Annotated in this window: 92 protein-coding genes and 11 pseudogenes (1 of these 103 cut by a window edge); 73 read left to right on the top strand and 30 right to left on the bottom strand. The window is 71.6% G+C overall.

Features of this window, described 5'->3' with window-relative positions; translation table 11 throughout:
* The first annotated feature begins 212 nt into the window (after positions 1-212).
* The 6 genes from ACIP4Y_RS08950 (at position 213) to ACIP4Y_RS08925 (ending at position 7,858) form a co-directional block, all read left to right on the top strand.
* On the top strand, positions 213-1,616 hold the full coding sequence (locus tag ACIP4Y_RS08950; protein WP_401389724.1) for an MFS transporter: 1,404 nt from the start codon (positions 213-215) through the stop codon (positions 1,614-1,616).
* Between the two features lie 412 nt (positions 1,617-2,028).
* Positions 2,029-3,210: an acyl-CoA dehydrogenase family protein gene (locus tag ACIP4Y_RS08945; protein WP_401389721.1), complete on the top strand. Its 1,182-nt coding sequence runs from the start codon at positions 2,029-2,031 to the stop codon at positions 3,208-3,210.
* A 121-nt stretch (positions 3,211-3,331) separates the two neighbouring features.
* Entirely contained in the window at positions 3,332-4,192 is an 861-nt protein-coding gene (locus ACIP4Y_RS08940) for an NAD(P)H-binding protein (RefSeq protein ID WP_401389718.1), read from the top strand.
* 111 nt (positions 4,193-4,303) lie between these two features.
* Positions 4,304-4,792: a pyridoxamine 5'-phosphate oxidase family protein gene (locus tag ACIP4Y_RS08935; RefSeq protein ID WP_401389715.1), complete on the top strand. Its 489-nt coding sequence runs from the start codon at positions 4,304-4,306 to the stop codon at positions 4,790-4,792.
* A 209-nt stretch (positions 4,793-5,001) separates the two neighbouring features.
* A complete protein-coding gene (locus ACIP4Y_RS08930; protein ID WP_401390647.1) occupies positions 5,002-5,697 on the top strand; it encodes a GAF and ANTAR domain-containing protein in 696 nt (231 codons plus the stop codon).
* Positions 5,698-5,938: 241 nt separating this feature from the next.
* Positions 5,939-7,858 (top strand): ABC transporter ATP-binding protein, encoded by a 1,920-nt coding sequence (locus tag ACIP4Y_RS08925; RefSeq protein ID WP_401389712.1) that lies wholly within the window; start codon positions 5,939-5,941, stop codon positions 7,856-7,858.
* A gap of 85 nt (positions 7,859-7,943) precedes the next feature.
* On the opposite strand, the gene ACIP4Y_RS08920 is transcribed toward ACIP4Y_RS08925, so the two are convergent.
* Together ACIP4Y_RS08920 and ACIP4Y_RS08915 are read right to left on the bottom strand one after the other, a co-directional pair.
* Positions 7,944-10,382, bottom strand: coding sequence for a SpoIIE family protein phosphatase (locus tag ACIP4Y_RS08920; RefSeq protein ID WP_401389709.1), 2,439 nt, complete (start codon positions 10,380-10,382; stop codon positions 7,944-7,946).
* Positions 10,383-10,652: 270 nt separating this feature from the next.
* On the bottom strand, positions 10,653-11,231 hold the full coding sequence (locus ACIP4Y_RS08915; protein ID WP_401389706.1) for a TetR/AcrR family transcriptional regulator: 579 nt from the start codon (positions 11,229-11,231) through the stop codon (positions 10,653-10,655).
* Between the two features lie 217 nt (positions 11,232-11,448).
* On the opposite strand from ACIP4Y_RS08915, the gene ACIP4Y_RS08910 reads away from it, so the two are divergent.
* Both ACIP4Y_RS08910 and ACIP4Y_RS08905 read left to right on the top strand, forming a co-directional pair.
* On the top strand, positions 11,449-12,264 hold the full coding sequence (locus ACIP4Y_RS08910) for an oxidoreductase (RefSeq protein WP_401389703.1): 816 nt from the start codon (positions 11,449-11,451) through the stop codon (positions 12,262-12,264).
* A 157-nt stretch (positions 12,265-12,421) separates the two neighbouring features.
* Positions 12,422-12,694 carry a hypothetical protein gene (locus tag ACIP4Y_RS08905; protein ID WP_401389700.1) on the top strand — a complete coding sequence of 91 codons (273 nt, stop codon included), beginning with the start codon at positions 12,422-12,424 and terminating at the stop codon, positions 12,692-12,694.
* Here the strand turns inward: ACIP4Y_RS08905 and ACIP4Y_RS08900 are convergent.
* Positions 12,655-12,918: pseudogene (locus ACIP4Y_RS08900) on the bottom strand (MMPL family transporter); the annotation flags it as partial. The gene ACIP4Y_RS08905 and the pseudogene ACIP4Y_RS08900 sit on opposite strands and share 40 nt — an antisense overlap.
* 90 nt (positions 12,919-13,008) lie before the next feature.
* On the opposite strand from ACIP4Y_RS08900, the gene ACIP4Y_RS08895 reads away from it, so the two are divergent.
* The 4 genes from ACIP4Y_RS08895 (at position 13,009) to ACIP4Y_RS08880 (ending at position 17,112) form a co-directional block, all read left to right on the top strand.
* Positions 13,009-14,133 carry a 4Fe-4S binding protein gene (locus ACIP4Y_RS08895; RefSeq protein ID WP_401389697.1) on the top strand — a complete coding sequence of 375 codons (1,125 nt, stop codon included), beginning with the start codon at positions 13,009-13,011 and terminating at the stop codon, positions 14,131-14,133.
* A complete protein-coding gene (locus tag ACIP4Y_RS08890; RefSeq protein ID WP_401389694.1) occupies positions 14,130-15,428 on the top strand; it encodes an SNG1 family protein in 1,299 nt (432 codons plus the stop codon). The genes ACIP4Y_RS08895 and ACIP4Y_RS08890 overlap by 4 nt, the downstream gene beginning before the upstream one ends.
* A gap of 111 nt (positions 15,429-15,539) precedes the next feature.
* Positions 15,540-16,109 carry a TetR/AcrR family transcriptional regulator gene (locus ACIP4Y_RS08885; protein ID WP_401389691.1) on the top strand — a complete coding sequence of 190 codons (570 nt, stop codon included), beginning with the start codon at positions 15,540-15,542 and terminating at the stop codon, positions 16,107-16,109.
* Positions 16,110-16,296: 187 nt separating this feature from the next.
* Positions 16,297-17,112 (top strand): oxidoreductase, encoded by an 816-nt coding sequence (locus ACIP4Y_RS08880; RefSeq protein ID WP_401389688.1) that lies wholly within the window; start codon positions 16,297-16,299, stop codon positions 17,110-17,112.
* Between the two features lie 106 nt (positions 17,113-17,218).
* Here ACIP4Y_RS08880 and ACIP4Y_RS08875 read toward each other — a convergent pair whose 3' ends face one another.
* The gene (locus tag ACIP4Y_RS08875; RefSeq protein ID WP_401389685.1) at positions 17,219-18,475 is read right to left on the bottom strand and encodes an NAD(P)/FAD-dependent oxidoreductase; all 1,257 of its coding nucleotides are present in this window, start codon (positions 18,473-18,475) and stop codon (positions 17,219-17,221) included.
* Positions 18,442-18,630 carry a ferredoxin gene (locus ACIP4Y_RS08870; protein ID WP_324919453.1) on the bottom strand — a complete coding sequence of 63 codons (189 nt, stop codon included), beginning with the start codon at positions 18,628-18,630 and terminating at the stop codon, positions 18,442-18,444. Before ACIP4Y_RS08870 ends, ACIP4Y_RS08875 begins: the two co-directional genes overlap by 34 nt.
* A gap of 309 nt (positions 18,631-18,939) precedes the next feature.
* Between ACIP4Y_RS08870 and ACIP4Y_RS08865 the strand changes: the two genes are divergently transcribed.
* The 13 genes and pseudogenes from ACIP4Y_RS08865 to ACIP4Y_RS08805 form a co-directional block, all read left to right on the top strand.
* The gene (locus ACIP4Y_RS08865) at positions 18,940-19,515 is read left to right on the top strand and encodes a CGNR zinc finger domain-containing protein (protein WP_401389682.1); all 576 of its coding nucleotides are present in this window, start codon (positions 18,940-18,942) and stop codon (positions 19,513-19,515) included.
* Between the two features lie 98 nt (positions 19,516-19,613).
* Positions 19,614-20,591 (top strand): LuxR C-terminal-related transcriptional regulator, encoded by a 978-nt coding sequence (locus ACIP4Y_RS08860; RefSeq protein ID WP_401389679.1) that lies wholly within the window; start codon positions 19,614-19,616, stop codon positions 20,589-20,591.
* 514 nt (positions 20,592-21,105) lie between these two features.
* Positions 21,106-21,444: pseudogene (locus tag ACIP4Y_RS08855) on the top strand (transposase); the annotation flags it as partial.
* A gap of 493 nt (positions 21,445-21,937) precedes the next feature.
* Positions 21,938-23,224: a diaminopimelate decarboxylase gene (locus ACIP4Y_RS08850; RefSeq protein WP_401389676.1), complete on the top strand. Its 1,287-nt coding sequence runs from the start codon at positions 21,938-21,940 to the stop codon at positions 23,222-23,224.
* Positions 23,221-23,532: pseudogene (locus ACIP4Y_RS08845) on the top strand (holo-ACP synthase); the annotation flags it as partial. The gene ACIP4Y_RS08850 and the pseudogene ACIP4Y_RS08845, both read left to right, overlap by 4 nt.
* Before the next feature lie 150 nt (positions 23,533-23,682).
* Positions 23,683-24,150 (top strand): 3-aminobutyryl-CoA ammonia lyase, encoded by a 468-nt coding sequence (locus ACIP4Y_RS08840; protein ID WP_401390644.1) that lies wholly within the window; start codon positions 23,683-23,685, stop codon positions 24,148-24,150.
* Entirely contained in the window at positions 24,150-25,700 is a 1,551-nt protein-coding gene (locus ACIP4Y_RS08835) for a class I adenylate-forming enzyme family protein (RefSeq protein WP_401389673.1), read from the top strand. The genes ACIP4Y_RS08840 and ACIP4Y_RS08835 overlap by 1 nt, the downstream gene beginning before the upstream one ends.
* Positions 25,701-25,752: 52 nt before the next feature.
* Positions 25,753-26,016 carry an acyl carrier protein gene (locus ACIP4Y_RS08830; RefSeq protein ID WP_189549282.1) on the top strand — a complete coding sequence of 88 codons (264 nt, stop codon included), beginning with the start codon at positions 25,753-25,755 and terminating at the stop codon, positions 26,014-26,016.
* Positions 26,013-27,275: a diaminobutyrate--2-oxoglutarate transaminase gene (ectB, locus tag ACIP4Y_RS08825; RefSeq protein ID WP_401389669.1), complete on the top strand. Its 1,263-nt coding sequence runs from the start codon at positions 26,013-26,015 to the stop codon at positions 27,273-27,275. Before ACIP4Y_RS08830 ends, ectB begins: the two co-directional genes overlap by 4 nt.
* Positions 27,276-27,360: 85 nt before the next feature.
* On the top strand, positions 27,361-27,900 hold the full coding sequence (gene ectA / locus ACIP4Y_RS08820; protein WP_401389666.1) for a diaminobutyrate acetyltransferase: 540 nt from the start codon (positions 27,361-27,363) through the stop codon (positions 27,898-27,900).
* Between the two features lie 34 nt (positions 27,901-27,934).
* Complete coding sequence (locus ACIP4Y_RS08815) at positions 27,935-29,140, top strand: cytochrome P450 (protein ID WP_401389663.1); 1,206 nt, start codon at positions 27,935-27,937, stop codon at positions 29,138-29,140.
* Positions 29,141-29,384: 244 nt separating this feature from the next.
* On the top strand, positions 29,385-30,008 hold the full coding sequence (locus ACIP4Y_RS08810; protein ID WP_401389660.1) for a LysE family translocator: 624 nt from the start codon (positions 29,385-29,387) through the stop codon (positions 30,006-30,008).
* Between the two features lie 40 nt (positions 30,009-30,048).
* Positions 30,049-30,267, top strand: a pseudogene (locus tag ACIP4Y_RS08805) (transposase); the annotation flags it as partial.
* A gap of 106 nt (positions 30,268-30,373) precedes the next feature.
* Here ACIP4Y_RS08805 and ACIP4Y_RS08800 read toward each other — a convergent pair.
* Positions 30,374-30,682, bottom strand: a pseudogene (locus tag ACIP4Y_RS08800) (transposase); the annotation flags it as partial.
* A 259-nt stretch (positions 30,683-30,941) separates the two neighbouring features.
* Here ACIP4Y_RS08800 and ACIP4Y_RS08795 point away from each other — a divergent pair.
* Positions 30,942-31,040: pseudogene (locus tag ACIP4Y_RS08795) on the top strand (3-oxoadipate enol-lactone hydrolase); the annotation flags it as partial.
* Between the two features lie 545 nt (positions 31,041-31,585).
* Here the strand turns inward: ACIP4Y_RS08795 and ACIP4Y_RS08790 are convergent.
* Both ACIP4Y_RS08790 and ACIP4Y_RS08785 read right to left on the bottom strand, forming a co-directional pair.
* Complete coding sequence (locus ACIP4Y_RS08790; RefSeq protein ID WP_401389657.1) at positions 31,586-32,176, bottom strand: RICIN domain-containing protein; 591 nt, start codon at positions 32,174-32,176, stop codon at positions 31,586-31,588.
* 610 nt (positions 32,177-32,786) lie between these two features.
* Positions 32,787-33,320, bottom strand: coding sequence for an RICIN domain-containing protein (locus ACIP4Y_RS08785; RefSeq protein ID WP_401389654.1), 534 nt, complete (start codon positions 33,318-33,320; stop codon positions 32,787-32,789).
* Positions 33,321-33,776: 456 nt separating this feature from the next.
* On the opposite strand from ACIP4Y_RS08785, the gene ACIP4Y_RS08780 reads away from it, so the two are divergent.
* Positions 33,777-34,994: an acyltransferase family protein gene (locus ACIP4Y_RS08780; RefSeq protein ID WP_401390641.1), complete on the top strand. Its 1,218-nt coding sequence runs from the start codon at positions 33,777-33,779 to the stop codon at positions 34,992-34,994.
* Between the two features lie 87 nt (positions 34,995-35,081).
* Here ACIP4Y_RS08780 and ACIP4Y_RS08775 read toward each other — a convergent pair whose 3' ends face one another.
* Positions 35,082-36,023: a hypothetical protein gene (locus tag ACIP4Y_RS08775; protein ID WP_401389651.1), complete on the bottom strand. Its 942-nt coding sequence runs from the start codon at positions 36,021-36,023 to the stop codon at positions 35,082-35,084.
* Positions 36,024-36,136: 113 nt separating this feature from the next.
* Positions 36,137-37,015: a hypothetical protein gene (locus tag ACIP4Y_RS08770; RefSeq protein WP_401389648.1), complete on the bottom strand. Its 879-nt coding sequence runs from the start codon at positions 37,013-37,015 to the stop codon at positions 36,137-36,139.
* Between ACIP4Y_RS08770 and ACIP4Y_RS08765 the strand changes: the two genes are divergently transcribed.
* The 14 genes and pseudogenes from ACIP4Y_RS08765 to ACIP4Y_RS08700 all read left to right on the top strand — a co-directional run.
* Positions 36,998-37,984 carry an MFS transporter gene (locus ACIP4Y_RS08765; RefSeq protein WP_401389646.1) on the top strand — a complete coding sequence of 329 codons (987 nt, stop codon included), beginning with the start codon at positions 36,998-37,000 and terminating at the stop codon, positions 37,982-37,984. The genes ACIP4Y_RS08770 and ACIP4Y_RS08765 overlap by 18 nt on opposite strands.
* A pseudogene (locus ACIP4Y_RS08760) lies at positions 37,981-38,600 on the top strand (HAD-IA family hydrolase). The gene ACIP4Y_RS08765 and the pseudogene ACIP4Y_RS08760 overlap by 4 nt, the downstream one beginning before the upstream one ends.
* A gap of 246 nt (positions 38,601-38,846) precedes the next feature.
* Positions 38,847-39,215, top strand: coding sequence for a site-specific integrase (locus ACIP4Y_RS08755; protein ID WP_401389643.1), 369 nt, complete (start codon positions 38,847-38,849; stop codon positions 39,213-39,215).
* 265 nt (positions 39,216-39,480) lie between these two features.
* Positions 39,481-39,903: a hypothetical protein gene (locus ACIP4Y_RS08750; protein WP_401389640.1), complete on the top strand. Its 423-nt coding sequence runs from the start codon at positions 39,481-39,483 to the stop codon at positions 39,901-39,903.
* Between the two features lie 56 nt (positions 39,904-39,959).
* On the top strand, positions 39,960-41,972 hold the full coding sequence (locus ACIP4Y_RS08745; protein WP_401389637.1) for a hypothetical protein: 2,013 nt from the start codon (positions 39,960-39,962) through the stop codon (positions 41,970-41,972).
* Positions 41,973-42,135: 163 nt separating this feature from the next.
* Positions 42,136-42,525 (top strand): annotated as a pseudogene (locus tag ACIP4Y_RS08740) (DUF317 domain-containing protein); the annotation flags it as partial.
* Between the two features lie 80 nt (positions 42,526-42,605).
* A complete protein-coding gene (locus ACIP4Y_RS08735) occupies positions 42,606-43,106 on the top strand; it encodes a tyrosine-type recombinase/integrase (protein WP_401389634.1) in 501 nt (166 codons plus the stop codon).
* Positions 43,107-43,513: 407 nt separating this feature from the next.
* Positions 43,514-44,803: a 4-carboxymuconolactone decarboxylase gene (gene pcaC / locus ACIP4Y_RS08730; protein ID WP_401389631.1), complete on the top strand. Its 1,290-nt coding sequence runs from the start codon at positions 43,514-43,516 to the stop codon at positions 44,801-44,803.
* A 38-nt stretch (positions 44,804-44,841) separates the two neighbouring features.
* Positions 44,842-45,477 carry an MBL fold metallo-hydrolase gene (locus tag ACIP4Y_RS08725; protein ID WP_401389628.1) on the top strand — a complete coding sequence of 212 codons (636 nt, stop codon included), beginning with the start codon at positions 44,842-44,844 and terminating at the stop codon, positions 45,475-45,477.
* 35 nt (positions 45,478-45,512) lie between these two features.
* Positions 45,513-46,292, top strand: coding sequence for an exodeoxyribonuclease III (locus tag ACIP4Y_RS08720; protein WP_401389625.1), 780 nt, complete (start codon positions 45,513-45,515; stop codon positions 46,290-46,292).
* 15 nt (positions 46,293-46,307) lie between these two features.
* Positions 46,308-46,724 carry a DUF6278 family protein gene (locus tag ACIP4Y_RS08715; protein ID WP_401389622.1) on the top strand — a complete coding sequence of 139 codons (417 nt, stop codon included), beginning with the start codon at positions 46,308-46,310 and terminating at the stop codon, positions 46,722-46,724.
* A gap of 181 nt (positions 46,725-46,905) precedes the next feature.
* A pseudogene (locus ACIP4Y_RS08710) lies at positions 46,906-47,600 on the top strand (transporter substrate-binding domain-containing protein).
* Positions 47,597-47,974 (top strand): annotated as a pseudogene (locus ACIP4Y_RS08705) (ABC transporter permease subunit); the annotation flags it as partial. The pseudogenes ACIP4Y_RS08710 and ACIP4Y_RS08705, both read left to right, overlap by 4 nt.
* Positions 47,940-48,789 (top strand): annotated as a pseudogene (locus ACIP4Y_RS08700) (amino acid ABC transporter permease); the annotation flags it as partial. The pseudogenes ACIP4Y_RS08705 and ACIP4Y_RS08700, both read left to right, overlap by 35 nt.
* Before the next feature lie 49 nt (positions 48,790-48,838).
* On the opposite strand, the gene ACIP4Y_RS08695 reads toward ACIP4Y_RS08700, so the two are convergent.
* On the bottom strand, positions 48,839-50,404 hold the full coding sequence (locus tag ACIP4Y_RS08695) for a CocE/NonD family hydrolase (protein WP_401389619.1): 1,566 nt from the start codon (positions 50,402-50,404) through the stop codon (positions 48,839-48,841).
* A 117-nt stretch (positions 50,405-50,521) separates the two neighbouring features.
* Positions 50,522-51,271, bottom strand: coding sequence for a hypothetical protein (locus tag ACIP4Y_RS08690; RefSeq protein WP_358645207.1), 750 nt, complete (start codon positions 51,269-51,271; stop codon positions 50,522-50,524).
* Between the two features lie 107 nt (positions 51,272-51,378).
* On the opposite strand from ACIP4Y_RS08690, the gene ggt reads away from it, so the two are divergent.
* Positions 51,379-53,202: a gamma-glutamyltransferase gene (ggt, locus tag ACIP4Y_RS08685; RefSeq protein WP_401389617.1), complete on the top strand. Its 1,824-nt coding sequence runs from the start codon at positions 51,379-51,381 to the stop codon at positions 53,200-53,202.
* A gap of 3 nt (positions 53,203-53,205) precedes the next feature.
* On the opposite strand, the gene ACIP4Y_RS08680 is transcribed toward ggt, so the two are convergent.
* The gene (locus ACIP4Y_RS08680; RefSeq protein ID WP_401390638.1) at positions 53,206-55,749 is read right to left on the bottom strand and encodes an ATP-dependent Clp protease ATP-binding subunit; all 2,544 of its coding nucleotides are present in this window, start codon (positions 55,747-55,749) and stop codon (positions 53,206-53,208) included.
* Positions 55,750-55,929: 180 nt separating this feature from the next.
* Positions 55,930-56,706 (bottom strand): type I methionyl aminopeptidase, encoded by a 777-nt coding sequence (gene map, locus ACIP4Y_RS08675; RefSeq protein ID WP_401389614.1) that lies wholly within the window; start codon positions 56,704-56,706, stop codon positions 55,930-55,932.
* 61 nt (positions 56,707-56,767) lie between these two features.
* Between map and ACIP4Y_RS08670 the strand changes: the two genes are divergently transcribed.
* From ACIP4Y_RS08670 to ACIP4Y_RS08630, 9 genes are all read left to right on the top strand, one after another.
* Positions 56,768-57,019: a helix-turn-helix domain-containing protein gene (locus ACIP4Y_RS08670; protein WP_401389611.1), complete on the top strand. Its 252-nt coding sequence runs from the start codon at positions 56,768-56,770 to the stop codon at positions 57,017-57,019.
* A gap of 151 nt (positions 57,020-57,170) precedes the next feature.
* Positions 57,171-59,006, top strand: coding sequence for a hypothetical protein (locus tag ACIP4Y_RS08665; protein WP_401389608.1), 1,836 nt, complete (start codon positions 57,171-57,173; stop codon positions 59,004-59,006).
* A gap of 205 nt (positions 59,007-59,211) precedes the next feature.
* Positions 59,212-60,054, top strand: coding sequence for a nitrilase-related carbon-nitrogen hydrolase (locus ACIP4Y_RS08660; RefSeq protein WP_401389605.1), 843 nt, complete (start codon positions 59,212-59,214; stop codon positions 60,052-60,054).
* Positions 60,051-61,334: an aspartate aminotransferase family protein gene (locus tag ACIP4Y_RS08655; protein WP_358645195.1), complete on the top strand. Its 1,284-nt coding sequence runs from the start codon at positions 60,051-60,053 to the stop codon at positions 61,332-61,334. The genes ACIP4Y_RS08660 and ACIP4Y_RS08655 overlap by 4 nt, the downstream gene beginning before the upstream one ends.
* Before the next feature lie 17 nt (positions 61,335-61,351).
* On the top strand, positions 61,352-62,923 hold the full coding sequence (locus tag ACIP4Y_RS08650; protein ID WP_401389602.1) for a PucR family transcriptional regulator: 1,572 nt from the start codon (positions 61,352-61,354) through the stop codon (positions 62,921-62,923).
* A 155-nt stretch (positions 62,924-63,078) separates the two neighbouring features.
* The gene (locus ACIP4Y_RS08645) at positions 63,079-63,921 is read left to right on the top strand and encodes a nitrilase-related carbon-nitrogen hydrolase (RefSeq protein WP_358645191.1); all 843 of its coding nucleotides are present in this window, start codon (positions 63,079-63,081) and stop codon (positions 63,919-63,921) included.
* 118 nt (positions 63,922-64,039) lie between these two features.
* The gene (gene hydA, locus ACIP4Y_RS08640; protein ID WP_401389598.1) at positions 64,040-65,434 is read left to right on the top strand and encodes a dihydropyrimidinase; all 1,395 of its coding nucleotides are present in this window, start codon (positions 64,040-64,042) and stop codon (positions 65,432-65,434) included.
* An 11-nt stretch (positions 65,435-65,445) separates the two neighbouring features.
* The gene (locus tag ACIP4Y_RS08635) at positions 65,446-66,465 is read left to right on the top strand and encodes a TIGR03842 family LLM class F420-dependent oxidoreductase (protein WP_358645187.1); all 1,020 of its coding nucleotides are present in this window, start codon (positions 65,446-65,448) and stop codon (positions 66,463-66,465) included.
* Positions 66,466-66,580: 115 nt separating this feature from the next.
* The gene (locus ACIP4Y_RS08630) at positions 66,581-68,107 is read left to right on the top strand and encodes an NCS1 family nucleobase:cation symporter-1 (RefSeq protein WP_401389595.1); all 1,527 of its coding nucleotides are present in this window, start codon (positions 66,581-66,583) and stop codon (positions 68,105-68,107) included.
* Here ACIP4Y_RS08630 and ACIP4Y_RS08625 read toward each other — a convergent pair.
* Entirely contained in the window at positions 68,099-68,755 is a 657-nt protein-coding gene (locus tag ACIP4Y_RS08625) for a hypothetical protein (RefSeq protein WP_401389592.1), read from the bottom strand. The two genes, ACIP4Y_RS08630 and ACIP4Y_RS08625, sit on opposite strands and share 9 nt — an antisense overlap.
* Entirely contained in the window at positions 68,752-69,063 is a 312-nt protein-coding gene (locus ACIP4Y_RS08620; RefSeq protein WP_401389589.1) for a hypothetical protein, read from the bottom strand. Before ACIP4Y_RS08620 ends, ACIP4Y_RS08625 begins: the two co-directional genes overlap by 4 nt.
* 199 nt (positions 69,064-69,262) lie before the next feature.
* Here ACIP4Y_RS08620 and ACIP4Y_RS08615 point away from each other — a divergent pair, with 199 nt between their 5' ends.
* The 3 genes from ACIP4Y_RS08615 to ACIP4Y_RS08605 are packed head-to-tail and all read left to right on the top strand — an operon-like array spanning position 69,263 to position 74,297.
* Complete coding sequence (locus ACIP4Y_RS08615; protein WP_401389586.1) at positions 69,263-72,961, top strand: CHAT domain-containing protein; 3,699 nt, start codon at positions 69,263-69,265, stop codon at positions 72,959-72,961.
* Positions 72,958-73,647, top strand: a complete 690-nt coding sequence (locus tag ACIP4Y_RS08610) for a hypothetical protein (RefSeq protein ID WP_401389583.1) — start codon at positions 72,958-72,960, stop codon at positions 73,645-73,647. Before ACIP4Y_RS08615 ends, ACIP4Y_RS08610 begins: the two co-directional genes overlap by 4 nt.
* The gene (locus ACIP4Y_RS08605) at positions 73,647-74,297 is read left to right on the top strand and encodes an RES family NAD+ phosphorylase (RefSeq protein WP_401389580.1); all 651 of its coding nucleotides are present in this window, start codon (positions 73,647-73,649) and stop codon (positions 74,295-74,297) included. The genes ACIP4Y_RS08610 and ACIP4Y_RS08605 overlap by 1 nt, the downstream gene beginning before the upstream one ends.
* 75 nt (positions 74,298-74,372) lie before the next feature.
* Here the strand turns inward: ACIP4Y_RS08605 and ACIP4Y_RS08600 are convergent, their stop codons facing one another.
* From ACIP4Y_RS08600 to ACIP4Y_RS08590, 3 genes are all read right to left on the bottom strand, one after another.
* Positions 74,373-75,980: a hypothetical protein gene (locus tag ACIP4Y_RS08600; protein WP_401389577.1), complete on the bottom strand. Its 1,608-nt coding sequence runs from the start codon at positions 75,978-75,980 to the stop codon at positions 74,373-74,375.
* On the bottom strand, positions 75,955-76,719 hold the full coding sequence (locus tag ACIP4Y_RS08595; RefSeq protein WP_401389574.1) for a hypothetical protein: 765 nt from the start codon (positions 76,717-76,719) through the stop codon (positions 75,955-75,957). Before ACIP4Y_RS08595 ends, ACIP4Y_RS08600 begins: the two co-directional genes overlap by 26 nt.
* A 125-nt stretch (positions 76,720-76,844) precedes the next feature.
* Positions 76,845-77,525 carry a hypothetical protein gene (locus ACIP4Y_RS08590; protein WP_401389571.1) on the bottom strand — a complete coding sequence of 227 codons (681 nt, stop codon included), beginning with the start codon at positions 77,523-77,525 and terminating at the stop codon, positions 76,845-76,847.
* 238 nt (positions 77,526-77,763) lie between these two features.
* Here ACIP4Y_RS08590 and ACIP4Y_RS08585 point away from each other — a divergent pair, with 238 nt between their 5' ends.
* Positions 77,764-78,441, top strand: a complete 678-nt coding sequence (locus ACIP4Y_RS08585; protein ID WP_401389568.1) for a 4Fe-4S single cluster domain-containing protein — start codon at positions 77,764-77,766, stop codon at positions 78,439-78,441.
* Here ACIP4Y_RS08585 and ACIP4Y_RS08580 read toward each other — a convergent pair.
* Positions 78,416-79,591, bottom strand: coding sequence for a macro domain-containing protein (locus ACIP4Y_RS08580; RefSeq protein ID WP_401389565.1), 1,176 nt, complete (start codon positions 79,589-79,591; stop codon positions 78,416-78,418). The two genes, ACIP4Y_RS08585 and ACIP4Y_RS08580, sit on opposite strands and share 26 nt — an antisense overlap.
* Before the next feature lie 167 nt (positions 79,592-79,758).
* On the opposite strand from ACIP4Y_RS08580, the gene ACIP4Y_RS08575 reads away from it, so the two are divergent.
* The 4 genes from ACIP4Y_RS08575 (at position 79,759) to ACIP4Y_RS08560 (ending at position 87,434) form a co-directional block, all read left to right on the top strand.
* Entirely contained in the window at positions 79,759-82,332 is a 2,574-nt protein-coding gene (locus tag ACIP4Y_RS08575) for a protein kinase (RefSeq protein ID WP_401389562.1), read from the top strand.
* The gene (locus ACIP4Y_RS08570; protein ID WP_401389559.1) at positions 82,329-83,936 is read left to right on the top strand and encodes a hypothetical protein; all 1,608 of its coding nucleotides are present in this window, start codon (positions 82,329-82,331) and stop codon (positions 83,934-83,936) included. Before ACIP4Y_RS08575 ends, ACIP4Y_RS08570 begins: the two co-directional genes overlap by 4 nt.
* Positions 83,937-84,763: 827 nt before the next feature.
* Complete coding sequence (locus ACIP4Y_RS08565) at positions 84,764-86,779, top strand: AAA family ATPase (protein WP_401389556.1); 2,016 nt, start codon at positions 84,764-84,766, stop codon at positions 86,777-86,779.
* On the top strand, positions 86,751-87,434 hold the full coding sequence (locus tag ACIP4Y_RS08560; protein WP_401389553.1) for an FHA domain-containing protein: 684 nt from the start codon (positions 86,751-86,753) through the stop codon (positions 87,432-87,434). Before ACIP4Y_RS08565 ends, ACIP4Y_RS08560 begins: the two co-directional genes overlap by 29 nt.
* 18 nt (positions 87,435-87,452) lie before the next feature.
* On the opposite strand, the gene ACIP4Y_RS08555 is transcribed toward ACIP4Y_RS08560, so the two are convergent.
* From ACIP4Y_RS08555 to ACIP4Y_RS08545, 3 genes are all read right to left on the bottom strand, one after another.
* Positions 87,453-88,121 carry a hypothetical protein gene (locus ACIP4Y_RS08555; protein ID WP_401389551.1) on the bottom strand — a complete coding sequence of 223 codons (669 nt, stop codon included), beginning with the start codon at positions 88,119-88,121 and terminating at the stop codon, positions 87,453-87,455.
* 182 nt (positions 88,122-88,303) lie between these two features.
* Positions 88,304-89,368, bottom strand: coding sequence for a biotin/lipoate A/B protein ligase family protein (locus ACIP4Y_RS08550; RefSeq protein ID WP_358645175.1), 1,065 nt, complete (start codon positions 89,366-89,368; stop codon positions 88,304-88,306).
* 152 nt (positions 89,369-89,520) lie between these two features.
* Positions 89,521-89,799 carry a GlsB/YeaQ/YmgE family stress response membrane protein gene (locus ACIP4Y_RS08545; protein WP_358645173.1) on the bottom strand — a complete coding sequence of 93 codons (279 nt, stop codon included), beginning with the start codon at positions 89,797-89,799 and terminating at the stop codon, positions 89,521-89,523.
* 269 nt (positions 89,800-90,068) lie between these two features.
* Between ACIP4Y_RS08545 and ACIP4Y_RS08540 the strand changes: the two genes are divergently transcribed.
* The 10 genes from ACIP4Y_RS08540 to ACIP4Y_RS08495 all read left to right on the top strand — a co-directional run bounded on the left by ACIP4Y_RS08540 (position 90,069) and on the right by ACIP4Y_RS08495 (position 102,988).
* Positions 90,069-91,259 carry a glutamate--cysteine ligase gene (locus ACIP4Y_RS08540; protein ID WP_401389546.1) on the top strand — a complete coding sequence of 397 codons (1,191 nt, stop codon included), beginning with the start codon at positions 90,069-90,071 and terminating at the stop codon, positions 91,257-91,259.
* 172 nt (positions 91,260-91,431) lie between these two features.
* Positions 91,432-93,213 carry an N-acetylglutaminylglutamine amidotransferase gene (locus tag ACIP4Y_RS08535; protein ID WP_401389543.1) on the top strand — a complete coding sequence of 594 codons (1,782 nt, stop codon included), beginning with the start codon at positions 91,432-91,434 and terminating at the stop codon, positions 93,211-93,213.
* The gene (locus ACIP4Y_RS08530; protein WP_401389540.1) at positions 93,189-95,435 is read left to right on the top strand and encodes a S9 family peptidase; all 2,247 of its coding nucleotides are present in this window, start codon (positions 93,189-93,191) and stop codon (positions 95,433-95,435) included. The genes ACIP4Y_RS08535 and ACIP4Y_RS08530 overlap by 25 nt, the downstream gene beginning before the upstream one ends.
* 72 nt (positions 95,436-95,507) lie before the next feature.
* A complete protein-coding gene (locus ACIP4Y_RS08525) occupies positions 95,508-97,226 on the top strand; it encodes a RecQ family ATP-dependent DNA helicase (RefSeq protein ID WP_401389537.1) in 1,719 nt (572 codons plus the stop codon).
* Positions 97,223-97,531, top strand: a complete 309-nt coding sequence (locus tag ACIP4Y_RS08520; protein ID WP_401389534.1) for a hypothetical protein — start codon at positions 97,223-97,225, stop codon at positions 97,529-97,531. The genes ACIP4Y_RS08525 and ACIP4Y_RS08520 overlap by 4 nt, the downstream gene beginning before the upstream one ends.
* Positions 97,532-97,594: 63 nt before the next feature.
* The gene (locus ACIP4Y_RS08515; protein WP_401389531.1) at positions 97,595-99,394 is read left to right on the top strand and encodes a gamma-glutamyltransferase family protein; all 1,800 of its coding nucleotides are present in this window, start codon (positions 97,595-97,597) and stop codon (positions 99,392-99,394) included.
* 118 nt (positions 99,395-99,512) lie between these two features.
* Complete coding sequence (locus ACIP4Y_RS08510; protein WP_358645160.1) at positions 99,513-100,358, top strand: inositol monophosphatase family protein; 846 nt, start codon at positions 99,513-99,515, stop codon at positions 100,356-100,358.
* Between the two features lie 97 nt (positions 100,359-100,455).
* On the top strand, positions 100,456-101,868 hold the full coding sequence (locus tag ACIP4Y_RS08505) for a phytoene desaturase family protein (protein WP_401389528.1): 1,413 nt from the start codon (positions 100,456-100,458) through the stop codon (positions 101,866-101,868).
* Positions 101,865-102,374, top strand: a complete 510-nt coding sequence (locus ACIP4Y_RS08500; RefSeq protein WP_401389525.1) for an O-acetyl-ADP-ribose deacetylase — start codon at positions 101,865-101,867, stop codon at positions 102,372-102,374. Before ACIP4Y_RS08505 ends, ACIP4Y_RS08500 begins: the two co-directional genes overlap by 4 nt.
* Positions 102,375-102,535: 161 nt before the next feature.
* Positions 102,536-102,988: a hypothetical protein gene (locus ACIP4Y_RS08495; protein ID WP_401389522.1), complete on the top strand. Its 453-nt coding sequence runs from the start codon at positions 102,536-102,538 to the stop codon at positions 102,986-102,988.
* Here ACIP4Y_RS08495 and ACIP4Y_RS08490 read toward each other — a convergent pair.
* Both ACIP4Y_RS08490 and ACIP4Y_RS08485 read right to left on the bottom strand, forming a co-directional pair.
* Complete coding sequence (locus ACIP4Y_RS08490) at positions 102,924-104,918, bottom strand: PLP-dependent aminotransferase family protein (RefSeq protein WP_401389519.1); 1,995 nt, start codon at positions 104,916-104,918, stop codon at positions 102,924-102,926. The genes ACIP4Y_RS08495 and ACIP4Y_RS08490 overlap by 65 nt on opposite strands.
* 16 nt (positions 104,919-104,934) lie before the next feature.
* Positions 104,935-105,645 carry a B3/4 domain-containing protein gene (locus tag ACIP4Y_RS08485; protein WP_401389516.1) on the bottom strand — a complete coding sequence of 237 codons (711 nt, stop codon included), beginning with the start codon at positions 105,643-105,645 and terminating at the stop codon, positions 104,935-104,937.
* 241 nt (positions 105,646-105,886) lie between these two features.
* Here ACIP4Y_RS08485 and ACIP4Y_RS08480 point away from each other — a divergent pair, with 241 nt between their 5' ends.
* From ACIP4Y_RS08480 to ACIP4Y_RS08470, 3 genes are all read left to right on the top strand, one after another.
* Complete coding sequence (locus tag ACIP4Y_RS08480; protein WP_401389513.1) at positions 105,887-106,729, top strand: methylenetetrahydrofolate reductase; 843 nt, start codon at positions 105,887-105,889, stop codon at positions 106,727-106,729.
* Positions 106,730-106,799: 70 nt separating this feature from the next.
* The gene (locus ACIP4Y_RS08475) at positions 106,800-108,278 is read left to right on the top strand and encodes a DNA-3-methyladenine glycosylase 2 family protein (protein WP_401389510.1); all 1,479 of its coding nucleotides are present in this window, start codon (positions 106,800-106,802) and stop codon (positions 108,276-108,278) included.
* 11 nt (positions 108,279-108,289) lie between these two features.
* A complete protein-coding gene (locus ACIP4Y_RS08470; protein ID WP_401389507.1) occupies positions 108,290-108,772 on the top strand; it encodes a methylated-DNA--[protein]-cysteine S-methyltransferase in 483 nt (160 codons plus the stop codon).
* A gap of 18 nt (positions 108,773-108,790) precedes the next feature.
* Here ACIP4Y_RS08470 and ACIP4Y_RS08465 read toward each other — a convergent pair whose 3' ends face one another.
* The 3 genes from ACIP4Y_RS08465 to ACIP4Y_RS08455 form a co-directional block, all read right to left on the bottom strand.
* Positions 108,791-109,537, bottom strand: coding sequence for an SIR2 family NAD-dependent protein deacylase (locus tag ACIP4Y_RS08465; RefSeq protein ID WP_401389504.1), 747 nt, complete (start codon positions 109,535-109,537; stop codon positions 108,791-108,793).
* A gap of 65 nt (positions 109,538-109,602) precedes the next feature.
* Positions 109,603-110,097, bottom strand: coding sequence for an NUDIX domain-containing protein (locus ACIP4Y_RS08460; RefSeq protein WP_401389502.1), 495 nt, complete (start codon positions 110,095-110,097; stop codon positions 109,603-109,605).
* Between the two features lie 28 nt (positions 110,098-110,125).
* A complete protein-coding gene (locus ACIP4Y_RS08455; RefSeq protein ID WP_401389499.1) occupies positions 110,126-111,199 on the bottom strand; it encodes an ADP-ribosylglycohydrolase family protein in 1,074 nt (357 codons plus the stop codon).
* A 182-nt stretch (positions 111,200-111,381) separates the two neighbouring features.
* Here ACIP4Y_RS08455 and ACIP4Y_RS08450 point away from each other — a divergent pair, with 182 nt between their 5' ends.
* Positions 111,382-112,500, top strand: coding sequence for a glycerate kinase (locus tag ACIP4Y_RS08450; RefSeq protein ID WP_401390635.1), 1,119 nt, complete (start codon positions 111,382-111,384; stop codon positions 112,498-112,500).
* A 336-nt stretch (positions 112,501-112,836) separates the two neighbouring features.
* Here the strand turns inward: ACIP4Y_RS08450 and pssA are convergent, their stop codons facing one another.
* Positions 112,837-113,697 (bottom strand): CDP-diacylglycerol--serine O-phosphatidyltransferase, encoded by an 861-nt coding sequence (gene pssA, locus ACIP4Y_RS08445; protein WP_401389496.1) that lies wholly within the window; start codon positions 113,695-113,697, stop codon positions 112,837-112,839.
* Positions 113,684-114,197, bottom strand: partial view of a phosphatidylserine decarboxylase gene (locus ACIP4Y_RS08440; RefSeq protein ID WP_358645136.1) — the 3' portion only. Its footprint extends 143 nt past the window's final position; the window shows 514 of its 657 coding nt (coding positions 144-657); its start codon lies off the right edge, out of view; its stop codon occupies positions 113,684-113,686. Before ACIP4Y_RS08440 ends, pssA begins: the two co-directional genes overlap by 14 nt.

Here is a 114,197-nt window from a genome sequence, read left to right as displayed (position 1 = left end):
CTCAGCGTGCCCGATGATTCCGACAGTTACAAGTGGGAACCGGCAGGCTCTCGCGTAACCGGGGTGCGTACCCGCGGAATCGAGTTCTTTCCTCGGTTTCTCCGATCCCTGTCCGGGCTCCGCGGATTTCCCCCCGGTCCATCCCTCAGACATTCTCAAGGAGACCTTCAGTGTCCACAGTGCAATCCCCATCGGGCGGCGACACCGATCGCATGAGTGGGCGCGCCTGGGGCGTGCTGTTCGTGCTGTGCGGCGCGATCTTCCTGGAGGGCATCGACGTGGCCATGCTCAACGTGGCCCTCCCGTCGATCCGTGACGACCTCGGGATGTCCACCGGCACGCTGCAGTGGGTCATGAGCGCCTACGTCCTCGGCTACGGCGGGTTCATGCTGCTCGGCGGACGGGCCGCGGACCTCTTCGGCCGGCGCCAGATGTTCGTGTTCTGGCTGGTCGTGTTCCTGCTCTTCTCCGGCCTGGGCGGACTGGCGACCGAGGGCTGGATGCTGCTCGTCGCCCGGTTCGTGACCGGTGTCGCGGCGGCCTTCATGGCCCCGGCCGGTCTGTCGATCATCACCACCGGCTTCGCCGAGGGCCCCCAGCGCAACAAGGCCCTGCTGGTGTACTCCGGCACCGCCGCCGGCGGCTTCTCCATCGGCCTCGTCGTCGGCGGTCTGCTCACCGCGATCAGCTGGCGCTGGGTGTTCTTCGCCCCGGTGATCCTCTCGGCGCTCATCCTGCTCGCCGCCGTCGCCCTCATCCCCAAGTCGCCCCGCCCCGACCGGCAGGGGGAGCCCGTCGACCTGACCGGCGCCGTCACCGTGACCGGCGCGATCCTGCTGCTCGTGTTCGCCGTCGAGCGCGCCACGCACGTCGACGCGGTCTGGACGATCGCCACGGTCGCCGCCAGCCTCCTGCTGTTCATCGCCTTCACCGTCGTCGAGCGCCGGTCGGCGGCGCCGCTGGTGCGGCTCGGCCTGTTCCGGCACGGCGGACTCGTCCGCGCCAACCTCGCCGCGCTGCTCTTCTCCGGCGGATTCTTCGGCTTCCAGTTCATCGTCACGCTCTACCTGCAGGAACTGCGCGGCTGGTCCACCCTGCAGACCAGCTTCGCGATGATCGTGATCGGCATCGACACGGTGCTCTCGCCCACGCTCACCCCCAAGCTGGTCGAGAAGTTCGGCAACGCCCGGGTCATGTTCGGCGGACTGGTGCTGGCCTCCCTGGCCTACGCCCTGATGCTGCCGCTCCAGGTGGACTGGAGCTACGCGCTGATGTTCCCGAGCCTGCTCGTGCTGGGTCTGGCCTTCTCCCTCGCGTACGGCCCGCTCACCATCGCCGGCACCGAGGGCATCGAGGAGGAGGAGCAGGGCGTCGCCGGCGGTCTGCTGTACACCAGCTTCCAGTTCGGCGCCGCGCTCGGCCTGTCCGCAGCCGCCGCCGTCAACATCGCGGCCACCGACGGTTCCTCGCCCACGGCGCTGCTCGACGGTTACAAGGCGGCCCTGTTCGTCCCGCTGATCGCCGCGCTCGGTGCCGCCCTGATCAGCACCCTCGGTCTGCGCAAGCGCGCGGACGACGTGACGGGCGCGCCCGCGCCCGCCTCGGTCGAGGTCTAGCCGCTCCGACCCGTACGTCCCGGTGACACCGGACGCACGGTCCCTGTGACACGCCGCCCTGGCCACAACCCCCGTCGGGTCAGGGCGGCGTCTTTTTTGTGCGTCCGGCGGCATCCGGGGCATTTCCGGTACGGGCCTGCCGACCCGTTTCCTTTCCGGCCGGATATCCCCGGACGTTTCCGCCGGTCCGGCCGTTCCAGGGGCGGGGATTACCGAAGACTTCCCGATTACCGGGGTGTGACCGCCCCTGGGGAAGAATGAAGACGCGCGATGTTCCCGGGATATGCCCGGCGGGAAGGACGCGCTTTTCCACGCCTTCGCGGGGGCGATCTGGGCGCCGGCCGGCGCACCGCACGGACCGGACCCCGGGGCTCCCCCCATCCCAGACGGACGAGACTGCTCAGGAGGCAGCATGACTACGACGGACAGCGCCGTCGCTTCGGTGCTCGACGAGGTGACGAGCCTGGCCGCGACGCTTCGGGAGAACGGCCCCGAGGCCGAGGAACGCCGCTGGATCCCGGAGGCGAACGTCGATCTGCTGGAGAAGGCCGGTGTCTTCCGGCTGACCGTGCCGCGCCGCTTCGGCGGTCTGGAGGCCCCGGTCGCCGACCAGACCCGGGCCCTCACCGAGATAGCCCGAGCCGACACGGCCACCGGCTGGGTGTCGATGATCTGGCTCGGCAGCGTCTGGATCGTCAGCCTGTTCCCGGACCGCACCCAGGAGGAGGTGTTCGCGGGCGGCTCCGTCCGGGTCTCCACCGGCTTCACCCCGTCGGGCACCCTCACGCCCGCCGAGGGCGGCGGCTACACCCTGAACGGCACCTGGAAGTGGCTGACCGGCTGCCGCGGTGCCCAGTGGGCCATCCTCGCCGCCCTGCTGGAGGGCCCGGACGGCACCCCGGTGCCGCACGCGGCCCTGGTCCCGGTCTCCGACATCACCATCGCCGACGACTGGCACGCCGCCGCCGCGGCCGGCACCGGCAGCTCCAGCGTGACCGCCGCGAACGTCACCGTGCCGGCCCACCGCGTGGTCGGCCTGATGGACGTGCTCGCCGGATCCACCGGCGACCGCTCCAACACCGGTGCCGACGGCCGCAACTACGCGCTGATCCCGCTGCTCATGGCGCATGGCGCCGCCGTGTTCCTCGGCATGGCCAAGGGCGCGCTGGAGCTGTTCCTGGAGCGGCTCCCGGGACGCGGCATCACCTACACCTCCTGGACCGACCAGAGCCAGTCGCCGGTCACCCAGATCCAGGCCGCCACCGCCGCCAACAAGATCGCCGCGGCGGAGGCGCTCCAGGAGGGCTGGCTCACGCTCCTGCAGCGGCACGCCGACGCCGGCACCCAGCCCTCCCTGGAGGAGCGGGCCGAGGTCCGCGGCCGGGCCGCGTTCGCGGTCCAGCTGGCCAAGGAGGCCGTCGACGGGCTCTACGAGGCCAGCGGGGCCTCAGTGATCATGCGCGACGTTCCCCTCCAGCGCTTCCACCGCGATGTGCGCGGCCTCGCCCTGCACGCGCTGTACGCGTTCAACAGCAACATGGAGGTGCACGGCCGCTCCCTCCTCGGCCTGGCCCCCGACACCCCCTTCCTGTGATTTGCCCGGCCCTCGGGCCGGCGCACTGAGTTCCCTGTGCCCGGGCCGCTCGTCCCCGACGGGGCGGGCGGCCCGGGCACGGCCATGCCATGTCCGTACGCGAACACCCCGGGAGACAGTGATGAGCAAGAACACCGGCGACAGCGCTCCGACCGTCCTCGTCCTGGGCGGCACCGGCAAGACCGGCCGCCGCCTGGCAGGCCTGCTGCGCGAACGCGGCGCCCGGGTGCGGGCCGCGAGCCGCAGCGGCGACGTGCGCTTCGACTGGGACGACCGCTCCACGTGGGAGCCCGCGCTCACCGGCGCGCAGGCGGCCTACCTGGTCGACATGCAGGACAAGCCGGGGGCCTGGGACGCCGAACTGCACATCCGTGAACTCGCCAAGCTCGCCGTCGAGTCGGGCGTGCGCCGGCTGGTGCTGCTCCAGGCCCGGGTGACCGAGCCGGTGGGCGGCAAGTCCCTGATCGCCGGCGAGCGCGCGGTGCGGGAGTCCGGCGCCGAGTGGACCGTGCTGCGGCCCAACTGGTTCAACCAGAACTTCGACGAGGGCGTGCTGCTCGACGGCGTCCTCGCGGGCGAGCTGCGGCTGCCCGCCGGCGACGGCCGGGAGCCCTTCGTGGACGCCGACGACGTGGCGGCCGTGGCCGCGGCGGCGCTCCTGGAGGAGGGCCACGCGGGACAGACGTACGAACTGAGCGGGCCGCGCGCACTCAGCCTCGCCGAGGCCGCGCAGGAGATAACGAAGGCCACCGGGCGGGAGATCCGCTACGTCGCGGTCGGCCACGAGGAGTACGTCGAGGAGCTCGTGGGGTACGACGTGCCCGCCGACTACGCGCGCTTCGTCGCCGACCTCGTCGGCCAGATCCGGGACGACAAGAACGCCGCTCCCACGGACACCGTACGGCGCGTCCTCGGACGCGAGCCCCGCGATTTCACGGAGTTCGCCGCACGGGCCGCCGCCTCCGGTGCGTGGAACGTCTGAACGGACGGTATGGCAGGGGTCAGTCGGTCACTTCAAAGTGCCTTCTTCCATGCCCGGAAAACACCGGGCAAGCTGGCCCGGAGTGAATGAACAGAGATAGGAGCCGTCGTCATGGCGACCAAGGTCGACTCGTTTTCCGAGATCGCCGACAAGTTCTTCGAGTACATCAGTGACATCCGTTACTGCACCATGATCACGGTCGACAAGAAGTCCCGTCCGAGGGCCCGTGTCCTGCTGCCCATCTGGGAAGTCGTCGACGGCAGGCCCGTGGGCTGGCTCGCCGCGTACAAGACGCCGGTGAAGGTGGCGCACCTGGCGAACAATCCCCACACGACGTACTCGTACTGGAATCCCCGGCAGAACGCCGTATTCGTCGACAGTGTCTCGACCTGGGCCGAGGACATGGAGACCAGGACCTACGCCTGGAATCTCTATCAGAAGGGAAGTCCGGCCGGCGTCGGATACGACCCCTACAACTTCTGGAGCGGCGGCCCGGCCGACCCGAAATACCATGTCCTGCGCATCGACCCCTGGCGCGTCCAGGTCCTGCGCGGTTCCGACCTCAGCAGCCGGATCTGGACCGACGTGAGCCACCGCTGACTGCGTGACACGCACAAGCCCCGCCGGCAAGCGTCCCGGCGGGGCTTCGGCGCATCAGGGCTGCCGTACGCCGACGGGCAGGATGGCGATCGTGGGGAAGGAAGCGACGAGACCGGGGTATCAGCACAGCGCGGAGGGGCGACTGGAGAGGATGCCGCGGGAGGTGACGAGAGGTGGACCGACTCGACCGTCGTCAGCACGCACTCGACATGATCGACTGGATGCTGGAGACCGCCTCCCTGCGCGAGTTCCTCCAGCACCTGATCGACGATGCGGTCGGTGTCACCGGCGTGGACGGCTGCGGCGTCACACTGCAGCGGCGTCAACGGCCGCTGACCGTGGTGAGCACCGGGGGAGTGGCGGACAAGCTGGACGAGAAGCAGTACGGCCAGGACGACGGGCCCTGTCTGCAGGCCCTGCGCACCGGCGAGGCCGTCCACGTGCCCGACGTCCTGGAGGAGACCCGGTGGGGCTCCTATCCCCGCTTCGCGGCCGGCCTGGGCGTCCGCTCCTCGCTGTCCCTGCCGATCCCGGCGCGCACCCACACAGCCGGGGCGCTGAACTTCTACGCCACCGGCCCCGACGCCTTCTCCGAGGGCGACCGGCAGACGCTGGCCCTGATCGCCGCGCAGGCCGGCGGTGGTATCGCGCTGGCGCAGCGACTGGCCGACGCGGAGGAGTTCACCCGCGACCTGCAGACGGCGCTCACGTCCCGCAGCGTCATCGACCAGGCCATCGGGAGCGTCATGCAGCAACAGCACTGCACCGCCGAAGAGGCGTTCGACCTGCTGCGCCGGCTGTCCCAGCAGACCAACCTCAAACTCCGTGACGTCTGCACGCGCCTGCTGACCGGCATCGCCGGCCGCCCGCCCACCGAGCAGCCGCCCCTGCGGCCCCGCCCCTGACACGCCCTGCTCGTGCACCAGCTGTTCGAGAGCAAGGACGAACTGCCGGCCCGAGCCTGGAGCGACGCGCTTCCGCCTTCGTGTCCGGGCTTCCGCGCACCCCGGAGCGCGGGAAGACCCCGCCGGCAGGGTGGTGCTCCGCTGCAGGATGGTGTCCGGTTCTCGCCAGTCCGAGGTAAATGCCTGGACTGAGTAACTCTGCGGAGGGGAGACTGCCGACTTCCGAACCTCCGGGAGTGTGATGGGGACAACAGAGACGCGAGGACCGACACCGGGCAGGAGCGCGGTCGTTCTGGCACTACGCCGCTACGGCCGGGAACTGCTGCGACTACGACTGCTGGCCCTGCCCGCGCTGCTGTTGCCGGCCGTGGGCAACATCGGCATCCGCTACATCGCCCCCCTGCTGATCGCCAAACTGGCAGGACAGGCCGCCGGCGACGGCGGTCTCACCCTCGGTTCGGCGCTGCCGTACGTGCTGGGCTTCGGCGTGACGCTGCTGCTCGCCGAGGCCGTGTGGCGGGTCGGACAGCACTGCCTGAACCGCGTGGACGCCCTCGGTATGGAACACCTGTACGTGAGCGGCATGGACGAACTCCTGGCCAAGGACGCGGCGTTCTTCCACGACAACTTCGCCGGCTCCCTGACCAAACGGGTGCTCAGCTACGGCAAGCGCTTCGAGGACTTCGTCGACACGGTGACGTACCGGATCGTGGGCAGTCTCGTCCCTCTGCTGTTCGGTTCCGTGGTGCTGTGGAGCTACGAACCGATGCTCGTCGCCGGCCTCCTTGTGATGATCGGGCTGACCGTGGTGGCCGCGACGCCTCTGATCCGCCGTCGGCAGCGGCTCGTCAACGACCGTGAGGCGGCGATCGCCCGGGTCTCCGGCCACGTCGCCGACAGCCTCATGAACATGGAGACCATCCGGGCGTTCGCGGCGGAGCGGCGGGAGGCCGACGAACACCGCAGCCGTGTCGCGGAGTCCCGGCGCCTGACGCTGAGGTCGTGGGACTACGGCAATCTGCGCGTCGACACCCTGGTCGCCCCCATGTCCGTGCTGACCAACGTGCTGGGCCTGCTGGTCGCCATCGCCTTCGGCGGCTCGGGGCAGGGAGTCGAGGAGATCGTCGTCAGCTTCACCTACTACTCCAACGCCACCCAGATCATGTTCGAGTTCAACCAGATCTACCGGCGTCTGGAAAGCTCGATGACCGAGGCCGCGCAGTTCACGGAGCTGCTGCTGGATCCGCCCACCGTGCTCGACCCGGCGACACCGGAACCGCTCGCACCGCGCGGCACGGGCATCCGCTTCGAGGCGGTGACCTTCGCCCACACCGGTGCGAAGCCGATTTTCCAGGGCCTCGACCTGGACGTGCCCGCCGGCGCCCGGATCGGTCTGGTCGGCAGGTCCGGCGGCGGCAAGACCACGCTCACCCGGCTCCTGCTGCGGATGTCGGACCTCGACGACGGACGCATCCTGATCGGCGGCCAGGACATCAGCCGGCTGCGCCAGACCGACCTGCGCTCACTGATGGCCTACGTCCCGCAGGAACCCGCCATGTTCCACCGCAGCCTGCGGGACAACATCGCCTTCGCCCGGCCCGGCGCCACCGACGAGGAGATCCACGCGGCGGCCGCGGCCGCGCACGTCACCGAGTTCGCCGACCAGCTCCCCGACGGCTTCGCCACTCTGGTGGGGGAGCGGGGGGTCAAACTCTCGGGCGGCCAGCGCCAGCGCGTCGCCCTCGCCAGGGCCATCCTGCGCGACGCCCCGATCCTGCTGCTCGACGAGGCGACCAGCGCGCTGGACTCGGAGAGCGAACTCCTCGTCCAGGACGCCCTGTGGCGGCTGATGGACGGACGCACGGCCCTCGTGGTCGCCCACCGCCTGAGCACCGTCGCCGGCATGGACCGTCTCGTCGTCCTCGACCGCGGAACCGTCGTCGAGCAGGGCACCCACGAGGAACTGCTCGCGGCGGACGGCGCCTACGCCAGGCTGTGGCAGCACCAGTCGGGCGGCTTCCTCGGCGAGAGCACCGACTCGGCCCTCGGACGCCCGGTCCCGCAAGCCGGCCTGGACGGCCTGCCCGGACCGGCCGACACACCACCGGACGGAGGCCGCAGGCCGTCGTCGCCCGCCGGTACGAGCACCGGGTCCCCGTGATGAGGGGCAGGACCCGACGGGAACAGATTCGGGACCGGGGTACCCCCTCCTCGCTCCTCCGGCCGCACAGCGCATTGCGCGTGGCTCACCGCTGCCCCGAAACGTTCCGGTCCTGCTCGGGCAACTGCTGTTCCGTCCAGATGGTCTTGCCGTGCGGGGTGTAGCGCGTGCCCCAGCGCTTGGCCAGCTGAGCGACGAGGAACAGGCCGCGGCCGCCCTCGTCGGAGGAGTGGGCGCGTCTCATCCGCGGGGAGGTGTTGCTGCCGTCGGACACCTCGCAGATGAGGCTGCGATCGTGGATCAGCCGGAGGGTCACGGGACCGTGGGCGTGCCTGATCGCGTTGGTGACCAGCTCACTTATGATCAATTCCGTGGTGAACGCGATGTCCTGCAGGTTCCAGCGGGTGAGCTGCGCCATCACGTCACTGCGGGTCTGCGCGACCGCGGAGGGAGCCGACGGGATGTCCCACGCGGCGACCCGGTCGCAGTCCACGCCGCGGGTCCGCACTGCCAGAAACGCCACGTCGTCCCGGGGGCGGTCGGGCAGCACGGTACGGATCATCGTGTCGCAGATCTCCTCCAGCGGCCGGTCCGGGTGGGCCAGCGCGAAGCACAACCGCTCCATCCCGGTGTCCACGTCCTGGTCGGAAGCCTCGATGAGCCCGTCGGTGAACAGGGCGATGACACTCCCCTCCTCCACGTCGAACTCGGCCGACTCGAAGGGGAAGCCGCCCAGCCCGAGGGGCGGCCCGGGCGGCACGTCGAGGATCTCGACGGGGGCACTCAGATGTGCCAGAGCCGGACTGGGATGGCCGGCGCGAGCGACGCAGAGCTTGCGCGAGATCGGGTCGTACACGGCGTAGACGCAGGTCGCTCCGATGACGGCCAGACCGTCCGAAGCCATCTCCGCCTCGTAGGCGAGGCGCAGGACCAGGTCGTCGACATGGGCCAGCAGTTCCTCCGGCGACAGGTCCATGTCGGCGAGTGTCTGCACCGCGGCGCGCAGGCGCCCCATACTCGCAGCCGCGTGCAGGCCGTGTCCCACCACATCCCCCACCACCAGCGCGACGCGTGCCCCGGAGAGGGGGATGACGTCGAACCAGTCTCCGCCCACCCCGGCCTGGGTGTCGGCGGGAAGATAGCGGTAGGCGACCTCGACGGCAGTGAGGTCCGGCAGCACCTGAGGAAGCAGGCTGGTCTGGAGCGCGAGCGCCGCGTTGTGCTCACGGGCGAAGCGCCGGGCGTTGTCGACACACACGGCCGCGCGGGCAGCCAGCTCCTCGACGAGCAACTGGTCGTCCTCGTCGAAGGCGTCCGGATGCTCCCACCGCAGAAGCGTGATCACCCCAGCGGTGACTCCCCGCGCCCGCAGGGGCACGACCATGTGGGAGTGCACACCGATGCGGACCAGCGTCTCCCGCCGGAGCGGATCCACGGCGAGCCAGTCCGTCGACGCGGAGACGACCGCGTCGCGAACGGTCCGGCCGGTGGCCAGGCAGCGGCTCTGCGGCGACTGCGGGGGATACCGGGCGGGCAGGCCGACCTCGACCACCACCTCGGGATGGTCGGCACGGACCGACAGATGGGCGGCGCGGTAGAGCGTGCCGTGAACTTTTCCGGAACCGGCGGGGATGTCGTCGGCCGGCCCCGCTCCGTCGAGCAGATCCACCGCCGCGAAGTCGGCGACCTGGGGCACCAGGACCTCCGTCAGTTCCCCGACCGTACGCTCCAGATCGAGGGTGGTGCCGATGCGCTCGCCGGCCTCGTTCAGCAGCACCAGCCGCCGGCGCCTCTGGTCGCGGTCCGTGAAGTCGACGACCACCTGGCAGACGCCCAGGGGCGTACCGGTCCGAGCCCGCAACGGGAGGGACATACGCACTCTGAGCGGCTGCTCCATGATCGACTGACCGGGGGTGCCGGGCGGGGGAGCCAAGTGCTCCACGGACGAGACCACCTCTCCGACCGCCAGCGCCTGGCCGGCCTGTCGCTCGCCGGCGTGCGGTGCCGTCGGCCGCACTGCCGGAGCGGAGCGGGGCGAACCGTCCATGGCGGCCAGAGCCTCGTTGCGCCACTCGCACCGCAGGTCGGTGTCGAACAGGGCGACTCCGACCGGAGAGCTGATCAGGAGCCCGCGCAGTGCTGCCTGGCCCAGTTCCCACCGGTGCAGCGCCGCGGCAGAGCACAGGGCCAGGAGCCAGCCGCCGCCCCCCTCCGGTGCCGGCAGCGCACGCAGCCGCAGCCCCAGTTCGACCTGGTGGCCGTCATGGTGGCCCGCCCAGATCCGGCCCTCCCAGTGGTCGGCCGTCAGCCGTCCCTCGACCATGGCCACGAGCGCGTCCGGCCCCTGGAAGACGGCTGACAGCGGCTTCCCGGCCACGTCCGACGGAGCATGACCGAGCAGGAGCTCGGCCTCCCGGCTCCAGCTCTCGATCAGGCCGGCCGCGTCGACCGTCACGAGCGCGGCGGTCCTGAGATCGAAGGGATCCGACATGCCGTCGCCGCTCCGCAAGCCGAACGTGCTCATCGACCGGTCCCCTCTGCTGGCGGGCCCCACCCCTCAGATTCTCACACCGAGGGCCAGGGCGGACCTCCGGTGGCGGCGCCCGTTGCGCGGGGCCCGTGAAGACGGAAGCGGCGGGCATCCGCGCGCCCCGTTCCGGCCGAACCGCAGAACGGCACCAGAGCGTCAGGTGCCGCCTGCCTGATGGCCTGGGTGAAAGCCATCAGACGATCACGACACGTGATCTCCGTGCCGGGTACGGCTTTCCCCGGTGCTCCGTCGGGTGGGTGCGGCTCAGTCCCGTCGTCCCGCACCGTGCAGCAGCGTGTCGACGATACGCGTGGCCAGCGCGTCCGGATTCTGTGCGTCCGGGTCTTCGTGGGCGCCGGGCCCGTGCAGGGCCTCGCCGATGAGGGCGTAGTAGACCCGCCGTGTCCACTCCAGATCTGCCGCGGGATCGAGGAGTCCCTCACGCTGGGCTCGGGCGAGAAAGGCGAGAGACCGGGCGTTGATCTCGGTCCAGACATCCTTGGCGACATCGTTGTGCGCCAAGGGGTTGCCGAGCGTGAACCGCCAGGCGCCCTTGACCCGCAGCGTGTTCGCGGTAGCGCGGTGCAGCGCGACCAGCGGGGGAGCAGTGTCCAGGTGGGCGTCGTCGATGGCGTCGGTGAGCTGCTGCTTCGCGGAAGCGGCCAGTGCCTCGATGAGGGCCTGCCGGTTCGCGAACCGCCGGTGCACCGTCGTCCTGGCCAGGCCCGCAGCCTCGGCGATCTGCTCCATCGTCGCGCCGGGATCCTCGGCCAGCACCCTCTCGGCCGCCTCCAGAATCGCGCGCACGCTGCGTTCGGCATCCGCCCGCAGAGCTCGCCCCATGGGGTCTCCCTTCCCGTCGTCGACTCCCGCTCACCAAAGAAGATACTCCTGAGCTGCACCTTCTCAGTAAACCGCAACAGTGAAGTTGCGGATAAGAAGAGAACGGATACCCTCGAGATGCGGTTATCGCCAGGGTGCCGACAGAAGGCGCGAGATGACCAGGCGCCGCGAAAGCCGCAATTCGCTATGAACATGATCAAGATCTCAGGAGCCCATGATGGCCACGAAACGACCTGTAGCACTCGTGACAGGCGCGTCCTCCGGCATCGGAGAGGCCGCTGCCCTCGCCCTCGTCGAAGCGGGTTTCGACGTGATCGGAACCAGCCGGAACACCGCGAAGGTCGCCCCGCGCGACGGCGTGACCTTCCTCGACCTCGACGTGAGCAGTGACGCCTCGGTTGCCACGCTGGTCCAGCAAGTCATCGATCGGTTCGGCCGCATCGACGTCCTGGTCAACAACGCCGGCATCGGCTCGTCGGGCGCCACCGAGGAAAGCTCCCTGGCGCAGCACCAGCACGTCTTCGACATCAACGTCTTCGGTGTCATCCGCATGACGAAGGCCGTCCTGCCCCACATGCGCGCCCAGGGCCGTGGCCGCATCATCAACCTGTCGTCGATCTACGGGTTCATCCCCCAGCCCTACATGGCCGCCTACATCGCGTCCAAGCACGCGGTCGAGGGATATTCCGAGTCCGTGGACCACGAGGTCCGTGAGCACGGCGTGCGGGTCCTGCTCGTCGAGCCCGGCGGGACCAACACCGCGTTCGAGGGCAACCTCGTGCAGCCCGACACGCCGCTGCCGGTGTACGCGAAACAGCGGCGCATCGTCGACCAGGTGGTCGCCGAGGCGGTCACGGGCGGCGACGCCCCCGCCGTCGTCGCGCAGGCCATCGTCACGGCGGCCACCGCACGCAAGCCGCGGCTGCGCTCCACAGCCGGCCCGCTCGCCCGGCGCCTCAGCCTGCTGCGCCGCGCGGTTCCCGCCCGGGTCTTCGACCAGCAGATCCGCAAGTTCAACAAGCTGGCCGGCTGACACCCGCCGCAGCCCCCATTCGGAGCGGATCACACTCCGACCGAGATTCCGTGAAGCCCCGGCGAGGTGATGCATCCGCGGGCGCCGTGCGCCACCCGGGTCTCCCCGGGAGCCCGGACGCCCGGAGCAAGCACCGCCGCAGGAGGAGGTCCAGCGCATGCCCAATCCGCAGCAACCTGAACCACGGCGCAACAACAAGGGTGCGGCGACGCCCGAGGACAGCCGCCAGTTGCAGGCAGGCCAGGCGGGCGGCGGCGCGAGCGGCCACCCGCAGGAGCGGCCGGCGGAGTGCGTCCCCGGCGGAGTGCCTGTGGTCACCGACACCCCGCTCGCCAGGCCGGCCAGCGCCGCCGCGACCGTGATGCCGGAGATGACCACGGTGCGTCCGGCCGGGGCGATGGTGCGCCCGATCGCCGTTTCGCCGGTGTAGCCGGCCTCCAGTTCCTCGCGGTAGCGGCTCACGATCAGCAGGCCGTAGTCGATGGCGACCGCGAGACCCGAGCGAGCCGCCGGAGCTCGCGGTCGCCGACTGCTACGAGCGCTGCGCTGCGGGCGTTGGTGACGGGGTGGCGGGACCGTGAGGAGCCGGCCTCGGGGCTCGTGGCCCCCTGGCGGGGGCGGTCCGCGACTCGGGCCCGCAGCTCGGGCTTGCATGCGGAAACCGATCGGTTTACGGTGGTGAAACTGATCGGTTTCTCGCGGTGCAGTGGGCGAGTTCCGGACCCGAGTCACGAGGAGCATCGGATGACTGCCGCGCGCGACGCCGAGGGGCAACCGTCGAGTCCCAGGCTTCCGGCGAAGCTGGCCGCCCACCCGTCGGTACAGGCCGTACTTGCCCGGCGCAGGGCCGGTGACGCGGTGCGCCCACCGGCGGTGATCGACGCGGCCTGGCTGCGCGAGCTGTGCCTGGCGGCCGGGGCGGACGACGCGGCCGCGGTGAGCCTGGACCACCCCGACCTGGCCGGTGAGCGCGAGTACGCGCTGGCCGCGCTGCCCGGCACCCGCACCCTGATCGCGATGGCGGTCCGGATGAACCGCGACAACTGCCGCTCCCCGGCTCGCAGTGTGGCCAACCAGGAGTTCCACCAGACCGACGAGCAGGCCAATCATGCCGCGCGCAGCGTCACCCAGGCCCTCCAGGACGCCGGCTACCGCGCGCTCAATCCGTCGGTCGGCTTCCCTCAGGAGATGGACCGCTTCCCCAGCGAGCGGATCTGGGTGGTGGCGCACAAGACGGTCGCGGTGGCCGCCGGGCTCGGCGTGATGGGCCTGCACCGCAACGTCATCCACCCGAAGTTCGGCAGCTTCCTCCTGCTGGTCACCGTCCTGGTGGACGCGGAGGTGAGCGAGTACGGGCAGGCGCTGGAGTACAACCCCTGTATCGACTGCAAGTTGTGCGTCGCCGCCTGCCCGGTCGGCGCCATCGCCAAGGACGGCGCCTTCGACGCGCTGGCCTGCACCACGCACAACTACCGCGAGTTCATGAGCGGGTTCACCGACTGGGCGCAGACCGTGGCCGACAGCGAGGACGCCGCCGACTACCGCTCCCGGGTCACCGATTCCGAGAGCGCCTCCATGTGGCAGAGCCTGTCCTCACCACCCGGCTACAAGTCCGGCTACTGCCTTGCCGTCTGCCCCGCCGGCGAAGACGTCCTGGGCTCCTACCTGGACGACCGCAGGACGTTCATGGACACCGTGCTGCGACCACTCCAGGACAAGAAGGAAACGCTCTACGTCCTGCCGGGCTCACACGCACAGGAGTACGCCCGGCGCCGATTCCCCCACAAGCCCGTCAAGGAAGTCACCGGCGGCTGGCAACCCCCGGCGAAGCGTTCCGCGCCCACCGATCGAGAGACACGTACGTCATGAGTGGCACTCCCCCCTTCCGCGTCCTGCGCGCCAAACCTCTGTGGATGACCAACGGCGTCATCACAGGCGTACTGGCGCTCCTGTTTGCCGTGTTCTACGTCGGCGCCAACATCGATCCGGCCGGTCACCTGAGCAAGCTGCCGGTCGGTCTGGTCAACGCCGACAAGGGAACCGCCGTCGGCGGCAAGCAGGTCAACCTGGGCGCCCAGATCACCGGCTCGATCAGGCAGTCCACCGCGGGAGGGGACAAGATCGACTGGAAGGTGATGGACGAGCAGGAGATGAAGGAGGAACTCGGCAAGGGCAAGCTGTTCGGCGCGCTCGTCGTGCCTGACGGCTTCACCTCCTCCACCATCGCGCTGACCGACGCCACGGCCACCGGGACCCCGGCCCGTCCGACGCTGACGGTGCTCACCAACCAGTCGGCCGGCAGCGTGGGCTCCGGCCTGGCCCGGACGGCGACGACGCGAGCGGCCGAGAACGCCTCGCTCCAGGTGGGCAGGGAACTGACCGCGCAGACCGGCGCCCGGCAGGCGAAGCTGCCCGCCGCGGCACGCGTCCTGCTCGCCGACCCGGCCGCCGTCACCGTCGAGGACGGCCATCCGCTCGACTCGCACAGCGGCCTGGGCCTGACGGCGTTCTACTACGCCCTCGTCCTGGTGGTCTGCGGAATGCTCTCCGCCAACGTCATCAGCGGCCAGGTCGACCACGCCCTCGGCCACACCCACAACGACATGGGCCCACTGCGCCTGCACCGTCCCCTGATCCGGGCCACCCGGGTGCAGACCCTCGCCATCAGCGGCACCCTCATGGTGGGACTGTCCCTGCTGATGGGCACCTTGGCCATGGCAGGTGCGGTCGGCATCATGGGCATGGACGCCTCTCACCTGCCGCTCCTGTGGCTGTACTCGGTGTGCGCCGTCGCGGTCTGCGGGATCGGTGCGCTCACCCTTCTCGCGGTCTTCGGCACGCCCGGCATGCTGGTGGTCACGCTGGTCTTCATCGGAATGGCGGTGCCGACAGCCGGAGCCACCACCCCCCTCGAGGCGCTGCCCGGCTTCTACCGCTTCCTCGCCGAGTTCGAGCCCCTGCGGCAGATCACCGGTGGCATCCGCTCGATCCTCTACTACGACGCCCAGGGCGACGCAGGTCTGACCCGAGGCTGGGTCATGATGGCGGCCGGCCTCGTGGCGGCCGTACTGTTCGGCTTCGGCGTACTGGGGTGGTACGACCGCAAGGGGCTGCACCGCATCCCGGTGGAGACGACGCCCGAGAAGGCGGCGGTCGCCGCATAGCGAAAGCCGCGGCGGCGGCCTTTCCCTCAGGCCGCCGCCGAGCCTCCGCCAGGACGCCAAGCCGGAAACCGATCAGTTTTCATTCTGTCGGAATCGAGTTAACCTCGCAGGATGACCACCGAAGTGAAACAGAGCCCCAGGGAGCGGCTGCTGGAGGCGGCGGCCACACTCACCTACCGGGACGGCGTCGGCATCGGCGTCGAGGCGCTGTGCAGGGCGGCGGGAGTGTCGAAGCGCTCCATGTACCAGCTGTTCGAGAGCAAGGACGAACTCCTTGCGGCCAGTCTGGAGCGGCGCACTTCCGCCTACGTGGCAGGACTCCTCCCCGCGGCGGACGACGACCGTTCACCCCGGGAGCGGATCCTGCATGTCTTCGAGCAGGTGGAATCGCGGTCGGGCGCACCCGAGTTCTACGGCTGCCCCTTCCTGGCCGCGCAGATCGAGCTCAAGGACCAGAGCCACCCCGCGAGCCGGGTCGCCCATCGGGTCAAGGAGAACCTGACCGCCTTCTTCCGCGCCGAGGCCGAGCAGGGCGGAGCGAGCGATCCCGGCCTGCTGGCCCGGCAGCTCAGCCTGGTCTTCGACGGTGCCAGCGCCCGCGCGGGCATCGGAGCGGACACCCTGACGGGCCTCATCGCGCCCACGGTGATCACCCTGCTCGATGCGGCGGGCATGCGCTGACGCATCGCCCCTCCCGAACGCTGCCCTGCCGCCCGGCGTTCGGGGGAAGCCCCGTAGCCGCAAAGTTGTTGCCGAGCATGCCGCAGGCGAAGAAGCCCATACCGTCCTTCTCCCTGTCTGAGCCTGCGTGCGGAAACCGATCGGTTTACAGGTGCGGAAACCGTTCTCGAGGAGAGCGGGAACCCTGATGACGACGGATCGGCCGGTGGCACTCGGGACGGGTGCGTCATCCGGCATCGGGAAGGAAGCCGCGCTCGCACTGGTCGCAGCGGGTTTCGACGTGGTCGGCACAAGCCGCGACACCTCGCGTGTCACCCCGCTCGACGGTGTGACGTTCCTCGACCTCGACGTGGCCGACGACTCCTCGGTCGCCGCGGCGGTCCAGGAGGTGAGCGAGCGGTTCGGGCGGATCGGCGTCCTGGTCAACAACGCCGGCGCCGGCTCGATGGGCGCGGCGGAGGAAACCTCCGTCGAGCAGGCCCGGGCCGTCTTCGACACCAACGTCTTCGGGGTCATGCGCATGGTGACGCAGGTCCTGCCGTACATGCGCGCCCAGAAACGCGGACGCATCATCAACATCTCGTCCGTACTCGGGTTCATGCCCCAGCCGTACATGGCCGTCTACGCCGCCTCCAAGCACGCGATCGAGGGCTACTCCGAGTCCCTGGACCACGAGGTCCGGGGGCACGGCATCCGGTCGCTTCTCGTCCAACCCGCTTACACCAGGACCGGATTCGAGGCCAACAGCGCGAAGCCGGACATCCCCCTGCACGCCTACGCGAAGCAGCGGCAGACCGTGGACCGCGTCATGGCGGAGGCGATCAGCAACGGCGACGCCCCCGCTGTCGTCGCCAAGGCGATCGTCGCGGCGGCGACCGACGCCAGGCCGAAGCTGCGCTACACCGCCGGTCCCACGGCCGGACGCGTGCGCACACTGCGCCGTCTCGTTCCCGCCCGGGCCTTCGACAAGCAGATCCGCACGATCAACCGCCTGGCCGGCTGACCCGCAGGCTCACACGGAGACGGCCGCGCCAGGCCGGGGCGGAGGTCTGCAGCCCGGCGACTGCACAGTCGGTCGTTCGACGCCGGCGAGAGGTCCCGGCGCCTCTTCAGCGCTCCCTCAACGACTTCAAGAGTTTTATGTAGGCACTATTGAACCGAGCGCCTTTGTCCAGGTAGGCAGCCCCGACCATGGAGCCTTCCCGGAGGTACGCGACGAGCACTCCCTGGTCCAGTTGATCCAGATCTCCGCAGACGATCTCCATCGAATCCGACATCTTCGGGTTGCCGGCAATCTGGATACGCAGTCCGAGTACTTCCGTGGACATGCTGGGGAAGTATCCGATCCGGGAGGTCACCGAACCGTACCCCAAGGACGACGCCAGAGACCTGCCCGCAAGATCACCGGTATCGATCGCATTCTTCCAGAATTCCATGCGCGTAAGGTTCCCGGCCGTCCACGGGTCAGGGTAACGAGCAATATCCCCGGCCGCGAACACATTCTCCCACGGTGACACACGCATGTATTCATCGACGCGCACCCCGTCGGACAGATCCAGGCCGTTTCCATGCAGCCATTCCACATTGGGAACACTTCCGATCGCCTCGATGAAAAGGGATCGATCGGATGGGGGCTCCGGATCCGACGGTTTCACATCACAGAGCAGTTCCCTTGCGGAATCGCCCGTCAGAAACGTGATGCCATGCTGAACGAGCCAGCGGCCAAGCGCCATCGAAACACGCTCACCCAGGATGTTCTCGAATGGCCCGCGGCGCAGCGCTTCCAGCATGAGGACTTCACAGCCGTACTCTTTGGCCAGCGAAGCAAGCTCACAAGCAACGAAACCAGCGCCTACGATCGTGACCTTTTCGCTTGCTTGGAGCCGGTGGTGGATGTATCGCGCATCGCCCAGACCACGCAGGGTTCGATGCGTATGGAGCTCGCACTCCCCGTTGCCCCACACCGAGGTACGCGGGCGTACACCCGCAGCGATCACCAGACCGTCGTACTCGAATGTTTCACCTGTACTCAGATGCAGAACCCTGTCGCGCAGGTCCGCAGTCTCGACTCTGGTGCCGAGGCGCCAGGTCAGAGCGTCGTTCTCGACTCCATTCACCTTCACATCCTCGGCGATCGCCATTTCGAGGGCATCCGACAAGGGATACCGCTTCTTCGTCAGACCCGGCCGATTATAGGTGCGGTGAGTCTCGTCTCCGAAGACAACGATCCTGGCGTCGACCTTGCATTTGAGTATCGCGTTGGCCGCTCGTAGTCCGGCTATACCGGAGCCGACTATGCCGATAAGCGGCCGCCTATCAGCCACCGGCGGCGTCACGATTTCAGGAAGATCGCTTGCAGAGGGCAAGAGTCGACAGCGTCCTCGATATCGCTGATGTTCTCTTCATCGAACGCTTCCTGGTATTGAAGCTCCCCATTGGCGTCGAGCTCGAAGTTGGTCGGGGCCGAGATCGCGCACTGCCCGTGGTTCTGGCACTTGACCCTGTCGACAAAAATCTTCATGGTCCCTGGTCTTCCATCGCTCGTCCCTTTCGCCGGTCCGTTCTCCGGCGATCACGACCCTACGAGCCTCCGCGCGACGAAGGAAGAAGTGACGGGTGGCCTGAACCGGTCCTGACCTGTTCAGGCCCGTAGTGGGCGGTCCATGGGCCGGGTCGGCGCAGCCGGCGCTCCGCGCTGGGTTTCTTCAACCGGCGGCTGGGCACACGATGTTGACCTTGGAGGGTGTGCGGGATCCCCGAGTCGCGTAGAACCATCTGTGGGGGTTCTCGTATGCTTGTGCTGCAGAAGGCAACCGGCTAAGGTGGTTCCATGGCGGTGGTGTATTTCCCCGAGTTCCGTCTGGGCAAGGTGCTGGCGACCAGCTTCACGGGGACTCTGTCGGAGCGTTACGGCGAGGCGCTGGAGCGCATTCCTGTGCCATCCCGGCTCGCGGACTGGCTGGCAGTCAATGGACTCGCCGTCGACTCCTGCAGCCAATCCCAGCTCGACCACGCCCGGGAGCTACGGGAATCAATTCACGCAGCTGCCACCGCTGTCGCGAACCAGGACCCGCTTCCCTCTTCAGCTGTCCAAGTCATCAATGACTGCAGTACTCACGGTCTGGCCTCGGCGATCTTGACGCCCGGGGGCAGCCGGGAGTGGCGGCTGGGATCTGCTTCTGCGGAAGACGCGCTCAGCGTGATCGCCGCCGATGCGATCAGCCTCCTCGCGGGAGAACGAGAAGGAAAGATTTCGTTGTGTGCATCGCCGACGTGCCGAGCCGCGTTCGTCGACACCAGCCGCGGCTACACCCGCAAATGGTGTGACATGAACACGTGCGGAAATCGTGAGAAAAAGGCACGCTTCCTCGCCAACAAGGGTAAGAAGTCGAGCCTTGCTGACTGACCGTGCTGTTCGATCGCTGGTCATCGTGACTTCGTAGTATCGAGACTCCCGCGCTCCGCGGTCTCGCTACCGCACGCTGCTTAAAAAGGGGGAATGGCATGTTCGATGTTCTGGGAATGGACGCCACGGCCGAGGTGGTCTACCGCGAGATGCTGGCGCACCCGCAGGACGGTGTGGCCGATCTGATGCGCCGCCTCCAGCTGACTGAGCAGGCGGTACTGACAGCACTCGACACCCTCAGCGAACTGGCCCTGATACGCAGTTCCTCCGAAGATCCCCGTAGTTTCCACGCAGTTGACCCGCACCTGGCCGCAGACATTCTGCTGGCAAGGCAACGAGCCGAGCTCGCCGCGCAACAGAAACGTGTGCAAGAGGCTCAGGCTGCCGCCGTACGTCTCAAATCGGAGTTCACCCAGGACAGGGAAGAGTTACTTTGCCTGAACGGGGTCGACTGCGTCCGCGACTACCTGGCGACTCTGTACGACAGGGTCGAGGACGAGCTGGTGACCTTCGCTCCGGGCGGAGCCCAGACGGCGGCCAATGTGCGCAGTTCGCGGCCGCTCGCCGAGAATCTGCTCGAGCGCGGTGTGCGGATGCGCACCGTCTATCTGGACAGCGCCCGCAACGACCCTGCCACGGTGGCGCACGCGGAGTGGCTGGCCGCGCTCGGCGGGCGAATCCGGACCGTCCCCTCCTTACCGAACCGCATGATCATCTGTGACCGGAGGATCGCCGTCGTCGCCGCTGACTGTGATGACACCGCTGCCGGGGCCGTGGTTCTGCAGACGCCGGGAGTGGTCTCATCGCTGTACGCCCTGTTCGATTGCGTCTGGCAGTCCGCCCGGCCGATGGGCGCGACCGCCTTACCCGCGGATACGCAGAGGCTGAGTCCGCAACAGACGGAAGTCCTGCGCCTGTTGTCCCAAGGGCACACCGACGAATCCGTCGCGGCGCGGCTGGGTGTGTCGGCTCGCACGGCACGCCGCATCGCCACGAAACTCATGGACCACCTCGGTGCGCGAAGCCGCTTCCAGGCTGGTGTTCACGCGGTCGCGAGGGGGCTCATCCGGCCATGATGGTCCGTATGATCGCTGGTCGACAAGCAGTGGAAGGGAATGACGATCCGAATAGGACAGTTGCCTCATGTACCTTGTCCATCTCGCTGTCTCCCCTCCAGGCGATGCCCCCCTGCCTGCTGAGATCAGGCAGATGCTGGAAGCCACCGCACCGGACGTCCTTGAACACGTCAGCGTGCATCTCCAGTCACGACCTCACCCTGTCATCGGTCTCTTCCTCCGCGTCGCGTCCCTGAACGAGGCCGAGTCGACCGCGGAGCAGATCTGGGTGCGCGCAGCCACTGCGTGCCCTCAACTGGCTGAATGGTGCCTGCGACGCGCTGAAGCGCCGCTCATGTACTACGAGTTGGATTGAGATCGTCTCACCCTGATCTGATCCGTATCAGGGTGTCCCTGCCGGCGAGCAGGATGACCACGCCGCTCCGCTCAGCGATCTTCTTGGGGACGCGTCCAAGGGCTGTCCCGTGTTGCCGGGGGCGGTGAGTAGCCAGCTCGGCCGGAGCCGTACTGTTCGCTCGCGGTCGGACGGCCAGTGCCCGGCAACCGCAACGACTGCAAGGCGTGGGCCGAATCCGGGGCCGAGTAAGCCGTAGGAAGAACCACGACAATCGCCGACGGCGGCTACCAGGGCACCGGACTTGTAATCCCGCACCGCCGCTCGGCCGGCGGCGAACGTTGCGAGTGGAAGCAGGACCACCACCGCTCTCACAAGCAAGTCCAGGCTCGGGTCGAACGCGTGTTCGCCCGGATGAAGGTCTGGAAGGTCCTGCGCGACTGCCGGCTCAAGGACGAAGGCGTCCACCACGCCATGCTTGGCACCGCCCGCCTCCACAACCTGCTCCAAGCCGGGTAGCCGGACCACCGCCCCAGCAATCGGTATGCCCTGGCACACTTACAAGATCGATTGCGGGACACCCTCAGGCGTGCCGCGCGGGCGGCCAAGGCGCAAGGACCCGTGCGGCCGTGCCTTCCGTGCGGATGTCCTCGATGCCCTTTGCCTGCATGCCGTCACGAACGCTCGGCCGGTGCCGCTGTGCCCGTTGGCCACCGCGGGAACCGGTCCTTTTCATAAGTTTGATTCAGTGTACACGGGGAATATCGCGATCGCCCACAACTCATTGGGCGAGACGCCAAGTCCGCCCAGGGGCCTGAATAGGTCAGGACCGATTCAGTCCACCCGTTAGTTCTTCCTTTGCCGCGCGGGAGCTCGCAGAATCGTGATTGCTGGATCACGAACCAGTGAGAGAGGCGAGCGATGAAAGAGCGGACATCCACCCCAGGCAGCTCACTCGCGAAGGAGCGGACCGTAAGCCGCCGGCTCGATGACGGCGGATGGCAGTGATTGTATGGCTACCTCGAATGACCACATTCAGGGCAATACGATGGCGGCACTCGCCGAGGAGTTCGGCACCCCGCTGTTCGTCTACGACGCGGACATCCTGGAAGACACGTATCGCAAGCTGCGCGGCGTGCTACCCGCCAGTGTCGATGTTTTCTACTCGCTCAAAGCCAACCCGAACGTCAGTGTCTGCGCACTGCTGAACTCGTTCGGTGCCGGCGCCGAGGTTTCCTCCCATGCCGAACTGGTCACCTCTCTACGAGCCGGGGTCGCGCCCCAGGACATCATCTTCCTCGGCCCCGGCAAGGACGAACGAGAGCTCACCGCCTGCATCGAAGCCGGAATCCACGCGATTGTCTGCGAATCACTGGACGAACTCGACCTGCTGGACTCGCTGCTGGCAACCGCCAGCCGTGACGAGTTCCCGGTGCTCTTGCGAGTAAACCCTGCCTTCGGCAGCAAGGGGTCAGGACTGGCCATGGGGGGCAAGCCCCGGCAGTTCGGCATCGACGAAGCCGAACTGCGTGAGTCCAAGCAGCGACTCGCAGCCCTGCGCCACATCCGGGTGAAAGGGGTGCACGCCTACATGGGGACACGGTTCCTGAACCACGAAGACGTCGTCCACAACACCCGGCAGATCCTCGCCACCGCGGAGGATCTGGCCGGACGACTCGGCTTCCCCCTGGAGACCGTGGACTTCGGCGGCGGGCTCGGCGTCGCCTACTTCGAGAACGAGGAGGACTTGGATCTCGCCGCGCTGGGAACCGGACTGGCGGACGTTCTCTCCTCCTTCTCCGCGCGCAACCCGCACTGCCGGATGATCATGGAGCTGGGCCGGTTCCTGACGGCCATGGCTGGCACCTACCTCATCCGGGCGCGCTATGTGAAGAACTCCATGGGGGAGAGCTTCGTGGTCGCCGACGGCGGCACCAACCACCACATGGCCGCCGTCGGTGTCGGGAGCTTCGTCAAACGCAACTTCCCGATCCGCCACGTGGGGAACCGGGCTGCTGGAGCGCTGCGGCCCTACAGCGTGACCGGGCCGCTGTGCACACCCAACGACGTCATTGCCAAGAAGGTCCAGCTGCCGGAGGTGCGGCCGGGGGATCTGCTGGCAGTGGAGCGGTCCGGGGCCTACGGGCCTACCGCCTCACCCGGACTCTTCCTCAGTCACGGCTTCCCGGCCGAGGTGATGGTGCACGGCGGGCGGGCCCATCTGATCCGGGAACGCGACACCACAGAGGATCTGCTGGCCAAGCAGCACCTCGTCGACTTCCGCAGCGCGCCCGCATGACCACCTCGGCAAGCCCGGCCGCCCGGGTCGGGGTGGATGTCCTCGACTGCTCGGAACTCCGCCGCCTGGTCGAGCGACCCTGGTTCCTGCGGTTCAGCTTCGCCCCGGAGGAACTGGTCCATGCCGAGACCCTCGGTGGCCATCGGCGCCTGGAGTTCCTCGCGGGCCGCTTCGCCGCCAAGGAGGCCATCCTCAAGGTCTTGGGCAAGGGCTTCCTCCAGGGCGTGGCGCCGCGGGAGATATGCGTGGAGCACACACCGCATGGCGCCCCCGTCGTCCGCTTCCGCGGGAGAGCCGCCCAATTGGCCCCGTCCTCCGTCTCAGTGTCCATCACCCACAAACAGACCGTCGTAGCCGCAGTCGCCATCGGCATCCCCGGCGCCGGCGGTGCGGCAGCCGAAAACGGACGAACAGCATCCACAGAACTGAAGGAGCCTGACGCCGTGTCGCCGCCCAGCATCAACACGACAGCCCCCGCCCAACAGAGTGCCCGCGGTGAACAGACCCCGGAGACCACAGCCTTCCTCCGCGTACGAGTCGGCCAGGAGGAAGCCCACTACGGGGGCGACCTGGTGGACGGCGCCCGCATCCTGCGACTGTTCGGCGATCTGGTCACTGAGATCACCATCCGCACGGACGGCGACGAGGGGCTGCTGGCCCAGTACAGCGATGTCCGCTTCGCCGCACCCGTGAAGCCGGGCGACTACATCGAGGCACGCGGGCGACTGGTACGGCGGACCAGGCTGCGCCGGGTCGTCGAACTCGAGGCGCACAAGGTCCTCAGCGCCCGCCCAGGAGCAGGAGAGAGCGCCGCCGCAGTACTCGACGCCCCCCAGCTCGTCTGCTCCGCCACCGCCACCACTGTCGTCCCCTACCGCAGGACGGACACGGCGACCGCCCTCAACCCCGTTGCCGAGGAGACCTGATGGCCCGTACAGCGCAGCTGCTGCACGAACTGCTGGAGGCGGCCGCCGACCGCAGCCCTCGATCTTCCGCGTTGAGTTCGCAGAGCCGCAGCCTGACCTACGGAGAACTCGCCGCCGCCAGCACCAGGATGGCCGCACTCCTGCAACGCGAAGGACTGCGGCGCGGCGACCGGATCGTTGTCACCGCAGCCGACGGGATCGGCATCGCCGTGCTGCTCTACGCGGCCTCCCGCCTGGGCGCCGTCTTCAGTGTGCTGCACGAACAGGTACGCGGCGGGCCTCTGGAACATGTGCTGCGGGACTGCGAACCCAAGCTGCTGGTCTCCGACGATCCCGATGCGGGACGGACCGCCGCCGAGCACGATGTGCGATTCCTCGGGCTCGACCAGCTTGTCCGGACCGCGCTCGATGCAGGCACCGACGTGTCGCTCATCCCCAGTGGCCAGAGCGCCTTGACCGTGGACCCGGTCAGCCTGATCTACACCTCGGGTACCACCTCGCTGCCCAAGGCCGTGGTCAGCACCCACCAGCAGGTGCTCTTCGCCGTCTCCGCGATCCAGGAGTGCCTGCGGTATCGCAGCGACGACGTCGTGTACTGCCCGCTGCCGCTCTCCTTCGACTACGGCCTCTACCAGGTCTACCTCGCGGCACTGAGCGGTGCCCGACTGCACCTGGGCACGGTCGCCGAGGTCGGTCCCCCGCTGCTGCGCAGCCTGGAGGAAGCCGGGGCGACCGTGCTGCCCGCCGTCCCCTCCATCGCCGATCGGCTCGCCTGGCTGCTACGCCGCAGCAGCGGAGGACCGAGCCGGCTGCGGCTGCTGACCAACACCGGAGCGGCCCTGTCCGAAACCACCATGTCCGCGCTGCGCGCCGCACTGCCCCAGCTGAGGATCCAGGTCATGTACGGCCTCACGGAGTGCAAGCGCACGGCGATCATGCCGCCGGACGGAGACCTCGACCATCCGGGATCCTGCGGACTGCCGCTGCCGGGCACCGAGGTCTTCGTCATCGACGACGACGGGAACCGGCTGCCTCCCGGACAGATCGGCCAGTTCGTCGTGCGCGGCCCGAACGTCATGGCGGGCTACTGGAAACGCCCCGAGCTGACCGCCGAGCGTTTCCCCCGTGCGGAGGGACTCTTCCCCGAGCTGCGCACCGGCGACTACGGCTGGCTGGACAAGGAGGGCTACCTCTACTTCTCCGGCCGCCGGGACGACCTGTACAAGGAGCGGGGATTCCGTCTCAGCGCCACCGAGGTGGAAGCCGCGGCGACCCGCGTCGACGGGGTGACCTCGGCCGCCGTACTGCCGCCCGAGGGCAAGCGGGGAGCGCTCCTCGCGGTGGTCGCCGACATCACCGCGGACGAGGTGCGCGAGGGCATGCGCGACCACATCGAGCCCTTCAAGATCCCGCGGCGCTGCGTCCGCCTCGACGCCCTGCCCACCAACGGCAACGGCAAGGTCGACCGCAAGAAGCTGGCCGCTCTGATCGAACAGACCTCGGCCACCCCGGTCACCGCCGAGGCCCCGCAGGCCGGCCTCGCCCACTGATCCTCTTCCCACCCGACCGCAGCAACTCCTCACTCCCCTCAAGGACATGACCATGGATCGCCAGAACGTTGTCACCGCCCTCGAGAACGCCCTCACCGACGTCCTCGAGCGCCCCGTCACCGGCCTCACCGGCGACGTGAAGCTCTTCGACGACCTGCACCTCGACTCGACCACCATGCTCGAGATGCTGATGGCCCTGGAGGACTCCATCGGCCTGGTCGTCGACCCGGAGGACCTGGACGCGGACGACTTCGTCTCGGTGGACACCTTCACCGACTTCGTCCTCCGCACTCAGCTCGAGCAGGTCTCGGCATGACGCTCATCCAGCCCGACCTGAGCGTCTTCACGACCCTGGAGTCAGAGGTACGCAGCTACTGCCGCAGCTGGCCCACCGTGTTCGACAGGGCGCAGGGCAGCCGGATGTACGACGAGGACGGGCACGAGTACCTGGACTTCTTCGCCGGCGCCGGATCCCTCAATTACGGCCACAACAACCCGGTGTTGAAGCGCGCCCTGCTCGACTACCTGGAGCGCGACGGCGTCACCCACGGCCTGGACATGTCGACCACGGCCAAGCGCGCGTTCCTCGAGTTCTTCCAGAACATGATCCTGCGCCCGCGGGACCTGCCCTACAAGGTCATGTTCCCGGGCCCGACCGGCACCAACGCCGTCGAAGCCGCCCTCAAGCTGGCGCGCAAGGTCAAGGGGCGCGAGACGGTCGTCTCCTTCACCAACGCCTTCCACGGCATGTCGCTGGGCTCCCTGGCAGTGACCGGCAACGCCTTCAAACGGGCCGGCGCCGGCGTACCGCTCGTGCACACCACTCCCATGCCCTTCGACCACTACATGGGCGGGAAGACACCCGACTTCCTGTGGTTCGAGCAGTTGCTCCGGGACCACGGGTCGGGGCTGGACAAGCCGGCCGCGGTGATCGTGGAGACGATCCAGGGCGAGGGTGGCATCAACGTGGCTCGCCCGCAGTGGTTGCGTGGCCTCGCCCAGCTCTGTCAGCAGCACGACATGCTGCTGATCGTCGACGACATCCAGATGGGCTGCGGCCGCACCGGGGCGTTCTTCTCCTTCGAAGAGGCCGGCATCACCCCGGACATCGTCACCGTCTCCAAATCCATCAGCGGGTACGGACTGCCCATGTCCCTCTGCCTGTTCCGACCGGAGCTGGACGTCTGGGAGCCGGGCGAACACAACGGCACATTCCGCGGCAACAATCCGGCCTTCGTCACCGCGGCCGCCGCCCTCAACACCTACTGGGCCGACGACAAGCTGAAGCAGCAGACCCTGACACACGCCCAGACCATCGAAGCCGCGCTGCGCGACACTGCCGCGCACCACAGCGGATCCGCCTACCGCGGCCGCGGGATGGTATGGGGCCTGGAGCTCTCCGACCCCGGGCACGCCGGCCGCGCCGCACGCCGGGCCTTCGAACTCGGACTGCTCATGGAGACCTCCGGAGCACACGGCCAGGTCGTCAAGCTGCTGCCCCCGCTGACCATCACCAGCGACGAACTCGACCAAGGGCTGCGCATCGTACAGCGCGCCGTCTACGAAACGGCATGACCGCGCCCGATACCCGCGATGGAGAAAGGATCCACCCCGCCATGATGGCCCACCCGCTGCTGACAGAGACCGAGGCGGTCTGACCATGACGATCAGCGCTACCCCCGCAGCCGGCGCAGACCAGAGCACCGTCGCGAACAAGCGGGCGGTCTTCCGGGCACCGGTGCCCGAGGACGGCCCAGCCGTGTGGAAACTGGTCGAGAACACCCCCGGCCTGGACTCCAACAGCATCTACTACTACACGCTGTGGTTTCGGGATTTCGCTGACGGTTCGCTGATCGCGACCGTGGACGACGAAATCGTCGGCTTCCTCACCGGCTACCGCCGCCCCGACGAGCCCGAGACCTACTTCGTCTGGCAAACCGCCGTCAACCCGCGCCACGGCATCCCCTTCCTCGGGGTGAAGCTCTTCCAGGCCGCGGCCGACCAGCAGGTGGCCCATGGCGCCCGGTACGTCGAGGCCACGGTCTCCGCCGACAACAAGGCGATCCTCATGGTGCTGAAGCAGTTCGCCAAGAAGCACTCGGCTCACATCGAAACTCGCGTGCTGTTCCCCAGCAGCCTCTTCCCCGAGAGCCACCACGACGAGGTCCTCTACCGCATCGGCCCGTTGACCGCCGGTTGATTCCGCAGTGTTCGACGATCAGGAGTCGTTTCCCATGGCGCAGCAACCCACACCTCTGCACCTCGACATCAATGACAAGTACTTTCGCATGGACTCGGAAGAGGTGCGGAAGGCGCGAGCTGCACATTGGTACGCAGAAACCGACTGGGGCATTGCCGTCCTCTCGTACGAGGACAGCAGTTTCCTGCTGAAGAACCCCCGTCTGACGCAAGGGTCGGCCAAGTGGCCGGCTCAGCACGGAGTGGTCGAGGGGCACTTCGACAGCTGGTGGAAGAAGACTCTGCTGGTGTTGGAGGGTGACGAGCACAACAGGATCCGACGCCTGGTGAACCCCGCTTTCTCTCCGCGCCGGATAGAGCCGTTGCATGCCCGGTTCCGAGCCCTGGCGGACAGCCTGATAGACGAATGGATCGAAGACGGGCAGACAGAATTCGCCGGTCGCTTCGCGGCGCCGTATGCGACCAGGATCCTGTGCATGATGCTGGGCATCGATGAGCGCGACTGGAAGAAGATCAATCAGCTGGCATCCACGATCGGACTCGGTCTCGGCATCTCCATCCAGGAGAACATTGCACAGATCGACGAAGCTGTCGTCGAACTGACGCGATATGCAGAGTCTTTGGTGAAAAGCAGGAGGGAGTCACCTCGGAAAGACATCCTTAGCACCCTGGTGGAAACGAGGGACGAGGATGACGGCAGGCTCTCGGATCAGGAACTGATCAATCTCATCATCCTGCTCATATTCGCGGGGATCGACACGACTCGGAACCAACTGGCGCTGGCTGTCGAATCGTTTTCAAGGCAGCCGGATCAGTGGGAGAAGCTGGCCGCGGACCCGGACCGCTACTCTGTCAAGGCAGTCGAAGAAGTGCTCCGCATCAATCCGATCGGCCGATGGATCACGCGCGAAGCGGCAGAAACATTCCAACACAAGGAGCGCACGATCGAGAAGGGTACAACAGTCCACCTGTTCACCCTTTCATCGGCCACTGATCCCGCCGAATTCGACAACCCGGACCGTATCGACCTCGACGCCGATCGCTCGCCTCATTTTGCGTTCGGTGGCGGCCTGCATCATTGCCTGGGGCACTTCGTCGCCAGGGCGGACATCAATGTGGCCCTCTCGGCGCTGGCCACGCGGATGACCGATCTGCGTGTGGGGGAAGGCGCTGAGTGGCTGCCTGATTCCGGAAACACCGGCGCGAGGAAACTGCCGCTCACGTTCACCCCGCGTTCCTGACTTCTGCGAACGGCGAAGCTCCTGGTGGATGGGTCCACGTGCAAGATCACCCATGCCCATCAGGAGCTTCGCGTGTATGGTAGAACCGCCTTAGGTGGTTCTACACGCGACTGGGAGATCTCATGACACCCTCCAAGACCAGCATCGGGTGCCCGTCCGTCGCCGGCGGTAACACAGCGTGGAGTGATCGCTATCAGCACTGGGGAGTTCCCGCACGTCACGCCAGGGCTGGAGGTCGCTGACGATGGTGGATCTGACGGTGCTGCCGGCCTACGTGGCAGTGATCCTGCTCTTTCTCGGCCCCCCCGGGCCCGATATGGCCTACATGCTCGCGGTGGGCCTCGAAGGCGGTCGCCGGTCCGCGGTGAAAGCCATCCTCGGCATCGGAACCGGCATGAGTGTCTACGCCGCCGCCGTCGTCGCCGGCATGGGGGAAATCGCCCGATCGCACCCATTAGTACTGGATGCGGTCAGGATTTTGGGTGCAGCGTATCTACTGTGGCTGGCGTACGTGACGATGCGTCATGCGCGTCGTGCGATCAGCGGGCGCAGTGACGTCCCGGCAGGTCGCTGGTATCTGCGAGGCGTCTTCGTCAGCATCACGAATCCGAAGATCATTCTCTTTTTCCTTGCGGTGCTCCCGCAGTTCATCGGGAGCGCGGAAAACCCGGGATTGCAGATGGCGATCCTTGGTGCGATCGACATTCTGATGGAGGTGATTCTTTACGGATGCATCGGGATTCTGGCGGGATTCTTTCACGCACGTCTTGTCGACTCGACCAAAGCAACGGCCGTGCTGAACTACATTGCATGCACCGTTTATGTTGTGTTGGCCGGGACAATCTTTGGCGAGCTTCTGCTGGCTTAGGCCGTGTCGGGGTACGTCGAATTGGATTGTTCCCCACCCGGGGACGCAGGACGCGATCATCTACGTGTGGGTCACCGGTTGTGCCTGGCGGGCTCTGCCGCCGTGTTTCGGGATATCCAAGCCGACCGCCCACCGACGGCTCCTGATTCGGTCACAGGCCAGGGCGTGGGGCCGGCTGCACGAAGCGGTCCTGCACCGGCTCGACGACGCAGGCCTCATCGACGTCTCCCGCGTGGTCCTCGGCACCGCCGCGCCCCGGAAGGAGCTCACATGCTTGCCGTCGAAGACTGCGCTGGTGAAGTCGAGGTCGTGGCCTTGCCATGAGTGGGGGTGATCGGCGTCGAGGCAGAGGCGGAAAGACGACCTGCGAGTCGTTCCTGGCCGGCTCTACGGCGGCGCGGGATGAGGGTGCCGGTGCCCTGGTAGGCGCCATCGGCGAGGACGCTCGCCTTGCCGCAGGCGCTGTCGATGCCGGACTCGGTGAAGGCAGTGCAGTCGTTGCGGTTGCCTGGCAGCGGACGGCAGATGGCCAGCACCAGGCGGGTGTCGGCATGCACGAGGACCTGCAGGCTTGCCGAGTAGCGGTAGTTCTTGGAGGAGGCGGCCACGGCACGGTCGCGGGTGGGCACAAGAGGGTCGTCGACGATGACGACTTCGTCCGCTTTCGGCTTGCGGCGAACCCGGGCGAGGGCGAATCCAGCGCCCACGGCTCCGTACCGCCTGCACCAGGCGGCGGGACTGGGCCGGACGCAGTCCGGTGAACACCTCGATAGGAGGACGCGCTGTCCCAACGGTCACGCGTACACGCCGGAGAACCAGTACCTGGATCCCTGAGGGTTCCGGCAGCGCCGGACGTGTCCCGCCGCGACGGGCAAGAGCTGCCCTGTTCCCCCGGTCGTGTGAGACTTCGTGAGACGTGAGAGGGTCTGGGGCGTGAGTGAGACACCGTCGAACACCCTGCAATACCGCTTTGACGGGCCAGAAGAGGCTCCCGTCCTGATCCTGGGTCCCTCACTGGGTACCACCTGGCACAGGTTGTAGAGACCGTCCAGGGACGTCTATGCCAGTCCAGTGCGGGCATGGAGTTGCAGATCAGAGCCTCTTGGTCCGGGAGGGTCTGCCCAGTTGGTGATGGCTGTGTGATACGCGCGTGATACGGCGGGCCCGACCAAGGTCCGTTCTGCGGCCACCGATGATCATCTGTGTGTGAATACAGAAGATCAGTCGGGGCCGGTACGCCAGAGCACCGGTGCTCTCTTGAAGCGTGCGGCCGATGCGAACCCCTGCCCACGGCTGAGGTCCGGGCGACCGGCCAGGACCTCAGCGAGGTCGGCATCCGCGTTCGTGATCAGCCGGTCGACCGCGTCGGGCGGCAGCGAGGTTTGGCGGCCAATCCGCGCAGGAAGTGGTTTAAAGAAACCATGGTGCCGCGAAACACCCGTCGGTCCGGCAGCGCCTGGCTCACCGATCGGACACGGCCCACAAGACCTTGTCAGCCGTTGATACCGTCCTGGACAGGGCTGGCTTCCGGGCCGCGCCACACACATGACACGGCCCGGAACGCTTACCGCTGGCGATCAGGGATTGAACAGGGCCCAGCCCTGGTTGGCCGAACCGTCACAGGCGAACTGGGCGGCCTGTGCACCGTCGGCGGTGCTAGCGCCGGAGATGCCGAGGCACAGACCGCTCTTACGGTTCTTCATGGCGAAGTAACCGTCGGGGTAGCCAGAGACTGGGACGAGCTTCCAGTCCTGGTTGGCGTCGCCGGAGCCGTTCGCGATGATGGCCGCCGCTCCGGCCGACGTGCTGGCACCGTCGACGCCGAGGTTTCTCCCGGCGGCGACGTTCTCGAAACTGGTGTAAGGGCTGTCGCTGACAGCAGCCCAGTTCTGCAGACTGTTGGCGGAGTTCCCCGGCTGCTGGACGACTCGGGCACCGTTGGCCGTGCTGTTGGCCTGGAGGAACTTCTTGGACTTGAGGTTCCCGATCCCGATGCCGGAAGCCCTGAGGCTTAAAAGGCTGCCGTCGAGGATTTTCGAGGACGGTATGGGCTGACCCCAGTCGACACTATGCGACGACTGGGCGTGAGCGACAGCCGGACTGGCCACCGCCAGTAGCGTGCCGGCGAGCACCGCGGTTACGGCGTTCCTCACACGTGTTGTGTGCATGACACATCTCCTTGTGTTGAGTTCTGTCGTTGCGTTGATGACTCAACCAGCCCAGGGCGAGGGTTCGCTAGATCATTTAAACAATCGGGCTGGAAGTGACCGCTTGACGAGGGGAGGCGGTGGTGTCCGCAGGGGCGTCGGCGCTGATCACTGCCTGGCGGGGGATCCGCGCCTGCGACATGCGTGCGGCTTGCTGCCGGAGTTACCGATGGCTTACGCCTAGCCTCCGGCCATTGGCGTCAACTTGAGTCGCCCGCCCTGCGGGTGGTGGCGAGCTGTGGGTTGAGACCCGAGCCATAGGCGGCGGCCTCCCATCCATAGGTCGCCGGCTCCAGGAACAAGCCGTTGTGCCCAGACCGGGGAAGGCCGGGGCACCACGGCGGCGCATACCCGGAACAGCTCAAGCCAAGGCCAGGAGCTCCTCAGTCGGGAGCACGCCGGAGCATTCGGGTGACCGCGTGCCGCCGGAAGTGCTCGCGCTCGGGGCCGAGACGCAGGTCTCTTGCGTTCACCAAGGAGGTTCACTCGGCTGGAGCAAGCCGACTGGCCCCCCAACTGCTGGACGCCGTCGACATAGCCGCGAACCCGAACCCATGGTCGGCTCGTTGCATCACCAGGCCCAGCCCTGGTTGGCTGATCCGTCACACTTGAACTGGGCGGCCTGTGCACCGTTGGCGGTGCTGGCGCCAGAAATGCCCAGGCACAGACCGCTCTTGCGGTTCTTCAGCGCGAAGTAGTCCCCGTCGTAGACGGTCCAGTCCACCGCCCAGTCCTGATTGAGGTCACTGGAACCGTTTGCGATGATGGCCGCCGCCCCAGCCGACGTGCTGGCACCGTCGATACCGAGGTTTCTGCCGGCGGCGACGTTCTCAAACGTGTAGTAGCCGTCGAACGTGTAGATGTCCCACTGCTGCAAGGTGCTGGGACCGTCGTAGGGCTGTTGGGTGACCTTTGCGCCGTTGACGGTGCTCGCGGCCTGCAGATACTTGCCTGACTTTAGGTTCTTCAGGTGCGAATACCCCGTCTTGATCTCGGACGGCTTGGGGTCACTGCCCTGCGACGACTGCGCGTGAGCGATCACCGGACTGGCCACCGCCAGCAGCGCGCCGGTGAGGATGACGGTCAGTGCCCTTTTTGTGCGCATGACAAATGTCCTTACATGGGATTGTGTTGACATGGGCTGGTAGTACTCAACCAACCGTGAGCGGAGTTTGCTAGATCCATCCAGCAGTTGGACTGGAAGTGACTACTCGATGAGGTACGCCGATTCTGTCCCCAGAGGCGTTGCTGCTGATCACCGCCCATCGGGTGGACCGGCTCCAGGGAGCGGTCCCTTGGCTTGTTCTTGTGCCCCGTATGGAAACCCCTCTGCGTGAGCGCAGGTCCATCCATGGCGACGCCAGGATCATGTGGGCTGGCATTTGAACTGCACGGCCGGACGCTACGTACCAGTCACTGCGGGCGGCGCTGTGCCGCCTGGCGTACTGCCAGGCAAACGGGTCGGCGGGCACGCGCCGGTTCGCAGGTTGCATCGTGCGGCGTACCGCCGAGACTTGGTGGTGTGGTGCACGATGCCTACAGAAAGGGTCGAACGATTTCAGTGGATTCGAGCCGTCCAGTCAGCAGTGCTCTCGATGAAGCTGTCCCAGCGGGGCAGGAGGAGAGGACGAGCCGGGCACGCGTCCGTCAGCAAGTACCGGGTCTGGATGGGCTCCGTGGGCTCGCGGCACTGTATGTGGTCTTGTTCCACTGCTGGTTGTACACCTTCCCGGGCTTTCCCGACAGTTCGGCGCCTGCGTGGCTGGACGGGCTGAAGTTCGGGCGCCTCGCTGTCGTCTTCTTTCTGGTGCTGTCCGGATTCTCCCTGGCGATCTCCCCAGCGCGTCAGGACTGGCGGTCGGGTGGCGTCGGCGAGTTCCTGCGCCGGCGCGCCTGGCGGATCCTGCCTCCGTATTGGGCAGCCCTGGCCATGAGCCTGATCACTTCCTGGTTCGTGGTGTCGGCTTCGCACTACGGACGACCGACCGGGGAGTCAATCCTGGTGTACGGCCTCGTTGCCCAAGACATGTTCACTGCCCCCACACCGAACGGCGCATTCTGGTCGATCGGAGTGGAGGCCGAACTCTATTTACTCTTCCCGCTCTTCCTCTTCGTGCGGCGGCGGTTGAGCGCGACGGTACTGATCGCCTGCGTGACACTACCGGTGATCGCCCGTGGGCTGATGGCGGTTGACGCATCTCCCGTGGAGGGCAACAACTGGCTCGCTCCACATCTTGCTCCCGTGTTCGTTGCCGGCATGATCGGCGCAGGAGTCGTCGTTGCGTCGGAACGAGTTCAACGCCTGCCGTGGGGATGGTTCGCCGGACTGGCCGCTCTGCCTGTCCTGGCTCTCGGCCTCAGCCAGGGTTCCGTTTGGACGGTGAACCACTACTTCTGGGTGGATCTCGCCATCGCTCCCGCTATGACGATGCTGCTCGCTGCGGTTGCCACCGGCAGGCCCGCCATCCTCGTACGGCTCCTGACCACGCGCCCCATTCAGAGCCTCGGTAGCTTCTCCTACAGTCTCTACCTGATCCATCTGCCGATCGTCATGGCCGTGATTCGCCGAGTAGCCCCGCGCTTCGTGTCGCCCGGTCTGCCCACATTCTGGTTCACGCTTATCCTGGCCTTGCCGGTATCGGTGCTAGGGGCGTGGCTGTTCTCCCGGATCTTCGAGATTCCCTTCAAGCGGAACAGATCCTGGAAATCCTTGATTGCACAAGGGCGTTCCCGCTGGTCCGGTAGGAGCGCGAAAGACGGACAACGACTTTGCGAGTAAGCCACGCAAATTGACGTTCCACTCGGAGGCGCGGGCCGATGAAGCACCGGTCGTAGCCGTCACGGAAGGCCGCGGTCCCGGGTGGGACTACGTGTCGTCACCGTCCTCGGGGACGTCGACGCTGATACTCGCGAGATTCGCCTCTCGGTGCTTCGCACCGAAGCCGTCCTCGGGGATCAGGTACTTGTCCGGTGGGAAGTCCCAGGGCAGGCACCAGGTCATGGCCTTGCCGCGCATCCCGTTGTCGCGCGTGATGACGGTGATCTGACGCGGTGCGATGGCCTGCTGCAGGTGGGCCGCGCGGGCCACGGCTTCGTCGTCGTTGTTCGGCAGGCGTCGGTGCCCAAGCTCGTCGCGTAGGACCTTGACCTCGGTGCCGTCGTGCAATTCGAAGCGACCTTCGGTGGACAGCCCCTTGAGGACGTCGCCCAGCAGCTCGTAGACCCCGCGCGCCCGCTTCCTGATCTTTCGCTGCCCTCGGAGTAGGACTTGGTATCGATCTCTTCCACCACCACGTGCGGGATCACCAGCGTCGCCGGGCCCTTTCCGCACACCCGAGACCACGGGATTTTTGTCGAAGCGCTGACAGTGCAGCAGGGTGTTCGCGTCCACGACCAGCACACGCTGCCGGTAGCTGCGGTACTCCTCCACGGTCTGCCGCATCTGGTTCTGCAGTTCCATGAAGTACGTCGCCAGCTCGCCCAACTCCCAGTGCAGCAGCAGCGCGGTTCGGTAGGGCGTCAGGGGGCTGTGCACGATGTGGCTGTAGTGCTCGCCGCGCAGCCGCGCTGGCACCGCCGGGTCGGTGAAGACATCCGCCAGTTGCCGGGCGGTCGTCGCGGTCCACTCGGTGTACTGCCGTAGCGTCACCACCAGGTCGGGCCCGGCCAGCTTCGAGGGTTCCACGCCCGCCAGCATCGGCTGGGCGAAGTTCGGGACGGAGTTGCGGACGTCGTTGAGGCCGCCCTGGACCAGGTCGTCCAGGAACCTGATCGCCTTCTCGCAGGTGACCCCGGGCCGCAGCAACATGGACGACTCCCTTGCTTCTCGGGCTGCCGCACCGTTGCGGGCGACTTCGCCAGCCACATCGTGGCAGCCGATCCCGGCAGACGGCCACCGAGATCCGCGAGCCTTGAGAGCGATCAGGGCTGAGTTGGTTCGTTGGCCGAGCCTCTAGCCCCTCGCGCACCAAGGCTCTGCAGCGCGACGTCCTCTGCCGGCATGGTGTGAGTGCCAGTGAGGTCTTCGACCACGGCGAGGTCGAGTTCGGCGGCACGCTCCCACATGTACATCTGCTGCTCAGCGGTCAGGCCCAGCGCCTCGTCAGAAGCGATGAGTTGGAGAGCGGCGGCGGCTAGTCCTGGCGCAGCCGCAGCCGCAGCCGCAGCCGCAGCCGCAGCCGCAGCCGCAGCCGCAGCCGCAGCCACGGCCTGGCGCATGGCCTCGTCGGCGGCATCGGCCGCAGGCAGGTCAGCGGCGTAGCGCGCGGCCATCCCGTGGAGCTCGACCGCCCGAGCGCTGATCCGCTCCAGGGCGGCGTTCGCGCAGGCATCGCCTTGGTCGGCGCGCAGCACGGGGTCCACCCGGTGGTGGCCCGCGGTCGCGGCGGCCGGTCGCGGCGGTACGCGCTCGGGACCGGATTGCTGGGCGGGCTTGGGGTGGGTGGCTGCAGCAACCCTCGGTGAGCGGCTGCGCAGCTTGTCCACGCGTTGGCGCACCCAGGCGTTGATGCGAGGGCGGGCGGTGGCGAAGCCGCGGGCCGCCGCGTCATAAGCGAGGTCCCCCAACCACTGGACCACCTCGCGGGCGGGCAGGTCCGCGAGGTAACGGAGGAACTCGTCGTCGTGGGACCGGTGGTCGTAGCCGTCGTGGTAGCCAGCGGTGTACCGATCGGGGGCGTCGAAGAGTTCGGCCTGACCGATGAGCGAGTTGTCCCGGTCGTCGCGTACGTTGCCGCGCATCCCGTTGGAGGAGGCGCGGGAGTAGTCGAGGCCGCCGTCGGGATGGTTGCCGGACTGCACCGCGGCGGCCGGCTCACCCGGCCAGAACGGCTCCCCCTCCCCCTGATCTGCGGAGCTGTCGGCCTGGCCGCAACGCTGGCCCTCCTGGGCCAGTGCCGCACGCTGGCCTCGCTGCTCGCGGTGGCGCTAGCCTTCGGCATTGCGCACGGTGTGCTGGACGTCGCCGCGAACTCCGCGGCGGTGCGCTGCCAGAACGCCTACGGCCGGCCCATCATGCCCTCCCTGCACGCCGCCTACTCCCTGGGCGCGCTCGGCGCCGCCGCCCTGGCCGCCGCCACCGCCCGTGCCAGCCACAGCACCCTGTTCCTGGTGACCGGCCTAGCGCTGACCGCCGCTGTACTCGCTGCCGGACCATGCGCCCTCGCTCTGCACGGCACCGATCAACCTCTGACGCCCACCGACGCCGACTCCGGCTCCGCCCACGTGGTACTGCCGTCCGCGAGGCTGCGGCTGTTGGGTGCCCTGGCGGCCGCAAGTCTGCTGGGGGAGGGGGCGGCAGCCGACTGGGCAGCCGTGCACGCTCACTCCCTGCACGCCACCACGGCCGTCGCAGCGAGCGCGTTCGCCCTCTACAGCGCGGCCATGGCCCTGGGGCGGCTGAGCGGCGACCGGCTCACCGCCGCCTTCGGCGCCCCCACTGTGGTTCGTGCCGGTGCGGTGCTCGCCGCTGTGGGGCTGGCCACCGGCGTCCTGGCCGACAGCGTGCCCGCGGCCCTGGCCGGCTGGACGGTCTTCGGACTCGGCCTGTCTGGCACTGTCCCCTCCCTGATCACCGCCGCCGGGACCGGTGGACCGAAGGCCGTGGCCACGGTTTGCGTCACCGGCTACCTCGGCCTGCTGGCCGGCCCCGCCGTCATCGGCGCCCTCGCCAGCACCACCACCTTGCCCACGGCCCTGCTGCTGCCCGCCCTCCTCGCAGCCGCCATCGCTCTCTTCGCCCACCGCGCCCTGGAGAACACCACCCCTTGACCCGCCACACCGGCCTCGACGCCGTGAACCTCGACTACAACGGCGTCATCGGCCAGCAGCCCACCCGCAGCCAGTGGCTCCGCCTCGCTCGCACCGCTTCCTGGCCCGACGACGACCTCACCGGATTCCAGCGCGCCTTCTGGAGCGCCCGCGGACCCTACGACGCCGGCCAGCTCAGCGACATGGCGTACTGGGCACGCGTCCTCGGCTCCCACCCCGGCCCCCGGCTCCTGCGCGAACTCCTCACCGCGGACACCGACATGTGGCCGGAACGGACGAGCACGTCCTGGCCGTCCTTCGCCGCGCCCACCGGACGGGACTGCCGATGGTGCTCCTGTCCAACGCACCCCGCCACCTCAGCGACGTGCTCGACACCTACGACTGGCGGCAGCTGATGACCCAGGCCCTGTACTCGGCCCGGTTGGAGGCGTGCAAGCCCGACCCGTCCGCCTACCGCCACGCCCTTGCGGCCACCGGCGCCCGCAACCCAGAGCGCGTGTTGGTCGTAGACGACCGCGCCGACAACTGCCAGACCGCTCGCAGCCTAGGGCTGACGGCGCTGCACTACACCGGCCGGCCCGCCGACCTTGAAGCGGCACTGCTCCCCACGGCGTGAACCGCCCCCACCTCACCCCACCGTTCCAGGATGCTGTGCTACCTCACGACGACACCATCGACGGGGACGTCTACGTCTCCCCCCGCTACCTTGCCCGCGCCACCGCGATCGGCGATCCCGGCCTCGCCCCGCTGCGCAACCTTGGTTGGGAACTCCGCCACGACGATCTAGAAGTTACGTGGAATCACGTGTGAGGTTGGCTGCCTCGTACAGGGACCCACGGACTGAAGGAATCAGCGGTACCAGATGGTCGAGCTAAGGAAGAAGTGGCCGATACTCGGTCGGCACGAGCAGGCCGCCTCCTGGTTGCAGGTGTGGCAGGACTTGGGGCGGGCGCCGAGGACGATCGATGCCTACGCCCGGGGGTTGGCGGAGTACCTGGAGTTGTGCGAGCAGGCTGGCGTGGACCCGGTGCGGGCCACGCGAGCGCATATTGCCCTACATGCACGGGAGTTAAGTTTTCGACCGAGTCGCCGGGGCAGCAACGTGGTGGCTCTGGACTCCGGTGCCGGGTTGTCGAACGCGACGCTCCAGCAGCGTCTGGTGTCGGTGCGGTTGTTCTACGACTTCCTGGTCGAGGAGGGGCTGCGCCAAGAGCCGATGAGCTGGCCATGACCGATTGATCGCCAACGTCGTACTCTGCCTCCCGCCAGTGCACGCTGCTGGTGCTGCAGGGGGAGTTCGTGTGTCGCTACTCGCAACTACCGTCAATGCGCCCTGTGTTGCCCGATAATTCGGAGCGGGACCGTGGGCTCACCCTGCGAGACGCGGTGCTTGATGAGGGGGGTAGGAGCCGGGCCCTTCGGGCAGCAAGAGGGGTGTGGTCTGAATGCCGGGCCACCTAACGACGGGGAGACGACTGACGGTGTTAGCGGAAGCGATGACGGCGGCTGCGGCGGCTGGCGGCACGGCGATGGTGCAGGCCGCTGGCACGGATTTCTGGGCCTGGTGCAGAGCACGCGGGGCGCGGCTCATCGGCCGGGGTGATCCCGCGCGCGAAACCGAGGCGCTGGAACGCTTGGACCAGACCGCAACCGCCCTGGCGGCAGCCTCGGACGACGAGCGGGAGGGCGTCGGCATCGTGCACGCACAGCTGTGGAGGGGTGAGTTCGCCTCACTGCTGGAGTCCCTGGGGGATCAGGACAGGGAACGGGCAGCCGCCGAGCTACGTGCCATCGCAGCCGATTTCGGATCATCGGACGCGACCGCCGGAGGGGTGGTGTCGGGCAACACGTTTAACGGCCCGACCAACTTTCAGACCGGCAACCACAACCATCAGGAAAACAAGTTCGGTTCCGCGTGATGAGGCGTTCCAGGTCCCGTGGCCCTGGTGGGGTCTCGCAGAGCACGTTCAACGGTATGACGAACATGGTGGTCGGTGATCACGGCACAATGGTGGTCCACCACCACCTGACGCCTCAAACTCCACTCGATGACATGGCCGAAGCGCTGGCCATCGCAGTGGAAGAGGAATGGAACAAGGAGGCCGGACTGCGGCGCCTGAAAGCGCGGGTAGTGGACGAGACACCGCTGCCCGTGCGATGGAAGGTGAGCGGGCACAGGGTGACAGATCGGGTCGCCGGAGCGACCGCCGAGGGCAAGAGGGACAACTTCGGCCCGCTTCCCGGGCTGAGGGTGGTCACGCGCGAGCAGCTCTTGGAGGGCGGGGGCCTGGACGAACTGCACGAGGTATACGGCGGGCTAGCCTCCGGCCGGATTCTGCTGGTCGGTCGCGAGGCAGCGGGAAAGACGGCAGCCTTGGTGCTGTTGCTGCTAAAGGCGCTCAAATACCGGAGGGAGGCCAAGCTCGAGGACCAGCGGCGCATTCCTGTCCCGGTGCTCCTGCCCCTGGAGGGGTGGGATCCCAAGAAGGAGAGGCCGCTGGACTGGGCGGCGGCACAGATCGCGCGCAGGTACCGGTTTCGCGAGCCCGAGGATGTCCGTCAGCTGCTGAAAGAGCGCCGTGTCGCGCTGTTCTTGGACGGGCTCGACGAGGTCGTGGGCAAGCTGCGGGGGGCCATGGTGAGTGCCCTGGGATCCGCGGAGTTTCGGATGGTGGTGACGTCGCGGGTTGACGAGGCCGAACACACCGCTCAGAAGGTGCGGTTGCGCGGGGCTGTCGGCCTTGAGATCCGGCCAGTGAAGCCGAAGGTCGCCGCCGACTACCTGCTCAACCAGCTGCCGGACCCGCCGCCGCCCGCCTGGCACCGGTTCACCAGCAGACTACTGCACGAATCCGACAGCGCCGTTGTTGAGGCGCTCTCCAGCCCGTTGGCGATCGGCCTGGTACGGGATGTCTACCGTGAAGACGACCCGGTCGACGAGCTGCTCGACACCGCCCGCTTCCCCGACTCCCGTACGATCGAGAAGCACCTCCTCGACCACGCGGTCACGGCTGCATACACCCCAGGGTACTGGGATCCCCGGCCTCGTTACTCCCCAGAGACGGCCGAGCGAACACTGCGATTCATCGCTATCCGGCTCGCCCAAGAGGGAACCGGCGATCTGTCCTGGTGGCACATTCCGGGATGGGCGAACCCCCGGCCCAGGGCGGTCGTCGTCGGCATCGTAGTCGGCGTGGTGTACGGGGTTGTCAACGCCCTCGGCCTATGGCGGGCGTCCGGCGCCTTGTCCGCTTGGGTGGCGGGACCTCTTATGGCGGTCGCCGCCGGGTGCGCGGCAGGACGGCAGGCGAGCCTCCTGGCTGCCCCGCAGCCGCTGCCCAGCGCCGGATGGCGGGACATCTTCTCCCCGGCGACCCTCAAGATGGGTTTCACGGTCTGGCTTGGCATCGGGCTTCTGAACTGGTTGGGCCCGCACTTCACGGACCCACCGATGCCGGTCTGGCTTGACTTGCTCAGTGCGCTGCCGCTTGGCTTCGCCGCCACCATGGCAAGCGGACCCGGGTATCAGCTCATGGCCGGAGGCTTCCTGCTCGCTGTGGGTTCCGGACGGCGGTTCGACGGCCTGCGAAGAGGGCTGACCCGACGCGCAGTGACCGAGAGCCGGTCTATCGGCCCACGTGACGTGTGGCGGCACCACGTCGGGCTACGGCTGGTGCTGGCGCTGCTGTCCGGACTCGCCGTGGCACTGTTCTTCGCCTGCCTCATGGGCTGGGCCCACGGGCTGCACAACGGCGTTGCCACGGGTCTTGTGGCCGGCCTGTGGGCCGCGTTGTTCGCCGGCCCCGCCAGCAACCTCGCCGTGGCCACCGCCCTCACCGCCGTACAACTGGCCTTCCGGGAGCGCACTCCCATGCGCCTGATGGCATTTCTGGAAGACGCCCACCACCGCAACCTGTTGCGAGTGACCGGCCCCGTGTACCAGTTCCGGCATGCCCGGTTGCAGGAACGTCTGACTCAGCAGGAGTGAGAGTGCCGCGGGGCCCCTGAGCCCCCTTCGTCCAGGCGCGAGTGGCTGCCAGGCGGGCTGACGCGTAACTCGGGGCGGCATGGCCATACGCGAGGCGGAGACGCAGCTACGCAGGCCCCAGTCAGAGTTGCTCGGTGAAACTTGACAAACCTGATTCCACATAATGGGCAACGCCTACCTGACCGCGCCCGACAGCAAGGTCCGCCTCGGCTGCCTTCCGGAGGGCGAGGACGACGGCCTGTGGCGCATCAACGCCTACGAAGACCCCTTCGGCCCGCCCGTCTGGGGCGTGTGCTTCAACGACTCCTGTCCGACGGAGTTCGTCACCGCCTTCACCACCACGCTGGCCGAGGCGTATCAGCAGGGGCCGGGCCGCTACCTGGCCAGACCCCTCTCGGGGGACAATGACCATGATCCCTTCCTCGCGATCGCACCACTGATCAACCGGGGCTGGCTCATCGACCGGCCCCGCTGGGGTGTCTTCGCCGTCCAGTCACCCGACAAGCTGGCCGGGCTCGAAACCCCCGTGGCCCTGCTCAAGGCCGTCACCGAATGCTGAGTTTCGCTCGATTGAAGGACGCCCTGAATCGAGCCGTTACGCGTCGCCTAGTAACCATTAATGTGGCTCAGTATGTGACCATTCCGCGCAGGGCGCGCAAAGAAGAACGAAAGAAAAAGCAGGAGGTGAAGCCGTGGAACGTCCAGGAGGTCCAGGCGTTCATTCACGGTGTCCGGACGGAACGACTCTGCGCAGCCGTGCTGGCCGCCCTCAAGTCGTCTAAGGCTCTCCAAGCCAAGGAGAAGCTCGTTCTCGGTGAGGCATACTCGGATTCCGGGTACGTCGTGGTGCATGAGACCGGGGAAGGCTTCACTATCAAGCAGCTCCGCAGACGCGCCTACCGGCTCATGGAGATCCTTGAACTCCGCAGAGTGCGCCTATACGACGCTCGCTCCTCCTGCCTCACATACCTCGCCAACAACGGCGTGCCGGATCACAGCCTTGCCCGGTGGGCCGGACACACGAACGTCAAGACCACCAAGAAGTGGTACGGGAAGCCGGACGTTGAGGACCTCCGCGGAGCCGCCACAACGTGGGACGGCCTGCACGGTGCTGCGACGGAGGGGCAAGCGTGAGTCAGGCGGCCTACCGGCTGAGCGACACCGACCAGCGCCAGGGTGTCGGCGATCGAACAGGGGCGGGGTCCTTGGTCGCGGCCATACGCTCCTGCCCAGCCGTATGGCGGCCAAAATCGAGGTGGACCGGAGAGGCCGGCTGGACCGGCAGGCGGCACTGCACGCTTTGCTGCAAACCGGAACATCTTGAAGCCGGGCCGAAGGGGGAAGCTCTGCGGCGCGATGACTTGGAGGGCGCGCGAGTCAGGAGGGCGCTCCGTCCCAAGGGTCACGCCTACACGCAGGAGAACCAGTACCTGGATCCCTGAGGGTTCCGGCAGCGCCGGACGTGTCCCGCCGTGACGGGCAAGAGCCGCCCGGTTCCCCCGGTCGTGTGAGACTTCGTGAGACGTGAGAGGGTCTGGGGCGTGAGTGAGACACCGTCGAACACCCTGCAATACCGCTTTGACGGGCCAGAAGAGGCTCCCGTCCTGATCCTGGGTCCCTCACTGGGTACCACCTGGCACATGTGGGACCGCCAGGTGCCGGAGCTGGCCGAGCAGTGGCGGGTCTTCCGTTTCGATCTGCCCGGGCACGGCGGCGCTCCGGCCCGCCCGGCCGCTTCGGTCGCCGAGCTGACCGCCCGGCTGCTGGCCACGCTGGACGCGCTCGGCGTGCAGCGGTTCGGCTACGCGGGCTGTGCGCTGGGCGGCGCGATCGGCATCGAGCTGGCCCTGCGCCACCCCGAGCGGATGGCCTCGCTCGCGCTGGTCGCGGCCTCGCCCCGGTTCGGCACCGCGGACGAGTTCCGGCAGCGCGGGGTGGTCGTCCGCACCAACGGGCTCGACCCGATCGCCCGGACCGCGCCCGACCGCTGGTTCACCGGCGGGTTCGCCGCCGCGCAGCCCGCCATCACCGAGTGGGCCGTCCAGATGGTCCGCACCACCGACCCCGGCTGCTACATCGCCGCCTGCGAGGCCCTCGCCGGCTTCGACGTACGGCCCGAGCTGGGCCGGGTGGGGGTGCCGACCCTGGTGCTGGTCGGCTCCGACGACCAGGTCACCGGCCCCGCCGAGGCGCGCACCCTGGTCGCCGGCATCCCCGACGCCCGGCTCGCGGTCGTCCCCGGCGCCTCCCACCTGGTCCCGGTCGAGCAGCCCGCCGCCGTCACCGACCTGCTCGTCCACCACTTCTCCACCGCCTGGCAGCAGCCCTTCGACACCGGGCAGACCGCGCTGCCCGCCGCCCCCGCCGCCGCCGTCCCGGTCGCCCCGCCGCAGCCCGCGCCGGTCGCCGAGATCGCCCCGGCCGCCGTACCGGCCCAGCCCGCCGGGCCGCCGGACCGGTACCAGACCGGGCTGAAGGTCCGCCGCGAGGTGCTCGGCGACGCGCACGTGGACCGGGCGCTGGCGCAGGCCGACGAGTTCTCCGGGGACTTCCAGGAGTTCGTCACCCGCTACGCCTGGGGCGAGATCTGGGACCGGCCCGGCCTGGACCGCCGTACCCGCAGCTGCATCACGCTCACCGCGCTGGTCGCCGGCGGCCACCTGGAGGAGCTGGCCTCCCACACCCGGGCGGCGCTGCGCAACGGGCTCACCCCGCACGAGATCAAGGAAGTGCTGCTGCACGCGGCCGTCTACTGCGGGGTGCCGGCCGCGAACAGCGCGTTCCGGGTGGCCCAGCAGGTGATCCGGGAGGAGACCACACCCGCCGGGTGACGCCCGCCGGGCGGCCGCAGGCGGCAGGATGGGGAGCCATGAAGCTCACGAAGAAGTCCCACGCCTGCGTCCGCCTCGAGAAGGAGGGGCAGACGCTCGTCATCGACCCGGGCGGGTTCAGCGAGGAGGACGCCGCGCTCGGCGCGGACGCGATCCTGGTCACGCACGAGCACCCGGACCACTTCGACGAGTTCCGGCTGCGGGCCGCCATGGAGAACAACCCGGCCGCCGGGATCTGGACGCTGAAGTCCGTCGCCGACCGGCTCACGGCGGCCTTCCCGGGGCGCGTGCACACCGTCGGCCACGGCGACACCTTCACCGCCGCCGGCTTCGACGTCCAGGTCCACGGCGAGCTGCACGCGGTGATCCACCCGGACATCCCGCGCATCACCAACGTCGGCTACCTCATCGACGGCGGCAAGGTGTTCCACCCCGGTGACGCGTTCACGGTGCCCGACCGGCCGGTGGAGACGCTGATGCTGCCGGTGATGGCGCCCTGGAGCAAGATCGCCGAGGTCGTCGACTACGTCCGCGAGGTCGGGCCGCGGCGCGCCTACGACGTCCACGACGCCCTGCTCACCGACCTCGCCCGGCCGATCTACGACGGCCACATCGGCCGCCTGGGCGGCACCGACCACCAGCGGCTCACGCCGGGGGCGTGGACGGAGCTCTGAGCCGGCTGTCAGAGGCTCCGGGTAGGTTGTGAGGCATGCGCATCGCTACCTGGAACGTGAACTCGATCACCGCCCGCCTTCCCCGGCTGCTGGCCTGGCTGGAGAGCAGCGGCACCGACGTGCTCTGCCTCCAGGAGGCCAAGATCGCCGAGGAGCAGTTCCCGTTCGACCAGCTGCGCGAGCTGGGCTACGAGGCGGCGGTCCACGCGACCGGCCGGTGGAACGGCGTGGCGGTGCTCTCCCGCGTCGGCATCGAGGACGTCGTCAAGGGCCTGCCCGGCGACCCCGGCTACGACGGCGTGACCGAGCCCCGCGCCCTCTCGGCGACCTGCGGCCCGGTCCGCGTCTGGTCGGTGTACGTGCCGAACGGCCGCGAGGTGGGCCACCCGCACTACGCGTACAAGCTCCAGTGGCTCGAAGCCCTGAAGGCCGCCGTCTACGGAGACGCGCAGGGCAGCCGCCCGTTCGCCGTCCTGGGCGACTACAACGTGGCGCCGACGGACGACGACGTCTTCGACCCGGCCTTCTTCGAGGGCTCCACCCACGTCACCCCCGCCGAGCGCGCCGCTCTCGCCTCCCTGCGCGAGGCGGGCCTGGACGACGTCGTGCCGCGTCCCCTGAAGTACGAGCACCCGTTCACGTACTGGGACTACCGCCAGCTCTGCTTCCCGAAGAACCGCGGCATGCGCATCGACCTGGTGTACGGCAACCAGCCGTTCGCCAAGGCCGTCAAGGACGCCTACGTCGACCGCGAGGAGCGCAAGGGCAAGGGCGCCTCCGACCACGCGCCGGTGGTGGTCGACCTGGACGTGTGATGCCACGCTGGGTCCATGCACCTTCCGTTCCTGGGCCCGCACAAGAAGAACGGTGACGCGCGGCTGCCCGCCGACCCCGAGGCGGTCGCCGCGCTGCTGTCCGAGTGCGAGCTGCTGCGTTCGCAGGCGGCCCGGGCGGGCGTCCGCCTCGACGACACCCCGGCCTCGCTGGAGGCTCTCGACCAGATGGTGCCGCGCTGGCGGGACGACCCCGAGACCCTGCCCGGGCTGGGGCACGACGCCGGGCTGTACCTGGGCACGGTCGTGGTGCGTACCGTACCCGGCGCCGCCTGGCAGATCCGGTCCGACGGCGAACCCGTCGTACGGCTCGCCTCCGGCCGCGCGGTGGAGGTGGTGCCGGCCGGGCAGGAGTGGGCGGCGAGCGGGGTCCCCGAGCTGTCCCAGCTGTACGCGGAGATCGCCGAGAGCTGACTCCCGCAGCACCGTCCGGATAGGCTGCGGCAGCACGACACAGCCGAGAGCGGGCGGGCCTGCGGATGGCCGGGAGGGAGGCGCGCAGCGACCGCGCCGAGGACTTCCTCTCCGAGATCCTCCAGCCCTGACCCGGGGGAGTGCGACCCGTGTTCCGTACCACCCGTGCGCGCCGCGCCCTGTGCGCCGCCTCGCCGGCCTGCTCGCCGGCCCCGCCGCCTGCGGCAAGGAGGGCAGCCCGCCCGGCAAGGGCCCGGCGGCCGACAAACTCCCGCACTACCGGGTGGCCGAGGGATTCCGCCTCCCCGCCTCCCGGACCTGGACCCGGGCGAGCAAGCGCGGCCACCTCGTCGTCGGCGCCAAGGAGGACCAGCCCTACCTCGGCGAGAGGGACCCGGCCACCGGCACCCATCGAGATCGCCAGGATGATGTCCGCCTCCCTCGGCTTCCCGCCCAAGACGATCCGCTTCCGCACCATCGCCTCCGCCAACCGCGAGACCGCACTGCAGAACGGCCGGATCGACTACTACGTCGGCACCGACACCATCAACACCGGCCGCAAGAAGCTCGTTCGCTTCGCCGGCCCTTACTGCCTGGCCGGTCACCACCACCGACGCCATCCTGATCGGCTACGCGGCGAAGGCGCCGGACGAACTCCAGGTCGTCGGGAGGCCGTTCTCCAGGGAGCCCTACGGCATCGGCGTCCCGCACGCCGACGAAGCCCTGCGCTTCGCGCTCGACGACGCACTCGCGGCCCGCGAGAGGAACGGCGACTGGAAGAAGGCGTACGACGCCACGCTCGGCCTGTCCGGCGTGCCCGCACCCCGCCCGCCCGCCATCGGCCGCTATCGGGCGAGCCGACCGAGGACGGCATGAACGTACTCACGGACAACTTCTCGACCTACGGCGACGGTTTCCTCGGCACCCTCGAACTGGCCGTCTGCGCCTCCCTGCTGGCACCGCGTGGGTCACCGTAGGCTGCCCCGGTTCGGACTCGTGCTGCCCTTCACGGTGTTCGCGGTCCTCGCCCTGGGCTGCTACACCTCGGCGTTCATCTGCGAGGTGCTGCGCTCCGGCATCAACACCGTACCCCGGGGCCAGAGCGAGGCGGCCCGCAGCCTCGGGATGACGTTTGGCAGACCTTGTCGCCGGTGGTGCTCCCGCAGGCGTTCCGGGCGGTGATCCCGCCCGTCGGCTCCACCCTCATCGCGCTCGCCAAGCCCGCGCAGCCGTCGACGGCATACTGCATACGGTCTCCTGTCCACCGTCGTCCTTCTGGCGCTGGTCGCCTGGCTCCCGTATCTCCTCTTCGACACCGGCCAGTTCACCCACACCAAGTGGATGCCCTTCGAGTACCAGGGCACTCCAGCAACTGCTGCTGCGCGGCCTCGGCAACACCCTGAAGGCGTTCGCGATCGCGGCCGTCCTCTCCCTCGCGCTCGGCGGGGTGCTGGCCACCGGCCGGCTGTCGGACCACCGGCCGGTGCGCCTGCTCGCGACCCTCGTCGTGGAGTTCCTCCGCGCGATGCCCGTACTGGTGATGATCTTCTTCGTCTTCGTGGCGCTGAAGGTGCAGCCGCTGCCCGCGCTGGTCGCCGGACTGACCCTCTGCAACGGCTCGGTGCTCGCCGAGGTCTTCCGCTCGGGAGTGGACGCCGTCGAACGCGGCCGGCGGGAGGCCGCGTTCGCGCTCGGCATGCGCAAGACGCAGGTCATGCTGCACGTCCTGGTCCCGCAGGCGGTGCGCGCCATGCTGCCCGCCATCATCAGCCAGCCGGTGGTCGCCCTGAAGGACACCTCCCTCGGCTTTCTCATCACCTACGAGGAGTTCCTCCATGCCGGGAAGCTCATCGCCTCCGATCTCGACTACGATTTGCCGTTCATCCCCGTGGTGATGGTGATCTCGCCGATCTACATCGGGATGTGCATGCTGCTCTCGTGGTTCGCCGACTGGGTGTCCCGGCGTGAGCGGCGCAGCCCCAAGACCAAGGGTGTGGCAGTCGCCGCACCCGGGCCGGGGGCGCTGCTGCCGGGTGGGGTGCCCCCCACGGCCCCGCGACCGTGAGGGGGGCGGCAGTTGACACGGGCCAGGCTCGTCCGGCGGCAGCCGGAGATCACTGCTCGCCGAGCGGGACGGACACGTACGACGGGTCGTCCACGGGCGAGGAGAAGGTCAGCTGCGCGCCGGACGGGTTGTGCTCGGCGTAGAGCGGGTCGACCGTGTCGACCACCAGCGCGAGGCGGTGCCCGGCGGGGACGTCGTAGGCCGTGGAGAACAGGTCCAGGTCGACGGCGAACGGCTCGCCGGGCGTCCGCCCGTGCCAGGTGTACGGCGCGTGCGTGACCAGCTTGCCGAGGCCGAGGGGGCCGACGTCGTACAGGTAGGCGACGAGCGTGCCGCTCTCCTTCGTGGGCGTGAGCGTGGTGTGCAGGCCGGCCGTGCCGCGCACCCGCTGGGCGCTGCCGTACCGCTCCGACTGCCACACGGCCGCCCAGCGGCGCGGCAGTAGCGGCATCGAGGCGATGGGCGGCAGCTGGGCCACTTGGTCCAGGATGCTGGAGAGGAAGACGATCCCGCCGTCCGCGCCGGAGTCGACGTTGGCGTGGATGGTGGTGGAGCCCGCCAGGGTGATCTTCTTCCGGGTCGCGGTGACCGACTTCCAGTCCGGGTAGCCCTCGTACCCCCCCGCGCCACGGGACTTCAGCCGGACCGGCTGCTCGCGGTCGACGCCGTTGTCGGCGCCCCGGAGGTAGTGGTCGAACCAGCGCCGGGTGTCCGTCCACACGTCGTTGGGCAGCCCGAACAGACCGGTCAGCTCGGCGGTCGCGTGGTCGCCGGGGCGCAGTTCGAGCCGCTTGGGTCCGGTCAGCTTCTCGTAGAAGGAGGCGTACTGGTTGGCCGGGAAGACCGTGTCGCCCCAGGCGTTGGCCAGCATGACGGCGGCGCCGTTGCTGTTCAGCTGGTCGACGTAGGTCGCGGCGGAACGTTTCCGCCCCCAGTCGATCATCTCCTGTTCCGTCGACAGGTCCGAGGAGTACAGGTTGTCGAAGATGGTGCGCAGCTCGGCGCTCTCGCGGCCGGTGAGGGTGGCCGCGCCGTCCAGCACGGCCGCCGCCTGGAGGTGCTGGGTGCGGCCCGAGTAGATCGAGTCGATCAGGTCGGCCCAGCCGCTGAGCGCGGCCACCGCCTTGACGCGCTTGTCGTGCGCGGCGGCGAGCAGACTGATCCCGGCGCCGTACGACACCCCGGCCATGCCGATGTGCTCCGGGTCGGCCGGGGTGTGCGCCAGCGCCCAGTCGATGACCTTGGAGGCGTCCGCTACGTCGGGCGGACCGGCTACTTCTATCTCGCCGCCGGACTGCCAGAAGCCGCGCACGTTGTAGGTGAGCACCACATAACCGGCGTCGGCGAGCTGCTGGGCCTGGGCCAGGTACTCGACCTGGGGCAGGCCCCAGCTCGTGGGCAGCACCAGGAGCGGGTAGCTGCGGGTGCCGTCGGCGCCCTCGGGCATGAGGACGTTGGCCTTCAGTACGGTGCCGCCGTCGCCGGCGATGTCGACGAACCGGACGTTCGGTGCCGCCGACGCGGCCGGTGCCAGACCGACGACGGTGCCGGCGATCAGCGCCGCCGACACGGCTCCGGCGGCGGAGGCGCGCAGCGCGGTACGACCTTGTCCCACGGGTCACTCCTTACTTGTGTCCATGCAAAGTGACCCGACGGTAACCTCACAGCCTTACCGCAAGTAACCCGTCGGTAAGTTACGTACCAGTAAAGATTGTTGAAGCATCACGCGGTGTCACTCGGCGCCGGTGGCGGGGGCGGGCTCCGGCACGGGCGTCCGCGCCGTCCGCGTCACATCCGCCACCAGCTCCACCACATCGGGGCCGTACGCCTCGGAGTTGACCACCTTCAGCAGCAGGACGAAGGAGCCGGTGCCGTGTCTGCGGTGCAGCCGCTCGTGATGGCGGGCGAGATAGCGGGTGGCGGCCTGGTTGGTGACGGCGCGCTGGCCGCAGAAGAGGAACACGGGGCGGGAGTTCGCCTGCCCGTCCGCGGTGAGCCGGGCCAGCAGCACGTACTCACTCCGGCCGCGGTCCATGCGGTACTCCTCCGTGCCGATCCGCAAGGCGCCCAGCTCCGGGCCGGCGTCGGTCTCGACGTTCATCCGCACACCCGGCAGCAGCGAGGAGAGATGGGCCGCCATACGGCGGTTCGAGTAGGGCCCGCCGAGGCAGAACTCCGTACGCTCGCCGAAGCCCTGCCGGGCGGCGTCGTGCGCCACCACTTGGGCGTGCGCGTTGCAGTCCTTGATCAGCGCGGCGAGTTCCAGCAGAGCGAACACGTCGTACCGCATCACCGACAGCTCCGGTCCGCCCGCCTTGTGGTTGACCACCAGCAGCGACTCGGAGTGGTCCGGCAGCCCGAAGAAGGCCTGCTTGCGCCGCAGTCTGCGCCGCCACAGGTACGTGCGGGCGAGCCAGCCCAGCGCGGCGGAGACGCCCGCGGCTATGACCCCCAGGACGATGTTGCGCACGTCGTCGTTCATGGCCGCGCATGCTAGCGGGCCCGGGCGACGGCCACGGGGCCCAGGCGTACTGTCGTAGTACCGGCGATCCGGTTACGCTGCGCGGACTGTCCCGACGGGAGGTACGGATGGGTCGTCCTGGTACGCGCAAACTGGCTGTCCTGGCGGTCTCGGCCGCCGTGGTGTCGGTGGGGGCGGCGGCGCCACCCGCCGCGACGAACGCGCCGGCGAACGCGATGGCGGATGCGGCGCCGGCGAAGGTCCCCGTGGCCGTCGGCCACGGCGGCGCGGTCGCCAGCGTCGACCCGGACGCCTCCGCAGCCGGCATCGAGGTGCTCGAGCACGGCGGCAACGCGGTGGACGCGGCCGTCGCGACCGCCGCCGCGCTCGGCGTCACCGAGCCCTACTCCGCCGGCATCGGCGGAGGCGGCTACTTCGTCTACTACGACGCCAAAACCCGCACGGTGCACACCATCGACGGCCGCGAGACCGCACCGCAGAGCGCCGGCGAGGACCTGTTCACCGAGAACGGCAAGCCGCTCGCCTTCGCCGACGCCGTCAGCAGCGGTCTGGGCGTCGGTACCCCGGGCACCCCCGCCACCTGGCAGAAGGCGCTGGACGAGTGGGGCAGCAAGAGGCTCGGCACCCTGCTGAAGCCCGCCGAGCGGCTCGCCCGCGGCGGCTTCACGGTGGACGACACCTTCCGTGCGCAGACCGCGTCCAACGAGACCCGGTTCCGCTACTTCCCGGACACCGCCGAGCTGTTCCTGCCCGGCGGAAGGCTGCCCGTCGTCGGTTCCACGTTCAAGAACCCCGAACTCGCCCGCACCTACGAGGAACTGGGCCGCGAGGGGATCGGCGCGCTCTACCGCGGGGACATCGGCGACGACATCGTCAGGACCGTCGAGAAGCCGCCCGTGGACCCCGCATCCGGCTGGAACGCCCGCCCCGGCAAGCTCGCCGAGAAGGACCTCGCCGTCTACCGCGCCAAACTCCAGGCGCCCACGAGGACGTCGTACCGCGGCCTGGACGTGTACTCCATCGCTCCCTCCTCCTCCGGCGGCACCACCGTCGGCGAAGCGCTCAACATCCTGGAGCGCACGGACCTGTCGAAGGCGAGCGAGGTGCAGTACCTGCACCACTTCATCGAGGCAAGCCGGATCGCCTTCGCCGACCGCGGGCGCTGGGTCGGCGACCCCGCCTTCGAGGACGTACCGGCCAAACAGCTGCTGTCCCAGCGGTACGCCGACTCGCGCGCCTGCCTGATCAAGGACGACGCGGTGCTCAGCAGCCCGCTGGCGCCCGGAGACCCGCGCCACCCGGCGGCCTGCGGCCCGGGCGGTACGGCGGCCCCGACGACCTACGAGGGCGAGAACACCACCCACCTCACGGTCGCCGACAAGTGGGGCAACGTCGTCGCCTACACGCTCACCATCGAGCAGACCGGCGGCAGCGGCATCACCGTCCCGGGCCGGGGCTTCCTGCTCAACAACGAGCTGACCGACTTCTCCTTCGCCCCGGCCAACCCGGCCGTGCACGACCCGAACCTGCCGGGCCCGGGCAAGCGCCCGCGCTCCTCCATCTCCCCGACGATCGTCCTGGACCGGCACGGCAAGCCGGTGGTGGCGCTCGGTTCGCCGGGCGGCGCCACCATCATCACCACCGTGCTGCAGACGCTCACCGAGTTCCTGGACCGGCGTCTGCCGCTGGTCGACGCGATCGCCGCACCGCGCGCCAGCCAGCGCAACGCGGCCCAGACCGAGCTGGAACCGGCGCTGTACGACAGCGGGCTGCGGGGGCAGCTGGAGGCTATCGGGCACCGCTTCAAGCCGAACCCGGAGATCGGCGCGGCGACCGCCGTGCAGCGGCTGCCGGGCGGGAGGTGGCTGGCCGCCGCCGAGAAGGTACGGCGCGGCGGCGGCTCGGCGATGGTGGTGGACCCGGAGCGGTAGTGCTCACAACTCTGGCGCGGGCGGCTGTGCTTCCTCGGTAGCGAAGTCCAGCCGCCCGTCCTTGACGTCCACCGTCACCCGGTTGCCCTCGGTGACCGTGCCGTTCAGCAGCAGCCGGGACAGCTGGTTGTCGACCTCGCGCTGGATGGTGCGGCGCAGCGGCCGGGCGCCGTACTCCGGCTGGTAGCCGCGCTCGGCCAGCCAGTCGACGGCCGCGCCCGTGAACTCCACCGAGACGCCCTGCCCGTCCAGCAGCCGCCGGGTGCCCTCCAGCAGCAGATCGGTGATCCGCCGCAGCTGGTCGCTCGTCAGCTGCCGGAAGACCACGATCTCGTCGATACGGTTGAGGAACTCCGGCCGGAAGTGCTCGCGCAACGGCCGCAGGATCTGCTCGCGCCGCGCCTCCTCGTCGGCGTCCGCGCCGCCCGGCCCGAACCCGATCCCGGCACCGCGCCGGGTGATCGCCTCGGAGCCCAGGTTGCTGGTCATCACGATGACCGTGTTGGTGAAGTCCACGGTCCGGCCCTGGGAGTCGGTCAGCCGGCCGTCGTCGAGGACCTGCAGCAGGATGTTGAAGACGTCCGGGTGGGCCTTCTCCACCTCGTCCAGCAGGAGCAGCGAGTACGGGTGCCGGCGCACCACCTCGGTGAGCTGCCCGGCCTCCTCGTGACCGACGTACCCGGGCGGGGCGCCGACCAGCCGGGAGACGGTGTGCCGCTCCTGGTACTCGCTCATGTCGAGGCGCACCATGCGGTCCTCGCTGCCGAACAGGGCCTCCGCCAGCGCCCGGGCCAGCTCGGTCTTGCCGACACCGGTCGGGCCGAGGAAGAGGAAGCTGCCGATCGGCCGGTGCGGGCTGGCGAGCCCGGCGCGGGAGCGCAGCACCGCCTCGGACACCACGGCGACCGCCTCCTCCTGGCCGACCACCCGCTGGTGCAGGTGCTGCTCCAGGCCGAGCAGCCGCTCCTTCTCCTCCTGGGTCAGCCGGCTGACCGGGATGCCGGTCTGCCGGGACACCACCTCGGCGACGGCCTCCGCCGTCACGGCCAGGTCCTGGCCCTCGTCGGCCCGGTCGCCGCCGCTCGCCTCGGCGATCCGCTGCTTCAGCTCGGCGATCCGGTCACGCAGCTGCTTGGCCTGCTCGTAGTCCTCGTCGGCGACCGCCTGGTCCTTGTCCCGGACCAGCTGTTCGGTCTCGCGCTCCATCGCGCGCACGTCCGTGCCCTTGGTCCGGCCACCGAGCCGGACCCGCGCGCCGGCCTGGTCGATCAGGTCGATCGCCTTGTCCGGCAGCCGCCGGTCGGTGAGGTACCGGTCCGACAGCTCGACGGCGGCGACCAGCGCCTCGTCGGTGTAGCGGACCTGGTGGTGGGCCTCGTACCGGTCGCGCAGGCCGCGCAGGATCTCGATGGTGTCCTCGGCGGTCGGCTCCGGCACCAGGACCGGCTGGAAGCGGCGGGCCAGCGCCGCGTCCTTCTCGATCCGGCGGAACTCCTCGAGCGTGGTCGCGCCCACGACGTGCAGCTCGCCGCGGGCGAGGGCGGGCTTGAGGATGTTCCCGGCGTCCATCGCGCCGCCCTCGCCGCCGGTGCCCGCGCCGACGACGGTGTGCAGCTCGTCGATGAACACGACCAGCCGGTCGGAGTGGGCGCGGATCTCCTCCACGATGGTGTTCAGCCGCTCCTCGAAGTCGCCCCGGTAGCGGGTGCCGGCCACGACACCCGTGAGGTCCAGCGCGACCACCCGCCGTCCGGCCAGCACGTCCGGGACGTCCCCGTCCGCGATCCGCTGGGCCAGGCCCTCCACGATGGCCGTCTTGCCGACGCCCGCGTCACCGATGAGCACCGGGTTGTTCTTGCCGCGCCGGGACAGCACCTCGATGGTCTGCTCGATCTCCGAGTCCCGGCCGATGACCGGGTCGATCCCGCCCTGCCGGGCCAGGTCGGTCAGATCGCGGCTGTACTTGTCCAGGGTCGGCGTGCCGGTGGGCCGCTGCCGCTGCCGTTCGGGACGCGGCTGTGTGCTCTCCGGGGCCTCGGGCGGCAGGGCGCCGCCCGCGAACCGGGCCGCGTGCAGGATGTGCCCGGCCGCCGAGTCCGGGTTCGCGGCCAGCGCGCTCAGCACGTGCTCCGGGCCGATGTACCCGGCGCCGCTCGCCCGTGCCATGTCGTGCGCGTCCAGCAGGGCCCGCTTGACCGCCGGCGTCAGCGACAGTGAGGTCGGCGCCGGTGCCTCGCCCGGCGGGTGCTGGACCGGTCCCGACCGGTCGTCGATCTCGTGGGCGAGCGAGTCCGGGTCCGCGCCCGCCCGGCTGAGCAGGCTCCGGGTGGGCTCGGTCGACACGGCCGCGCGCAGCAGGTGCTGGGTGTCCAGGTCCCGGCTGCCGTGCTCGGCGGCGTACTGGGCGGCTCCTCTGACCAGCTCCCGGGCCGGCTGGCTGAGCAGGCGGCCGATGTCGATGTGGCGGGGCCCGGGGGCTCCGCCGGTTCCGCCGAAGAAGCGGGCCAGGAATTCACCGAAGGGGTCAGGAGGGTAGCCGTTGGTCATCGCGTGGGTTCCTTCGCTGACGACATGCGGAGCGGCCGGGTAACCCGGGGGCGGGTTGCTCATGCCCACGATGACACGATCCGTTGGGGCGGGCATGTTCGCCTGTGGGGGCGGGTCCGGTGTGCTGCGGCGCCCGTGCCCGCGCGGCGGAGGAGCGCGTCCGGTGCGGCCCCCCGCCCCTCAGGCCGGCACGCGTGCCGTCAGGATCCTCGGGCCCGACTCCGTGATCGCTACCGTGTGCTCGACGTGGGCGGCCCGGGAGCCGTCGTTCGTGCACAGGGTCCAGCCGTCGGGCGCCGCGTGGTAGCCGTCCTTGCCGCTCGCGATCAGCATGGGCTCGATGGCCAGGACCATGCCGGGGCGCAGCGGCAGGCCGCGGCCGGGGCGGCCCTCGTTGGGGACCTCGGGCTCCTCGTGCATACGACGGCCCACGCCGTGGCCGCCGAAGCCCTGCGGGACGCCGTAGCCGGCCGTACGGCAGATCCGGCCGACGGCGTGGGCGATGTCGCCGATGCGGTTGCCGGCCACGGCCGCCTCGATGCCCGCCGCCAGCGCCCGCTCGGCGGTCTCGACCAGCCGGAGGTCGGCGGGGCGGGCGCGGCCCACCACGAAGCTGATCGCCGAGTCGCCGGCCCAGCCGTCCAGCACCGCGCCGCAGTCGACGGAGAGCAGGTCGCCGTCGCGGAGCCGGTAGCGGGTGGGGATGCCGTGCACGATCGCGTCGTTCACCGAGGCGCAGATCACCGCAGGGAAGGGGGTGGGGGCGAAGGAGGGGCGGTAGCCCAGGAACGGCGAGGACGCGCCCGCCTCGCGCAGCACCTCCCGGGCGACCTCGTCCAGCTCCAGCAGGGAGACGCCGACGCGGGCGGCCTCCCGTACGGCCGTCAGGGCCCGGCCGACGACCCGGCCCGCCGCGTGCATCGCGTCGATCGATGTGTCCGTCTTCAGTTCCACCATGCCAATTACTATACCGGTATTTGAATGGGGTACCGAGGCGGGCGGTATTAGAATGGGTCGCATGGTGCGCACCCCCCTCACCCCCGAAGAGCGCGAACGCGGCGAGCGGCTCGGGCTGCTGCTGCGTGAGGCGCGCGGCGACCGGAGCATGGCCGAGGTCGCCGCCCGGGCGGGCGTCTCGGCCGAGACGCTCCGCAAGATCGAGACGGGGCGGGCGCCGACGCCGGCGTTCTTCACCGTGGCCGCACTGGCCGGCGTCCTCGGTCTGTCGATGGACGACCTGGCCGCCCGGTGCGCCCTCGTGCCCGTCTGAGCACACCCGCACTGCGGGGGCGGCCGCGCAGGGGTCGGGATCCGGCAATGAGTTCTCCGCGCGCTGCCGGAAAACTGTGCGTAGCAAGCCCGTAACACGACTGGTGTTGCCTACCGGGCGTCAGTGCTGGCGGTCGGGTGGGAGCTGGGCGATGACTGTGCATCAACTTCCCGGTCGGGTGCGGGAGTTCGCGAGCTACTTGGACGCCTTTCTGGCGCGTCTCGATCCGCGCGGCGGCTGGAGCGGGGTGTTCTGGCAGCGCGACCCCGACGGCATGCGGGCCTGCCTGGACGGGCGCGAGGTGCCGCCGTGGGACGTGGTGGAGGCGCTGCTGGAGGACCTCGGCGTGGCGTACGGCCCCGCAGCCGCGGCGGCCGAGCGGGAGCGGGCCCGCGCGCTGCACGCCGCCGCGCTCACCGCGTACGACGCCCGGCCCGGCGCCCGGGACGCGCTGGCCGACCGGCTCGACGTCATGCTCCGCGAGCAGCGGTACGCCGCGGAACGCCAGGGCGAGCTGACCCGCCTGCTGTCCGCGCCGGTGTCCGACCAGGAGGCCGAGTCCCTCCGCCTCGACCTCGCCTGGGCCCGCGACGACCACGACCGCGCCACGGCCCGCTGCACCGAACTCCGCTCCCGCCTGGAACGACTCGACCGGGAGAGGATGCGCGCAGTGTCCGGGGGAGGGGGTGCGGTGACGGCATCCGGGGGAGCGGGCGCCGGGGTGGCCCCTGGTGGAGGGGACGGCCGGACGGCACCCCGGGAAGGGGACGCCGGGACAGCGCACGACGGCCGGCCTTCCCGGCCTGCCGGCGCCGCTGCCGACCGGCCCGCTCCCGGCATGCCGGCTGCCGGTGCCGTGGCCGTCGGGCGATTCGTGCGGGGGGCCGGTGATTCCGGTGGGGGGCTGGCGCAGGCTGCCGGGGCTCCGCTGGGCGACTGGTCTGCGCAGCACCCTGGGGCGCCCGTCGACCGGCCCGCTCCCGGCATGCCGGCTGCCGGTGCCGTGGCCGTCGGGCGATTCGCGCAGGGGGGCGGTGACTTCGGCGGGGGGCTCGCGCAGGGGGCGCCTGCTGCCGGTGACCCGCTCGGCGCCTGGTCTTCTCCGCCTGGTGACGCCTCCGTCGGCCTGCACGCGCCCGCGGCCGGTGACTCGCGCACCGGCCGGACCGATCAGCCTCCCGGCGCACCCGCCGACCGGTCCGCCCCCGCCGCCGTACCCCGCCCCACGGATCCCGAGGTCACCGCTGCCCCCGGTAAACCCCGTAAGCGGCGGCGCGGCAGCGCGCGGTTCGCCGGGGTCGTGGAGGGGGACCAAGCCGCTCCGGTCGTCGTGCCGCAGGCGCCCGTGGCCGGGGTGCCGGAGGCTGCCGCGGGGCGGCGTAGCCCGCGGGGCGCCCGGTTCGCCGGGGTGGAGGAGCCGGCCGAGCCGGTGCGGGCGGCCGTCGCCGCCGTGGACGAGGGGGCCGGAGCGGCCGTCGCGGGAGTCGTCGAGCGGCTGGCGCGGCTGCGTGCCGAGGGGCGCAGCGGGGAGGCGCACGTACTGCTGGTCGAGGCCGCGCGGTGGCCCGTGGGCCGGCTGCCGCTGCTCGCGGAGGCCCTGCACCGCGCCGGGCTCGGCGCCGACTGGGCGACGCTGCTGTGGGAGGCCGCCGCGCTGCCCGCCGAGCAGCTGGTCGCCGCCGCCGACGCGCTCGCCGCGGCCGGACGGGACGACGACGGGCGGGAGATGCTGCGGCAGGGCGTGGCGCGGCCGGCGGAGCAGATCGGCGCGGCGGTGCTGCGGCTGGACGGCGAGGGGCGGGAGCGGGAGGTGCGGGCCCTGCTGGACGCCTATGTGCGGGTCCGGACGCCCGAGGAGGCCGCCCGGTGCGTCGCCGCCGGCCCCCGGCGCCTGGTCCCGCTGCTCCTCCGGGCCGCGCTCGGCGTCTCCGACGAGCGGCACTGGGACCTCGTGCACGCGCTGCGGGTCGCCGGGCACACCACGTGACCGGAGCCGGGCCGCAGTGTCCTGATCTGCCCCGATCCGCCCACCCGGGCCGCCGCTGCGCTCACCCACCGGAGTGTGAAACGTGATCGACTCGGCCCGTTGACGACGATGGTCTTGGCAAGGGCCGCGCAGAGGCTTACTTTCGTCCCTCTACGGCCTGCTCTACGGGCGTAGAGGCTCTGACGTCGTGTCGAAGGAGCAGCTCATGGCCAACGTCGTCCGCGCCGCTCTGGTCCAGGCCACCTGGACCGGCGACACCGAGTCCATGGTGGCGAAGCACGAGGAGCACGCCCGCGAGGCGGCCCGCCGGGGCGCGCAGATCATCGGGTTCCAGGAAGTCTTCAACGCCCCCTACTTCTGCCAGGTCCAGGAGCCGGAGCACTACCGCTGGGCCGAGCCGGTGCCCGACGGGCCGACCGTGCGCCGGATGCGGGACCTGGCGCGCGAGACCGGCATGGTGATCGTCGCACCGGTCTTCGAGGTCGAGCAGTCCGGTTTCTACTACAACACCGCCGCCGTGATCGACGCCGACGGCAGCTATCTCGGCAAGTACCGCAAGCACCACATCCCGCAGGTCAAGGGCTTCTGGGAGAAGTACTACTTCAAGCCGGGCAACCTGGGCTGGCCCGTCTTCGACACCGCCGTCGGCAAGGTCGGCGTGTACATCTGCTACGACCGGCACTTCCCGGAGGGCTGGCGGCAACTCGGGTTGAACGGTGCCCAGTTGGTCTACAACCCGTCCGCCACCCACCGGGGCCTGTCCGCCTATCTGTGGCAGCTGGAGCAGCCGGCGGCGGCCGTCGCCAACGAGTACTTCGTCGCCGCCATCAACCGGGTGGGCCAGGAGGAGTACGGCGACAACGACTTCTACGGGACCTCGTACTTCGTCGATCCGCGCGGCCGGTTCGTCGGCGACGTCGCCGGCGACCAGGGAGAGCAACTCCTCGTCCGCGACCTGGACTTCGACCTCATCGAGGAAGTGCGGCAGCAGTGGGCGTTCTACCGCGACCGCCGCCCGGACGCCTACGAAGGACTGGTGCAGCCGTGAACGACCTCTACTCCCGCCACCGCAGGGTCCTGCCGGACTGGCTCGCCCTCTACTATGACGACCCGATCGAGATCACCCACGGCGAGGGACGGTACGTCTGGGACTCCGCCGGCCGCCGCTACCTGGACTTCTTCGGCGGCATCCTCACCACACTGACCGCGCACGCGCTGCCCGAGGTGACCAAGGCGGTCAGCGAGCAGGCCGGCCGGATCATCCACTCCTCGACCCTCTACCTCAACCGGCCGATGGTGGAACTCGCCGAGCGGGTCGCCCACTTGAGCGGCATTCCGGACGCACGGGTGTTCTTCACGACCTCCGGCACCGAGGCCAATGACACCGCCCTGCTGCTCGCCACCGCCTACCGGCGCAGCAACACCGTCCTCGCCATGCGCAACAGCTACCACGGCCGGTCCTTCAGCGCGATCGGCATCACCGGCAACCGCGGCTGGTCCCCGACCTCCCTGTCCCCGCTGCAGACCATGTACGTCCACGGCGGGGTCCGCAGCCGGGGGCCGTTCGCCGGCCTGGACGACCGCGCGTTCGTCGACGCCTGTGTCGCCGACCTGAAGGACGTCCTCGGCCACACCCGGCCGCCGGCCGCCCTGATCGCCGAACCCGTCCAGGGCGTCGGCGGCTTCACGTCGCCACCCGACGGACTGTATGCGGCATTCCGTGAAGTGCTGAACGCATACGGGATCCTGTGGATCGCCGACGAGGTGCAGACCGGCTGGGGCCGCACCGGCGACCACTTCTGGGGCTGGCAGGCGCACGCCCGCAACGGCCCGCCGGACATCGTCACCTTCGCCAAGGGCATCGGCAACGGCATGTCCATCGGCGGGGTGGTCGCCCGCGCCGAGATCATGAACTGCCTGGACGCCAACAGCATCTCCACCTTCGGCGGCACCCAGGTCACCATGGCCGCCGGCCTCGCCAACCTCGCCTACCTCCTCGAACACGACCTCCAGGGCAATGCCCGGCGCGTCGGCGGACTGCTCATCGAGCGGCTGCGGGCGGTCGCCGCCCAGCTGCCCGGGGTGCGCGAGGTACGCGGACGCGGACTGATGATCGGCGTCGAACTGGTCCGGCCGGGCACGGACGAGGCCGACCCGCAGGCCCTCGCCGCCGTGCTGGAGGCGGCACGGGAGGGCGGGCTGCTCATCGGCAAGGGCGGCGGCCACGACACCACCGCCCTGCGGATCACCCCGCCGCTGTCGCTGACCGTCGCCGAGGCCGAGGAGGGCGCGGCGATCCTGGAACACGCGCTGAGGAGCACGTACTAGAGAACGGGTGTACGGCCATGACCACCATCTCGGAGTCCCGCCACCTCCTCGCGCCGGAACCCGCGCTCTCCGTCCGCCAGGTGCTCACCCTGGAACGGGTGCTCGCCGGGGAGCCCGAGGTGGTGGCCGGCGCCGCACAGCTCGACCGGCCGGTGCGCTGGGTGCACGTCGCCGAGGCCGCCGACGTCGGCGTGATGCTGAGCGGCGGCGAGATGATCCTCACCACCGGGGTGCTGCTCGCCGGGGACGAGGCCCGGCAGGCCGAGTACATCCAGTCGCTGCACCGGGCGGAGGCGGCGGCCGTCGTCCTCGGCCTCGGGCGGGCCTTCCCCGCGCCGCCCGAGGTGATGCGCCGGGCCGCCGAGCGGTGCGGGCTGCCCATGGTCGTACTGCACCGGCCGTTCCCCTTCGCCGAGCTGACCGAGGAGGTGCAGTCCCGGCTGGTGCGGCGCAAGTACGCCGCGATCAGCCTGTCGGAGGCGGTACGCACCGCGCTCACCGGGCTGATCACCGCCGGGGCCCCGCTGCAGCGGCTGCTCGACGAGGTCGCCCGGCACAGCGGCTGCCCGGTCGTCGTCACCAACCTCGCCCACCGCGTCCTCGGCACCGCGGGGGAGCGGTCCGCGGTGGACGACGTGCTGCGCGACTGGGAGCGCATCGCCCGGCAGGCGGGCGGCGGCGCCGGTGACGGCTGGATCCACGCCGAGCTGGGCGGCCGCGGGGAGCGCTGGGGCCGGCTGCTGCTGTGCGGCTACCGGGGCGACGCGGCCACCGGGCGGCTGCTCGCCGACCGGGCCGCCGAGGCGCTGGTGCTGCACCGGATGCTCGGCGGCGCCTCCGCGCACAGCTGGGAGGAGCAGTCCGCGCAGAGCCTGCTGACCGACCTCGTCTCCGGGGTCGTACCGGCCCGGCAGCTGCTGCCGCGGGCCCGGGCCGCCGGACTGCCCGTCAACCGGCGCACCTTCGTCCCGCTCGTCGTCCAGGGCCGCGGGACGGACCAGCTCGACCGGGTGCTGCGGCTGCTGGGGCTGCCCGGCATCGTCGCCGAACTCGCCGACGGGGCCGCCGCCGTGCTGCTCAGCCTCGCCCGTGACCAGGACGCCGACGCGCTCACCGCGCACTTCGCGACCCGGCTGCGGGCCCAGGCGCCGGCCGTGGTCGCCGCCGCCGCTGCCCGGACCGCCTGGGAGGACGTGCCCGCCGGGCTGCGCGAGGCCCGGCATGTCGCCGACGCCGTCGCCGGCTCCTCGGCCGCCCTCGACCTGCCGGCCGTCGTCCGCCTCAAGGACGTCCACCTGCGCGGGCTGATCCGGCTGCTGCGCGACGACCCGCAGGTGCAGTCCTTCGCCGAGCGTGAGCTGGACGGGCTGCTGTGCGACGCCGAACCGGAGCTGCTGAACGTCCTGCGCACCTATCTGGCGACGGGCCGCAACAAGTCCCGCACCGCCCAGCTCCACCACGTCTCCCGGCCGGCCCTCTACCGCCGCCTGGAGGCCATACAGACCCGGCTGGGCGTCGACCTGGACGACTTCGAACAGGCGGCCTCCGTGCACATCGCGCTCCTCGCGCACGACGCGCAACAGGGGTGAAACATGGGACGACCTGCGACAACGGCGGTGAAACATGGGACCGGGCACGCGTGACACGGTGGCACGCCGACCGCCCGCGGACGTGACACGCTGCCAATCCACCCGGCTCCCCCGGCTTTCTAGGCTCACCGCACACCGAGCTACCGGAGGTCCCGATGAGCCGAGTGATCCGTGCCGCCCTCTTCCAGACCGCCTGGACCGGCGACAAGGAATCCATGATCCAGGTGCACGAGCAGGCGGCCCGCGACGCCGCCGCCCAGGGCGCCCAAGTCCTGTGCTTCCAGGAGCTGTTCTACGGCCCCTACTTCTGCCAGGTCCAGGACAAGGCGTTCTACGAGTACGCCGAGCGGATCCCCGAGGGCCCGACCGTGCAGCGCTTCCAGGCCCTCGCCCGCGAACTGGGCATCGTCCTGGTGCTGCCCATGTACGAGGAGGAGCAGCCGGGCGTCCTGTACAACACCGCCGCCGTGATCGACGCGGACGGCTCCTACCTCGGCAAGTACCGCAAGACGCACATCCCCCAGGTCCAGGGATTCTGGGAGAAGTTCTACTTCCGCCCCGGCAACAGCGGCTGGCCCGTCTTCGACACGGCCGCGGGCAGGATCGGCGTGTACATCTGCTACGACCGCCACTTCCCGGAGGGCTGGCGGGCGCTGGGCCTCGCCGGTGCCGAGATCGTCTTCAACCCCTCGGCCACCTCGCGCGGCCTGTCCCGCTACCTCTGGCAGCTGGAGCAGCCGGCGGCGGCCGCGGCCAACGAGTACTTCGTCGGCGCGATCAACCGGGTGGGCGTGGAGGACCTGGGCGACAACGACTTCTACGGCACCACGTACTTCGTGGACCCGGAGGCCCAGTTCGTCGGGGAGGTGGCGAGCGACAAGGAGACCGAACTCGTCGTCCGCGACCTGGACCTGGCCAAACTCCGCGAGGTCCGCGACCGCTGGCAGTTCTACCGGGACCGGGCGCCGGGGGCGTACGAGCCGCTGACGGCGCCGTAGAGACACCGGTGCGGGCAGCGCCCCGCAGGGGGTGCGGGGCTGTGTCCGATGTGCGGCTGCGCCGCGTGGGCGCGACCAGCCACCACGTACCCGCACGCGACCACGAAGGAGAGGGCCCATGAACCGCCGAACAGTCATCCGCGGTGGCCTGGTCATCACCGCGTCCGACGAGATCCACGCCGACGTCCTCATCGAGGACTCCCGTATCGTCGCCCTCGCCGCGCCCGATTCGCAGCACTGGAGCGCGGACCGCACGATCGACGCCACCGGCAAGTACGTCATCCCGGGCGGCGTCGACGCCCACACCCACATGGAGCTGCCGTTCGGCGGCACCTTCGCCTCCGACACCTTCGAGACCGGCACCCGGGCCGCCGCCTGGGGCGGTACGACGACCATCGTGGACTTCGCGGTGCAGAGCGTCGGCCGCACGCTGCGCGAGGGCCTGGACACCTGGCACGCCAAGGCCGAGGGCAACTGCGCGATCGACTACGCCTTCCACATGATCGTCTCCGATGTGAACCAGGAGACGCTCAAGGAGATGGACCTGCTGATCGAGGAGGGGGTCACCAGCTTCAAGCAGTTCATGGCCTACCCCGGGGTCTTCTACTCCGACGACGGGCAGATCCTGCGCGCCATGCAGCGCTCCGCCGAGAACGGCGGGCTGATCATGATGCACGCCGAGAACGGCATCGCCATCGACGTGCTGGTCGAGCAGGCGCTCGCCCGGGGCGAGACCGATCCGCGCTACCACGGCGAGGTGCGCAAGGCCCTGCTGGAGGCGGAGGCCACCCACCGGGCCATCAGGCTCGCCCAGGTGGCCGGCGCGCCCCTGTACGTCGTGCACGTCTCCGCCATGGAGGCCGTGGCCGAGCTGGCGCGGGCGCGCGACGAGGGGCTGAACGTCTTCGGCGAGACCTGCCCGCAGTACCTGTTCCTGTCCACCGACAACCTCGCCGAGCCGGACTTCGAGGGCGCGAAGTACGTGTGCAGCACGCCCCTCAGGCCGAAGGAGCACCAGGCCAGGCTCTGGCAGGGCCTGCGCACCAACGACCTCCAGGTCGTCTCCACCGACCACTGCCCCTTCTGCTTCACCGGCCAGAAGGAACTGGGCCGCGGCGACTTCTCCAAGATCCCCAACGGGCTTCCGGGCGTGGAGAACCGTATGGACCTGCTCCACCAGGCGGTCGTGGACGGGCACATCTCCCGCCGCCGCTGGATCGAGATCGCCTGCGCCACCCCGGCCCGGATGTTCGGCCTGTACCCGAAGAAGGGCACCATCACCCCGGGCGCCGACGCGGACGTCGTCGTCTACGACCCGCACGCCGAGCAGGTGATGTCCGCCGAGACCCACCACATGAACGTCGACTACTCGGCGTACGAGGGCAAACGCGTCACCGGCCGCGTCGAGACGGTCCTCTCGCGCGGCCACATCGTCATCGACCAGCGGGAGTACACCGGCCACGCCGGGCACGGCGTCTTCACCCCGCGCTCCACCTGTCAGTACCTCACCTAGGAGCCGCGCCCATGGACTTCGGACTCGTCCTGCAGACCGACCCGCCCGCCTCCCGTGTCGTCAGCCTGATGAAGCGGGCCGAGCGCAACGGCTTCCGCTACGGCTGGACCTTCGACTCCGCCGTGCTCTGGCAGGAACCGTTCGTGATCTACAGCCAGATCCTGGCGAACACGCAGAAACTCAAGGTCGGCCCGATGGTCACCAACCCGGGTACCCGCACCTGGGAGGTGACCGCCTCCACCTTCGCCACCCTCAACGACATGTTCGGCAACCGCACCGTCTGCGGCATCGGCCGCGGCGACTCCGCGATGCGCGTCGCGGGCCGCACCCCCAACACCCTCGCCCGGATCAGCGAGGCCATGAAGGTCATCCGCGCCCTCGGTCGCGGCGAGGAGGCCGACCTCGGCGGCACGAAGATCCGCTTCCCGTGGATCAGGGAGGGCGCCGAACTCCCCGTCTGGATGGCCGCGTACGGCCCGAAGGCGCTGAAGATGACCGGCGAGGAGGCCGACGGGTTCATCCTCCAGCTCGCCGACCTGTACCTGACCGAGTACATGGTGAAGGCCGTCAAGGACGCTGCGGCCGCCGCCGGCCGGGACCCGTCCGAGGTGACGATCTGCGTCGCCGCCCCCGCCTACGTCACCGAGGACGACTCGCCCGAGGCCCTCGCGCACGCCCGCGACCAGTGCCGCTGGTTCGGCGGCATGGTCGGCAACCACGTCGCCGACCTGGTCGCCAGGTACGGCGAGCACTCCGCCCAGGTCCCCGAGGAACTCACCGACTACATCAAGACCCGGCAGGGCTACGACTACGCCCACCACGGACGCAGCGGCAACCCGGACACCGCGTTCGTGCCGGACGAGATCGTGGACCGGTTCTGCGTCATCGGCCCGGTGGAGAAACACATCGAGAAACTGGCCGCGCTGCGCGCCCTGGGCGTCGACCAGTTCGCGGTGTACGACATGCACGACGCCCAGGAAGCCACCATCGACGCCTACGGCACGCAGGTGATCCCGGCCCTCAACGCCTGACCCCGCTCCCCGAGTCCCCCCACGCCCCTCTTGGTCTCCCCTCCCCGCCGTCCCGGGGAGGGGGCTGGTGCCCGCACGGCCTCTCCCGATCCGTCCCTCCCCGATTGGCCAGCCCATGACCGACACCGCTCCCACGGCCGTACCGATATCCGGCCAGGTCACCCTCCCCGACGGGCGCGTGGAACTCGCCCCCGGCACACCGCCGCCCAGCGGCCCCTACGCCAACGAGGACCTGCTGCCGGTCCCCGCGGCGGGGCGCACCTGGACCACGTACAACTTCTCCGCCCTGTGGGTCGGCATGGCCCACAACACCGCGTCCTGGACCCTGGCGTCCGGGCTGATCGCGGTGGGCATGGACTGGAAGCAGGCGGTGTTCACCATCGCCCTCGCCAACCTGATCGTGCTGGTGCCGATGCTGCTGACCGGGCACGCGGGCCCCAAGTACGGCATCCCGTTCCCGGTCTTCGCCCGCGCCTCCTTCGGCGTGCGCGGCGCCAACCTGCCCGCCGTCGTACGGGCGTTGGTGGCCTGCGGCTGGTTCGGCATCCAGACCTGGATCGGCGGCGAGGCGATCTACTTCCTCGCCGGGAAACTCATCGGCGAGGGCTGGCGGAACGCCTCGCACATCGGCGGGTACGCCTGGACCATGTGGCTGTCCTTCGCGATCTTCTGGGCGATCCAGGTCGCGATCATCCACCGCGGCATGGAGACCATCCGCCGCTTCGAGAACTGGGCCGCGCCCTTCGTCCTGGTCGGCGCGTTCGTGATGCTGTGGTGGATGAGCAGCAAGGCCGGCGGTGTCGGCCCGCTCTTCGACCAGCCGTCCAGGCTCGGCTGGGGCGGCGACTTCTGGAAGCTGTTCTGGCCCTCCCTCATGGGCATGATCGGCTTCTGGTCGACGCTGTCGCTGAACATCCCCGACTTCACCCGCTACGGAAAGAGCCAGCGGGCCCAGACCTGGGGCCAGGCGCTCGGCCTGCCCACCACGATGACCCTCTTCGCGTTCCTCTCCGTGCTGGTGACCTCCGGCTCGCAGGCCGTGTACGGCCAGCCGGTCTGGGACCCGGTGCAGCTGGCGGCGAAGACGGACAACGTGGTCGGGCTGCTCTACGCCCTGGTCACCGTGCTGGTGGCCACCCTGTCCGTGAACATCGCGGCCAACCTGGTCTCCCCGGCCTTCGACTTCTCCAACGTCGCCCCGAGGAAGGTGAGTTTCAGCACCGGGGCCCTGATCACCGCGGTCCTCGCGGTGCTGATCTTCCCGTGGAAGCTGTACTCCGACCCGCAGGGCTACATCTTCACCTGGCTCGGCCTCGTCGGCGGCCTGCTCGGCACGGTGGCGGGCATCCTCGTCGCCGACTACTGGCTGCTGCGCCGCACCCGGCTGGACCTCGCCGACCTGTACCGGGCGGGCGGCCGCTACTGGTACGCGGGCGGCTGGAACTGGCGGGCGGTCGTCGCCTTCCTGGCGGGCGGTGTCCTCGCGGTCGGCGGGGCGAGTTTCAAGCCCCTGATCGACGGCCGCCCGATCCCCGCCCTGGCCTCCCTCGCCGACTACGGCTGGGCGGTGGGCCTCGGCACCTCCCTGGTGCTGTACCTGGCCCTGACCCTGATCACCCCGCCGAGAACGGCGTCAGGGTGAGGGCGGCACCGGCGGGCACGCGTCGACCGCGGCGACGGCCTCGGCCCGGGCGAGCCGCACCGCGACCTCACCGGTGTCCGTGCCGAGCAGGAGACGCCCGCCCCCGGTCCGCACGGGCTCGCCGCACACGACCCCCGACGGGGTGCGCACCAGGATCCGGGGACCGTCCTTCTCGGGGCCGTACCAGGTCAGCGCCACCGCCGTGACGAGCAGCGCCCCGCAGGCGACCGTCAGCGCCACCCCGCGGGTCAGGGCCCGTACCGTGCGGCGGGTCTCCATGTGATCGCCCAGGTGCAGCGCGGTGGCCGTGGCGGGGACGCCGGTGGGCAGCCGGACCCCGGCCGGCGCGCCGTGCGCCGCCCGGAGCAGCAGCAGCGCGCCGAGCGTGCCGCACAGCAGGCACAGCAGCAGCGCACCGCCCACCAGGGCGTCGTACGGGGAGGCCAGCTTCCCCACGTCGGTACGGCCCTTGACCAGGCCGAAGCCGAGCAGTCCGGCGAACAGGGCGGCGAGCCCGTTGCGCCAGGCGAGCGCCGCCTCCCGGGCCCGGGACAGCTCACCGGCGAGCAGCTCCCGGGTCTGCCGGGCGGCCCGGCGGTCGGCCGGCGTCCCGGGCGGCCCCGGCCGCACCTGCCGGCGGGGGGTCATCCCCGTTCCACGAGGACGTTCCAGTAGGCGCCGCAGCCCGTCTCCTCGGGCGGGCGGCCCGGATGCCCGGCCTCGCACGCGCACAGCACCGGCACGTGCGCCGGCCGGCCCCCGCGGCGCGGCGAGCGGAAGACGCGGTCCGTGTGCGTGTACGAGAAGGCGCAGCCGCACCGGGGACACCGGCCGTGGAGCACGACCACACCGGCGTCCGCGGCCTCGACCCGCAGGCCGGCCGTGTAGCGGGCCGCGTAGTCGTCGTGCGTCGTCTCCAGGTACGGCACGAGGGCGCCCGGTCCGGGGTTCGTCACCGCATCCCTCCCTCCGGCCATCGCAGCGGATGTCCGCAACGGACCACCCAGGATGCCCACTTCGGGCCGCCCGTGCCACGGCGGATCGGGCGGAAACCGGCCGGGAGCCGGGCGTTGTCCGGCAGGATGCCGGTGAGGTGCGCCGGACCCGGCTGCCGGATCACCGAAACGGGCACCATGGCGGCGGAGGGGATGACACATGAGTGAAGCCGGGGCCGCCCCCGTGGCCGACCGCGCCGCCGCCGCACGCGCGCGCACCGACGGATTCTCCGTACCGCTCGACCCGGAGGCGTACACGGGGCCACGCGGACCGGCGCTCGACGCCCTGACCGAGGAACTGGAGTCGCTCGCAGGCGACGTGGCCGGGGTGCAGGGCGCTGAGGCGACGGCCGCGGCGGTGGCGGCCCGGCTCGGCCGGTGCCGGGCCGTACGGTTCGTCCTCGAAGGCGCCCCGGCCGACCGGGAGAGGGCGCTGCCCCTGCTGACCGAGGCCCGCACCTGCGCGCTGCTCGGCGACGGGGACCGGGAGGCCGCGCACCGGGACCTCGTGGCGCTGGTCGGCTCGCGGCTCGTACGGCTCGACCGCGAAGCCCTGGGCGGCCCTTCGGACCCGTGGACCGTCGACCGGCTCATGTCCCTCGTCGCGCTCGGTACCCCGCTCACCGAGGGCGGCACGGGCATGGTGGAGGACAGCGCCCTGCTCGTCCGGCTGCTGCTGGAACGCGAGCAGCAGCGCATGCCGGACGGACTCCGTGACCATCTCCGGCTGTTCAGCGAGATGGCCGACGCGCTGTCGGCCGGTGACACCGACACGCTCGTCCGCGGCGGCCGGCACTTCGTCGGCACCATGACCGACGGAGCACTGCCGACACCGCTCGCCACCCTCCTGGCGCTGATGCTCGACCACATCGGGCGGGCCCCCGCCACGCCCCCGCCGCAGGAGACCGGCGCCGCGCCGGCCGGCGACACCGACGACCCCGCCGACGTCCGCGACATCCTGACCCAGTTCCTCGCCCTCGCCGAGGTGATGTCCCCCGGGACCGTCGCGCCCCGGGACGTGTCCGGGCTCCTCGCCGAACTGGCGGGAGAACGCGCCGCCACCGGCGGCGAGCGCGCTTCCCTGCCGTCGAGGATGGTCGCCGCCCTCGTCCACGTCGCCCTCGCCACCCGCAGCGGCGACATGGAGGGCTTCCGGGAGGCGCTCCGGCTGATGCACGAGGCGTCGGCCGGCGGCGAACTCGACAGCCGCACCCACAGCGAGTGGCTGCGCACCGTCGTCCCGGCACTGCTCCTCGGGGCCGCCCTCACCGGCGGCAGCCTGCAGGACGAGGACATGGCCAGGGAGCTGTTCGAGGCCCAGCAGTGGGACGGCGACCCCACGAGCGCCGTCGCCGCCAATCTGCGCCTGTGCGGGGAGGCCGTCCGGCTCCAGGTGCAGCTGACGTCCGCCCTGGACCGCGGCGACGCCGGGGCGGTCGAGGACGTCGTCGACGCCCTGTGCGAACTGGAACTGGACGAGACCTACGACGGCGCCGAGGAATGGACCGGTGTCCTGACCGCCTTCGTCCTCGGCGGTGCCTACCTGGGCCGTGTCGTGCTCGCCACGTCCGCGGACGACCGGACCGCACAGCTGCGGGCGGCCGTGCACCACCTCCGGCGGGCCGTGGAGACCTCGGTGGACCTGCCCGTGCTGCGCAGCCTCCTCGACATCACCTGGGCCCCGCTGCTCACCCTGACGGCGATCGCCGAGTCGGACCCGAGCCGCATCGCCGAGGGCGTACGGCGGGCCCGGGCCGCCCTGGACCACACCGGATTCACCTCCGACTTCCGGTCCAGGGCGCGCGGCGGCATCGCGCTCGCCCTGGACACCCTGCACCTGCTCACCGGGGACGCGGAGGCGCTGGACGAGGCGGTCGCCGAGCTGACGCGGGCGCTGACCGAGCTGCCCGACGGTGCCCCGGGCGGCGCCGGCCTCACCTGGGACCTGGCCGCGCTGCGCGCCAAACGCGCCACCCTGTACGCGGAGACGCCCGGAGCCGGCGACGACCTGCGCGCCGCCGTGGACCTCGCCCGCACCTCCCTGCGGCTCTCCGCCGACGACGTCCTGCTCCAGCAGGGCGTCGGCCGCGGCCTGCGCATCGCGCGCGCCGCGGCCGACCGGGGCCGCAGAGCGGCCTTCTGGGCGCTGCGCGCCGGACTCACCGAGGAGGCGATCGCCTGCCTGGAGGCGGGCCGGTCCCTGGTGCTCGGCGCGGCGGCCGTCTCCGCGGGCGTCGCCGACCGGCTCGCGGCCCTCGGCGAGAGCGAGCTGGCCGAGCGCTGGCGTGCGGCCGCCGATCCCGGGGAGCACGGCGACGACCGCTCCCTGCTGGAACTGTCCGCCGACGCGAGCCGGGACGCCCCCGGCGACCTGCGCGGCCGCTCCCCGCTGGAAGTGCTCGCCGCGGCCGGCGCGGGCGCCCCCGGCCTCCCCGGTGACCTGCGGCGCCGCTCGCTGGAGGTGTTGCGGGGGCGGGGCGGGGACGACGTACAGCCCGTCGTGGCCACCGTGAGCGACCTGCGCGCCGGACTGCGGGCCACGGGCGCGGACGCGCTGCTGTACCTGGTGCCCGGCGTGGACGACCCGGACGGGACCGTCCTCGTCGTCACCGGGGCCGGCCCGGTGGCGGCGCTGCCCCTGCCCGGGCCGGCCCCCGGGGGACGCGGACCGGTCGCGGCGTACCTGGCCGCCGGCGCGGACCGGCAGCGCCTGGAGGCCGCCGACCCCGCCGCGGCCAACCCCAGGGAGAAGGAACGCGCCGTACGCCGCTGGCAGCGGGCCCTGGACGACCTGTGCGCGTGGGCCGGCGAGGTCCTCGGCCCGGCCCTGACCCGCCTCGCGGTGTGGGACCGCGCCCTCGCGGAGTCCGGTCCGACGCGGGCACCGGCCGGCGCGGGCGACGCCGTACGACCCGACGGTGTGCCTTCCGCCGCCGTGCGTCTGGTCATCGTGCCCTGCGGTGACCTGGGTGTGGTGCCCTGGCAGGCGGCCGTGCTGGAGCCGCCCGCCGGGTACGGCCCGGCGCGTGCGGTACGGGCCTGTGAGGTCGCCGTCCTCACGCACGCCGCCTCCGGCCGGGAGTTCCTGCGCGCCGCCGCCCGCCGGCGCATGCCCCCCGCCGACCGGCCGGCCCTGGTCTTCCACGGCGCGGACGACCTGCCGTGGGCGGAGGAGGAGATCGACACCCTGGCCGCCGTCCACTACCAGGGGGCCGTCGTGCACCGCCCCGACGAGGACCCCGCCACCCCGGAGACGGTCCTGGACCTGCTCGGCGGCCGGGCCGCCGAGCCCGCCTCCCTCGTGCACCTGGCCTGCCACGGCCTCGCCGGCCCGGACCCGACCCGGTCGGCCCTGCGCCTGGCGGCGCCGGACGAGGACGGCGAGCCGTCGGGCACCGGCGGTGACCTCACGCTGAGCGCCCTGCTGGAGGCGCCCGCCGAGGGCGACGCCTTCCGCTCGGCCGGGCCCCTGGTCGTCTGCGGCGGCTGCGAGACGGACCTCACCACCCGCGACCACGACGAGGCCCTGACCCTGACCTCGGTGCTGGTGCACCGGCTGGCCGCCGACGCCATCGGCTCCCGGTGGAAGGTCGACGACATGCGCTCCGAGCTGCTCATGCTCGTCCTGCACGACGCGCTCGACCGGGGCCTGGCCCCGCCGGACGCGCTGCGCGCCGCCCAGCGCTGGATGCTCACCGCGCCGGACGAACGCCCGCCCGTCCCCGCGCTGAAGGCCATCGCGGCCCCCTGGCGGCTCACGGAGGACCTCCGCGACCGGCCCGACACCTGGGCGGGCTTCGTCCACCACGGCAACCCGGCACCTGCCCCCGCGCGGCGGCAGGAAGGAGAACGCGCATGACGTCGGAGGAACTGCTCAGGCTCCTGGAGACCCACTGGACCACCGTCGTCACCGGGCTGGACGACGACGACCTCGGCCGGGTCTCCGGCGCCCTGCGGGAGATGCGCGAGGAGACGGTCGCCGGCCGTCCGGCGGCCGTCGCCCGGGCCGTGCGCCGGCTGAAGCGCACGCTGGCCGCGCTGCCGCCCGACCACCCGGTGTCCGAGGCGCTCGGCGGCCACCGCTACGCCGCCGGCGCGCGGGAACTGCCCCGCCTCACCACGATCGACGCGGTCATCGCTGTGCTCGGCGCCCCGCCGCCCGACCCGGCCGAACTGCTGCGGTCGGCCCGCCGCCGGCTGCTCGCCGCCCCCGCGCTGACCGAGGCCGAACACGCCGCGCTGACCGGGGCCGGCCCCACCGGACCGCCCGGCGGCCGGGATCCGGCCGCGGGTCTGATCCGGCTCCGCGACCCGGACGACGGCATCCGCTACCCCCGCTTCCAGTTCCGGCCCGGCACGGCCGAACCGCTGCCCGTCGTCCGCCGGATCAACGTCCTGCTCCGCGCGGACCGCGACCCCTGGGGAGCCGCCGACTGGTGGCTGGGCGGCAACCGCTGGCTGGGCGGCGTCCCCGCGGACCTGCTCGGGGTGCTGCCGGACGACGCGCTGGAACGCGCCGCCGCCGAACTGGTGGGAGCCTGCTGATGGCCGGCCAGCTTCCGCCCGAGGGCGTCACCATGACGCCGCTGCGGCACTCGCTGCCCGCGGGCACCGTGCTGTGGCGGTGCCACGAGGAGCAGTTCGAGGCCGGCGAGTTCAACCCGAACGTCGCGCACGAGTTCTTCAAGGGCAGCCGTTTCGACCCCACCGACAAGGACCCCTACCCCTACCTGTACGCCGCCCTCGACCCGGTCACCGCCCTGTCCGAAGTCCTGCTCAGATCGGTGGAGTTCGGCGACGACGGCGTGCGCCAGATCCCCTGGGCGCAGGCGTCCCGGTACGTCCTGTCCGCGGTCCGCACCACGGCCGGCCTGTCCCTGGTGGACCTCACGACCGCCGAGGGGCTGGCCGCCGTCTGGCAGGACGACTGGCTGATCGACACCACGGAGTACGCCGGCACCCGGTACTGGGTGCGGGTGATCCGTGAACGCTGCACCGATGTGCAGGGGCTGTGGTGGACGTCCAAACGCTGCCGGCCGCGCCCGGCGCTCCAGCTGTTCCAGGACCGCTGCCCGGACGCGCCCCTCGACCCGCACCCGCTGGAGTGGCTGCGGCTGGCGTCGCCGGACGACGTGCGCAAGGTCAACCGGCTGCTTGCGCCGCTGCACGCGGTCGTCTCGGCCCCGCAGGACTGAGCACCGCCGGCACGCGGCTGCCCCGGTCCCCCGAGGGGGGCCGGGGCAGTACCGGTTCCGGTGTACCGCCTGCCGTCAGCGGTCCCGCACGGGGGCCGGCAGCAGCGGCCAGTTCCGGGACAGGCGCATCGCCGACTCGGTGACGGCGGTGTCCCGCGAGGCCGCCATCACCCCGTCGAGATACTCGTGGGCGGCGGCCTCGTACAGCTGGCGGGCCGCGGCGATCCGCTCGTTCGCGGCCTCCCTGCGGTCCTGCTGCCGGTCCTGCGCCGTCTCCTGCGCGGCCCGCGCCCGCTCGGTGGCGGCGACGTTCTGCTCGCGCCGCCCCTGCAGCTCCGCACGCCGTTCGACAGCCGTACGGTAGGCGTCCAGGAACGGGTGCTCCCGGAACAGGCCGAGCAGGAAGCCGACACCGCCCGAGAGCAGCAGCAGCGCGCAGAACAGCCAGGTCACCGTCTGGGACGACAGGTGCAGCCGGTCCACCAGGGTCGAGGTGTCCCCGGCCGAACCGCCCAGCCCGCGGAAGCCCGCGGCCTGCCCGGCGGTGGGCGCCGGAGCGTCGTGCTGCATCACGAACCTGGCGCGCAGCGTGCCCAGCACCCAGGTCAGGCCGCCCCACACGCCGAGCAGCGACAGGGCCGGCAGCCAGCCGCTGCGCGGCGATCCGGTCGCCGAACGCCACCGCAGCATGTGCCCCGCCAGGTGCGGCAGGATCAGCATGACGACGGCCGACGACACCGCGAGCGTCCCGGACAGGGCGTCGCCGCCGGTGCTGCCCACCCCGTGGAAGGGCTGGTAGGCCACCCAGTAGACCGGTACCTCGACGGCCATGATGACGGCCAGCAGGGCCAGGGTCAGCCAGCGGGGCAGACCGGGGCGGGTCGCCAGCCCCTCCCAGCCCTCGCCCGACCCGATGTCGCCGGTCTCCCGCCGTGCGGCGCGGTACTCCTCCCGCAGCGCGGCGGGCGAGGTGTCGTCCGGGGCGGTGCCCGCCGTGGACACCGACTGCCACTCGTCGCCCGGGTCCGCGCCCTCCTGCTTGCCGGCCGGCTGCCCGGTCCCGTCCTCCGGCAGGCCGGACCCGTCCGGGTCCGCGGTGCGGCCGGCCGGCGGCCCGGCGGCGTCCGGGAAGCGGGCCCGCAGCCAGCGTTCCTCGACCCGTTCGCGCAGCCGGTCCCGGAAGCGCAGCCAGCGCGAGGAGCGGAGCGCGAGGAGGTTGAGCTGGCTGCGGGCCGCCCGGATGTCCCGGTCGGCCTCCGTGAGCCGCTCGTCCAGCAGCCGGGTCCCGGCCTCACCCGCGGTCACGGCGGTGGCCGCCTGCGCGTCCTGGAGCCGGGCCGTCTCCTCCGCGAGGTTCAGCTCCTCCTCGATCCGGTGGATCACCGTGTCCCGTACGGAGGCCAGCTCGGCGAAGTAGGGCAGCCGGTCGCCGCTGCCCAGCACCCACGGGTCCAGCGTCCGTTTCCTGCCCGCCTGACGGCCCCTCTTGCGGGCCTCGACGAGCAGGCCGCCCTCGGCCTTGTCGTCGAGGACCAGGGGGCGGCGGCCGGCGAGTCCGGTGGTGCCCGGGCCGGCCCCGGGCCGCGCGGTCTGCTGTGCGCTCCGCCCCGGGAGCGGCAGGGCGCGGGCGAGTCGCCGGCGGCGCGGCTCGGGGGTTTCAGCGCTTGTACTGGGTGTCGACATGGGCCTTGGCCCTCCCTTCGAGTGCTTCCACCCAGAAGGACTCGAAGTCGTCGGCCTCGCTGGGTTTCGCCGAGTACTGCATGCCGAGCCCGACGGGGAACACGTCCATCCCCTCGACGCCGGGCAGACCCCGCTGCTTCACCAGCGAGTCGATGACCTTCGCCCGCTTGCCCTTGCTCGTCAGGTCCTGGTGCGAGAGCACGAACTCCGGGTCGGACTGATCGAAGTCGCTCACCACGAGCAGCTTCGGCGTCCCGCCGTCGTGGGGGACGCCCTCCCCGATGCGGGCCAGCGCCCCCCACACGTCCGAACCGTTCTGTCCCCGCGCGCACTTGAGCTCGGCCAGCGCCGCGACGGCCGCGTCCCGCTGGGCGTTCGCGCGCTGCACCTTCTGGTCGGTGTTCGCGTCGTGCGGCGGGTCGAGGTCCACCTGGCCCTGCCGGCAGGAGGAGCTGCGCGACGAACGCGTGATGGGCGCGAAGTCCACGGTTCCGCACTTCTGGTCGGTGAGGAACTCGACCAGGCTGTCCTTGAGTTTGGCCTCCGAGTCGAATCCCTGCTGCACGGCGGCGGCCGACCCCGAACCGTCGACGACCACCCCGCAGGGCGTGGTGAGGGCTTCCTCCTGCTTGGTGCAGGACACGAGCGCGGCGAGCGAGCACACCAGCGGGACGACGACGGCGAGCCGGCGGGCGGAGCGGACGGGGGACCGGTGAGCGGTCCGGGCCGAGTGATGCACGATGACGGGCCTTGGCCTTCCTGGGAGCGGCGGACGGGGAGCGGGCGACGGGGAACCGGGGTACGGCGAGCCGGGGTGGGGCGCGCCGGGGGACGGGGAGCGCACGGCGGGCGGCCGGGAGCCGGTCATCGCCCGCGGATGGCGCTCGGGGCGCCGCCGCGAGCCGCCTGGTGGTCGAGGATGTGCAGCGCCTGCGCGACGGCCGACGGGTCGGTGTCCCGCCCGGCCTGGTCCGGGGCGTACCAGCGGTCGCTCAGCAGGCCGTCGTCGAGATGCGCCCAGGTGCGGTCGAGGGTGATCTCCCCGGGCAGCCAGCCGGTGGGCCGGGTCCCGCCGACGTGGCCGTCACGCTGGGTGCGGGTCCAGGCGGCGTCCCAATAACTGGCCATCAACTGGTTCGCCTCGTCGGCGAGTTGCTGGGCCTGCTGTCGGCAGACGGAGGCGGCCGCGCGCCACTCCCCGACCATCTGCCCGAACCGGGCGAGCGCGGCCGGCGCCGGCTCGCCGCGCACGGTGTACTGCGTCACCACGCGCACCGACTCGGCCTGGATCCGCACGTGCAGCGCGCGGTGCGCGGCGAGGGTGCGCGAGCGCAGCCGTGCGGTACCGCGCCGCACCTGTGCGCGCAGACCCAGGACGTAGGGCGGCAGGCCGTCGTCGTCCGGTGTGCCGCCCGCCGCCGCGCCCGTCAGGAATTCCCGGAGACCGGCCGCGTCCCGGCGGCCGTGGAACCGGGCGCGTGCCGAGGAGAGGCGCCGGATTCCCGGCCGCCGGACCCGGACGTTTATTCGAGCTTTGTTGATCATTTCGAAGTGCCCCCATTCGTCGCGGGCGGTCCGGGTGGGAAGGCGCCGCGATGGGGAGAGAGTAGCGGAGCAAAACCCCTCGGGGGACACGTGTTTCGAGGGGAACCGATCATTCCTTGCGGGCTTTCCGGAAAACAACCGGACTTCGCCCGGAGCGGAGCCGGAGGGAAACCTTTCGGCAATTGCGGGCGGCCCTCGGCGCACTGGATACTCCAAGCCGGTGCGAGGAGGAGATACCGTGGAATTACGCCTCGACGGGACGCACTACCCGTTGGAAACGCTGGGCCCGGGAAAACGGCTCGGCGTCTGGTTCCAGGGCTGCTCGCTGGCCTGCCCCGGATGCATGTCCCGGCACACCTGGGACCCGGCGGCCGGGACGGCCACGACGGTCGCGGAGGTGCTCGCGCTGTGGCGGCGGGCCCTCGCCGACGGGGCGGACGGCCTCACGGTCAGCGGCGGCGAGCCCCTGCAGCAGGCGGCGGCGCTCGCGGAACTCCTCGCCGGTGCGGCACGCCTGCGGGACGGGGCCCGGCGCCGCGTGGGGAGCGCCGGACCCCACCCCGCCGACCTGCTGGTCTACACGGGGTACGAGCCCGCGGAGCTGACGCCGCAGCGGCGCGGCGCCCTCGGCGGCGCGGACGCGGTGATCACCGGCCGGTTCCGGGTGGCGGAGCCCACCCGGCTGGCCTGGCGCGGCTCGGCCAACCAGCGGATCGTCCCGCTGACCCCGCTCGGCACCGCCCGCTACGGCCCGTACCTGACCCGGCAGGCGCCGGGACCGCGGCTGCAGACCGGCCCCGCCGGGAACGGCGAAGTGCGGTTCTACGGCGTCCCGCTGCGAGGTGAACTCGCGGAGCTGGAGCGGCGGTTGGGGGAGGGCGGGGTGCGCTTCACGGGGCGGAGCTGGCGGCCCTGAGGAGGCGGGCGTGGCTCTCCGCCATGGTGACCAGCAGCACCGACCAGGACGGGTCGCGGCGCAGCTCGGCCCGGACCGCGTCGAGCAGCCGGCGGGCCGCCGTCTCGACGGGCAGTCCGCCCCGGCCGGACCCCAGCAGCGGAAAGCAGATGGAGGACATGGGCAGAGAGAGGAACTCGCTCTCCTGGCGGGCCAGTTCGAAGGACGTACGCACGACCTCGCCGAGCACGGCGGGGGACACGTGGTAGCGGTCGCCGTCCCCGACCGGGGTGGCGATCGCCGCGTGGTGGATGCGCCGTACCCCGTGGGCGGCCAGGGCGCCGGACGAGGTGGCGACGACCGTGCCCGGCCGCACGGGCAGGCCCGTACGGCCGTGCGTCCGCAGCCACACGCCGAGTTCCCGGGACAGGACGTCGTCCACGATCTCGCCCGAGGCGTCCCGCAGGGCGGCCGCCCGGCGCAGCGCCCCGGACACCGTGGGCCGGAAGGTCTTGGACATCTCCAGATAGGTGTTCTCCGAGGAGACCAGGACGTCCACGTTCCGCACGTCCTCGATCGGGCACACCCGGACGGTGATCCGGCCCGCCGGCGCCGCGGTGACCGGCCGGACACCCGGGCGCCGCGACGGGACCCCGGCGACGAGCGGCACCGCGTGCACGGGTGGCGCGGCGACCGCTGGTGTCCCCGACTCGCGTACGCTGTCGACCCGTTGTGCGGGAGCCGTACCGGTGAGCGCCTCCCGGGCGACGGCCAGGACCGCGGCCGCCAGTTCGGCGATCACGTCGTGCTCCTGGCTCTTGCGGAACCGTTCGGTGGTCACGCCGTAGACCCCCGCCGCCGCCTTGCGCCGGTCGGTGCCGGGCACCCCGCGGCGCGCGGCGAAGATCCCGAAGGAGTGGGCGGCGGCACGGGCCAGCGGATCGCAGGAGTCGTCGTCCCGCACCGGGTGCCCGCCGGCCAGCCGCCGCACCGCCGCGCCCAGCAGCTCCTCGATGCCGGTCTGCTCGTCGTCCGGCCCGGCGCACAGACCGGCCGCGACGGCGGCCTCGCGCAGCGCGTCCCGGGTGCAGTGGCGCAACCCGGGCAGGCCGCGCCGTCTCAGTTCCCTGAGTTCGGCGACGAGATTTTCGTGCGAGGGCAGGGGGCACATGATGCGCATCGTAGCCCCGGCCGGGGATTCGCTGAAGATCCCGGAAACTCCCCTTCGCCGGAAGGGAATCGGGATATGTTCTTCGTCCTGCGGCCCGCGCGTCGGGCCGGCTCGATCCGCATTGTGGCCCCCCGGTTCACCCAGCGCGTTTCCCGGAAGGCCGGTACATGACGACCACGCCGCCCACCCGATTCGTCGACCCCGGGGACGGGGCTTTCACCAATGCCCGGCTCACGGAGACCCGCCCGGTCCGCGCCGAGGTGCCTCCGGAACTGGCCGACCGATTCCTGCTCGTCGCCGTGCTTTCCGCGGCCCGGCGGCCCGCCGAGGCCGTCGTCCTGCGCGTCCGTGACCTGACGGCACGTCATGGCGCTGCGGAGATACCCCTCGTCCTCAAGTGGTACCACCGGCTGCACGCCCCCGACCCGGCGGTGGAACAGGAGCTGCGCGAGCTCGCCGAGGCCGCGGCTCCCCGTCTGGAACGGCTCCTGGAGACCGGCGACGCCCACGGACACCCCTGGCACCTGTACTGGTCGCACGGCGAGGAGACCCTGGAGAAGTACCACGAGGACCACCCCGACGGCCTGCCCCCCGAGGCCGTCCGCGCCGTGGTGAGCCAGCTCTGCGACGCCGTCACCGCCCTGCACGAACGGGGCGTCGTCCACCGGGACATCACCCCCGACAACATCATGGTGCCCACGCGCCGCGGCGACCGGGCCGACCTCGTCCTCGTCGACTTCGGCGCCGCCGTCCACCGCCCCGACGAGGCACTGGAGCCCCGCACCGACTGGCGCGGCAAACCCCTCTACCTCGCCCCGGAGGCCGGACCGCTGCGGCAGACCGTCTCCGAGGCCGGCGACTGGTGGTCGGTCGGCATGATCGCCGCCCAGCTGGCCCTCGGCAGACACCCCGTGGAATTCCGCCGGGACGAGGACGTGCTCGCGGAGATCGCCACGCACGACCCCGACGTCGGCGGCATCACGCACCGGCGGACCCGCCTGCTCTGCGAGGGCCTGCTCACCCGGGCCCCCGAGCAGCGCTGGCAGGCGGCCGAGGTACGGGACTGGCTGGCCGGCCAGGACCCCGACGTCGCCCCGCGCACCGACGGGCGGGTCTTCCCCGACGACCCCACCCGCCCCGCGATCCGCCCCTTCCCGTTCATGGGGCAGGAGTTCACCGGGACCGAGCGGCTCGCCCTGCACCTGGACCAGAACCACGTGTCGGCGGCGCGCATGCTGGCCGACGGCACGGACCGGGCCCGGCTGGTCGAGTGGCTCGGCCAGTTCGAGAGCGTCGGCGACCGCAGCCCCGGGGAACTGGCCCGGCTCGCCGACCTGCGCGGGAAACTCGCACAGCCGCCGCCCGTCGGGGTCGTCGTGGAACTGCTGAACTGGCTCGGCCCCGCCCTGGACGTCACCTGGCACGGAGCCGCCCTGGACGCGCAGAGCATGCGCCGGCTGTGCCAGGGCGCCCGGGACGGGCACGCCGACGCGGTCGCGCTGCTCCGGCACCTCGCGAACCACCCCGAGGTGCTGACCGGGCTCGCCCAGCGGCCCGGCGGCCACGGACTGGACGAGACCGACCGGGCCTGGCGGGTCCTGCGCGCCCGGTGGGCGCCCACCGTCCAGGAGCTGCGGCGCGACCGCCGGGACCGGGCCGTCCTCAGACGCACCGTGGCGGTGGACGCCTGGCTGCTGCAGCTGGCGCGCGAACCGGACCGCACCCGGGACCGGCTCACCGCCCTGCTGCTGCGGCTGCGCGCCGGGTTCCCGGAACCCGTCCCCTGGTTCGACGCGCTGCTCTCCGCCCAGGACGACGACCTGCGCCTGGTCGCCGCCCTGCTGCTCGGCGACCGGGCCGGTCAGGACGCACAGGAACTGCGGCGCCGCCGGGTCGCCGAGGAGCACGCGCGGCTGCTCGCGGCGGACCAGGACGGGCTCATGGCCGTCCTGCGCCGGCTGGACCGCCTGCCCACGCTGGGCTGGGCGCTGCTCGGCGCCGTCCTCGTCACCGCGCCCTGGACGTTCGTCATCGGCCTCGCGGACGTGTTCGGCCGCGCCTCCCAGGAGGCGGTCGTCACGGCCTGGCTGCTCGCGCTGCCCGCCGCCGCGTTCGTGTTCGTGGTCGAGCTGTGGACCGCCGTGTACATCGGCCCGCCGTTCTACCACCCCGCACGGTCGCTCGCGGGCCTGCTGATCCGCAGCGGCGAGCGGCCCGGCCGGCTGGCCCGGACCCCGGCCGGCCGCTGGGCCGGGGCGGCGCTGCTCGTTCTCGCCGGCTTCCTCGGCATCTACGCGCTCGCCGTGGTGCCGTGGCTGTGGCCGCTCGCCTCCGCGGTCGCCGTCGCCGCCTGGAGCCTCCGGCGCGGCTGGGCCTGGCGGCGCCTGCGGCGCGAACACCGGGCCCGGCGCGAGGCCCGCCGCCGCGGCCGGCCGTGGCGGCCCGGCCCGCACGACCAGCGAGGACCCGTGCGGCTCGCTCGCGACGCGTGGAGCCGGCTGTGGCAGACGGCTCGCGGACGGGTCGGGGAGTGGTGGCGCCGGGTGCGCCAGGGGCCGGTCCGGCGGGCCGGGGAGCGGTGGCACAGGCTGCGGCAAGGGCCTCTCCGGCGGGCCGGGCAGTGGTCGCGCCGGGTGTGGACGGCCGCCCGCGGGCGGGCCGGGGAACGGTGGCGCCGGGTACGGCGGGCGGTCCGCCGGCGGACCGGGAAGACGAACGACACGACAGGAGAACAGACATGAGTTCGGGTCTCGCCTTCCCCACGATCCAGACGATCGAACCCGCCGTGCACTTCGCACCGCCCCCGCCGCCCCTCGACCCGCAGGCGCTGCCGCACACCGGCATGCTCCACCTGCACGACGCCGCCGGACAGGCCTCCACCCACCTCGCCGACGCGGCCGGCCACGCCGTCCACCAGGCCGCGGACGCCGCGCTCCAGGTACTCGGCTCGCTCAGCGGCGTCCTGCTCGCCGGACGGGCCGCCCTGATCGGCACCCGGCTCCTCGCCGCCGCGGCGGTACGGGCCGCGGAGGAACAGCGCTGCCTGGAACGCCGGCAGCAGCTCGCGGCCACGGCCGCCGAGCAGTGGGAGGCCGCCGCGTTCGCCGCCGTACGGCTCAACGCCCGCCGGAGCGCCCTGCTGGCCCGGGCGGCGCGGGCCACGGCGTACGGCGGCCCGCCCCCGCCGGCCCCCGACGTGCCGCCGCCGCTGACGCCCGTCGGGGAACGGCTGGGCGACCTGCGCGGGGAACTGGCCCGCGCAGAGGAAGCCCTGCGCCGCGCGGAGGAACGGCAGGCGGCGTGGGAGCAGCAACGGCTCGCCGCCCTGCTCCGGCTGGACGAGGAGCAGGACGACGACTGGCAGAGCGCCCTGCGCGAGAGCCGGCAGCGCGCACTGCGGCGGTTCGCCGCCGAGCGCACCGCCGACGCCGAGGCACGCCAGGTGCCCCGGCAGACCGCCGCCCGGCGCGCCCCCGCGGCCCTGGACCCCGAGGAGGTCCGCCGCACCGGGGCGGAGATCCTCGGCGAACTCGACCCGTACGCCGCAGCCGAGGCCGCCGAACTCGCCGCGCGCGCCGTCCGCGACGCCGTGCGCCGGGCCGCCGACGACCCCCGCCGGACGCGCATCCACCTCACCGAGGCACGCAAGTTCGTCCGGGACGCCAACAGACAGGCCCGGGAGACCCGGGAGGCCCAGGAACGGGCCGCGCTGCACTACGACTTCCTCCGGTACGAGACCCCGGAGGGCGCCGAGAATCTCACCCCGGCACCGGAGGCCCTCGCACTGCTCCGCCGCACCCTGGACGACGGCATCCCGCTGACCCCGGCCGAACAGGAGCTGGTCGAACGCCGGGTGGAGGAGCGGCTGCACGCCCTGGAGGCGCTCTACGTCCGTCAGCAGTGCGCGGACGCCGTCGCGGAACTGGCGAGGAGGTTCGGCGGCCGGGCCGGGGCGGGGCGGCCCGAGGGGCAGGAGATCCGCCTCGACTGGACGCCGGAGGGCTGGGAGCCCGGCCACTGGCTCAGGGCGACCCTGATCGACGGCCGCCTGCGCGTGGCGACCATGTACCGGGGCGGGCCGGGGGAGCGGAGCCCCGAGCAACGCGCCCTGGACGACGCCCGCTGCACCGAGACCCGCGAGCGGCTCGCCGAGTTCGAGGAGATCACCGGCACGCTGGGCCTCGGCCTCGAGTTCACGCTCGAACACACGGAGGGGGCACTGCCGGGCGTGCTCGGGGAGGACGCCCTGGTACTCGACGACCTGATGGAGGAGGCCGGCCGAACGGCCGACACGCACCGGGACGCGCCCCGCTACCGAACCGTCGACGACGACGGCCGCCGCTGAACAGGCCGAGGAGGTGCCGAGGGTCCCGCTGGGCCGGCACAGGGTTCGGCGCCGGCCGCCGGTACGGAAAACCGCCACCGGCACGGAAGGCCGTCGCCCGCACCGAACGCCTGTGGTGGACACGGCACCTGTCGCCGGACGCGGTGCACGGCCGCGGACGCGGCGGCGCGTTCCGGACTCGCGGGCCGGTCCGGGCCGGCGGCCGGCTTGGGGCCGGGCGTTGGCCTCGGGACTGGCGGCTGGCCTGGGAACGGGCGCTGGCTCGGGGCTGGCGGACGGGCGTTGGCTCGGGACTGGCGGATGGCTTCGGGACTGGCGTCGGCCCCCCGGCGGACGCCCCAGAACCGAGGGCCGACCCGCCACCACGCACGCCCCAAGACCGGCGGACGCCTTGAAGACCGACGCAAGCCCCAAGACCGGCGGGCGCCCAGAGGACCGACGCACGCCCGAAGGCCGGCCCAGGACCGACGGCCGGCGGACGCTCAGAAGACCGGCGGACGCCCGGACGCCGACCCAGCCCCGAGAACCGACCCAGACCCGAACACCGACGCACGCCTGAAAACCGACCTACACCCGAAGACCGACCCAGGACCGAAGACCGGCGGGCGCCCAGAAGATTAGGCGGACGCCCGAAGACCGATGCAGGCCCGAAGACCGACGCAGGCCCGAAGACCGGCGGACGCCGACGCAATCCCAAAGACCTACGCAATCCCAATGACCGACGCAACCCCCGAAGACCGGCGGACGCCCCCGGCGCCCGCCGCTGGCAACACCGTCACACCCATGGCCGGCGCGCGGCCCGCAACAGCGCGCACAGGGGAGGAATGATGGACCTGTCCAAGGACGACCGGCTCCCGCCCTTCGTGGAGGAGCTGATCGGAACGCTCGGTGTGCACGCGCAGTACCTCCTGCACGGCAACATCCGCGACCTGCACCTCGTGCGCCGGCGCGGCCGGGACCGGTTCCACTCGCTGCTCGACGTGCTGTGGAACCCGCTGCGGGAAAAGGGCTACGAGGCACTGGTGCTGTGCGACCAGGTCAGCGGCTTCCGCGTGGCGGCGGTCGGTGAGGGCGCGGCCCGGGCCGCCGTGGAGGAACTGCTCCAGGGACCGCGCGAGTTCCCCGGCCAGACGGCGGCGCAACGCCAGGCGGTGCTGGAACAGCTGCGGAACATCACCAACGGGTGGGCCCGGCAACGGGACGAGACGGTGCGCGACGGCCGCCGGCAACGGCCGCTGCGCGTCGCCCTGGTGATCGACCACGCCTCCCGCCTACTCACCGACCCGTCCCGGCTGACCCCTGACGAACGGGACTTCTTCCTCGCCTGCCTCAAACTCGCCCACGAGGCCGAGCCGTTGCCGCCCCGGACGGCCCCCGGCGTCGTACCGAAGGCACCGGGTCTGTTCAACCCGGTGATCTGGCTCGCCGAGGGGGAACGGGACGTACCCGGCTGGCTGGTCTCCGGCAGCGAGCGGATCCGCGCGGTCGCCGTACCGGAGCCGGACGCGGACGAACGCGGCACGATGGCCCGCCTCCTGCACGAGCGGTACGAGCGGTACGCCGGACACGGCGCCCGCGACGGCTCCGCCGCCGGCGCCGGCGCGGACGCCGAGGAGACGGCGCGGGCGGTCGGCGCCTTCGCCCGGGCGGCCTCCGGACTGAGCCTGCGGGCCATGGAGGAGAGCGTGAAGCTCGCCCGCTCCCGCGGCCTGCCGTTCGCCGGCATGCCGGACGCCGTACGCATCTACCGGCTGGGGGTGGAGAAGAACCCGTGGAGCCGCGGCGAGATCCGGCAGCGCATCCTCCGCGGCGAGGACCCGCGGAACGAGCGGTCCATCCCGAACCGGGTACGGGGGCAGGAGGCGGCCGTGGCGATGACCCTGGACATCCTCAAGCGTGCCGCGCTGGGGCTGTCCGGGGCGCAGGCCACCAGCCCCGGACACCGGCCGCGCGGTGTGCTGTTCTTCGCCGGCCCGACCGGCACCGGCAAGACCGAGCTGGCCAAGGCCGTGGCCTCCGCGCTCTTCGACAACGACCAGGCCTACCTCCGCTTCGACATGAGCGAGTTCTCGGCCGCGCACTCCGCGGACCGGCTCGTCGGCGCGCCCCCGGGCTACGTCGGCTACGAGGCGGGCGGTGAACTCACCTCCGCCGTACGGGAGAACCCGTTCCGCGTCATCCTCTTCGACGAGATCGAGAAGGCCGACAAGGGCATCCTCGACAAGTTCCTGCAGGTACTGGAGGACGGCCGGCTCACCGACGGGCAGGGCGTCACCACCTACTTCAGCGAGTGCGTGCTCATCTTCACCTCCAACCTCGGCGTGCAGCGCACGGACCCGCAGACCGGGGAACGCGAGTGGATCGTCGAACCCGGCACGCCGTACAAGGAGTTGGAGACCACCGTCCGGGACAACGTCAAGAAGCACTTCGAACAGGTCATCGGCCGGCCCGAGCTGATGAACCGGATCGGCGGCAACGTCGTCGTCTTCGACTTCATCTCCGACACGGTCGCCGAGCAGATCTTCGACCTCCAGGTCCGCAACATCCAGCGCCAGCTGGCCCAGGGGCACCAACTCGTCCTCCGCATCGAGGACAAGGCCCGGCGCGAACTCCTGGAACACTGCACCCGGGACAAGTGGAACGGCGGCCGGGGCATCGGCATGGTGCTGGAGACCCACCTCATCAACCCGCTCGCCCGGGAGCTGTTCGCCGCGCCCGACCTCGGCCCGGGCACCACGGTCGTGGTGACGGACGTCCGGGAGGCCGACAGCGGCCGGGTGGACACGACGGTCGTCGTGAAGAAGGGAGACGCAGGTGGCGGCGGAGGTGCACGACTGGGATGACGAGGACTGGGACGACGAACCCGCGGCGGACGACGGCCGGACGGCCGGACACGGGCCGGACGACGACCGGCGTCACGACGACCCGGGCAGCGGCCCCCGTCCCGAGGACGACTGGGAGGAGGTCCCGGATGTCGTCGCACCCGGGCCCGCACCCCACCGTCCGTCCCCGCCCCCCGTCGGCGTGCGCTGCCCCGACTGCGCCGCGGTCGTCCCCGCCGGCACGGCCGTGTGCCCCGCGTGCCTGGCCCCGGTCGGCGCGCCCGGGCGGCAGGCCGGTGCGGGCCGGCGGCCGGAGCGGCTGGCCGGCGGGATGCTGCGGCTGGTCTTCCGCACCGGCGGCCGGCACCTCGACGTGCCGCGCGGCGGCGAACTCCGGCTGGGCCGCAGCAGCACCTGGGCACCGGAGGCGTCGGCGCTCCTGGCCGGCGAGGAGACGGTGTCGGGCCGGCACGCGACCGTGGTGCACACCGCGGACGGAGCGGCCTGGGTGACCGAGGTCGCGCAGGGTGCCACCAACGGCACCCGCGTCAACGACCGGGTGCTGGTCCCGGACCGGGCCGTCCGCCTGCGCAACGGCGACCGGGTCGACCTCGGCCCCCGGGTCGGCTTCGTGGTCCGCGGCATCGAGGACGAGCCCGCCGGACCGGCCGACTGACCACCGGCGTACGGCAGTTCAGCCCTGACCGCCGCCCAGGGCGGCCACCGCGGACTTGGCGGCCTTGATGGCCCCCTTGTTGATCTCGTCGGTGCCGGGGGCCTTCTTGGTCTCGAAGTCGCTGCCGTTGTAGGTGACGATGACGAGGGCGTTGGCGACGCGGACCAGCACCACGCCCTCACGGGTCTGCTGCTTGTCCTCCGTGGTGAGGTTGACGACGGAGTAGGCGCTGTCCCCGAGCCCCGGCACGGCCCCGCCGCCGCTCTTCTCGGCGACCCGCTGCTCGTACTCCTTCGTCGTCTCCTGCTCGGACTTCCCGATCTCGAACGACACGTCGAGCCAGCGGTAGTCGTACCCCTGGAGGGCGTTCCAGGAGCAGGTGCGGCGCAGGTCGGTGTCCGTCGACGGGATCTCCTTGCCGGCCGGCTTCGCGCCCGGCACCAGGGACTTGACGGTGGCCGCGGGCACGGCCGCGCACGGGGCGGGCGCGGTGGCGTACGTCTGCGCCGCCGCGCCGGCGGAGGGGGCGGCGGAGGCGGATACGACGGGCGCCTTCCGGGCCGTCTGGTGCCCGGCGGCGGCCGGCGGCGCGGCCGGCCCGGACGTCAGTGCCCAGCCGGCGCAGGCGAGGACCGCGACCGGCGACAGACGCGCGGTGAGAGCGAGCGGCAGAGGAAGGGAACGCACGGCGCACTTCTCGTGGGGGAGGGGGTGCGGAGGGGTCCGCAGGGTGGACGGGGACGACAGTGTCACACGAGTGCCTGTGGGGCGGAAGTGCCAACGCGCTGCGTGCCCGGCCGGTCACGCCGGCCCGGGCACGGTGTGGTGCTTTGCCCGGTATCTGCCGTGCCCGCGGGTTCCGTTCGGGCCTACGGCACCCGCGCCGTCCACTCCTCGGAGGCGAACTTGGTGCGCGCCAGCTCCTGGGCCCGGGCCAGTTCCTCGTCGGTCACCTTGCCCTGCGCCAGGCCGTAGCGCGCCCGGAAGGACTCGATCATCCGGTCGATGACGGCCTCGCGCGGCAGCCCGGTCTGCCGGCGCAGCGGGTCGACCCGCTTCTTCGCGCTCTTCGTGCCCTTGTCGGACAGCTTCTCCCGCCCGATCCGCAGCACTTCGACCATCTTGTCCGCGTCGATGTCGTAGGACATGGTCACGTGGTGCAGCACGGCACCCGGGCCGCCGTCCGGCCCGACGATCCGCTTCTGCGCCGCGCCCGCGATCTTGCCCTGGTCCGTGGCGATGTCGTTCAGCGGCTGGTACCAGGCCCGGATGCCCATGTCGCCGAGGGCGCCCAGCACCCAGTCGTCCAGATAGGCGTAGCTGTCCTGGAAGGACAGGCCGTGGACGAGCGACTCGGGGACCGACAGCGAGTAGGTGATCGTGTTGCCGGGCTCCACGAACATCGCGCCGCCGCCGGAGATCCGGCGCACCACCTCGATGCCGTGCCGTGCGGCGCCCTCCGGGTCCACCTCGTTGCGCAGCGACTGGAAGCTGCCGATGATCACCGCCGGGGCACCCCACTCCCACACCCGCAGCGTCGGCGGCCGCCGGCCCGCGGCGACCTCGGCGGTCAGCACCTCGTCCAGCGCCATGTGCAGGGCCGGCGGCTGCGCGGCCTCGTGGATCAGCTGCCAGTCGTAGTCCGTCCAGTCCGTGGCGTGCGCGAGCGCCCGGCGCACCGCGATCCCGACGCCCTCCGCGGTCAGCCCGTACATCACCGTCCCCGCGGGCAGCGCCGCCTCGATCCGCGCGGCCAGCCCCGCCGCGTCGGTGTCGGCGGGGGCGCCTTCGAGGGCGCGGTTCACCGCGTCCAGTGCCTCGTCCGGTTCCAGGAAGAAGTCGCCCGCCACGCGCACGTGCCGCAGCACGCCGTCCTCGGCCTCCACGTCCACGACGACGAGCTTGCCGCCGGGCACCTTGTACTCACCGTGCACCGCCTGGACCTCCGTTCCCGCCGCACGGGATCAACACCCGCCCCGGCCGGGGTGTTCCCGGGGCGATCGAAAAACTCCCCAGCCGCTTCCCGGGGGGAGCGGCTGGGGAGGACCCGGGCGGGGGTTTGCCTGACGGGCTCGGCGTCGGCCGGTCAGGCGTGCCGGTGCGAGTGCCGGTTGCCGGCGATGACGCGGTAGAGAGCGAGGAGGATGAGGGAGCCGACGATCGCGGCGATCCAGGTGGAGAGGTCGAAGAACCCGTCGATGGAGTCGACGCCGAAGATCACCTTGCCGAGCCAGCCGCCGAGCAGGCCGCCGGCCACGCCGATGAGCATGGTGATGATGATGCCGCCCGGGTCCTTGCCCGGCATGATGGCCTTGGCGATGACGCCGGCGAGCAGGCCGATGATGATCCACGCGATGATGCCCATGATGCGTCTCCGTCTCGTCGCATAAAGACTTTGTTAGCTCCCGTCTGTACCGTCTGCGCTCGTACAAACGTCCTCTTTCTGAAATCGCGGGCTTCTGCGCGAGACGCGCCGGCCGCTCATCTGTGATATCGCGCTCTCCGAAGAGCACCCCTGCTTAGTAATGGGCCTGGTGGGAAGTCGGAGGTGCACAGCCCGCCTCCGGTGAACCGGCGGAGCGGGTCGATTCCCGGGTGAGGCAGTCAGCGTTCGCCCGTCACCTTAGGAGTGCCGTGACTGTTCGCATCGGAGTGGAAGAGGAGTTCCACATCGTCGAGGTGGAGACGGGCCTGCTCGCTCCCCGAGCCGACGCCATGCTGGAAAAGCTCCCCGAAGGCACCTTCACGACCGAACTGCAGCAGGCGACCATCGAGTCGAACAGCGGTGTGCACGAGTCGCTTGCCGGCCTGTACGACGATGTGATCCGTGCAAGACGCCGGCTCGACGCCGCGGCGAGCGCCCACGGCCTGGCCGTGGTGGCCGCCGGTACCGTGCCACTGGCCCGTACCCAGGACACCCGCCCGACCGGCGGGCGCCGCTACCGCCACATGGTCGACGAATACCGCATGATCGCCGACGAGCAGCTGATCTGCGGAACCCACGTCCACGTCGACGTGCCCGGCCGCGACCTGGCCGTGCGCCTCATGTGCGAGGTGTCCCCGTGGCTGCACGTCCTGCTGGCCCTGTCCGCCAGCTCCCCCTTCTGGCTGGGCGCCGACACCGGCTATGCCAGCTGGCGGACCATGGTGTGGCAGCGCTGGCCCACCGCGGGCCCGCCGGGATGCTACGCCGACGCCGCCGAGTACGACGCGGCCGTGCAGTGCCTGATCGACTCCGGTGTCATCAGCGACGCGGGAATGATCTACCACGACATCCGGCCCTCCGCCCACCAGCGGACCCTCGAGCTGCGCATCTGCGACGCCTGCCCCCGGGCGGAGACGGTCGTGCTGATCGCCGGCCTCTACCGCGCCCTGGTGACCGAGGCCCGCGAGCGGCTGGAGACGACGGACGCGCCTGCCTGCCCGGGCCGGCACGAGTGGCTGCGCGCCGCTTCCTGGCGGGCCGCGCGGTCGGGCCTGGAAGGGGTCCTGATCGATCCCGAGACCCGGCACGAGGCACCCGCGGCCCAGGTCGTCCGGCGCCTGCTCGGACGGGTGCGCCCGGCGCTCGAGGCGGCCGGCGACTGGCACACGGTCCGGGACCTCGCGGAGCGGGCCCTCGCCACCGGCAGCGCCGCCCACCGCATGCGCCGCACCGCCGACGAGGACGACCTGCTGGCCTGCACCGATCTCGCGATCGCGGAGACCCGGGGCGACGACCAGCCGCGCCGACGGCCCGCCGCCCCCGCCCGGCACCTCGCCTCCCCGGCGCGCCCTGTCGCGTACCCCTCCGGGGCCGGCCGGGCCGGGCTCGCCGGCCGCTGAGGCGCGGGGGAGAACCTCCGGGCCCTCGATACACCGCGTACACGCCCTTGTTGCGAAGGAGAAGAACCACCGTGTCCATCAGTTCCGGCCACATACCGGTGGGCGGCCCGCCGCGCACCCCACCGTCGCGCACCCGGCGCGGCCCCTACGCGCAGTGGGGAGGTGGTTGCGCATGTGCGGCCTGAGCGGAGAGATGCGCTTCGACGGCACGCGGCCCGACCTGGCGGCCGTCGAGCGCATGAACGACCGGCTCGCCGCCCGCGGACCCGACGGCGAGGGGATCTGGTCACGGGACGCCGTCGCGCTGGGGCACCGCCGGCTGAAGATCATCGATCTCTCCGAGCGGGGGGCGCAGCCGCTCACCGACACCGGGCAGGAGATCACCGGCGTCTTCAACGGGTGCATCTACAACTACAAGGAGCTGCGCGCGGAACTGACGGCCCTCGGCCACCGGTTCCGGTCCACCTCCGACACCGAGGTCGTCCTCGCGGCGTACCGGCAGTGGGGTACCGCCTGTGTCGACCGCTTCCACGGCATGTTCGCCTTCGCCCTCGTCGAGCACCGGACCGGCCGTCTGATCCTGGGCCGCGACCGGCTCGGCATCAAGCCCCTGTACCTCGCACAGACCCCGGGGCGGCTGCGCTTCGCCTCCTCGCTGCCCGCCCTGCTCGCGGCCGGCGGCGTGGACACCTCGCTCGACCCGGTCGCCGTGCACCAGTACCTCAGCTGGCACGCGACCGTGGCCGCACCCCGGACCGTGCTGGCGGGGGTGCGCAAGCTTCCCCCGGCCACCGTGCGGGTCGTCGAGCCGGACGGCACCCACCGGGAGCACTGCTACTGGCAGCCGTCGTACACGCGCCGCCCCGAGCACGAGGGCATGGGCGCCGCCGAGTGGCGGGACGCGGTGCTGGAGGCTCTGCGCACCGCCGTACGGCGGCGGATGGTCGCCGACGTCCCGGTCGGCGTCCTGCTGTCCGGCGGACTGGACTCCAGCCTGATCGTGGCCCTGCTGGCCGACGAGGGGCAGCGGGACCTGGCGACGTTCAGCGTGGGCTTCGAGGCGGAGGGCGGCGACGAAGGGGACGAGTTCCGTTACTCCGACCTGGTGGCCAGGGAGTTCGCCACCGATCACCATCAGCTGGTGGTTCCCTCGCACCGCGTGTCGACGGCGCTGGACGCGGCGGTCGCGGCGATGAGCGAGCCCATGATGAGCCACGACGTGGTCGCCTTCCACCTGCTGTCCGAGCAGGTGTCCAAGAACGTGAAGGTCGTCCAGAGCGGGCAGGGCGCCGACGAGGTCTTCGCCGGCTACCACTGGTACCCGGAGCTGGCCGCCGCGGCCCGCGAGGAGGAGCCGGACAGGTACGCCGACACGTACTTCGACCGGCCGCACGCCGACCTCGCCGCGATGCTGCAACCGGACATGCTGCCGCAGGACGACGTCTCCGGCCGGTTCGTCCGGGAGCACATGGCGGTGCCGGGGGCGGAGACGGCGCTCGACGCCGCCCTGCGCCTCGACACCCATGTCATGCTGGTGGACGACCCGGTCAAGCGGGTCGACAACATGACGATGGACTGGGGCCTGGAGGCCCGCGTGCCGTTCCTGGACCACGAACTGGTCGAGCTGGCGGCCGCGTGCCCGCCGGAGCTGAAGCTGGCCGACGGCGGCAAGGGCGTCCTGAAGGAGGCCGGCCGCAAACTGCTGCCCCGCGAGGTGGTCGACCGTCCCAAGGGCTACTTCCCGGTCCCGGCGATCACCCACATGGCCGGCCCCGTCCTGGACAGGGTGCGTGAGGCGCTGGGCGCCCCCGAGGCGAAGCGGCGCGGGCTCTTCCAGGACTCCTACGTCGCCGAACTCCTGGCGGCCCCCGACCGACACCGCACCAAGCGCGGAGCGAACGCACTGTGGCAAGTGGCTTTGCTGGAGATATGGCTGCAGACGCACGGAATCTGACCGGGGAATTCCCCGCGGTACGGCGGCCCGACGCCGGCACGGCCGGTGCCGGGCGGCCTTCCGCCGCCCCCCCGAAGCGGACCGCCCACCCGCCCTCGCCGGCCCCGGACGGCCGCACCGCCGCCATCGCCGCGCCCGCCCGCGTCCCGCTGCCGAACGCTTCCGGGCCGCGCGACGCGACGACGCGGCTCATCGCGCACGGCTGCTGGTACCCCTCGGCCGACCCGGCCGGCACCCAGGTCGCCTTCATCTGCGACCGGGGCGGTGTGCCGCAGCTCTGGACGGGTCCCGTCGACGGTGACGCCGTACACCTGCTCGACGACGGACCGGACCCCGTCACGGAGGTGTCCTGGTCACCCGACGGCCGCTGGATCGCCTACACCACGGCCCCCGGCGGCGGTGAGCACACACGGGTGCTGTGTGTCCGCCCCGACGGCAGCGACCGGCACATCCTCGCCGGAGCCGAGCCGGGCAGCTCGGCCCACCTGGGCTGCTGGGCGCACGACGGATCGGCGGTCGCGGTCACCGTCGCGGTCCCCACCGCCGCACCCGCCCCGCACGCCACCGCAGAGGCCGGTGCGTCCGGACCCGGCCCGTCCGACGGCCACCTGCCGGGCGCCTGGCAGAGCCGGACGGGCGACACGGAGCTGCTCGGTCCGGCACCCCACACGGACTTGGGACCCGCGCTGCCGTCGCCCGTACTCGCCGTGGAGACGACGACGATCGGCGCACCCGGCGGCGGTACCGCCCCCGCGGGCGGATTCGGCGACGGACTGTCGGCGTACCTCGTCGACCCCGACGGTGTCGCCGCCCCCGTCCTGCTCGCCGTCGAGAAGGACGCGGCGACGCTCCGCGTGTGCGATCTCAGCCGGGACGGCGCGCTCGCGCTGCTGCGCCGGGGACCCCGCGGCCGGCGCGAGGCGGTCGTGCTGCGCACCGCCGACCACGTGACGACCTGCGTGATGCCGGTGGCCGACGGGGACCCGTGGATCGGCGGCTTCTCACCCCGTGCGGACACCCTCTGGCTGCGCAGCAACGCCTACCGGGAGTTCGCGGTCCTGCTCGCCGCCGCGCTCGACCCGGAAGGCCGGCCGCGCGGCTGGTCGGCCGCTGCCGCGCGGGAGAACAGCGACCTGGAGCTGCTGCGGTGCGCCCGCGACGGCAGCTCCGCCGTGCTCGCCTGGAACGTCCGGGGCATGAGCGAGGTGGAGGTGCTCGACACGGACGCGTCCGGCCGGCCCGGCGCGGACCCGGGCCCGTCCCGCCCCGTGTCCCTGCCGCACGAAGTGGTCACGCGCATCGCGGACGCCGGCCCGCGGCTGCTGCTGGCCGTGTCCGGGTCCCGCCGTCGCCCCGGCATCTGGTGGCTGCCCGACGGCGCGACCCCGGTGCGCACCCCGTGGTCGTCACGCGACGAGGACGCCGTTCCCCCGGGCCGCCCGCCCGTGCGACCGGCCCCCCTGCGCCCCACCGCCCGCGACGGGCTGCCGCTGAACGGCTGGTACTACCGCGCGCCGGGCCGCGGCCCCGGCGAACCGGCACCCTGCGTCATCCATCTGCACGGCGGCCCCGAGGACCAGGAGCGCCCCGTCCTCAGTCCGCTGTACCACGAGATCCTCGGGCGAGGACTGGACGTCTTCGCACCCGACGTCCGCGGCTCCTCCGGGTACGGCCGGTCGTTCGTCGACGCGGACCTGGGACGGGGACGGTTCGCCGCGATCGACGACGTGGCGGACTGCGCCGCCCACGCGGTGCTGGCCGGCCCGGCCGATCCCGCCCGGCTGGCGGTGATGGGCCGCTCGTACGGCGGCTATCTCACGTTCGCCTCCCTGGTCTGGCACCCGGACCTCTTCCGCACCGGGGTCGCGGTGTGCGGCATGTCGGACCTCGCGACGTTCTTCGAGGGCACCGAACCCTGGATCGCCCAGTCCGCGGCCCACAAGTACGGCCACCCCGAACGCGACCGGGAACTGCTGCGGGCGCTGTCACCGATGAGCCGCATCGACGCGCTGCGGGCACCGGTGCTCGCCGTGCACGGGGAGCACGACACCAATGTGCCGCCGGGGGAGTCGGAGCAGTTCGTACGGGCGGCCCGCGAGCGCGGTGTGTCCGCCGAACTGCTCACCCTGCTCGACGAGGGACACGAGTTCCTCCGCGCCGACAACCGCCGGCTCTTCCGCCGTGCCGCCGCCGACTGGCTGCAACGGCACCTGAGCACCTGACCGTCGTGCCCGGGGTACTCGCCGCAGGCCGGGGTACCCAGGACAGCCCTGCCACCGTGCGAGGAGTGTGAGATGACCGGGGAAGGAGCACCGGCCCGCGGACGGCGGGGCGGCCGGCTGCGCGAGACGGCCGCCGAGGTGTTCGGCTGGGAGGAACTGCGGCCCGAACAGCTCACCGCCATGGAGTGGGTGCTGGAGGGACGGGACTGTCTCGTCGTCATGCCGACCGGATCGGGCAAGTCCGCCGTGTACCAGGTTCCCGCCCTGCTGCTGTCCGGGCCGGTCGTGGTCGTGTCACCCCTGCTGGCCCTGCAGCGGGACCAGATCGCCGGACTGCCCGGCGGCGACCGCGGCCCGGGCGCCGTCGCCGTGAACTCCGACCTCGGCGCGGCCGAGACCGAGGAGGTCTGGGCAGCGGTGCGCGAGGGGTCGGTGCGCTATGTCTACCTGTCCCCGGAGCAACTGGCCAAGGACGAGGTCGTACAACGGCTGGCCGCGGCGCACCCCGCCCTCTTCGTGGTGGACGAGGCCCAGTGCGTGTCCTCGTGGGGCCACGACTTCCGGCCCGACTACCTGCGTCTGGCGCAGGCGGTACGGCGGCTGGGCCGGCCGCCCGTGCTCGCGCTCACGGCGACCGCCGCACCGCCGGTACGGCAGGACATCGTCGAACGGCTCGGCATGGACGGGCCGCGGCAGCTCGTCACCGGATTCGACCGCCCGGGCATCAGACTGGAGGTGCGCCGCCACCTCGACGACGACGAACGGCGGGCCCGCGTCCTGGAGGACGCCGCCGCCGCTCCCAAGCCCGGCATCGTCTACGCGGCGACGCGCAAGGACAGCGAGTCCTACGCCGCCGAGCTGGCCTCCCTCGGGCTTGCCGCCGGCGCCTACCACGCGGGACTGCGGGCCGCCGAACGCCGGCGGATCCACGAGGCGTTCCTCTCCGGCGACCTGGACGTGGTGGTGGCGACCTCGGCCTTCGGGATGGGCATCGACAAGGAGAACGTACGGTTCGTGCTGCACGCGTCGCTGCCGGGCTCCCTGGACGCCTACTACCAGGAGATCGGGCGCTGCGGCCGCGACGGACGGCCCGCCCTCGCCGTACTGCACTACCGCACCGAGGACACGGGCATGCAGGCGTACTTCAGCAGCCGCACGCCCCGTCCCCAGGCCGTGGACGCGGTGGTACGGGCGGTCCACGCCCACCGGGACGCCCCACCGGACCTCGACGCACTGCGCCGGGACACCGACCTGTCGCGTGCCAGGGTCACCGCGGCCGTGAACCTGCTGGAGGAGGCGGACGCCGTGGTCACGGACGCCTCGGGCGCCGTCCGTCCGGTCCCGGGCACGGCACCGTCGCGCGCGGTACGGCGAGCCGTGGACACCGCCGAGGCCCACAAGCGCATGGACCGCTCGAGAGTGGACATGGCTCGGGCGTACGCCGAGACGACCGGCTGCCGGCGGCGCTTCCTGCTGGGCTACTTCGGCGAGGAGTACCAAGCCCCCTGCGGCAACTGCGACCTGTGCGACGAGCAGGAGAGCGGCGACAGCGACGCGACGGTCACCGGCCGGCACCCGGACGCCGGCGCCTATCCGCCGGGAGCCGCGGTACGGCACGGCGAGTGGGGCCGCGGCACCGTGCTGAGCGAGGAAGGGGACCGCATCACCGTACTCTTCGACGAAGTCGGCTACCGCACCCTCTCCCTGGACGCCCTGGCCGCACGGGACGATCTGCTCACGGTGACGAGCGGTCCGGACGAGAACCGACCGGACGAGCGGTCCGGGCCGTGAAACGCGCCAAGCGGTACGCCGTTGCCGCCTCCGGACAGTGGACCGACGAGGAGGACGGCCGGCGCAGGCTGCCGGCCGGCGAGGTCCACGCCTGGGAGCCGGGCCGCAACGAGACCGTGTGCGGGCTGTCCCTCGGCCGCTCGCACCTCGTGCGCTTCCCGCACGTCGGCTGGCCCGACATCTTCCCGGAATCCGGCGGCGCGGCCGACCGTGTGCAGCGGGTGTGCCGGCGCTGCGCCTCCGTGGCCGGACACCGCGGCGGCGACGCGCGCCCACGGTGGCAGCGCGTCCGCCCCCGACCGTAGATTCTCCCCCGAGCGGTCCGGAGCACCGATGACGCCGGCTGACGCGCGACCACCGAGGCGGAGATGCAATTCACGACGCGCCCCACCCTCCAGGGCACCTTCGGCATGGTGTCCTCCACCCACTGGCTCGCCTCGCAGTCGGCGATGGCGGTCCTGGAGGGCGGCGGCAATGCCTTCGACGCGGCCGTGGCCGGGGCGTTCGGGCTGCACGTCGTGGAGCCGCACCTCAACGGCCCGGCCGGCGAGGTGCCGATCCTGCTCGCCCCGGCGGGCGGCGCGGTGCGCGTGCTGTGCGGGCAGGGCGTGGCCCCGGCGGGCGCCACGCCCGCGCACTACCGGGGACTCGGGCTGGACCTCGTACCGGGCACCGGACCGCTCGCCGCCGCGGTGCCCGGCGCCTTCGACGCCTGGCTGCTGCTCCTGCGCGACCACGGCACCAAGTCCCTGGAGGACGTCCTCGGTTACGCCATCGGGTACGCCGAACACGGGCACGCGCCCGTGGAGAACGTCGGCCTGACCGTCGAGAGCGTACGGCGGCTCTTCGAGACCGAGTGGACCTCCTCGGCCGAGCTGTACCTGCCCGGCGGCCGGGCACCCCGCCCCGGCACCCTGCTGCGCAACCCCGCCCTCGCCGCCACCTGGAAGCGGCTGCTGGCCGAGACCGCCCGCGCGGGCGGCCGGGAGGCGCGGATCGACGCCGCGCGCGAGGTGTGGCGCTCCGGCTTCATCGCCGAGGCCCTGGTACGGCAGTCCCGGCGGCCCACCCTGGACACCAGCGGCGAGCGGCACACCGGCACGCTCACCGAGGCCGACCTGGCCGGCTGGTCGGCGACCTACGAGACACCGGTGACGTACGACTGGAACGGCTGGACCGTGTGCAAGGCCGGCCCCTGGAGCCAGGGCCCCGCGCTGCTCCAGCAGCTCGCCCTGCTCCCGCCCGGGCTGCCCGCGTACGGCTCCGCCGACTACGTCCACCTGCTGATCGAGGGCTGCAAGCTCGCCATGGCCGACCGCGAGGCCTGGTACGGGGACGCCGCCGAGGTGCCCCTGGCGGACCTGCTGTCGGCCGACTACAACGCCGCGCGGCGGACCCTCGTCGGGGAGAAGGCCGACCACGCGCTGCGCCCCGGCAGCCCCGGCGGGCGCACCCCGCGGCTGCCCGCACTCGCGCTCGCACACGCGCGCGTGCCGGACGGCACCGGGCCCGGCTTCGACCCGATGGGCGCCGGCGAGCCGACCGTCGCCGCCGACGGCACGACCCGCGGCGACACCTGCCACCTGGACGTCGTCGACCGCTGGGGCAACATGATCGCGGCCACCCCCAGCGGCGGCTGGCTCCAGTCCAACCCGGTCGTCCCCGAGCTGGGCTTCCCGCTCGGCACCCGCCTGCAGATGACCTGGCTGGAGGAGGGCCTGCCCAACACGCTCACCCCCGGCCGCCGCCCCCGCACCACCCTCACCCCGTCCCTCGCGCTGCGCGACGGCGTGCCGGTCCTGGCGTTCGGCACGCCCGGCGGTGACCAGCAGGACCAGTGGCAGCTGCACTTCCTCCTGGCCGCCGCCCTGCGCGCCCCCGTCCGCGGGGGCCTCGACCTGCAGGGCGCCGTCGACGCCCCCAACTGGCACAACGACAGCTTCCCCAGCTCCTTCCACCCGCGCGGCCGGCGGCCCGGCAGCGTGACCGTGGAGTCCCGCACCGGCCCGGCCGTGATCGAGGAGCTGCGACGGCGCGGCCACGACGTCACCGTCGGCCCCGCCTGGTCCGAGGGGCGGCTGTGCGCGGTGGCCCGGGACCCGGAGACCGGCGTGCTGTCCGCGGCGGCCAACCCGCGCGGGATGCAGGGCTACGCCGTCGGCCGCTGACGGCGCTGCCGGGCTCCCGCTCGAGGACGGCGCCGGCCCCCGCTCTTCATCTCGATTCCACCGCGCGTGCACCGGCCGGCGGCGGGGATTGTCAGTGGGCCGTGTTCTGATGGAGGACATGATCGAAGAGACGGAAACCATCGAGGAGTTTCTCGCCCGTTGCTCGGCCGACGTGGAGGAGGCGGTCCGCAAGGCCGCCGCGGCCGAGATCCTGCCCCGCTTCCGCCGCCTCGCCGCGCACGAGGTGGACCAGAAGAACGGCCCGCACGACCTGGTCACGGACGCCGACCGCCTCGCCGAGCTGCGGCTCACCGAGGACCTCGGCGCCCTGCTGCCCGGCTCGGTCGTGGTCGGCGAGGAAGCGGTGCACGCCGACCCGGCGGTGTACGAGGCGCTCCAGGGCGACGCCCCGGTCTGGATCGTCGACCCGGTCGACGGCACCCGCCAGTTCGTGCACGGCGACGACGGCTTCTGCACCCTGGTGGCGCTCGTCCAGCGCGGCGTCGTACGCGCCTCCTGGACCTACGCGGCGGCGCGCGACCAGCTCGCCACCGCCGTCCGCGGCCACGGCGCCTTCCTCGACGGGCAGCGGCTGTCCGCGGGCGCGCCCGCGCCCGGCCGGGACCTCGTCGTCGCCACCTCCCACCCGGACTACACCACCGACGCGCAGAAGCGCGCGCTGCGCGTGCTGTGGACCGAGGGTGTCGCCGCGCGCGCGTGCGGCTCCGCCGGCCTGGAGTACCTCGCCGTCGCCCGGGGCGAGCTGGACGCCGTGGCGTTCTCCTGGGAGGCCGCCTGGGATCACGCGGCCGGTCTGCTCCTGGTCGAGGAGGCGGGCGGCGCGCACCTCACCCTGAGCGGCGAGCCGTTCCGCGTCACCGGCGGCAACGCGCTGCCGTTCACCGCCGCCCGGGACGCCGCCACCGCCCGCCGGGTGGCCGGCCTGCTGCGCAGCGCGTCCTGACCCTCCGGGGGCACCCGGGCCGGGGGAGTGCCGGTCCCCCGGCATATCCTGATCCAGAATGGCCATCGGCTGACGAAGGGGTCCGAAGGTGCCGTCGATGCTCGATGCGGTCGTGGTGGGTGCGGGACCGAACGGACTGACCGCTGCCGTGGAGCTGGCCCGCCGCGGCTTCTCCGTGGCCCTGTTCGAGGCGAAGTCCACCGTGGGCGGCGGCGCCCGCACCGAGGAACTGACCCTCCCCGGCTTCCGGCACGACCCGTGCTCGGCCGCCCACCCCCTCGGCATCAACTCCCCGGCGTTCCGCGCGATGCCCCTCGACCGGTACGGCCTGGAGTGGCTGCACGCCCCGCTGCCCATGGCCCACCCGTTCCCGGACGGCAGCGCGGCCGTGCTGTCCCGCTCGGTGGCCGAGACCGCCGCCTCCTTCGGACCGCGCGACGCGGGGCCGTACCGCAGACTGGTCGAGCCGCTCCTCGCCCACTGGGACACCCTCGTACGCGACTTCATGTCCCTGCCGCTGACCGCGCTGCCGCGCGACCCCGTCACCCTGGCCCGCTTCGGCCTGGCCGGCCTGCCGCCGTCCACCTGGCTGATGCGCCGCTTCAGGGACGAGCGGTTCAAGGCCCTCTTCGCGGGCCTGGTCGCCCATGTGATGGCGCCGCTCGACGGCCTGGCCACCAGCGCCGTCGGACTGGTCTTCGCCCTCTCCGCGCACGCCCGCGGCTGGCCGGTGCCCCGCGGCGGCTCCCAGGCCATCTCCGACGCCCTCGCCGCCTACCTGACCGACCTCGGCGGCGCCGTCCACACCGACTACGAGGTCAAGCGGCTGGACGACCTGCCGCCCGCGCGCGCCTACGTCTTCGACACCTCGCCCGCCGCGCTCGCCCGCATCGCCGGCTTCGGCGACTACTACGCGAACTACCGCTACGGCCCCAGCGTCTTCAAGATCGATTACGCGCTGGACGGGCCGGTGCCGTGGACCGCGCCCGAGGCCCGCACCGCCGGCACCGTGCAGATCGGCGCGAGCCGGGCCGAGATCGGCACCGCCCTGCGCGCCGCCTCCCGGGAGGGCCGCGCCCCCGACAGACCGTTCATGATCACCGTGCAGCCCAGCGTGGCCGACCCCACCCGCGCCCCCGAGGGCAAGCAGGTCTTCTGGGCGTACGGCCATGTGCCGAACGGCTGGTCCGGGGACCTCACCGACGCCATAGAACGCCAGCTGGAGCGCTTCGCACCCGGCTTCCGCGACCGCGTGCTCGCCCGCGCCACCGCCGGACCCGCCGAGATGGCCGCCCGCAACGCCAACTACGTCGGCGGCGACATCGCCTGCGGCGCGGCCTCCGGACTCCAGCTGCTGCTGCGTCCCAAGCTGTCCCTGTTCCCGTACCACACGCCCCACCCGGCCGTCTTCATCTGCTCCTCGGCCACCCCGCCCGGTCCCGGCGTGCACGGCATGTCGGGCCACAACGCGGCCAAGGCCGTCTGGCGGAAACTGAGACAGACGACATGACCACCCTCACGCTCGTCCAGGGCGACATCACCCGGCAGCACGCCGACGCCATCGTCAACGCGGCCAACTCCTCCCTCCTCGGCGGCGGAGGGGTGGACGGCGCGATCCACCGCCGCGGCGGCCCCGCCGTCCTGGCGGAGTGCCGAGCCCTGCGCGCCTCCCGGTACGGAAAGGGCCTGCCCACCGGCCAGGCGGTCGCCACCACGGCGGGCGAACTGGACGCCCGCTGGGTGATCCACACCGTCGGCCCGGTGTACAGCCCGGCCGAGGACCGCTCGGACCTGCTCGCCTCCTGCTACCGCGAGTCCCTGCGGGTCGCCGACGAACTCGGCGCCCGGACGGTCGCGTTCCCGGCGATCTCCACCGGCGTCTACCGCTGGCCGATGGAAGACGCGGCGCGGATCGCCGTCGAGGCGGTACGGAGCACGCCGACGGCCGTGGAGGAGGTCCGGTTCGTGCTCTTCGACGAGCGCGCGTACGAGGCCTTCGCCCGGCAGACGGGCTGACGGGCTGACGGGCACCGCCCTCGCCCGGGCCGCCCCTGGGTCACCCGGACGGCGTAGTACCCGGTGCGCCCGGCCGCCGCCTGGCCAACGCTCGGAATGCCCCCGTGCTCCTCGCGAGCACCCGGGCACCGGACGAACGGGGCGGCAGAAAGGACACGCTCATGAGCCAGGCAGCGCAGCCCGGCGGACCGGCCTCCTCGGGCGGCTCGTGGCCGCCGGGGCAGCCGAGGGCCCGGGACGGTGGCTGGGCGACCGGCGGCGTCACGTTCGCCGGCGTACTGATGGTGTGCAGCGGCGTCCTCGCCGTCCTCCAGGGCATCGCCGCGATCGCCGGGGACGACGTCTACTTCCGCCTCGGCGCCTACGTCTACAAGATGAACCTCACCGGCTGGGGCGTGATCCACGTCATCCTCGGCGTCCTGGTCCTGCTGATCGGCATCGGCCTGCTCATGGACATGGGCTGGGCCCGCCTCGCCGGTCTGTTCGTCGTCGCGCTCAGCCTCGTCGCGCAGTTCCTCTTCCTCCCGTACCAGCCGATCTGGTCGTTCGTCATGATGGCCATCGACGTCTTCCTGATCTGGGCCCTGGCGACCCGCCAGGAAGCGGTGGCCTGAGGCGCACGGCGGCCGGTCCGCCCAGCTCGCGCAGCGTCCTGCCGAGCACCGCCACCCCGTCGGCGACGACACCCGGCGGGGTGGCCGCGTAACCGAGGACCAGACCGGGCGGGCCGGGCCGCTGCCGGTGCCAGGACAGCGGCTGGCACTTCACGCCCCGCGCGAGCGCCGCCGCGGCGAACTCGGTGTCGGGCACGTCCGCGGCGTACGTCACCGTCAGGTGCAGGCCCGCCGCGGCCCCGTGCACCCGCGCCCCCGGGAGGTGCTCGGCGAGGGCGGCGATCATCGCGTCCCGGCGCCTGCGGTGGCGCCCGCGCACCAGCCGCAGATGCCGCTCCAGCTCCCCGGACTCCATCAGCCGGGCCAGCACCAGCTGGGGCAGCACCGCGTTGCCGAGGTCGTTGAAGCGCTTGGCGTCGACCAGCGCGGCGCGGTGGCGGGCCGGGGCCACCAGCCAGCCGATCCGCAGCGCCGGCGCGAGCAGCTTCGACACGCTGCCCATGTAGCAGACCCGGTCGGCCAGCAGGGCGCGCAGCGCCGGAACCGGCGGCCGGTCGTAGCGGTGCTCGGCGTCGTAGTCGTCCTCCAGGATCAGCCCGCCGCCGCGCGCCCACGCCAGCAGCTCACGCCGGCGTTCGCCGCTGGTCACCACGCCGGTGGGGAACTGGTGGGCGGGCGTCAGCAGGACGGCCCGCGCGCCGGTCGCCCGCAGCGCGTCGACCCGTACGCCCTCCTCGTCGACCGGCACCGGCGGGGTGGCCAGGCCCCCGTTCCCCAGGTGCTGGCGGGCCCCCAGCGAACCGGGATCCTCCACCGCGACCGCGTCGACGCCGTCCGCGCGCAGCACCGGGTGCAGCAGCGTCAGCGCCTGCGCGGTGCCCGCGACGACCAGCACCGCGTCCGGCTCCGCCCGTACGCCCCGCACCCGCGCGAGCCAGTCCGCGACCGCCCGCCGCAACGGGGGCGCTCCGCGCGGGTCGCCGTAACCGAGCTGGTCGGCGGAGAGCCCGGCCAGCACGGCTCGCTCGGCCCGCAGCCAGGCCGCCCGCGGGAAGGTGCTGAGGTCGGGCCGCCCCGGCGTGAAGTCGACGTCCGCCGGCGCGGCCCGCAACACGTCGAACACCCCCGCCCCGAGCACACCCCCGAACACCGCCCCACCGTTCCGTCCGGCGTCCGGCCCGTGGGCCTGGCCGCTGTGCGGCCGGCTGTCCGGTTCGGCGGACCCGCCGCTGCGCCCGGTGCATGCCTCATCCGGTTCGTCTGGGTGCCGTCCTGTGTCCGGCCTGCGGGGCCGGCCGCCGTCCGGCTCGCCGTTCCGTCCGGCGTCCGGCCCGTGGGCCTGGCCGCTGCGTGGCCGGCTGTCCGTTCCAGTGGCCCCGCCGTCCCGTCCGGCAAGCGTCCCCTCCGGTTCGCCCCCGCGCCTCCCGGCGCACGGCTCGTCGTCCCGCGCGGTCCGTGCCCCGTGCGCTGCGCCGCCGCCTCGCCCGGCGTACGCCCCACCGGCCCCGTCCCCGCGCTCCCAGGCCGACCGCGCGTCGAGATCCCCGCCGGCACCACCCGGCCTCCCGTCGACGCCCTCCTCACCGGCGCCCGGCGAGCCGTCCCCGTCCCCGGCGCCCGGTGGCACCGCGGAGGGGAACGGTGTGGCCAGTACCACCGTGCCGCCGCGGCGGCGGCCTGCCACCTGGCCGTCCTCGGCCAGGCGGCGGTAGGCCTCGGTCACCACCCCCCGGGAGACGCGGAGTTCCGCGGCGAGGACGCGGGTCGGCGGGAGGCGGCTGCCCACCGGGAGCCGGCCGTCGGCCATCGCCTGCCGCAGCCGTCCGGTCAGCCACTCCGCCTTGCCGCCGGCAGGCACGTCGGCGACCGCCAGCTGCAGGAAGTCGGAGCCGCGTGCCGGTGTCTCCCGCCCCTCGTCCATCCTGCTCATGCTGCCACGCGCCGGGTCAGTGCCCGAAGGCGAACTCCGGCGCGGCCGGGGTGAGGACGGCCGCCGCCGTGGTGGCCGCCCAGTGCGCCGCCACCTCCTCCTCGACCGTCTTGACCACCTCGGCCACGACGTCCCCGCCGCCGTCATGCATCGCCTCCGCCACCACCAGCACCCGGCCGGTGTGCGCGCCGACCGCCGAGTGCCCGCTCTGCCGGTGGGTCCAGCGGCGGGCGTGGGCGCGGCCCGCGGAGTCGACGAAGGTGACCTCGCCGGGCGCGGGATGCTCCAAGGCGCCGCCGAACGCCGTGTACGTCTCGTCCCCGCGGGCCGGCCGCACCTCCAGCAGCGGGCCGGTGATCCGGTCGGCGTCGAGGACCGCCACCGGCACCGCGTACGCCACCGAGACGGCGTTGCACAGGTCCACCAGCGGGTGGATGCCCGGCAGCGCCCCCTCCTTGCGCAGCCGGCGCAGCAGCGACTCCGAGGCGGACCGGTACTGCGTCGGCTTCAGCCCCATCCGGGAGAAGGCCCGCCGCCAGGCCAGCACCTCGGGGAACTCGCCCTCGGTGGCCCCCGCCAGCCGCGTCACGGCCCGCCCGGTGTACGCGGCGGCGCGCGGCCGGGTGTCCGCAGGGGTGTCGACACCGGCGGCGTACAGCACGCCGGCGGACAGTTCGGGGAACGCGGCCCGCACCGCGTCCGCATGCCGGAATCGCACGGACGACACGCTCAACAGGACCTCCTGGGTGATCGGGAACACCACCCTGCCCGGCGCTTGGCCCGGCGGCCAGGGCCAAACACGGCACACCGCACCGGTCCATAACTCGGCGACCGGCGCCCCTGCCCGCTGCCCCCGGCGGCGCGCGTGACATCATCGGCCGGGTCCGGGACCACAGCCGTACGCGCCACGGCGAGGCCTACCCGCCGAGGCGAGCCGTACCAGGAGCACGAGAAGCACGAGAAGCACCATGAACCCTGCTCTGCTGGACGACTTCTCCCTGGAGATGACCGGCAAGGACGTACCCGGTCTGGAGGAGGCGCACGACAGCATCCCGCCCGGCACCCGGATCAACATCACCTTCCTGGCCGGCGAGGACACCGCGACCCGGCTGGCGGCCGCCCGCGCGGTCAAACGGCTCGGTTTCGTCCCCGTACCGCACATCTCCGCGCGCCGCCTGCCCTCCCGGCCCGCCCTGGAGGAATTCCTCGCCGGGCTCGCGGCCGACGGCACCGCCGAGAACGTGTTCGTCGTCGGTGGCGACCCCGCCCGCCCCGAGGGCCCCTACGCGGATGCCCTCGCCGTCCTGCGCACCGGGCTGCTGCGCAGCCACGGCGTCCGGCACGTCGGCATCACCGGCTATCCCGAGGGCCACCCCGGCATAGCCGACCGGACCCTGTGGTCGGCGCTCACCGAGAAGGCGGCGGCCATCGGGGCCGACCGGTTCACCGGGGACGTCATCACCCAGTTCGGTTTCGACGTCGACCCGGTCCTCGGCTGGCTGGAGGACCTCCGCGCGCGGGGCGTGCACCTGCCCGTCCGCATCGGCGTCCCCGGACCGGCGGGGGTGCGCCGGCTGCTCGGCTACGCCACCCGGTTCGGCGTCGGCACCAGCGCCTCCGTCGCCCGCAAGTACGGCCTCTCGCTGACCAACCTCGTGGGTACGGCCGGCCCGGACCGCTTCCTGCACGCGCTGGCCGACCGCTACGACCCCGCCCGGCACGGCGCGGTGAAGGTGCACTTCTACACCTTCGGCGGGCTGCGGACCACCGCCGAGTGGATCACCCGGTTCCGGCAGGCTCGCACCTGCTGAGGCCAGGCCGGCCCACGTACGTGTCGGATTTCCGCCAGCTCCGGGACGCGCGGTCGCCGATGCTGGAGGCATGCAGACAGGGATGCACCACGACCGGGAGCACTGCGTGCGCGCCGTGCGCTCCAAGGACGCACGGTTCGACGGATGGTTCTTCACGGCCGTGCTGACCACCCGGATCTACTGCCGGCCGAGCTGCCCGGTCGTGCCGCCCAAGCCGGAGAACATGACGTTCTACCCGAGCGCCGCCGCCTGCCAGCAGGCCGGATTCCGGGCCTGCAAACGCTGCCGCCCCGACACCAGCCCCGGCTCCCCGGAGTGGAACCGGCGCGCCGACCTGGTGGCCCGGGCCATGCGGCTGATCGCCGACGGGGTCGTGGACCGCGAGGGCGTGCCCGGACTCGCCGCCCGGCTCGGCTACAGCACCCGGCAGGTGGAGCGGCAGCTGCTCGCCGAGCTGGGCGCCGGCCCCCTCGCGCTCGCCCGCGCCCAGCGCGCCCAGACCGCGCGGCTGCTCGTCGAGACCAGCACGCTGCCCATGGCGGAGATCGCGTTCGCGGCCGGCTTCTCCTCGATCCGCACCTTCAACGACACCGTCCGCGAGGTCTTCGCCCTCTCCCCGAGCGAACTGCGCGCCCGCGCCCCGAAGAGCGGTCCGGGCACCCCGGGCGTGCTCACCCTGCGGCTGCCGTTCCGTGCCCCGCTGCACCCGTCCAACCTCTTCGGCCACCTCGCCGCCACCGCCGTACCCGGTGTCGAGGAGTGGCGCGACGGCGCCTACCGCCGCACGCTCCGCCTGCCGTACGGCCACGGGATCGCCGCCCTCGCGCCCCGCCCCGACCACATCGCCTGCCGCCTCACCCTGAGCGACCTGCGCGACCTGACCGTGGCCATCAGCCGCTGCCGCCGCCTGCTCGACCTGGACGCCGACCCGGTCGCCGTCGACGAGCGGCTGCGGACCGATCCGCTGCTCGCCCCGCTGGTCGACCAGGCCCCCGGGCGCCGGGTGCCGCGCACGGTCGACGAGGCCGAGTTCGCCGTGCGGGCCGTGCTCGGGCAGCAGGTGTCCACGGCCGCCGCCCGCACCCACGCGGCCCGTCTGGTCACCGCGCACGGCAAACCCCTGGACGACCCGGAGGGCGGCCTCACCCACCTCTTCCCCGACCCCGGGGCGCTGGCCGCCGTCGACCCCGAGACCCTGGCGATGCCCCGCACCCGGCGCACCACCTTCACCACCCTCGTCCGCCGGCTCGCCGACGGTGACCTCCGCCTGGGGGTGGAGGCCGACTGGGCCGAGGCACGGGCCCGGCTGCTCGCGCTGCCCGGCTTCGGGCCGTGGACGGTGGACGTCATCGCCATGCGCGCCCTGGGCGACCCCGACGCGTTCCTCCCGACCGACCTCGGCATCCGGCGCGCCGCGAAGGAACTCGGCCTGCCGTCCACCCCGGCCGCGCTGACCGCCCGCGCGGCGGGCTGGCGGCCCTGGCGGGCGTACGCCGTGCAGTACCTGTGGGCGACCGACGACCACCCGATCAACTTCCTGCCCGCGTAAGGATCTCCACGATGAAGCAGCACACCGTCATCGACAGCCCCTACGGCCCCCTCACGCTCGTCGCCGACGACGGCGTCCTGTGCGGCCTCTACATGACCGACCAGCGCCACCGCCCGCCGGAGGAGACCTTCGGCACCCCCGACGACACCCCGTTCGCCGAGGCCGCCGAGCAGCTCACGGCCTACTTCGCGGGCGAGCTGACCGAGTTCACCGTCCCACTCCGGCTGAACGGCACCCCGTTCCAGCGCCGCGTCTGGGACCAGCTGACCCGCATCCCGTACGGCGAGACCCGCTCCTACGGCCAGCTCGCCGACGTCCTCGGCACTCCCAAGGCGTCCCGCGCGGTCGGCCTCGCCAACGGCAGGAACCCGATCGGCATCATCGTGCCCTGCCACCGTGTCGTCGGCGCGAGCGGTGACCTCACCGGCTACGGCGGCGGCCTGGAGCGCAAACGCCGCCTGCTGGACTTCGAACGCAGCACCCCCCTCTTCTGACCAGGGCCGCCGCGCCCCTTACCCGGCACCCTCCGCGCCCTCCGCACCCAGCCGACCGAGCAGCACGGGCAACGCGGTGCCGATGGGTTCCCGTACGACCTCGTCGGCGATCTCGTCGTACGGGGTCGGGTCGGCGTTGACGATGACGATGCGGGCGCCGTGGTCGGCGGCGACGCCGACGAGGCCGGCGGCGGGCTGTACCTGGAGGCTGCTGCCGACGGCGACGAACACCTGGCAGGCCTTGGTGATGGCCACGGCCTCGCCGAGGACCACCGGGTCCAGCCGCTCGCCGAACATCACCGTCGCCGATTTCAGGATGCCGCCGCACTCCAGGCACGGCGGATCCTCCTCGCCGGCCTCCACCCGGGCCAGGGCGTCCTCCATCGGGCCGCGCGCGTGGCACCGCGTGCAGACCACGCTGCGGGCGCTGCCGTGGAGTTCGAGCACCTTGCGGGCGGGCATTCCGGCGAGCTGGTGCAGTCCGTCCACGTTCTGGGTGATGACCCGGACCGGGACGCCGGACCGCTCCAGTTCGGCGACGGCCCGGTGCGCCGCGTTCGGCTCGGCCGCGAGGGTGCGGTTGCGGCGCCGCATCTGCCAGGACCGCCGCCGGATCTCCGGGTCGGCCATGTAGTACGCGTACGTCACGAGCTTCTCGGCCTCCGGATCCCGCCGCCACAGCCCGTTCGGGCCGCGGTAGTCCGGAATCCCGGAGTCGGTGGAGATACCGGCCCCGCTCAGCAGGGCGACGAGAGGCTTGGCCATGCCACCGAGGGTAGGCCGGGCGGCGCGGCCGCCGCGAGCGGATAAGAGCGCGGAGGGCCGCGCGGTCACGCCACGCGGTGGCCGTTCTCCAGTTCCGCCGTGCCCGAGCCGGCCGCGAGGACGTCCAGGGCGGCCAGCACCCTGAGGCCCAGCGCGCCGGGCAGGTGCGCGGTCAGCTCCTCGCGCCCGACCAGGCGCCAGGACAGCAGCTCCTCCTCCTGCAGGCGGATCGCCTTCAGGTCGGCCTCGCTCAGCACACCGCCGTCGTACAGGTACGCCACCAGCGGCGGCCGGCCCGCCCCGTGCACCCAGTCCACGGCCAGCAGCCGGCCGAGTTCCCGGTCGAGGCCGATCTCCTCCAGCGTCTCCCGGCGGGCGCCCTGGCGCGGTGTCTCCCCGTCGTCGGACTCGACGGTCCCGCCCGGCAGCGCCCACCCCTCCCGGTAGTTCGGCTCGACGAGCAGCACCCGCCCCTCGGCGTCCCGGAAGAGCGCGGCGGCGCCGGCGAGGACACGGGGCAGGCTCGCGAGGTACGCGGCGAAGTCAGGCGTCGAGGTCATTGAGGAAGGGTAACCAGCCGTCCGGCCGCTACGACCCGCTCCTCGCCAGGCGCAGGGTGCGTTCGGCCAGTTCACTGATCCGTACGCCGTCGAAGCCGAACACCGCGCTGCGCACCGTGTCCTCGAGCGGGTCCCGCCACCGCGCCGGGATCGCCTCCGCCCCGGTGAGGACGCCGGCCACCGAACCGGCCGTCGCCCCGTTGGAGTCGGTGTCCAGGCCGCCGCGCACGGTCAGCGCGATGGTCCGGGTGAAGTCGCCGTCGCCGTAGAGCAGCCCGGCGGCGAGCACGGCGGCGTTCGGCACCGTGTGGATCCAGCCGAGACCGGCGGTCTCCTCGGCCACCGTGGCCAGCGTCTCCTCCCAGGGCAGCCGCGTCTCGTGCAGGGACGCGACCCGCCGTACCGTCCGGGCCAGCCGGCTGCTCGCCGGGACGACCGTCAGCGCGGTGTCCAGCGCGTCCCGCACCGTCGGGGCGGTGAAGGCCGCCGAGATCAGCGCGGCGGCCCACATGGCGCCGTAGACGCCGTTGCCGGTGTGCGAGAGCACCGCGTCCCGGCGGGCCAGACCGGCGGCCCGGACGGGATCGCCGGGGCAGGTCCAGCCGTAGACGTCGGCGCGGATCAGCGCCCCGATCCACTCCTGGTACGGGTTGTCGTAGGTCGCCGTCACCGGCGGTTTCAGCCCGTTCGCGAGGTTGCGGTACGCGGCCCGTTCCGCCGTGAACGTCTGCAGGTACGGCAGTCTGAGCAGCCACAGGTCGCCGACCTGCTCGGTGCTGAAGCCGAAGCCGTGCGTCTCCAGCAGGTGCAGGCCGAGGATCGCGTAGTCGACGTCGTCGTCCCGGCAGCTGCCGTGGATCCGGCCGCGCACGCAGCAGCGCCACTCCGGGCGCAGTACGGCTGCCTCTGCGGGGTCGGCGGGCTCGGGGAGGTAGTCGGTCAGGGGCAGGGCCGCGGCCCGGCGCAGATAGCCGTCGATACGGTCGCGGGTCCACACCTCGCCCTGCTCGACCGGCTTGCCGAGCATGTTGCCCGCGATCCGGCCGAGCCAGCCGCCGTGGATACGGTCGGCGAGGTCCCCTCCGGGGCGCTCGGTGCTCATGACAGGGGTGTACCCGTTCTGCCGGGCGGCTCCCCGCGGCTTCCCAGGGTTCGGGCAGGGCATGACGCCAGGGGTGTCCTGCGGTTATCGTCACAGCGGCGCGACTGGCCCTGACATGCGCGGGGCCCGGAGAGCAAGGGGAAGACAAGGTGGCGGACGCTGCAGTGAACGAGACCCGTCGGGTGCTCATCGCCGCGGACAAGTTCAAGGGCTCGCTGACGGCCGTACAGGTCGCCGAGCGGGTGACGGCCGGGCTGCGCGGGGTCGTGCCGGATCTCCCGGTCGAGGCGCTTCCCGTGGCCGACGGCGGTGACGGGACCGTGGACGCGGCGGTCGCGGCCGGTTTCGAACGCCGGGAGGTACGGGTCGCCGGGCCGCTCGGCCAGGAGGTCACGGCCGCGTTCGCGCTGCGGGACGGCACCGCGGTGGTGGAGATGGCCGAGGCGAGCGGGCTGCAGCGGCTGCCGGCGGGTGTCTTCGCGCCGCTGACGGCGTCGACGTACGGCTCGGGCGAGCTGCTGCGGGCCGCGCTGGACGCCGGGGCGCGGACGATCGTGTTCGGGGTCGGCGGCAGCGCGACCACGGACGGCGGCGCGGGCATGCTGTCCGCGCTGGGCGCGCGTTTCCTGGATGCGGACGGAGAACCGGTGGCGCCGGGCGGCGGGGGCCTCACGGAGCTGGCGCGGGCCGACCTGTCCGGTCTCGATCCGCGGCTGTCCGACGTGGAGCTGATCCTCGCCAGCGACGTCGACAACCCGCTGACCGGCCCGAAGGGTGCGCCCGCGGTGTACGGCCCGCAGAAGGGTGCCTCCCCGGACGACGTGGAGGCGCTGGACGCGGCCCTCGCCCACTACGCGAAGATCCTGGAGGCCGCCGTCGGCCCGCGGGCGGCGGAGTACGCGGCCGCGCCGGGCGCGGGCGCGGCGGGCGGCATCGGGTACGGCGCCCTGCTGCTGGGCGCGCGGTTCCGCGCGGGCATCGAGGTCATGCTCGACGTGCTCGGATTCGCGTCCGCCCTGGAGCGGGCCGACCTGGTGATCACCGGCGAGGGTTCGCTGGACGAGCAGACGTTGCACGGCAAGGCCCCGGCCGGGGTTGCGGCGGCGACCCGTGCCCGGGGCATCGATGTCGTGGCGGTCTGCGGCCGTCTGGCCCTGCCCCCCGAGGCCCTGGCCCCCGCGGGCATCCGTCGCGCGTACCCCCTGTCGGCGCTCGAACCGGACCCGGTGAAGTCCATGGCCCAGGCGGGTCCGCTCCTGGAACGCGTGGCGGAGTCGATCGCGCGGGACTTCCTGACCTGACCGTCCTCGGGGCGCGGGCCCTGGGGTGTGTCGTTCGGATCAGGTCGCCGGGCACCGACGGGTGCCCCGTCGGCGCCGCCTGAGCACGACCCGGCCGTGGCCACGGAACCTGCCCGGCCACGAGGCGACCTGTGCCGCCTCACCGGGCACAGACACGCCGGGCGGTGTCAGGGGTGTCCCCGGCCAGGGAGGCGCAAGCGGCCGAGGAGACAACGCCCTTCCAGCGTCCGTCGCCGGGCCGGTAGGGCATCGGGGGTGCCACCACGGGAAAGCCTGAGGGGTCCGGACCGAATCACGATTCGGTCCGGACCCCTCAGGCCACGTACGAGCCCGTTGCTACGGGAGCTGCGCCGCCCGCGCCGCACGGCTCTCGCGCCGGTTGTCACGGAAGGTGTTCACCCGGCGCGCCGTCGCGAACAGCGGGATGGTCGCCGCCATCACGATCTGCAGCGCGCAGCCCATCTGCAGCAGCACCTGGCCGCCCGGCGCGTCGAACGCCCACGCCGCCAGCAGGCCCATGGCCGAGACGATCCAGCCCAGCACCGCCACCGCGAGGGCGCCCCGCGGCTTGGGGTACTCGACCCGGCTCACCATCAGCCAGGCGGTCCCGACGACCGCCAGCAGTGTCGCCTCGAACGGCAGCTCGAGCAGCACGATCGAGACGACCGTGAGTGCACCGAACGGCGAGGGCATGCCCTGGAACGTGCCGTCCTTCACGGTGACGCACGAGAAGCGGGCAAGCCGCAGCACCACCGCCAACAGCACCACGATCGCGCCCACCGCGGCGACACGCTCATGCGCGTCCCTCGCGACCATGCCGTACACGAGCACGAAGTACGCGGGCGCCAGACCGAAGCTGATCAGGTCGGAGAGGTTGTCCAGCTCCGCACCCATCGGCGACGACCGCAGCTTGCGGGCCACGAGGCCGTCGAACAGGTCGAAGACCGCCGCGCACAGCATGAGTATCACGGCCGTGGCCGCGCTGTTGCGGGCCATGCCCGAGTCGTCGCCCGAGAGGTGCGGGATCAGGATGCCGGTGGTGGTGAAGTACACCGCCATGAAGCCGCACGTGGCGTTGCCCAGCGTGAGGGTGTCCGCTATCGACAGGCGGAGCGAGAGAGGCATCTCCTCCTCGTCGTCCGCCTCGTCGGCCTCGGGCACCCAGCCCGCCTGGGTCTCCGGATCAATCACGGTCAATGCGAGTCACCCCAGCCACGGTCTTCTGTCCGACCTCGACCGCGACCTCCACGCCCTCGGGAAGGTAGAGGTCGACACGCGAGCCGAAGCGGATCAGACCGATTCGGTCGCCCTGCTCGACCTTCGAGCCCTCCGGGAGGTAGGGCACGATGCGGCGGGCCACCGCGCCGGCGATCTGGATCATCTCGATGTCGCCGAGTTCGGTGTCGAAATGCCAGACTACGCGCTCGTTGTTCTCGCTCTCCTTGTTGAAAGCCGGAACAAAGCCGCCGGGGATGTGCTCGACCGACGTCACCGTGCCCGCGAGGGGCGCGCGGTTGACGTGGACGTTGAGCGGGCTCATGAAGATCGCGACGCGGGTGCGTCCGTCCTTCCACGGCATGATGCTCTGCACCACGCCGTCGGCGGGCGAGATGACCCGGCCCGTGGCGATCTCACGCTCGGGGTCGCGGAAGAACCACAGCATGCCCGCCGCGAGCGCGGTGGCGGGCACGGCCACG

The sequence above is a fragment of the Streptomyces sp. NPDC088810 genome, from assembly GCF_044750305.1.
In the GTDB taxonomy this organism is placed as follows: Bacteria; Actinomycetota; Actinomycetes; order Streptomycetales; family Streptomycetaceae; genus Streptomyces.
This window is presented reverse-complemented; position numbering and strand designations above follow the sequence as displayed.

Excerpts from the sequence above, each read along its gene's own strand:
- ACIP4Y_RS08815 (WP_401389663.1), top strand. The coding sequence starts at position 27,935 with ATGGCGCAGCAACCCACACCTCTGCACCTCGACATCAATGACAAGTAC.
- ACIP4Y_RS08865 (WP_401389682.1), top strand. The coding sequence starts at position 18,940 with ATGGCGGTGGTGTATTTCCCCGAGTTCCGTCTGGGCAAGGTGCTGGCG.
- ACIP4Y_RS08890 (WP_401389694.1), top strand. The coding sequence starts at position 14,130 with ATGAGTGGCACTCCCCCCTTCCGCGTCCTGCGCGCCAAACCTCTGTGG.
- ACIP4Y_RS08625 (WP_401389592.1), bottom strand. The coding sequence starts at position 68,755 with ATGACCCCCCGCCGGCAGGTGCGGCCGGGGCCGCCCGGGACGCCGGCC.
- ACIP4Y_RS08495 (WP_401389522.1), top strand. The coding sequence starts at position 102,536 with ATGAGCCAGGCAGCGCAGCCCGGCGGACCGGCCTCCTCGGGCGGCTCG.
- ACIP4Y_RS08465 (WP_401389504.1), bottom strand. The coding sequence starts at position 109,537 with ATGGCCAAGCCTCTCGTCGCCCTGCTGAGCGGGGCCGGTATCTCCACC.
- ACIP4Y_RS08750 (WP_401389640.1), top strand. The coding sequence starts at position 39,481 with ATGACGGCGGCTGCGGCGGCTGGCGGCACGGCGATGGTGCAGGCCGCT.
- ectA (WP_401389666.1), top strand. The coding sequence starts at position 27,361 with ATGACGATCAGCGCTACCCCCGCAGCCGGCGCAGACCAGAGCACCGTC.
- ACIP4Y_RS08600 (WP_401389577.1), bottom strand. The coding sequence starts at position 75,980 with ATGTCGACACCCAGTACAAGCGCTGAAACCCCCGAGCCGCGCCGCCGG.
- ACIP4Y_RS08500 (WP_401389525.1), top strand. The coding sequence starts at position 101,865 with ATGACCACCCTCACGCTCGTCCAGGGCGACATCACCCGGCAGCACGCC.
- ACIP4Y_RS08935 (WP_401389715.1), top strand. The coding sequence starts at position 4,304 with ATGGCGACCAAGGTCGACTCGTTTTCCGAGATCGCCGACAAGTTCTTC.
- ACIP4Y_RS08545 (WP_358645173.1), bottom strand. The coding sequence starts at position 89,799 with ATGGGCATCATCGCGTGGATCATCATCGGCCTGCTCGCCGGCGTCATC.
- ACIP4Y_RS08665 (WP_401389608.1), top strand. The coding sequence starts at position 57,171 with ATGACTGTGCATCAACTTCCCGGTCGGGTGCGGGAGTTCGCGAGCTAC.
- ACIP4Y_RS08895 (WP_401389697.1), top strand. The coding sequence starts at position 13,009 with ATGACTGCCGCGCGCGACGCCGAGGGGCAACCGTCGAGTCCCAGGCTT.
- ACIP4Y_RS08490 (WP_401389519.1), bottom strand. The coding sequence starts at position 104,918 with ATGAGCAGGATGGACGAGGGGCGGGAGACACCGGCACGCGGCTCCGAC.
- ACIP4Y_RS08790 (WP_401389657.1), bottom strand. The coding sequence starts at position 32,176 with ATGCACACAACACGTGTGAGGAACGCCGTAACCGCGGTGCTCGCCGGC.
- ACIP4Y_RS08860 (WP_401389679.1), top strand. The coding sequence starts at position 19,614 with ATGTTCGATGTTCTGGGAATGGACGCCACGGCCGAGGTGGTCTACCGC.
- ACIP4Y_RS08650 (WP_401389602.1), top strand. The coding sequence starts at position 61,352 with ATGACCACCATCTCGGAGTCCCGCCACCTCCTCGCGCCGGAACCCGCG.
- ACIP4Y_RS08715 (WP_401389622.1), top strand. The coding sequence starts at position 46,308 with ATGCACCTTCCGTTCCTGGGCCCGCACAAGAAGAACGGTGACGCGCGG.
- ACIP4Y_RS08605 (WP_401389580.1), top strand. The coding sequence starts at position 73,647 with ATGGCCGGCCAGCTTCCGCCCGAGGGCGTCACCATGACGCCGCTGCGG.
- ACIP4Y_RS08880 (WP_401389688.1), top strand. The coding sequence starts at position 16,297 with ATGACGACGGATCGGCCGGTGGCACTCGGGACGGGTGCGTCATCCGGC.
- ACIP4Y_RS08905 (WP_401389700.1), top strand. The coding sequence starts at position 12,422 with ATGCCCAATCCGCAGCAACCTGAACCACGGCGCAACAACAAGGGTGCG.
- ACIP4Y_RS08745 (WP_401389637.1), top strand. The coding sequence starts at position 39,960 with ATGACGAACATGGTGGTCGGTGATCACGGCACAATGGTGGTCCACCAC.
- ACIP4Y_RS08460 (WP_401389502.1), bottom strand. The coding sequence starts at position 110,097 with ATGACCTCGACGCCTGACTTCGCCGCGTACCTCGCGAGCCTGCCCCGT.
- ACIP4Y_RS08455 (WP_401389499.1), bottom strand. The coding sequence starts at position 111,199 with ATGAGCACCGAGCGCCCCGGAGGGGACCTCGCCGACCGTATCCACGGC.
- ACIP4Y_RS08915 (WP_401389706.1), bottom strand. The coding sequence starts at position 11,231 with ATGGGGCGAGCTCTGCGGGCGGATGCCGAACGCAGCGTGCGCGCGATT.
- ACIP4Y_RS08610 (WP_401389583.1), top strand. The coding sequence starts at position 72,958 with ATGACGTCGGAGGAACTGCTCAGGCTCCTGGAGACCCACTGGACCACC.
- ACIP4Y_RS08765 (WP_401389646.1), top strand. The coding sequence starts at position 36,998 with ATGGTTGCCGGACTGCACCGCGGCGGCCGGCTCACCCGGCCAGAACGG.
- ACIP4Y_RS08885 (WP_401389691.1), top strand. The coding sequence starts at position 15,540 with ATGACCACCGAAGTGAAACAGAGCCCCAGGGAGCGGCTGCTGGAGGCG.
- ACIP4Y_RS08775 (WP_401389651.1), bottom strand. The coding sequence starts at position 36,023 with ATGTTGCTGCGGCCCGGGGTCACCTGCGAGAAGGCGATCAGGTTCCTG.
- ACIP4Y_RS08940 (WP_401389718.1), top strand. The coding sequence starts at position 3,332 with ATGAGCAAGAACACCGGCGACAGCGCTCCGACCGTCCTCGTCCTGGGC.
- map (WP_401389614.1), bottom strand. The coding sequence starts at position 56,706 with ATGGTGGAACTGAAGACGGACACATCGATCGACGCGATGCACGCGGCG.
- ACIP4Y_RS08680 (WP_401390638.1), bottom strand. The coding sequence starts at position 55,749 with ATGACCAACGGCTACCCTCCTGACCCCTTCGGTGAATTCCTGGCCCGC.
- ACIP4Y_RS08635 (WP_358645187.1), top strand. The coding sequence starts at position 65,446 with ATGGACTTCGGACTCGTCCTGCAGACCGACCCGCCCGCCTCCCGTGTC.
- ectB (WP_401389669.1), top strand. The coding sequence starts at position 26,013 with ATGACGCTCATCCAGCCCGACCTGAGCGTCTTCACGACCCTGGAGTCA.
- ggt (WP_401389617.1), top strand. The coding sequence starts at position 51,379 with ATGGGTCGTCCTGGTACGCGCAAACTGGCTGTCCTGGCGGTCTCGGCC.
- ACIP4Y_RS08505 (WP_401389528.1), top strand. The coding sequence starts at position 100,456 with ATGCTCGATGCGGTCGTGGTGGGTGCGGGACCGAACGGACTGACCGCT.
- ACIP4Y_RS08510 (WP_358645160.1), top strand. The coding sequence starts at position 99,513 with ATGATCGAAGAGACGGAAACCATCGAGGAGTTTCTCGCCCGTTGCTCG.
- hydA (WP_401389598.1), top strand. The coding sequence starts at position 64,040 with ATGAACCGCCGAACAGTCATCCGCGGTGGCCTGGTCATCACCGCGTCC.
- ACIP4Y_RS08830 (WP_189549282.1), top strand. The coding sequence starts at position 25,753 with ATGGATCGCCAGAACGTTGTCACCGCCCTCGAGAACGCCCTCACCGAC.
- ACIP4Y_RS08870 (WP_324919453.1), bottom strand. The coding sequence starts at position 18,630 with ATGAAGATTTTTGTCGACAGGGTCAAGTGCCAGAACCACGGGCAGTGC.
- ACIP4Y_RS08690 (WP_358645207.1), bottom strand. The coding sequence starts at position 51,271 with ATGAACGACGACGTGCGCAACATCGTCCTGGGGGTCATAGCCGCGGGC.
- ACIP4Y_RS08930 (WP_401390647.1), top strand. The coding sequence starts at position 5,002 with ATGATCGACTGGATGCTGGAGACCGCCTCCCTGCGCGAGTTCCTCCAG.
- ACIP4Y_RS08570 (WP_401389559.1), top strand. The coding sequence starts at position 82,329 with ATGAGTTCGGGTCTCGCCTTCCCCACGATCCAGACGATCGAACCCGCC.
- ACIP4Y_RS08630 (WP_401389595.1), top strand. The coding sequence starts at position 66,581 with ATGACCGACACCGCTCCCACGGCCGTACCGATATCCGGCCAGGTCACC.
- ACIP4Y_RS08720 (WP_401389625.1), top strand. The coding sequence starts at position 45,513 with ATGCGCATCGCTACCTGGAACGTGAACTCGATCACCGCCCGCCTTCCC.
- ACIP4Y_RS08910 (WP_401389703.1), top strand. The coding sequence starts at position 11,449 with ATGGCCACGAAACGACCTGTAGCACTCGTGACAGGCGCGTCCTCCGGC.
- ACIP4Y_RS08785 (WP_401389654.1), bottom strand. The coding sequence starts at position 33,320 with ATGCGCACAAAAAGGGCACTGACCGTCATCCTCACCGGCGCGCTGCTG.
- ACIP4Y_RS08475 (WP_401389510.1), top strand. The coding sequence starts at position 106,800 with ATGCAGACAGGGATGCACCACGACCGGGAGCACTGCGTGCGCGCCGTG.
- ACIP4Y_RS08850 (WP_401389676.1), top strand. The coding sequence starts at position 21,938 with ATGGCTACCTCGAATGACCACATTCAGGGCAATACGATGGCGGCACTC.
- ACIP4Y_RS08515 (WP_401389531.1), top strand. The coding sequence starts at position 97,595 with ATGCAATTCACGACGCGCCCCACCCTCCAGGGCACCTTCGGCATGGTG.
- ACIP4Y_RS08525 (WP_401389537.1), top strand. The coding sequence starts at position 95,508 with ATGACCGGGGAAGGAGCACCGGCCCGCGGACGGCGGGGCGGCCGGCTG.
- ACIP4Y_RS08945 (WP_401389721.1), top strand. The coding sequence starts at position 2,029 with ATGACTACGACGGACAGCGCCGTCGCTTCGGTGCTCGACGAGGTGACG.
- ACIP4Y_RS08660 (WP_401389605.1), top strand. The coding sequence starts at position 59,212 with ATGGCCAACGTCGTCCGCGCCGCTCTGGTCCAGGCCACCTGGACCGGC.
- ACIP4Y_RS08810 (WP_401389660.1), top strand. The coding sequence starts at position 29,385 with ATGGTGGATCTGACGGTGCTGCCGGCCTACGTGGCAGTGATCCTGCTC.
- ACIP4Y_RS08645 (WP_358645191.1), top strand. The coding sequence starts at position 63,079 with ATGAGCCGAGTGATCCGTGCCGCCCTCTTCCAGACCGCCTGGACCGGC.
- ACIP4Y_RS08755 (WP_401389643.1), top strand. The coding sequence starts at position 38,847 with ATGGTCGAGCTAAGGAAGAAGTGGCCGATACTCGGTCGGCACGAGCAG.
- ACIP4Y_RS08725 (WP_401389628.1), top strand. The coding sequence starts at position 44,842 with ATGAAGCTCACGAAGAAGTCCCACGCCTGCGTCCGCCTCGAGAAGGAG.
- ACIP4Y_RS08565 (WP_401389556.1), top strand. The coding sequence starts at position 84,764 with ATGGACCTGTCCAAGGACGACCGGCTCCCGCCCTTCGTGGAGGAGCTG.
- ACIP4Y_RS08575 (WP_401389562.1), top strand. The coding sequence starts at position 79,759 with ATGACGACCACGCCGCCCACCCGATTCGTCGACCCCGGGGACGGGGCT.
- ACIP4Y_RS08920 (WP_401389709.1), bottom strand. The coding sequence starts at position 10,382 with ATGAGCACGTTCGGCTTGCGGAGCGGCGACGGCATGTCGGATCCCTTC.
- ACIP4Y_RS08590 (WP_401389571.1), bottom strand. The coding sequence starts at position 77,525 with ATGATCAACAAAGCTCGAATAAACGTCCGGGTCCGGCGGCCGGGAATC.
- ACIP4Y_RS08530 (WP_401389540.1), top strand. The coding sequence starts at position 93,189 with ATGGCTGCAGACGCACGGAATCTGACCGGGGAATTCCCCGCGGTACGG.
- ACIP4Y_RS08925 (WP_401389712.1), top strand. The coding sequence starts at position 5,939 with ATGGGGACAACAGAGACGCGAGGACCGACACCGGGCAGGAGCGCGGTC.
- ACIP4Y_RS08835 (WP_401389673.1), top strand. The coding sequence starts at position 24,150 with ATGGCCCGTACAGCGCAGCTGCTGCACGAACTGCTGGAGGCGGCCGCC.
- ACIP4Y_RS08470 (WP_401389507.1), top strand. The coding sequence starts at position 108,290 with ATGAAGCAGCACACCGTCATCGACAGCCCCTACGGCCCCCTCACGCTC.
- ACIP4Y_RS08535 (WP_401389543.1), top strand. The coding sequence starts at position 91,432 with ATGTGCGGCCTGAGCGGAGAGATGCGCTTCGACGGCACGCGGCCCGAC.
- ACIP4Y_RS08615 (WP_401389586.1), top strand. The coding sequence starts at position 69,263 with ATGAGTGAAGCCGGGGCCGCCCCCGTGGCCGACCGCGCCGCCGCCGCA.
- ACIP4Y_RS08670 (WP_401389611.1), top strand. The coding sequence starts at position 56,768 with ATGGTGCGCACCCCCCTCACCCCCGAAGAGCGCGAACGCGGCGAGCGG.
- ACIP4Y_RS08580 (WP_401389565.1), bottom strand. The coding sequence starts at position 79,591 with ATGTGCCCCCTGCCCTCGCACGAAAATCTCGTCGCCGAACTCAGGGAA.
- ACIP4Y_RS08950 (WP_401389724.1), top strand. The coding sequence starts at position 213 with ATGAGTGGGCGCGCCTGGGGCGTGCTGTTCGTGCTGTGCGGCGCGATC.
- ACIP4Y_RS08480 (WP_401389513.1), top strand. The coding sequence starts at position 105,887 with ATGAACCCTGCTCTGCTGGACGACTTCTCCCTGGAGATGACCGGCAAG.